The 111,795-nt window shown below is 60.7% G+C and carries 112 protein-coding genes and 4 pseudogenes (1 of these 116 cut by a window edge); 35 read left to right on the plus strand and 81 right to left on the minus strand.

Annotated elements, in window-relative coordinates; genetic code table 11:
• Positions 1-83 precede the first annotated feature (83 nt).
• Together RLCC275e_RS14750 and RLCC275e_RS14755 are read right to left on the minus strand one after the other, a co-directional pair.
• Complete coding sequence (locus RLCC275e_RS14750; RefSeq protein WP_130741714.1) at positions 84-413, minus strand: HNH endonuclease; 330 nt, start codon at positions 411-413, stop codon at positions 84-86.
• 243 nt (positions 414-656) lie between these two features.
• Positions 657-1,076 carry a hypothetical protein gene (locus RLCC275e_RS14755; RefSeq protein ID WP_033182971.1) on the minus strand — a complete coding sequence of 140 codons (420 nt, stop codon included), beginning with the start codon at positions 1,074-1,076 and terminating at the stop codon, positions 657-659.
• 332 nt (positions 1,077-1,408) lie between these two features.
• Between RLCC275e_RS14755 and RLCC275e_RS14765 the strand changes: the two genes are divergently transcribed.
• Together RLCC275e_RS14765 and RLCC275e_RS14770 are read left to right on the plus strand one after the other, a co-directional pair.
• The gene (locus RLCC275e_RS14765; RefSeq protein WP_033182973.1) at positions 1,409-1,879 is read left to right on the plus strand and encodes a hypothetical protein; all 471 of its coding nucleotides are present in this window, start codon (positions 1,409-1,411) and stop codon (positions 1,877-1,879) included.
• Between the two features lie 65 nt (positions 1,880-1,944).
• Entirely contained in the window at positions 1,945-2,424 is a 480-nt protein-coding gene (locus RLCC275e_RS14770; protein ID WP_033182974.1) for a hypothetical protein, read from the plus strand.
• Positions 2,425-2,819: 395 nt separating this feature from the next.
• Here RLCC275e_RS14770 and RLCC275e_RS14775 read toward each other — a convergent pair whose 3' ends face one another.
• From RLCC275e_RS14775 to RLCC275e_RS14790, 4 genes are all read right to left on the minus strand, one after another.
• The gene (locus RLCC275e_RS14775; protein ID WP_033180295.1) at positions 2,820-3,677 is read right to left on the minus strand and encodes a sialate O-acetylesterase; all 858 of its coding nucleotides are present in this window, start codon (positions 3,675-3,677) and stop codon (positions 2,820-2,822) included.
• A complete protein-coding gene (locus RLCC275e_RS14780; RefSeq protein ID WP_033180294.1) occupies positions 3,678-4,505 on the minus strand; it encodes a hypothetical protein in 828 nt (275 codons plus the stop codon).
• A gap of 2 nt (positions 4,506-4,507) precedes the next feature.
• On the minus strand, positions 4,508-6,268 hold the full coding sequence (locus tag RLCC275e_RS14785; RefSeq protein WP_033180293.1) for a hypothetical protein: 1,761 nt from the start codon (positions 6,266-6,268) through the stop codon (positions 4,508-4,510).
• Between the two features lie 70 nt (positions 6,269-6,338).
• Entirely contained in the window at positions 6,339-6,491 is a 153-nt protein-coding gene (locus RLCC275e_RS14790) for a hypothetical protein (protein WP_165419565.1), read from the minus strand.
• 239 nt (positions 6,492-6,730) lie between these two features.
• Here RLCC275e_RS14790 and RLCC275e_RS14795 point away from each other — a divergent pair, with 239 nt between their 5' ends.
• A complete protein-coding gene (locus RLCC275e_RS14795) occupies positions 6,731-7,030 on the plus strand; it encodes a hypothetical protein (RefSeq protein WP_033180292.1) in 300 nt (99 codons plus the stop codon).
• Positions 7,031-7,249: 219 nt separating this feature from the next.
• On the opposite strand, the gene RLCC275e_RS14800 is transcribed toward RLCC275e_RS14795, so the two are convergent.
• From RLCC275e_RS14800 to RLCC275e_RS14835, 8 genes are all read right to left on the minus strand, one after another.
• The gene (locus tag RLCC275e_RS14800; protein WP_082229723.1) at positions 7,250-7,528 is read right to left on the minus strand and encodes a hypothetical protein; all 279 of its coding nucleotides are present in this window, start codon (positions 7,526-7,528) and stop codon (positions 7,250-7,252) included.
• Positions 7,528-7,869, minus strand: coding sequence for a P27 family phage terminase small subunit (locus RLCC275e_RS14805; protein ID WP_033180290.1), 342 nt, complete (start codon positions 7,867-7,869; stop codon positions 7,528-7,530). The genes RLCC275e_RS14800 and RLCC275e_RS14805 overlap by 1 nt, the downstream gene beginning before the upstream one ends.
• Positions 7,870-8,159: 290 nt before the next feature.
• Positions 8,160-8,651 carry an HK97 family phage prohead protease gene (locus RLCC275e_RS34670; protein WP_033180289.1) on the minus strand — a complete coding sequence of 164 codons (492 nt, stop codon included), beginning with the start codon at positions 8,649-8,651 and terminating at the stop codon, positions 8,160-8,162.
• A complete protein-coding gene (locus tag RLCC275e_RS14815) occupies positions 8,651-8,854 on the minus strand; it encodes a hypothetical protein (protein WP_130741717.1) in 204 nt (67 codons plus the stop codon). Before RLCC275e_RS14815 ends, RLCC275e_RS34670 begins: the two co-directional genes overlap by 1 nt.
• Positions 8,851-9,468: a hypothetical protein gene (locus tag RLCC275e_RS14820; RefSeq protein ID WP_033180287.1), complete on the minus strand. Its 618-nt coding sequence runs from the start codon at positions 9,466-9,468 to the stop codon at positions 8,851-8,853. The genes RLCC275e_RS14815 and RLCC275e_RS14820 overlap by 4 nt, the downstream gene beginning before the upstream one ends.
• Before the next feature lie 2 nt (positions 9,469-9,470).
• A complete protein-coding gene (locus RLCC275e_RS14825; protein ID WP_130741718.1) occupies positions 9,471-9,983 on the minus strand; it encodes a hypothetical protein in 513 nt (170 codons plus the stop codon).
• 1 nt (position 9,984) lies between these two features.
• Positions 9,985-10,299: a hypothetical protein gene (locus tag RLCC275e_RS14830; RefSeq protein ID WP_033180286.1), complete on the minus strand. Its 315-nt coding sequence runs from the start codon at positions 10,297-10,299 to the stop codon at positions 9,985-9,987.
• A gap of 221 nt (positions 10,300-10,520) precedes the next feature.
• Positions 10,521-11,366 (minus strand): hypothetical protein, encoded by an 846-nt coding sequence (locus RLCC275e_RS14835; RefSeq protein WP_033180285.1) that lies wholly within the window; start codon positions 11,364-11,366, stop codon positions 10,521-10,523.
• A 462-nt stretch (positions 11,367-11,828) separates the two neighbouring features.
• Between RLCC275e_RS14835 and RLCC275e_RS14840 the strand changes: the two genes are divergently transcribed.
• On the plus strand, positions 11,829-12,533 hold the full coding sequence (locus RLCC275e_RS14840) for a DUF4145 domain-containing protein (protein WP_033180284.1): 705 nt from the start codon (positions 11,829-11,831) through the stop codon (positions 12,531-12,533).
• 631 nt (positions 12,534-13,164) lie between these two features.
• Complete coding sequence (locus RLCC275e_RS14845; protein WP_033180283.1) at positions 13,165-13,743, plus strand: hypothetical protein; 579 nt, start codon at positions 13,165-13,167, stop codon at positions 13,741-13,743.
• 239 nt (positions 13,744-13,982) lie between these two features.
• On the opposite strand, the gene RLCC275e_RS14850 is transcribed toward RLCC275e_RS14845, so the two are convergent.
• The 5 genes from RLCC275e_RS14850 to RLCC275e_RS14870 all read right to left on the minus strand — a co-directional run bounded on the left by RLCC275e_RS14850 (position 13,983) and on the right by RLCC275e_RS14870 (position 19,087).
• Positions 13,983-15,899: an AAA family ATPase gene (locus RLCC275e_RS14850; protein WP_050516796.1), complete on the minus strand. Its 1,917-nt coding sequence runs from the start codon at positions 15,897-15,899 to the stop codon at positions 13,983-13,985.
• Positions 15,880-16,143 carry a hypothetical protein gene (locus RLCC275e_RS14855; protein ID WP_033180282.1) on the minus strand — a complete coding sequence of 88 codons (264 nt, stop codon included), beginning with the start codon at positions 16,141-16,143 and terminating at the stop codon, positions 15,880-15,882. Before RLCC275e_RS14855 ends, RLCC275e_RS14850 begins: the two co-directional genes overlap by 20 nt.
• A 555-nt stretch (positions 16,144-16,698) precedes the next feature.
• Positions 16,699-18,075: a sensor histidine kinase gene (locus RLCC275e_RS14860; RefSeq protein WP_033180281.1), complete on the minus strand. Its 1,377-nt coding sequence runs from the start codon at positions 18,073-18,075 to the stop codon at positions 16,699-16,701.
• On the minus strand, positions 18,072-18,743 hold the full coding sequence (locus tag RLCC275e_RS14865) for a response regulator transcription factor (RefSeq protein ID WP_033180280.1): 672 nt from the start codon (positions 18,741-18,743) through the stop codon (positions 18,072-18,074). The genes RLCC275e_RS14860 and RLCC275e_RS14865 overlap by 4 nt, the downstream gene beginning before the upstream one ends.
• Positions 18,740-19,087, minus strand: coding sequence for a PepSY domain-containing protein (locus RLCC275e_RS14870; RefSeq protein WP_033180279.1), 348 nt, complete (start codon positions 19,085-19,087; stop codon positions 18,740-18,742). Before RLCC275e_RS14870 ends, RLCC275e_RS14865 begins: the two co-directional genes overlap by 4 nt.
• A gap of 129 nt (positions 19,088-19,216) precedes the next feature.
• Between RLCC275e_RS14870 and RLCC275e_RS14875 the strand changes: the two genes are divergently transcribed.
• Positions 19,217-19,492: a PepSY domain-containing protein gene (locus RLCC275e_RS14875; RefSeq protein ID WP_033180278.1), complete on the plus strand. Its 276-nt coding sequence runs from the start codon at positions 19,217-19,219 to the stop codon at positions 19,490-19,492.
• Positions 19,489-20,052 (plus strand): cytochrome b/b6 domain-containing protein, encoded by a 564-nt coding sequence (locus tag RLCC275e_RS14880; RefSeq protein WP_033180277.1) that lies wholly within the window; start codon positions 19,489-19,491, stop codon positions 20,050-20,052. Before RLCC275e_RS14875 ends, RLCC275e_RS14880 begins: the two co-directional genes overlap by 4 nt.
• A gap of 99 nt (positions 20,053-20,151) precedes the next feature.
• On the opposite strand, the gene RLCC275e_RS14885 is transcribed toward RLCC275e_RS14880, so the two are convergent.
• Positions 20,152-20,466: a DUF982 domain-containing protein gene (locus tag RLCC275e_RS14885; RefSeq protein WP_348633657.1), complete on the minus strand. Its 315-nt coding sequence runs from the start codon at positions 20,464-20,466 to the stop codon at positions 20,152-20,154.
• 271 nt (positions 20,467-20,737) lie between these two features.
• Between RLCC275e_RS14885 and RLCC275e_RS14890 the strand changes: the two genes are divergently transcribed.
• Both RLCC275e_RS14890 and RLCC275e_RS14895 read left to right on the plus strand, forming a co-directional pair.
• On the plus strand, positions 20,738-21,196 hold the full coding sequence (locus RLCC275e_RS14890) for an EF-hand domain-containing protein (protein ID WP_033180276.1): 459 nt from the start codon (positions 20,738-20,740) through the stop codon (positions 21,194-21,196).
• 53 nt (positions 21,197-21,249) lie between these two features.
• Complete coding sequence (locus RLCC275e_RS14895) at positions 21,250-21,639, plus strand: DUF302 domain-containing protein (RefSeq protein ID WP_050516795.1); 390 nt, start codon at positions 21,250-21,252, stop codon at positions 21,637-21,639.
• A 140-nt stretch (positions 21,640-21,779) separates the two neighbouring features.
• Here RLCC275e_RS14895 and RLCC275e_RS14900 read toward each other — a convergent pair whose 3' ends face one another.
• The gene (locus RLCC275e_RS14900; RefSeq protein ID WP_033180274.1) at positions 21,780-22,475 is read right to left on the minus strand and encodes a VIT1/CCC1 transporter family protein; all 696 of its coding nucleotides are present in this window, start codon (positions 22,473-22,475) and stop codon (positions 21,780-21,782) included.
• A gap of 45 nt (positions 22,476-22,520) precedes the next feature.
• Positions 22,521-23,768, minus strand: a complete 1,248-nt coding sequence (locus tag RLCC275e_RS14905) for an APC family permease (protein WP_050516800.1) — start codon at positions 23,766-23,768, stop codon at positions 22,521-22,523.
• Positions 23,769-24,004: 236 nt separating this feature from the next.
• On the opposite strand from RLCC275e_RS14905, the gene RLCC275e_RS14910 reads away from it, so the two are divergent.
• Positions 24,005-24,889: a universal stress protein gene (locus RLCC275e_RS14910; protein ID WP_033180273.1), complete on the plus strand. Its 885-nt coding sequence runs from the start codon at positions 24,005-24,007 to the stop codon at positions 24,887-24,889.
• 193 nt (positions 24,890-25,082) lie between these two features.
• Positions 25,083-27,722 (plus strand): magnesium-translocating P-type ATPase, encoded by a 2,640-nt coding sequence (gene mgtA / locus RLCC275e_RS14915; RefSeq protein ID WP_171891362.1) that lies wholly within the window; start codon positions 25,083-25,085, stop codon positions 27,720-27,722.
• A 48-nt stretch (positions 27,723-27,770) separates the two neighbouring features.
• Here mgtA and RLCC275e_RS14920 read toward each other — a convergent pair whose 3' ends face one another.
• The 3 genes from RLCC275e_RS14920 to RLCC275e_RS14930 all read right to left on the minus strand — a co-directional run bounded on the left by RLCC275e_RS14920 (position 27,771) and on the right by RLCC275e_RS14930 (position 29,637).
• Complete coding sequence (locus RLCC275e_RS14920) at positions 27,771-28,700, minus strand: ABC transporter ATP-binding protein (RefSeq protein ID WP_033180672.1); 930 nt, start codon at positions 28,698-28,700, stop codon at positions 27,771-27,773.
• 79 nt (positions 28,701-28,779) lie between these two features.
• Positions 28,780-28,932 (minus strand): hypothetical protein, encoded by a 153-nt coding sequence (locus RLCC275e_RS14925; RefSeq protein ID WP_165419074.1) that lies wholly within the window; start codon positions 28,930-28,932, stop codon positions 28,780-28,782.
• 42 nt (positions 28,933-28,974) lie between these two features.
• Positions 28,975-29,637, minus strand: coding sequence for a CBS domain-containing protein (locus tag RLCC275e_RS14930; protein WP_033180272.1), 663 nt, complete (start codon positions 29,635-29,637; stop codon positions 28,975-28,977).
• A 244-nt stretch (positions 29,638-29,881) separates the two neighbouring features.
• Between RLCC275e_RS14930 and RLCC275e_RS14935 the strand changes: the two genes are divergently transcribed.
• Positions 29,882-30,934, plus strand: coding sequence for a type III polyketide synthase (locus tag RLCC275e_RS14935; protein WP_033180271.1), 1,053 nt, complete (start codon positions 29,882-29,884; stop codon positions 30,932-30,934).
• 46 nt (positions 30,935-30,980) lie between these two features.
• Here RLCC275e_RS14935 and RLCC275e_RS34850 read toward each other — a convergent pair.
• The 4 genes and pseudogenes from RLCC275e_RS34850 to RLCC275e_RS14950 all read right to left on the minus strand — a co-directional run.
• Positions 30,981-31,083: pseudogene (locus RLCC275e_RS34850) on the minus strand (phosphoketolase family protein); the annotation flags it as partial.
• A gap of 69 nt (positions 31,084-31,152) precedes the next feature.
• Positions 31,153-32,326, minus strand: a pseudogene (locus RLCC275e_RS14940) (acetate/propionate family kinase).
• The gene (locus tag RLCC275e_RS14945; protein WP_033180270.1) at positions 32,319-32,672 is read right to left on the minus strand and encodes a hypothetical protein; all 354 of its coding nucleotides are present in this window, start codon (positions 32,670-32,672) and stop codon (positions 32,319-32,321) included. Before RLCC275e_RS14945 ends, RLCC275e_RS14940 begins: the two are co-directional and overlap by 8 nt.
• Positions 32,653-34,287: an MBL fold metallo-hydrolase gene (locus RLCC275e_RS14950; protein WP_033180269.1), complete on the minus strand. Its 1,635-nt coding sequence runs from the start codon at positions 34,285-34,287 to the stop codon at positions 32,653-32,655. The genes RLCC275e_RS14945 and RLCC275e_RS14950 overlap by 20 nt, the downstream gene beginning before the upstream one ends.
• Before the next feature lie 155 nt (positions 34,288-34,442).
• Between RLCC275e_RS14950 and RLCC275e_RS14955 the strand changes: the two are divergent.
• Positions 34,443-34,598, plus strand: a pseudogene (locus RLCC275e_RS14955) (BON domain-containing protein); the annotation flags it as partial.
• A gap of 135 nt (positions 34,599-34,733) precedes the next feature.
• On the opposite strand, the gene RLCC275e_RS14960 reads toward RLCC275e_RS14955, so the two are convergent.
• Positions 34,734-35,243, minus strand: coding sequence for an Hsp20/alpha crystallin family protein (locus tag RLCC275e_RS14960; RefSeq protein WP_033180267.1), 510 nt, complete (start codon positions 35,241-35,243; stop codon positions 34,734-34,736).
• Positions 35,244-35,482: 239 nt separating this feature from the next.
• On the opposite strand from RLCC275e_RS14960, the gene RLCC275e_RS14965 reads away from it, so the two are divergent.
• Positions 35,483-35,893: a hypothetical protein gene (locus RLCC275e_RS14965; protein ID WP_231286916.1), complete on the plus strand. Its 411-nt coding sequence runs from the start codon at positions 35,483-35,485 to the stop codon at positions 35,891-35,893.
• Here the strand turns inward: RLCC275e_RS14965 and RLCC275e_RS14970 are convergent.
• Positions 35,856-36,599: a response regulator gene (locus RLCC275e_RS14970; protein WP_033180266.1), complete on the minus strand. Its 744-nt coding sequence runs from the start codon at positions 36,597-36,599 to the stop codon at positions 35,856-35,858. The two genes, RLCC275e_RS14965 and RLCC275e_RS14970, sit on opposite strands and share 38 nt — an antisense overlap.
• Before the next feature lie 122 nt (positions 36,600-36,721).
• On the opposite strand from RLCC275e_RS14970, the gene RLCC275e_RS14975 reads away from it, so the two are divergent.
• Both RLCC275e_RS14975 and RLCC275e_RS14980 read left to right on the plus strand, forming a co-directional pair.
• Positions 36,722-37,456, plus strand: a complete 735-nt coding sequence (locus tag RLCC275e_RS14975) for a helix-turn-helix domain-containing protein (RefSeq protein ID WP_033180265.1) — start codon at positions 36,722-36,724, stop codon at positions 37,454-37,456.
• Complete coding sequence (locus RLCC275e_RS14980) at positions 37,434-39,353, plus strand: hybrid sensor histidine kinase/response regulator (RefSeq protein ID WP_033180264.1); 1,920 nt, start codon at positions 37,434-37,436, stop codon at positions 39,351-39,353. Before RLCC275e_RS14975 ends, RLCC275e_RS14980 begins: the two co-directional genes overlap by 23 nt.
• 342 nt (positions 39,354-39,695) lie before the next feature.
• On the opposite strand, the gene RLCC275e_RS14985 is transcribed toward RLCC275e_RS14980, so the two are convergent.
• From RLCC275e_RS14985 to RLCC275e_RS14995, 3 genes are all read right to left on the minus strand, one after another.
• A complete protein-coding gene (locus tag RLCC275e_RS14985) occupies positions 39,696-40,343 on the minus strand; it encodes a BON domain-containing protein (protein ID WP_130707810.1) in 648 nt (215 codons plus the stop codon).
• 124 nt (positions 40,344-40,467) lie between these two features.
• Positions 40,468-41,823 (minus strand): trypsin-like peptidase domain-containing protein, encoded by a 1,356-nt coding sequence (locus tag RLCC275e_RS14990; RefSeq protein ID WP_033180263.1) that lies wholly within the window; start codon positions 41,821-41,823, stop codon positions 40,468-40,470.
• A 103-nt stretch (positions 41,824-41,926) separates the two neighbouring features.
• The gene (locus RLCC275e_RS14995) at positions 41,927-42,910 is read right to left on the minus strand and encodes a zinc-dependent alcohol dehydrogenase family protein (RefSeq protein ID WP_033180262.1); all 984 of its coding nucleotides are present in this window, start codon (positions 42,908-42,910) and stop codon (positions 41,927-41,929) included.
• Between the two features lie 164 nt (positions 42,911-43,074).
• On the opposite strand from RLCC275e_RS14995, the gene RLCC275e_RS15000 reads away from it, so the two are divergent.
• Together RLCC275e_RS15000 and RLCC275e_RS15005 are read left to right on the plus strand one after the other, a co-directional pair.
• On the plus strand, positions 43,075-43,374 hold the full coding sequence (locus RLCC275e_RS15000; protein ID WP_033180261.1) for a hypothetical protein: 300 nt from the start codon (positions 43,075-43,077) through the stop codon (positions 43,372-43,374).
• A gap of 1 nt (position 43,375) precedes the next feature.
• Positions 43,376-43,786 carry a universal stress protein gene (locus RLCC275e_RS15005; protein ID WP_033180260.1) on the plus strand — a complete coding sequence of 137 codons (411 nt, stop codon included), beginning with the start codon at positions 43,376-43,378 and terminating at the stop codon, positions 43,784-43,786.
• Positions 43,787-43,796: 10 nt separating this feature from the next.
• On the opposite strand, the gene RLCC275e_RS15010 is transcribed toward RLCC275e_RS15005, so the two are convergent.
• Positions 43,797-44,168: a hypothetical protein gene (locus RLCC275e_RS15010; protein ID WP_033180259.1), complete on the minus strand. Its 372-nt coding sequence runs from the start codon at positions 44,166-44,168 to the stop codon at positions 43,797-43,799.
• A 46-nt stretch (positions 44,169-44,214) separates the two neighbouring features.
• On the minus strand, positions 44,215-44,673 hold the full coding sequence (locus RLCC275e_RS15015; protein ID WP_033180258.1) for a pyridoxamine 5'-phosphate oxidase family protein: 459 nt from the start codon (positions 44,671-44,673) through the stop codon (positions 44,215-44,217).
• A gap of 129 nt (positions 44,674-44,802) precedes the next feature.
• Between RLCC275e_RS15015 and RLCC275e_RS15020 the strand changes: the two genes are divergently transcribed.
• The gene (locus RLCC275e_RS15020) at positions 44,803-45,624 is read left to right on the plus strand and encodes a universal stress protein (RefSeq protein WP_033180257.1); all 822 of its coding nucleotides are present in this window, start codon (positions 44,803-44,805) and stop codon (positions 45,622-45,624) included.
• Here the strand turns inward: RLCC275e_RS15020 and RLCC275e_RS34675 are convergent.
• Positions 45,621-47,484 (minus strand): annotated as a pseudogene (locus tag RLCC275e_RS34675) (heavy metal translocating P-type ATPase). The gene RLCC275e_RS15020 and the pseudogene RLCC275e_RS34675 sit on opposite strands and share 4 nt — an antisense overlap.
• Positions 47,485-47,512: 28 nt before the next feature.
• Positions 47,513-47,836 (minus strand): TraR/DksA family transcriptional regulator, encoded by a 324-nt coding sequence (locus RLCC275e_RS15030; protein WP_033180256.1) that lies wholly within the window; start codon positions 47,834-47,836, stop codon positions 47,513-47,515.
• Between the two features lie 225 nt (positions 47,837-48,061).
• On the opposite strand from RLCC275e_RS15030, the gene RLCC275e_RS15035 reads away from it, so the two are divergent.
• A complete protein-coding gene (locus RLCC275e_RS15035) occupies positions 48,062-50,737 on the plus strand; it encodes a cation-translocating P-type ATPase (protein WP_033180255.1) in 2,676 nt (891 codons plus the stop codon).
• A 67-nt stretch (positions 50,738-50,804) separates the two neighbouring features.
• Positions 50,805-51,638 (plus strand): universal stress protein, encoded by an 834-nt coding sequence (locus RLCC275e_RS15040; RefSeq protein ID WP_033180670.1) that lies wholly within the window; start codon positions 50,805-50,807, stop codon positions 51,636-51,638.
• Positions 51,639-51,859: 221 nt separating this feature from the next.
• Here the strand turns inward: RLCC275e_RS15040 and RLCC275e_RS15045 are convergent, their stop codons facing one another.
• The 8 genes from RLCC275e_RS15045 to RLCC275e_RS15080 form a co-directional block, all read right to left on the minus strand.
• Positions 51,860-52,657: a sulfite exporter TauE/SafE family protein gene (locus RLCC275e_RS15045; RefSeq protein ID WP_033180254.1), complete on the minus strand. Its 798-nt coding sequence runs from the start codon at positions 52,655-52,657 to the stop codon at positions 51,860-51,862.
• A complete protein-coding gene (locus RLCC275e_RS15050; protein WP_033180253.1) occupies positions 52,639-53,070 on the minus strand; it encodes a YeeE/YedE family protein in 432 nt (143 codons plus the stop codon). Before RLCC275e_RS15050 ends, RLCC275e_RS15045 begins: the two co-directional genes overlap by 19 nt.
• Positions 53,067-53,477, minus strand: coding sequence for a YeeE/YedE family protein (locus tag RLCC275e_RS15055; protein ID WP_033180252.1), 411 nt, complete (start codon positions 53,475-53,477; stop codon positions 53,067-53,069). Before RLCC275e_RS15055 ends, RLCC275e_RS15050 begins: the two co-directional genes overlap by 4 nt.
• Positions 53,474-53,821 carry a sulfite-sensing transcriptional repressor BigR gene (gene bigR / locus RLCC275e_RS15060; protein WP_130672390.1) on the minus strand — a complete coding sequence of 116 codons (348 nt, stop codon included), beginning with the start codon at positions 53,819-53,821 and terminating at the stop codon, positions 53,474-53,476. Before bigR ends, RLCC275e_RS15055 begins: the two co-directional genes overlap by 4 nt.
• Positions 53,812-55,110 (minus strand): bifunctional sulfur transferase/dioxygenase Blh, encoded by a 1,299-nt coding sequence (blh, locus tag RLCC275e_RS15065; RefSeq protein ID WP_033180250.1) that lies wholly within the window; start codon positions 55,108-55,110, stop codon positions 53,812-53,814. Before blh ends, bigR begins: the two co-directional genes overlap by 10 nt.
• Before the next feature lie 720 nt (positions 55,111-55,830).
• On the minus strand, positions 55,831-59,727 hold the full coding sequence (locus RLCC275e_RS15070) for a CHAT domain-containing protein (RefSeq protein ID WP_033180249.1): 3,897 nt from the start codon (positions 59,725-59,727) through the stop codon (positions 55,831-55,833).
• Complete coding sequence (locus tag RLCC275e_RS15075) at positions 59,724-60,458, minus strand: hypothetical protein (protein WP_033180248.1); 735 nt, start codon at positions 60,456-60,458, stop codon at positions 59,724-59,726. The genes RLCC275e_RS15070 and RLCC275e_RS15075 overlap by 4 nt, the downstream gene beginning before the upstream one ends.
• Before the next feature lie 159 nt (positions 60,459-60,617).
• Positions 60,618-61,919, minus strand: a complete 1,302-nt coding sequence (locus RLCC275e_RS15080) for a CHASE2 domain-containing protein (RefSeq protein ID WP_082229718.1) — start codon at positions 61,917-61,919, stop codon at positions 60,618-60,620.
• 649 nt (positions 61,920-62,568) lie between these two features.
• On the opposite strand from RLCC275e_RS15080, the gene RLCC275e_RS34290 reads away from it, so the two are divergent.
• Positions 62,569-62,763, plus strand: coding sequence for a hypothetical protein (locus RLCC275e_RS34290; protein WP_033180246.1), 195 nt, complete (start codon positions 62,569-62,571; stop codon positions 62,761-62,763).
• 102 nt (positions 62,764-62,865) lie between these two features.
• On the opposite strand, the gene RLCC275e_RS15085 is transcribed toward RLCC275e_RS34290, so the two are convergent.
• A complete protein-coding gene (locus tag RLCC275e_RS15085) occupies positions 62,866-63,057 on the minus strand; it encodes a hypothetical protein (protein WP_033180245.1) in 192 nt (63 codons plus the stop codon).
• Positions 63,058-63,311: 254 nt separating this feature from the next.
• Between RLCC275e_RS15085 and RLCC275e_RS15090 the strand changes: the two genes are divergently transcribed.
• Positions 63,312-63,458: a hypothetical protein gene (locus RLCC275e_RS15090; RefSeq protein ID WP_003561157.1), complete on the plus strand. Its 147-nt coding sequence runs from the start codon at positions 63,312-63,314 to the stop codon at positions 63,456-63,458.
• Positions 63,459-63,557: 99 nt separating this feature from the next.
• On the opposite strand, the gene RLCC275e_RS15095 is transcribed toward RLCC275e_RS15090, so the two are convergent.
• Positions 63,558-64,004: a GNAT family N-acetyltransferase gene (locus RLCC275e_RS15095; RefSeq protein WP_033180244.1), complete on the minus strand. Its 447-nt coding sequence runs from the start codon at positions 64,002-64,004 to the stop codon at positions 63,558-63,560.
• Between the two features lie 197 nt (positions 64,005-64,201).
• On the opposite strand from RLCC275e_RS15095, the gene RLCC275e_RS15100 reads away from it, so the two are divergent.
• Positions 64,202-64,942: an SIMPL domain-containing protein gene (locus RLCC275e_RS15100; RefSeq protein WP_018242956.1), complete on the plus strand. Its 741-nt coding sequence runs from the start codon at positions 64,202-64,204 to the stop codon at positions 64,940-64,942.
• A gap of 503 nt (positions 64,943-65,445) precedes the next feature.
• Here RLCC275e_RS15100 and RLCC275e_RS15105 read toward each other — a convergent pair.
• The 4 genes from RLCC275e_RS15105 to RLCC275e_RS15120 form a co-directional block, all read right to left on the minus strand.
• Positions 65,446-65,790, minus strand: a complete 345-nt coding sequence (locus RLCC275e_RS15105) for a hypothetical protein (RefSeq protein ID WP_033180669.1) — start codon at positions 65,788-65,790, stop codon at positions 65,446-65,448.
• Positions 65,791-65,966: 176 nt separating this feature from the next.
• Positions 65,967-66,272, minus strand: a complete 306-nt coding sequence (locus tag RLCC275e_RS15110) for a hypothetical protein (RefSeq protein ID WP_012758363.1) — start codon at positions 66,270-66,272, stop codon at positions 65,967-65,969.
• Between the two features lie 123 nt (positions 66,273-66,395).
• A complete protein-coding gene (locus tag RLCC275e_RS15115; RefSeq protein ID WP_033180243.1) occupies positions 66,396-66,818 on the minus strand; it encodes a secondary thiamine-phosphate synthase enzyme YjbQ in 423 nt (140 codons plus the stop codon).
• Positions 66,819-66,935: 117 nt separating this feature from the next.
• Positions 66,936-67,289, minus strand: coding sequence for a DUF1428 domain-containing protein (locus tag RLCC275e_RS15120; RefSeq protein WP_033180242.1), 354 nt, complete (start codon positions 67,287-67,289; stop codon positions 66,936-66,938).
• Positions 67,290-67,478: 189 nt separating this feature from the next.
• On the opposite strand from RLCC275e_RS15120, the gene RLCC275e_RS15125 reads away from it, so the two are divergent.
• Positions 67,479-68,135 carry a hypothetical protein gene (locus RLCC275e_RS15125; RefSeq protein WP_033180241.1) on the plus strand — a complete coding sequence of 219 codons (657 nt, stop codon included), beginning with the start codon at positions 67,479-67,481 and terminating at the stop codon, positions 68,133-68,135.
• On the opposite strand, the gene RLCC275e_RS15130 is transcribed toward RLCC275e_RS15125, so the two are convergent.
• The 3 genes from RLCC275e_RS15130 to RLCC275e_RS15140 form a co-directional block, all read right to left on the minus strand.
• Complete coding sequence (locus RLCC275e_RS15130) at positions 68,122-68,718, minus strand: DUF922 domain-containing Zn-dependent protease (RefSeq protein WP_033180240.1); 597 nt, start codon at positions 68,716-68,718, stop codon at positions 68,122-68,124. The two genes, RLCC275e_RS15125 and RLCC275e_RS15130, sit on opposite strands and share 14 nt — an antisense overlap.
• Positions 68,719-68,792: 74 nt before the next feature.
• Complete coding sequence (locus RLCC275e_RS15135; protein WP_033180239.1) at positions 68,793-70,013, minus strand: MFS transporter; 1,221 nt, start codon at positions 70,011-70,013, stop codon at positions 68,793-68,795.
• Between the two features lie 137 nt (positions 70,014-70,150).
• Complete coding sequence (locus tag RLCC275e_RS15140; protein WP_033180238.1) at positions 70,151-70,870, minus strand: Crp/Fnr family transcriptional regulator; 720 nt, start codon at positions 70,868-70,870, stop codon at positions 70,151-70,153.
• Positions 70,871-71,003: 133 nt separating this feature from the next.
• Here RLCC275e_RS15140 and RLCC275e_RS15145 point away from each other — a divergent pair, with 133 nt between their 5' ends.
• Positions 71,004-71,249, plus strand: a complete 246-nt coding sequence (locus tag RLCC275e_RS15145) for a DUF6894 family protein (RefSeq protein WP_012758369.1) — start codon at positions 71,004-71,006, stop codon at positions 71,247-71,249.
• Positions 71,250-71,417: 168 nt separating this feature from the next.
• Here RLCC275e_RS15145 and RLCC275e_RS15150 read toward each other — a convergent pair whose 3' ends face one another.
• The 17 genes from RLCC275e_RS15150 to dnaG form a co-directional block, all read right to left on the minus strand.
• Complete coding sequence (locus RLCC275e_RS15150; protein ID WP_012758370.1) at positions 71,418-71,651, minus strand: DUF6894 family protein; 234 nt, start codon at positions 71,649-71,651, stop codon at positions 71,418-71,420.
• 81 nt (positions 71,652-71,732) lie between these two features.
• A complete protein-coding gene (locus RLCC275e_RS15155) occupies positions 71,733-72,131 on the minus strand; it encodes a DUF427 domain-containing protein (protein ID WP_033180237.1) in 399 nt (132 codons plus the stop codon).
• Positions 72,132-72,228: 97 nt separating this feature from the next.
• A complete protein-coding gene (locus tag RLCC275e_RS15160) occupies positions 72,229-72,921 on the minus strand; it encodes a B3/B4 domain-containing protein (RefSeq protein WP_033180236.1) in 693 nt (230 codons plus the stop codon).
• A 3-nt stretch (positions 72,922-72,924) separates the two neighbouring features.
• Entirely contained in the window at positions 72,925-73,821 is an 897-nt protein-coding gene (locus RLCC275e_RS15165) for a DMT family transporter (protein ID WP_033180235.1), read from the minus strand.
• Between the two features lie 83 nt (positions 73,822-73,904).
• Positions 73,905-74,711, minus strand: coding sequence for a helix-turn-helix transcriptional regulator (locus RLCC275e_RS15170; protein WP_033180234.1), 807 nt, complete (start codon positions 74,709-74,711; stop codon positions 73,905-73,907).
• A 79-nt stretch (positions 74,712-74,790) separates the two neighbouring features.
• The gene (locus RLCC275e_RS15175) at positions 74,791-75,588 is read right to left on the minus strand and encodes an APH(3') family aminoglycoside O-phosphotransferase (RefSeq protein WP_033180233.1); all 798 of its coding nucleotides are present in this window, start codon (positions 75,586-75,588) and stop codon (positions 74,791-74,793) included.
• Between the two features lie 105 nt (positions 75,589-75,693).
• Positions 75,694-75,855: a hypothetical protein gene (locus tag RLCC275e_RS15180; protein WP_165402051.1), complete on the minus strand. Its 162-nt coding sequence runs from the start codon at positions 75,853-75,855 to the stop codon at positions 75,694-75,696.
• A 106-nt stretch (positions 75,856-75,961) separates the two neighbouring features.
• Positions 75,962-77,059: a DUF930 domain-containing protein gene (locus RLCC275e_RS15185; protein ID WP_033180232.1), complete on the minus strand. Its 1,098-nt coding sequence runs from the start codon at positions 77,057-77,059 to the stop codon at positions 75,962-75,964.
• Between the two features lie 35 nt (positions 77,060-77,094).
• Positions 77,095-77,832, minus strand: a complete 738-nt coding sequence (locus tag RLCC275e_RS15190; RefSeq protein WP_033180231.1) for a DUF930 domain-containing protein — start codon at positions 77,830-77,832, stop codon at positions 77,095-77,097.
• A gap of 175 nt (positions 77,833-78,007) precedes the next feature.
• Positions 78,008-78,301 (minus strand): GYD domain-containing protein, encoded by a 294-nt coding sequence (locus RLCC275e_RS15195; RefSeq protein ID WP_003561198.1) that lies wholly within the window; start codon positions 78,299-78,301, stop codon positions 78,008-78,010.
• Positions 78,302-78,623: 322 nt separating this feature from the next.
• A complete protein-coding gene (gene rpoD, locus RLCC275e_RS15200; protein WP_033180230.1) occupies positions 78,624-80,681 on the minus strand; it encodes an RNA polymerase sigma factor RpoD in 2,058 nt (685 codons plus the stop codon).
• Positions 80,682-81,148: 467 nt separating this feature from the next.
• Complete coding sequence (locus RLCC275e_RS15205) at positions 81,149-81,496, minus strand: GFA family protein (RefSeq protein WP_003561203.1); 348 nt, start codon at positions 81,494-81,496, stop codon at positions 81,149-81,151.
• Between the two features lie 9 nt (positions 81,497-81,505).
• Positions 81,506-82,543 carry an L-threonine 3-dehydrogenase gene (tdh, locus tag RLCC275e_RS15210; protein WP_011652887.1) on the minus strand — a complete coding sequence of 346 codons (1,038 nt, stop codon included), beginning with the start codon at positions 82,541-82,543 and terminating at the stop codon, positions 81,506-81,508.
• 110 nt (positions 82,544-82,653) lie between these two features.
• Positions 82,654-83,841 (minus strand): glycine C-acetyltransferase, encoded by a 1,188-nt coding sequence (locus RLCC275e_RS15215; RefSeq protein ID WP_033180229.1) that lies wholly within the window; start codon positions 83,839-83,841, stop codon positions 82,654-82,656.
• Between the two features lie 64 nt (positions 83,842-83,905).
• On the minus strand, positions 83,906-84,634 hold the full coding sequence (locus RLCC275e_RS15220) for a class I SAM-dependent methyltransferase (RefSeq protein WP_033180228.1): 729 nt from the start codon (positions 84,632-84,634) through the stop codon (positions 83,906-83,908).
• Between the two features lie 68 nt (positions 84,635-84,702).
• Entirely contained in the window at positions 84,703-86,571 is a 1,869-nt protein-coding gene (gene recQ / locus RLCC275e_RS15225; protein ID WP_033180227.1) for a DNA helicase RecQ, read from the minus strand.
• Complete coding sequence (gene dnaG / locus RLCC275e_RS15230) at positions 86,571-88,580, minus strand: DNA primase (RefSeq protein ID WP_033180226.1); 2,010 nt, start codon at positions 88,578-88,580, stop codon at positions 86,571-86,573. Before dnaG ends, recQ begins: the two co-directional genes overlap by 1 nt.
• A gap of 670 nt (positions 88,581-89,250) precedes the next feature.
• Between dnaG and RLCC275e_RS15235 the strand changes: the two genes are divergently transcribed.
• Positions 89,251-90,141 (plus strand): hypothetical protein, encoded by an 891-nt coding sequence (locus RLCC275e_RS15235; RefSeq protein ID WP_033180224.1) that lies wholly within the window; start codon positions 89,251-89,253, stop codon positions 90,139-90,141.
• Between the two features lie 3 nt (positions 90,142-90,144).
• Here RLCC275e_RS15235 and RLCC275e_RS15240 read toward each other — a convergent pair whose 3' ends face one another.
• Entirely contained in the window at positions 90,145-90,600 is a 456-nt protein-coding gene (locus RLCC275e_RS15240; RefSeq protein ID WP_018074031.1) for a GatB/YqeY domain-containing protein, read from the minus strand.
• A 269-nt stretch (positions 90,601-90,869) separates the two neighbouring features.
• Here RLCC275e_RS15240 and carA point away from each other — a divergent pair, with 269 nt between their 5' ends.
• Positions 90,870-92,075 carry a glutamine-hydrolyzing carbamoyl-phosphate synthase small subunit gene (gene carA / locus RLCC275e_RS15245; RefSeq protein WP_033180668.1) on the plus strand — a complete coding sequence of 402 codons (1,206 nt, stop codon included), beginning with the start codon at positions 90,870-90,872 and terminating at the stop codon, positions 92,073-92,075.
• A 280-nt stretch (positions 92,076-92,355) separates the two neighbouring features.
• Complete coding sequence (locus RLCC275e_RS15250) at positions 92,356-92,676, plus strand: antibiotic biosynthesis monooxygenase family protein (RefSeq protein ID WP_033180223.1); 321 nt, start codon at positions 92,356-92,358, stop codon at positions 92,674-92,676.
• A gap of 126 nt (positions 92,677-92,802) precedes the next feature.
• Here RLCC275e_RS15250 and RLCC275e_RS15255 read toward each other — a convergent pair whose 3' ends face one another.
• The 3 genes from RLCC275e_RS15255 to RLCC275e_RS15265 form a co-directional block, all read right to left on the minus strand.
• Positions 92,803-94,206 carry an MATE family efflux transporter gene (locus RLCC275e_RS15255; RefSeq protein ID WP_033180222.1) on the minus strand — a complete coding sequence of 468 codons (1,404 nt, stop codon included), beginning with the start codon at positions 94,204-94,206 and terminating at the stop codon, positions 92,803-92,805.
• Positions 94,207-94,348: 142 nt separating this feature from the next.
• Entirely contained in the window at positions 94,349-95,593 is a 1,245-nt protein-coding gene (locus RLCC275e_RS15260; protein ID WP_033180221.1) for a TCR/Tet family MFS transporter, read from the minus strand.
• Between the two features lie 138 nt (positions 95,594-95,731).
• Entirely contained in the window at positions 95,732-96,643 is a 912-nt protein-coding gene (locus RLCC275e_RS15265; protein WP_033180220.1) for a LysR family transcriptional regulator, read from the minus strand.
• A gap of 110 nt (positions 96,644-96,753) precedes the next feature.
• Between RLCC275e_RS15265 and RLCC275e_RS15270 the strand changes: the two genes are divergently transcribed.
• Entirely contained in the window at positions 96,754-97,749 is a 996-nt protein-coding gene (locus RLCC275e_RS15270) for an aldo/keto reductase (RefSeq protein WP_033180219.1), read from the plus strand.
• A gap of 56 nt (positions 97,750-97,805) precedes the next feature.
• On the opposite strand, the gene ypfJ is transcribed toward RLCC275e_RS15270, so the two are convergent.
• Positions 97,806-98,726, minus strand: a complete 921-nt coding sequence (gene ypfJ / locus RLCC275e_RS15275) for a KPN_02809 family neutral zinc metallopeptidase (RefSeq protein WP_033180218.1) — start codon at positions 98,724-98,726, stop codon at positions 97,806-97,808.
• A 79-nt stretch (positions 98,727-98,805) separates the two neighbouring features.
• Positions 98,806-99,333 (minus strand): DUF2306 domain-containing protein, encoded by a 528-nt coding sequence (locus RLCC275e_RS15280; RefSeq protein ID WP_033180217.1) that lies wholly within the window; start codon positions 99,331-99,333, stop codon positions 98,806-98,808.
• Between the two features lie 47 nt (positions 99,334-99,380).
• Here RLCC275e_RS15280 and RLCC275e_RS15285 point away from each other — a divergent pair, with 47 nt between their 5' ends.
• Positions 99,381-100,157, plus strand: coding sequence for a LytTR family DNA-binding domain-containing protein (locus RLCC275e_RS15285; protein WP_033180216.1), 777 nt, complete (start codon positions 99,381-99,383; stop codon positions 100,155-100,157).
• A 269-nt stretch (positions 100,158-100,426) separates the two neighbouring features.
• On the plus strand, positions 100,427-103,915 hold the full coding sequence (gene carB, locus RLCC275e_RS15290; protein ID WP_033180215.1) for a carbamoyl-phosphate synthase large subunit: 3,489 nt from the start codon (positions 100,427-100,429) through the stop codon (positions 103,913-103,915).
• A gap of 56 nt (positions 103,916-103,971) precedes the next feature.
• Here carB and RLCC275e_RS15295 read toward each other — a convergent pair whose 3' ends face one another.
• Both RLCC275e_RS15295 and RLCC275e_RS15300 read right to left on the minus strand, forming a co-directional pair.
• Positions 103,972-105,426, minus strand: coding sequence for a UdgX family uracil-DNA binding protein (locus RLCC275e_RS15295; RefSeq protein ID WP_033180214.1), 1,455 nt, complete (start codon positions 105,424-105,426; stop codon positions 103,972-103,974).
• On the minus strand, positions 105,426-106,658 hold the full coding sequence (locus RLCC275e_RS15300; RefSeq protein WP_033180213.1) for a putative DNA modification/repair radical SAM protein: 1,233 nt from the start codon (positions 106,656-106,658) through the stop codon (positions 105,426-105,428). The genes RLCC275e_RS15295 and RLCC275e_RS15300 overlap by 1 nt, the downstream gene beginning before the upstream one ends.
• A 253-nt stretch (positions 106,659-106,911) precedes the next feature.
• Here RLCC275e_RS15300 and greA point away from each other — a divergent pair, with 253 nt between their 5' ends.
• Entirely contained in the window at positions 106,912-107,388 is a 477-nt protein-coding gene (gene greA / locus RLCC275e_RS15305; RefSeq protein WP_003561240.1) for a transcription elongation factor GreA, read from the plus strand.
• 27 nt (positions 107,389-107,415) lie between these two features.
• Positions 107,416-108,474 (plus strand): glycosyltransferase family 4 protein, encoded by a 1,059-nt coding sequence (locus RLCC275e_RS15310; protein ID WP_033180212.1) that lies wholly within the window; start codon positions 107,416-107,418, stop codon positions 108,472-108,474.
• A gap of 73 nt (positions 108,475-108,547) precedes the next feature.
• Here RLCC275e_RS15310 and RLCC275e_RS15315 read toward each other — a convergent pair whose 3' ends face one another.
• A complete protein-coding gene (locus RLCC275e_RS15315; RefSeq protein ID WP_033180211.1) occupies positions 108,548-109,882 on the minus strand; it encodes a dicarboxylate/amino acid:cation symporter in 1,335 nt (444 codons plus the stop codon).
• Positions 109,883-110,108: 226 nt separating this feature from the next.
• Between RLCC275e_RS15315 and RLCC275e_RS15320 the strand changes: the two genes are divergently transcribed.
• On the plus strand, positions 110,109-111,795 hold the 5' portion of the coding sequence (locus RLCC275e_RS15320; protein ID WP_033180210.1) for a sensor histidine kinase. The gene runs 182 nt beyond the window's last position; 1,687 of the gene's 1,869 nt are visible here — the first part of the coding sequence; its start codon is at positions 110,109-110,111; the stop codon falls past the right edge of the window.

The following is a 111,795-nucleotide window of genomic DNA, read 5'->3' on the forward strand; positions in this document are numbered from 1 at the left end:
GCGCCGGCCATAGGTATTCCTGAGCGCTCGACCGCATCATGCGGCGACTGCGGTCGAGCGCGTATCGGCCAGGGCGGGCCGAATTAGAAATCTTTGCCGCCGCCTATGAGCTCCCAGAACTCGCCGCGGCGGTAGGTTTTGAACGTCAACCAATCCATGCCGGATCCGCGCATTCCATTGCACTCACTGCAGGCTACGGCGATGTTGTCCCACTTAGTCCAGCCATGAACTCGGCCGGTCAAAAGATGCTCAATCGTCGCGGCGTCCGGTCGGTTTTGACGACAGCCACGTGGCATGATGACCATAGGCCGATCACAATAGCAGCACTTCCCGTCCTGCTTCTGGAAGATCTTAAGCAGCAGTTCGCGTTTGACACCGGTCTTCATCACGTTCCAGCCATGGTGCAGCGACAAGGCGAAATGGCCTGCCGTACGATTCCCCGGTAATATGGATGCGGTATAGCTGGCGGCCACACCACGAAGCGTCGCGGCCGACTACGGTCGCGTGCATGCCGCCAAACACGACGCGAGCGCCGAGCCGAAACTTAAACCTCTTCACCCTCACGCGGGGCGGCAAGACTGCCGGCGGCTGCCAAGCGCCGCTTGCGATATTAGCTGGCGTCGCGAGGACGGAGACGTTCATCATCTCGACCTCCCTCAGTTTTCTACGCGGAAGCCGGCGAAGTACTCGGCGCCGATATCTTCTCTCATCACGCCAGTCTCGCGCTCAACGAATCCGAGCACCGATGTCGCAAGCTTTTGGATCTCGCGCAGGGCATCCTTCCCCTGCTCGTCAGCAATCCAGCCTGCATCAAAGCGATCGAGCTCGCCGACGGCCATGGCCAATTGGAGGATCGCGAGCTCTGCAGTCGACGGCATCATATTCGCGATGCGGCCTCTGAGCACATCAACTTCGCCGGCGAGTTCAATGCCCGTTGCATCGTCATGCGCTTCGTTCGATGCCTCAACCAATCTGCGGCAGGCGTCGACGATGCGGAGTTCGGCCGCGGAGCGTGGTCTCTTTATGAGGCCGCGTGGCAATAAGGTTCTGTCGGCGGTGGCGACGTGAAGGTTCATTTGGATGCTCCTCGTTGATTAATTTCGCTCATAGTGATAACTAATACCACCAATAGAGGGCGCGTCAAGCGATATTTATCATTATGAGCGAATTTACTCACGTCACCGGTCGGCAAATCGCTGCGGCCCGCGCGCTCCTGGCCATCGGCCAAGTCGAGTTAGCAAAGGCGGCGAACATATCGGCTCCCACGTTACGAAGGATCGAAGCCGATGAAGGTGGGATGAAGAATAATATCGCCGCGGTCTGTGCTGCCCTCATCGAGGCCGGCATCATCTTTATCGATCAGAACGGACATGGACCTGGCGTCCGTCTACGCGATCGGCAGTAGGCAATGGGCAATCGCGGTTTTGGCGTCCGCCTTTTCGAGATGCAGCCAGACGGCAACTTGGAGCCCATTCTTGGCGTCGACGAAGACTATTTCGCCGGAACGGTTCCGAACGTCGGCGATACCTTAGCCAGGTGGGGATTAAATGACATCTACACGTTTTATAGCGTCCAGCGGCGCTATTTCATCGACAGTCCGGACGCGGATAATGGCTGGTGTGTCATCGTCCGTAATATCGAATCTGCCCCACAACTCGAGGGCGTTGTAAAAGCTTGGGCCGAGGACACGCAATTCTGGGCCGATATCGATGATCAGGAGCGGGCTGAGAAAGACGAGCGCTTGGCGGAAACATTGCGAAAATTGACTGCCAAAAAGAAGCCTGCGCCAAAACCACCGGCAACGCCCAAAGCTAAAAAGCCGCAGAAGAAGGTGTTGAAGCCTCGTCCGGCCAAGAAGCCTGGTGACAACCAAACCTGACCGGCAACGCCACTCTTGACCACAACCACAAATCGATGAAACATGAATGGGTTGAGGGGGCTCTCATGCAATTTACGAAATTTCTTGCGGTAGTCATTGCCGCGATTTTAGCTGGCTGCGTCCAGAGCGTTACCGTGAAAACTCAATTCAACCCAGCCGAACATGAGTTCGCCTCCAAGCCCGGGAAGGCGGTTGTTTCAGGCCAAGCTTTTATGCGGCGCAACGATGGCATCGTTGTCTACGCTGCCGGAAGCCCGGTCTATTTACTTCCAAATACCAGCTACGTCCGTGAAATCGCCTCATATGGCGGGCTCACCTCTGGAAACGCGCAACTGACGAACGGCGATAGGCGCCTTGTTCAGTATTCCAAGGTCTCTCAGGCCAACGGCGAAGGAAGGTTCTCATTTTCAGGCATTTCCGACGGATCATACTTGGTCGTTACGGGTGTCACTTGGATGGCTGGAGATTATAGGCAAGGCGGAGATTTAATGCAGGCCATCGCCGTGTCGAACGGTCAAAACGTTGACGTAATCATGGCCCGGTAAGCAGGTAGCCGGACGACCCATACGAAAAATGGATGCGAGAGCACCTGGACCGGTAAATTACGGCAGTGGTTCGGTTTTCTGTGAGCATTTGGGGGAAAACCGGGATTTAGCTTGGACGGACCATCGCTGCCGCTTGATTTTGGGCTGTGATGCTGTCTCACTCAAGATCCTGGCAACGGGGAATACGGCATCAGCTTGCAGGCAAACCGTATTCTCCCGCGCTAGGTGGCTCCTCGGGGCGAGATCAGCGCGAATGCTGGTCTCGCCGACAGCCAAGACAACAGTGCTACAAGCAAACCTTCCAATCAACGACAAATATCGGTCTAGACCGAATTCGATGTGGACGAACGTCCGCGCGATCAAAACCGTGAAGCGAGCGGGCCGAAGCCCACCCTTTAACTCGCCAGTGCAGCCATAAGCGCCGCAACTGCCAGCGTAGCGCGCGTGTCGGCGCCGGTCTCGTTCAGGTGGGTATTATCGTATCGGCCGCCGGATCCGATCGAGTCGACATTCTCGCCAGCAAAAACCGTCGTGTTGTTCACGACACTCGCCTGCGCAGCCAGGACGGCCGCACTTGTCGCGCCGTAATAGTACGTTTCCTGCGCGACCAAGATCGGACAATTCGGGATCGCGTGATTGAACTCGGCGATGATCTTGTTGAGCGAAGCGGTATACGACGCTTGCGAGGTGCCCGCTGACGTATCCGACTCTCCTTGCCCCCACATGATTGCCGTGCACGGCAGGCCAGCGTCGCGCAGCCGCAAGCCAACAACATTGATTTTGTTGAAGAGAAACGGCGCCGTCGCCTCACTCGCCCATTGATCGGCTCGCGTGTTGCCGACAGCCATTGGCACTAGGATCACGCGATCGAAGTGCCCCGCGTCGACGAGCTTGTCGGCCATGCGCAACATCCACGTTCCCCGCAAGTCCGTAACCAGACCCCCGCTGACATTGATGCCCAGCAACGGATCCTTGGCCCGGTAGAGCTTTCCGTCATAGATATTGAGCTGATCGATGTTCGTATTGACTGGAACGTAAGGCGTGGGCACCTCGTTGACGCTCAAGGATTGGCCAATAACGACGATGACCGCGGTTCGCGGGCCGATGTCTCCTCGGGCAACCTCAATGCGTCCAGTCAGATCCAGAACCGGATCTGCTCCAGTGATCACATCGCCGGCCGGATATATATAATAAGCGCTCGGGCTCAGGAAGTTGTTGAGCGCCAGGCCGGCGCCGCCAAAAATCATAGCCATTCAGATCACCACCGAGCCGAGAATGCCGGTCTGATATCCGTTTGCCTGCCCCCCGTCACCATACCATGTCTGACTGCCGCCAGTGCCGCGCTCGAGCCACCGAAGCTCATGATATCCGAGACCGAGATAGCCGCTGTAACTGGCCGCCGAGGGCAGGATCGGGAACACATTGCTTGCCGCGCCTGGCCGCTTTACCTGAGAGCTGTCGGCTGACGAGCTGTCGATGCCGATACCCGTAAAACCGGCAACCACTGTACCGGTCCCGTTGATCATGTAGCCGCTCGCTTCGACGCGAACCATTCTTCCGGAAACGCCGTTGAAGACCTCAATTTGGTTGAGCGCGCTGCCATTCGCCTGCCGCCATGCAGCAGCGGAGTATGACCAACTATCCGTAGGATCCGTACGGGAGACCGGCATGATCACCGCACCGCCCAAGCTCCATACCAACCGCGATTGAAGCGTGCTTCTCGTCTGGCCGGCTGCATGGCATCGGAAGCCGCCGACCAATTCGCCAGCTTCCGCGGCGAGCGAGCCGATCGCATCGGCATTGACGAACCGGCCGTCTACCTCGACGATTGCCATGGCGCGAGTCACGGAGTTCGTCCACGCTGGCCCAATTACGAGCACGCCGCCAGGCGAAACAAAAACGTCGTAGTTCTTGCCGGCCTCTGCCGCCGAGATGTCAACCGTTGCTTCGCCATAGTATAGCGTCGACGTGGCAATGTCGGTCTCGGGGAAGGCGTCGACGGACACGGAAAGCCGTGTGCCGCCACCGCCAGAGCCAACGTTGCCATCGATCATGACTGCGGGAATTTTTGTAAGTGCCATATTCAAATCCTTCCGCGTCGATCGATATATCCGCGCGTAGCGAGATAGAGGCTGCCTGCCGCGCCGGCCTTATGGCGAACCTGGCCTGATGCGTTGGTTCGCACCTCAAGGCCGGCCGACGCGTTTTCGCTGGCGTTCTGCATGTTGGTGACGTTGAACAGGGAATTGCCGACGCCTAAAGCCTGGTCACCCTCGTCTGGCGAGCTAATGAAGGCACCGACAGTGTCCGTGCCGGATGTGAACGCGGCATTGAGGATGGCGCGAACCTTGAATGCGGAAGGCACGCCGGCCAGCGTCACCAAGGCAGCGGTTGTTCCGGTGCTGTAAGCGGCTCCGCCGTTCTCTTTTACGGCCGTCTGCCACAGCACCTCGTCACCGTCCTGCGAGTCCGCAAGGATGTTTCCGCTGCCATCGGTCTTGGTGCTCCGGATTCGCCGGTATTTCGTGTACGCGGCCGGGATGTTTCCACCGATCGTCGGAGCCGATGCACTGGCGGAGCAACATACGTCCACAACGCCTGTGTCGGGCCGCTTAATGAGATACCAATAAAGCCAAGCACTTGTCGGCTTGGTTCCTGTATCCATGCCGCCATTGCCACTACCAACGGCCCAGGCGGCGTCCGATCGCTTTGTGATGGCGGATGCGAGGACCATGATGACAGGCGACGCGCCTGCGCTTGCCGCTTCGCCAGGCTGGAAAGTCATGTCGTTGTTGAGATCGCCAGCGTCTTGCGCGCCCCCTAAGCCATAGAGTCGGCCGGCGACGCCAGACGACACCGCGACCGCGGAATCCACTTCCGCCTTGGAGTAAACGCTCAGCTTTGTGCGGATTGCAACAATGTCAGTCGCTTTGATTTTGTCGGCGTCAACGGTTTCGCTTCCAGGCGTGCCAATATCGATCTTCCCGCCGAAGCTGACTTCGATATTGTTCTCGATGCCATCGCCGGGAGGCGCTTCGCTGAAAGTCAAAGTCGTGCCCGAGATCGAGTAGGACGATTTAAGCTGCACGACACCGTCGATGACGACCAGCGTGTTGTTCTTGGAACCGGGATCCACGGAGAGTGCAAAAACGGTTTGCGATCCATTGCCGGCGAATTGGTTCAACACCTGATTGTTGAGCGCCAAGGCCGCATAGTCGGCGGCAAGGTCTGCGGCCGCCTCGGCCGCCGCAACGATCGCAGACGACGCCTGGTCGCTGATCAACCGGAACTCGCTGCCCTGCTGGCGGCCGAGCACGATCATTCCGGCAGGAAGTCCGCCGACGACAACGTCGTTGCCCGGATTCGTTTTGACGGTGAGTGGCGAGCTGCCATTGAATGCGACCGTGACCGGGGACGCCGTGTTCGTTGCAAAGATCGGCAGCCAGACAAGCGCCGTTTCCGAGATTGGAATGTCAGTCGTGGCTTGGAGAGCGTTAGGCGTGCCGGCGCCGACGTTCGATGCGGGAATGAACGGGTATGGCAGATCGGCGACGCGTGCCCACGTGCCTAGGCCAGAGGCGCCAGATTTCTGGTAAATGCCATTATTGTCGGCAACCAGATCGCTAACCACCCACGCCATGGTGTTGTCATCGTGCGCTACGTCGGCAAGCAGAAGCGCCTTCGTCGAGAAAATCAGGCTATTGACGACACCAATTGAGCCGATGAAGTTGTCGATATTGGTGCCCCAAGCTCGAACATCTGGCTTTGATGGCTTGTGGTTTCCCGACGCCGGAATGCCGTCCGAAACGAAGTCGCGCCAGACCTGCCTAGCAGTTAGCGGCATTGAATTCTCCAATAAAAAAGCCGCTCGAAGGCGGCTGTGAAACTGTGATTGAGGTGATGAGGTGCGGGCGCTATGCCCAGCCCGTGCCGTCGCTGAACGTAGTCCCGTCGTCGAACGGGATGCCGCCGGCGTCTTCTGACGCATCGGCGGGCGGCGGGTTTGTTTCGTCTTCAGCTTCGGGCGCGGGTTTTGGGTCGCCTGCGTTGGCGTTGGTCTTGGTCATTGTTGATTTTCCTTTGGTTAAACGGCGAACAGCGACAGGTCGCTCAGATCTGCGTCGTCATAAGAGCTGCGGCCAGTCGCACCTTGGCGGTGGCAAGGTCGATGTTTGGCATAGGATGAAATTTCCAATTCGAGGTTATTCCGAAGAAGCGACCCACGCTGGTCCCATCGGGTTTGGTGGAAATTGACGACCGCCCCCCGTCATGCCACTCTGGCGCGAATTGATGAGGAGCGATTCACTTGCCACCGAAAAAAGGGACCAAGGCATACAAGGAAGAGTACGTCCGCATCCACTATGGCATCCATATGGAGTCGCTGGAGGTGGTTAGCGTCTGGGAGAGACGCGACGGCAGGCTCTCATTCGGCGACTTTTCCCACTACACGATGCCAGGGCGAAACCAGATCGCCGAGCTATTGATTGTGTTCAGTATTGGAGACGTGGTCACATTGCCTGTTGGCTACGACTCAACCAAAACTGAGGAGAGCCTCGAAGAGTTAGCTGCGCAAAAGCGCGCTGAGCGGTCTGCCAAACAGATGTGAGATCACATGGAACCGAAAACAGCCGCTAACGAGATTAGGTACGTCATCGAAGGTGAGTTGGCCGATGCCCGATCTTCAGCCCGAAATGGCGATAGCGATCGGGCGCGACGCCGGGTCGACGACGCGTGTGATCGTCTCGAATATATCGCCAGAATGCTTGACGCAGCAGCTAACGCCCAAAGCCACCCTCGCTCTTGATAGCCTTCCGCCTGGAGTTGACTAACGACGCCGCTTGCCGCGCCGTTTTGTTGGCGGTCCAAACTCTTTCAACGCCCACGGCTCGCCTTGCTCGGGGTGGCGCGGTATTTCCAGAAAGGCGTCACCAAGTCGCCGCCAGGCTGGTTCAGCGTCCTCCAGCGATGGGCAATGGTAGGCATCTGTCTCGATTCCGAGCTCGGCCAGTTCGTCGAAGAAATCGTGGCCGCTGGAGAAAACGAAAAACCACTGTTCGAGCCCTTCCGTCGAACGACGTTTATTTGCTTTGCGTCGAACTGGCATCAGCGCCTCGATCCGTAATCGGCCGTCCGCGGCGAACGTGGCGCGTCTGGACCATCCACGCCGTCTAGGGCGAGCTCGCGCAGCAGGCGAGCAAAGGCGATGCGCGCGTTCTGCATGATGCCGACTTCAGGTCTCTCTTTCGGTTGGCCGAAACGGTCTGTGAACGTCTGGCCGTTATGTTCCAGCACCTCTCGTGCGCCTTGAGCCTGGTCCCAAGCTTCGGCGGCTAGCTGCAGGAGCCTCAAGTGATGCTCCTCGAGATCGAAGTTAGCGAGAATGGAGCGCCACCATTTCTGCGTTGTGGGACGCAAATGCGCAGGCGCTTTCGCCGATTTTGCCATCGAATTTCACCTGTTTTTGGAGGGGCGGAAGCGCCTGGAACCATTGAGCGGTAGGGCATTCAGTCCTGCCGAAATATTTTTTGAACCGGGGCATGCTCGCTGTGCACGAATGGGGACGGGCGGTACGGGAGATGGGGCAGACCCGGAGACCCGACCCGCCCCTCCCTTGGTGTTGCCGATATGTCACACCTCGATGATGCATCGATATGCAGGGTATAAATCCTGATTTTTCGGGGCTGGACACGAGGTTAGCCCTCATAACTTTTCTATATTTCTGTGCAATATCAATGCTATAGTGGCCACCCATCGGCAGCCACCGGTTTCATCCTCGAGAGCACGCCGAGACTCGTTACATGCGCGCCGCGGTCCGCGATCGACACCTCGATTAGGTTGGCCCGCGCCACGATCCGCAACGGCCGCGCTCCTGATCGATCCCACGTTTCTTCAGTGGCTCGGAACGAGATCGACCAGCCGGTAAACTCGCCAAAGCGAGACCCATGGAGCAACCGATCGCCCACATCTGTGTGCGGGCAGTCGAGCTCCACCCATAGTCCGGTGTCGTCGCACCGGATGCGGAATGTCCCGTCTTCGGTAGTAGCGACCTGCTGTAAGGCGTCGTGGTTTACCCATGCCGGCGTTACATGCGGGATGATAAGAGAGTGCGGTCGGAAGACCTCGTCGAAGCCAGGGCGAACAGCAGATGGAACGTCCCACCGCAACGCATAGCCCGAGACGGTGCGACTGCCCGGCACTGGAGGGCGACCCGATTCGGTAAACCACATTACAGGCCGCGCTTCTTCGCCTCGGCCGCCATACGAGCCTTTGCCTTGGCGGCCGGTGTTTTTGACCGACGCTCGGCGAGGATCTTGGCTATCTCGAAGGGATCGCCCGGCAGGATCTCAGTCTTGCCGTTGACAACGACCGCGCGCTTTTCCTTGCCGACGAATTCGCGCCGATCGTTTGCCTCAACCAATCCCTTCCTCATCGATGCAGCTCCTTTGGAATTTTAGCTTTGGCGATGAAACCAGCAAGCGCCGCTTCATGAAGCCAGATCGAGAGCTTGCCGCCCTCGTGGCCAAAAATGCCGTGTGCTTGCATCGGCAGCAGGTGTCCGGTCCAGGCCACATCCTGGGCCGACAGCTCGTTCGTCAGCGACAGGAGAGCCTCGTGCTCCTCATGGGCGGCCAGTAAGGCGGCAGCAAGCGCCTTTACCCGCGCCGTGTATTCGCCACGAACTTCATCACAAATGGCCTTTGAGGCACCGAAGCGGGCCTTTGCTAGCCGATCGTGTGCGATATTGACGGCCGCACGCAAGTCAACCCGCTCGCCGGCGATGGCCTTCAAACGCGCGCTGACACCGTCGGGCGCTTCATCATCATCGGGTTGCGCATCGCCGAGGAGCTTGGCGACTCTACCTGTTTTTTCGGCAACGGCTGGCCTATGCCCGAGCCGATGCAGTAGTTCCGATTCTTCAGCATCCAATTTCCCGGCGGAGGCCTTGAGGCGGGTGACAAGCTCTTTCGCGGCCGCATAGGTCGGATCTGCCTCCGCCAGGCTGCGTACGCGGGTTGCCGGTTTTGCCGGCGCTGATTTTTGCATGCTTATGTCCTTGTGTATCGATCGCGCAGCCGGGGGCGGCCGGCGCGGACTTCTGGTGCTGCTGCGATGGCGGCATGAAGGCGAATGAATATATCCGGCCCAAGCCTGACATCTCGATCGAATGCCGGCCTCGGCTTGGGCAATGGCGAGTAGAAGGTGAGAGCAGCCACGCCGTGATCTGGGCCACGAAAGGTTGCGGAAGCACCGGGCGCCAGTGTGTCTATCGTGATCTCGAGCAAATCATTAGGCTTGTCGACGAAGCCGGCAAGCATCTTTCCGAAGGTCGGCCCGCCGGTGCCTGGCCGAAGGTTGAAGTAATCCTCGATGAGGGGCGAGCCGACGGCAATTGCAATCAGGATGGCGGCGATGTGTTCGCCGCTGATTTGGGTGGGCAGTCCCTGTACTGCAGGCAGGTATCCTGCCTGCCGTAGCCGCTGTGCGTGCCCCCGTGCTGCGGATGGCGGTAGACGAAGGATTTCGTCCAGCGCCTCACACGTTTGCCGGAGCGTCGCCATGTTACGCGGCCTGCCACATGAACTTGTCGCCGGGCTCCGGATAGACGTCCACGTCGGTGTTGGCCGGGATAGGCACACGGATAGAGCCAGCGGAGTTGGCGGACTTCCCATACGACAGCCAGGAGTCGGCCGATGCGCGGGCGCGGAAGATGGCGGCGCCAGAGGCGTCATTAATGTCAGGCGCAGAGTTGGTGGAGGCAACGCCAGTCGATGGCGCTTCCTGCCAGACGAGCTTGCCGAGGAGGGAGTGAGACGCATATCGCGCGGCGCTAGATCCTGCGTAGCCGCAGGTCACAGTGAATGAAGGCAAAGCCATCTTTGATTCCTTATTGTGTGAGGTTTTATGAAAGCGGAAGCGCCCGCAGAGCGGGTGGCTCTGCGGGCGCTCGATCAACCGCGCCGATACCGGGGCAGCCGGCAGCGCAGGATTTTCGAAAGAAAAGGCCGGTCACGCGAACTGCAAAGTGATCGGCAAAATTAAAGGCGCCGAAGCAAACCTCTCATAAGTTAGATTCGGTATGGCCACTTTGGGTGCACCTAGTCTGCGGTGTCCCAGTCGATGAGCAAGCGAGCCGCTTGCCGAAGGCCACACAACAAGCGGTCTTTGCCCACGGCCTCGGCCTGCTTTCCCGAAAAGCCGCCTGATGTGCCTATATGTAGGAAGCCCATGCCGGCCGTGGCGTCATAGACGGCTTCGTAGTGCTCTGGCGCCATCCGCGCTTTGATCCATGCTAAGCAACTACGAGCGTCGAAATTGTCGTTCGCTGGCGTGACGATATCTGTTGCCGCCGTCTTTCCGGGCTTCTGGCCTCTGGGGTCTCGCGCCTTGCGATCGCGCGGCGTGGAAACATTATCGGGGTGCTTCGGATGGGACGGCTTGACCCACGTATCCTGGTCACTCCCGTGGTACTCGCGGTTCAGCCGATAGCCGCAAATGACACCAACATCGTTGAAGCGGAAACGACCGTGTTCACGCAACTCCGCGACTTCTCGCTCCGGAGCGCACGGCAAACTCAAGGGATGCGGATCGAAACACCGGACCGTGCCGTTGGTGAAGTCTTCTAGGATTTTACCGGCTGATCGGCCTGAAACCTCAACAATGGCCGGGCCGCCGATGTAGTCCCCTTCATCAGCGGCAGACGGACGGGAGTATTGGCCTTCTTCTGCCCTAGCATAGCCGACGTCGGATTCCGCCGAGGCAAGAATTGCATCGATCCGGTTGAGTGTTTGGACGGCTAGAAGATTTTCTTCTGGCGATGGAAACAATCTGCCGGATTTTGCTCGAGCCATCACGGGCGCGCGCTGGGTGTGCTGAAAGTTGTCGTTTGCCGCGATATAGGCGAACGACTGCGCCGGCTCGATGAGCCGCGTTGAAGATTTCATCGATACAGTTCCTATGAAGTTTGCGTTGCCGTCCGCTTTGCGCGGATCTCGTCATTGGGGCGGCTGGCCGTTATGGGCCGATGAATGTGATGGTGCTGTAAATATACAAATTTGTCAATCACGCCATTGACATAATGACTGACTTGTGCATCGGCGACGATTGCGAATTTTGGGGATACGAAAAATTTGCTGCCAGACCGGTCCTTGGCGGAACCGATATAGATCGCCGACGTACCCCCTCCGGCACGCCAAAAAGCTTAATGTTTTCTCGCGCGCGCGTTACGCGTGATCGCGCGCGTGTAAATTCCTGTATTTGCACTAACGATGAGGGAGGGCTCCGGTCCGGCTGGAGCCGTCGGAGAGCGATCTGAGGCACCCCTCAGGGTGTTAGTAACTCACGGCGGCAGTTTTCGCTGCGACAGTCTTCTGTCAAGCTTCTCAAACAGATTCGAGGAAACAGATTTGTCCCTACTCAATTCAGATTGCCCGCGCTGCCGGGCGAAGCACGTAACGTTCGATGTTGAGGCCCAAAAGTCGCGTGGCATTGTCGAATCTGTTTGGGAAGAGAGATTCGAAATCTTCGCAGTTTGTCGCCATTGCCATAGGCCAACTATATTCGTGGTAGACAATAAAACCGCCGGGTCAGAGGCGGCATGGCGTGACGTTATGTCAGGCGTTGTCAAGTACACCGGCTATATCAATGATCACTTCAAGGTAAGGGGACACGTCAGCCTGAAAGACGAGGATACCGATCCCCCTCCAGAGCACGTTCCGGAGGAGCTAGAGGCTGTCTATAGGGAGGGGGCGACTTGCGTCTCCGTGCAGTGCTGGAATGCAGCTGGCGCCATGTTTAGACTCGTCATCGATATGGCGACAAAGTCCCTCTTGCCTCCTGAGGGCGAGCCGCCGGTAGCAAAAATAAGACGATCTCTTGGCTTCCGGCTCGAGTGGCTCTTCCAGAACGGAAAGCTGCCGACCGACCTGCAAGAACTCGCAGAATGCATCAAGGAGGATGGCAACGATGGGGCTCACGACGGGACCCTTACGCAGAACGAAGCGCTTGACTTGAGAGATTTCACATACACCCTGCTGGAACGGCTCTATACCGCCCCGAAGAGACTGGAGCTCGCCGCTACGCGTCGTAGAGAGCGTCGCGGAGATGCCTAAAGGGGGTGTCGTGACGGGAACGCGCCGATTCGCTAGCGAAATATTATTCCAATACAAGACCCAATTTCTAAGGGGTTCTAGCGATGTCGGTCTCGTCCGGCTCAGAAAAAAATTCCAATTTGACGTCGTGGTCATGTTGACATCGTGAATCACTTGGGTATAAATGCGATCATAGAGAGTTTCCCCCAAAAGTAACTATTGCGTTAACCGCGCGACTCGTGCGACAGAAAAGGCGTGGCCGAAATGATTCGGCCACGCCTTTGTGTGTTTGCCGCGGACGCCCAGCTTGCCGTGAAGCAAACCGTGCGCCCGAAGCGGTAGTCTTAGCAACTCCGTATCTAGCGCCCTTGGGTCTTTCTTTCAAGCTGGGAGAAAAGGCCATTGAAAAATGAGCAAGCAACCTCCTCTTCGTCCAGGCGTAGAAGCACCTCGCTCTGGACAGTATCAGATCATCGGACCGCGTGGCGGTGCCGGACCGGAAAGGACAGTCGTTCGCGGCGAGCCTCTCCCGCCCACACCAAAGCCTGGCTCTGGCTATCGCTTGGTGGATCCTACTAAGCACGGCAAGTGATCGAGAGAGGCGACGGCGGGATCGCTCCCGCCGTTTTTCGTATCAGCGGCGGAGTGTCTGATGGAAGCCTATCTTGGCAAGGCGTTAGAGTTCTTAAAAACAAGCGGATGGCAAACCGGGTCAATAGCCGCGGCCGATGCGCTGTTCATATACCTGAGTTCCACAGGCGTGCTACCAGAGCTAGGGTCATCGCTTCTGCTCGCCGCCTGGATTATCTTGTTTCTTTCAATTGCGCTGACGGTCGCAGCTATCGGTCAGAGCGTCCAAGTGAAAGGAAAGGCGTATTTCGCATCTCTGGCAGTGCGCCAGAACATCAGGAAGCTGGAGAAGGAGTTTCGTGATCAGGTGCCGTATCTCTCTGGTAAAGAACGGCAGATCTTCGGATATCTCCGGCACCATCGTATAAAGACTTTCACAGCGGATCATGACGGCGGCTATGCGGCGACACTACTCGCACGCGGATATATCAGATACGCGGGTGTCAGAGGACAGAGCTTCGACATCGACAAGTGTCCGATGCTGGTGCCGGACTATGTCTGGAAGGTTTTGGAGGAGGAACCATCGAATTTCCCCTATGCCCCGGACATGTCCCATGGCCACGAAGCGGATCCTTGGCGGATACATTGGATGGCACGCTAACTGCAGCCTTCGCGGCCCCTCTGTAGATTATGGCGTTCTCGCTACCCCCCATGCCGGCCTTCGTCGCAATTTCTATCTGCGATGTCGTTTAGTTGCATTTTAATCTGGTACATCAAAAAGTTTCCACACCACCACTTTGCTAAATTTCTTCCACACCACCACCCCACCCCACCATAAAGGCGGGGGTGTGGGTGGTGTGGAATGGGGAATCTCCACACCTTCTACACCTCTTCCACACCTCACAAATCTGAGGTGTGGAAGACTGGAACGAGGCATGGCCGCTCAATCCCTTTGTAATCTGGACGCTGTTCGATGGTGAAATGCCCCTGCTGTTTCCACGCGTCGAGCATTCGCCGGACTTCCTTCTTCTCGGCGGGAATGGCCATGTTCATCCGCAGAGCTTCAGCAACCTTGAAGCCGGCCCACTGCGACGACTGGATATTGTCTCGGCAATCACCGCCGTCTATTTTGCGCTTGATGGCTTCCAGTTCTTCAGCGGACACAAACGCGGTTGCTTCCGACTTGGCCGGCCAGCGCCAAGGCTCAACCACGCCGATCTCATCGCCCGTCTTCACCAGGCCTTTGCCGTTCCCAAGCGGCACGGATACGAACCTGCGCCACTGACTGCTCGATGATGCCGCGGTCATGTTGGTCTTGCCGAAGTCTACGCGGAAGAACCCGTGGTGATCGTCGAGGCCGGCTTTCTCGCCCTCCTCCTTCGTCATCCCATTGATGGTTCGCACCGACCGCGCAGCGTCTTTCAGGGCGCCACCGCCACGAGCAGAGTCGGCCGTCACTTCGAAGTTGCCCTTGGTGACATGGTGGATGAGCTCGACGCTGCAGTTGCCCTCATCGGCTACTTGACGCCACGCCTTAGCAACACGCTGCATGAGGTTGTTGTCATTCTCAGGAACCTCATGGGTCGAGACGAATGGGTCGACGAGAACAATGTCGATCGCGTTTTCACGGATGGTGGCAAGCATATCATTTACCATCGGCTCGCAGACTTTGAAGTCGCGCCCTACCTGTCGCATGATTACAAACTCCTGATCACGTCCGGAGTCGGTGAAAAGGCGATCGGCGATGCTTTCTTCGGTGACGTTGAAGTGCTTTGCAGCAGCGACAAAACGGCGGTCGATTTCATCCTGTGGATCCTCAGCATTCACGTACCAAACACGGAGAGGAGCGCCTAGGCCCGCCTGTCCATCAAGCAGCGGGCGGCCCGTTACCATCGATAGAGCTTCCGATATGGCATGCGCCGACTTACCACCGCCGCCGGCGCCGACGGTGATCGAGAGATAACGACGGATGTAGTGTCTGGCATGAAGCCATTCGCGTTCCGGAATCGAGGCAGGGTCTTTCAGTCGAAACGGACTGGCGACGAGCCGCTTTGGTTTTACTGGCAGTTCAACGAACTTGCTGCCCAACCGACTCGTGAACAAGGCCCGACCATCTGCGAGAATCTGGATTTTGCCAGTGAGACCACCGACGACGACGCCGAACAATGTGCTGCCGCTTATGAAGGCATCCTTGGCGGCGAAGGCGGCCAGGTAAGGAACAAGCCGCTCGTCATGCTGCGGCGCGTTGTCGTTTGCCGCCACCGGTTCGCCCTTTGGCTCATCGCTAGCTGCAGGATCAACATCGCGCTCGGCGAGATTGGCGCGCGCCATCCGCTCAAGCCACTTCGGGCGATGGCCGGCCACGAATCCTTTGCGATACGCCAGGATCTCAATCTCGGCTTCAAGCGGCGGCAGGCCGCGCCATTTCTCCTGCAACGGCTTCATAGCGGTAATGGCATCCGTTACCAGATCCACGGCCGCTTCGCACGGCTCGCCGTCGATCTGCTGGACAATGGGAGTTCCGCCGCGCCAGAGCGTAACCACACTGGCATCAATTCCCTCGTCGAAAAATCGAAAAAACCCATCGGTGAGGACCGCAAGCCGATCGATATTGTCAGGCGTAAGCAGATGTTCGCCTTCGTCATCCTTGCTTGCCCAGTGCGAGAGCTTGATCAGGTCTTCGCGCGTTATTCCGGTTAGGTCGCTGGCGTCGGGAACAAGAACAACGTCGCCGCTCAACTTATGGGCCAGTTCGTTGACCTGATAAAACGCGGCGCGATGCGGTCGCGGGTCTGGCTTAGGCTGCGGTGCGGTCATCGGCGGTCATTGCCTCGTATTGGTCAGTTGCAAGTCGGGTGATTTTGGCGGCGAGGCTGCTGGCAAATGTCGCCACCCGCCGAGGCCCGGATTGCGGTGCAAAAGTCAGCAAGCGACCATCGCGCATTCGAAGCAGCCGCAAGCCGTACAAGCGGCATTCATCGGTGAGCGCGAGATCGAAAACGGCGATGGCTCTATGACCACCACTCGGCTCATCGATCGGTCTGAATTCAAGGATTTCCATGTCTCTCCTTCACGCGCACAACGGCGCGCCCGCCAGCGTGCCCGGCAGGTGGTTAAGTCTGTGATTGGATGTTCTGCCCTGCCCTTTCGGTGGGACCATGGCGCAGAAAAACATAAGAAGCGGGCGGAGAAATTTCTGGTCCTACTTTCCGCTAACTCATTGATCTTCTGGATTAGTGGTTAGCCCTCCGGGCCCACCATTTTTGCCTCCGCACGGCCGACATCGCACCCCCTTCTTGGGTAAATCCGCCCGGACTCGACGAAAGCATTTAGTTATCAATCCCTTCGCTCGACGAGCGAAGGACGCCGGGCGGTGATTTTGCAGCGGTCGCATCGAACGGCACATCAAAATCGAGCTAAACTGAAGCTGGTAGTCTCTGCGCTCTGTCCGACGAAGGAGACGATCGTCGCCTCTTCAGGATGTCGCCTTGGTAGATGAAACCAGGACCTGGTCGCTGGGAATCCTTGTATATCCCCTAGCTGCTGATCTGCCCTTCCCCTTCAACGCCTTCGCTCCGGGGGTGCCGCTGCGACCTGAAACGCATCGATCTTCTCTTCAATTATCCGGAATTCGGGAGGCGATGACGTCAGGGAAGACGACTTCCGCACGGAAGCCACCTTCGACGCGGTTCTCCAACGTGAGCGTCAAATCGTACACTGCTGCAATCTCCGACACGATGGCAAGACCCAGACCAAAGCCTGGTTTCAGACGGTCGAGACGGACACCCCGGCGCGGAAGATCGGGCAATCTCTCTGGCGACACGCCTGGGCCGTCGTCCTCGATCATGAGACGGGAATGCCCACTATGTCGAACCGCGCTGACATGGATCCTGTTCTTGGCCCACTTGCAGGCGTTCTCGAGCAGGTTTCCCGCAAGCTCGCGGAAGTCGTGCGGATCGACGGGAACGCTCAAGTCCTCGGCCACGTCTATTTCCCATGCGAGGCGTTCGCCTGCCTCAGTGTGTCGGAGCATTCGAACGGTCTCGCTGATGATCTTCTCGACGTCGGCATCACCACTTCGCTGATCGGGGCTCGGGGTGATACGGGCTCGGGCGAGCTCGTGCTCGACGTGCGAAAGCATGGTCTCGGCAAGATGGTCGAGTTCATCGGCGATCTCGACCTCGCCCTTCTCCCGGAGTGAGTACGCGTTGTTTGTGAGAACGGTCAAAGGCGTCTTCAGCCCGTGGGCGAGATCACTGGCCCTACTCCTGGCCTTCTCCATCGCCGCGGCCTGGCTTTGCAGCAGCTTGTTCAGTTGGTTGACGATGGGTTGGACCTCGCGCGGGTAGGCCCCCGCCAGCCGGCTGGCCCTCCGGTCGCGGACAGCTTCAAGATCACGACCGATGCGGTCGAGAGGTCTCAATCCGATCCAAAGCTGCCCGATCGACATCAACACGAGGAGCGCCGCAAGAACGGCGACATAGGGCAGAATGTCGAGAGCAAATCCAAGGCGAGCACTGTCGACCTCGTCGGCATTCACCGCCACTGCGATGCGTATGGGCCTCCTGCCCTCAGGTGCGGCCAACGACAGCACGCGTTCCTGAACAAGGACATCTTTCCCCTCCGGCCCGGAGAGACGATATTGGTGCATGATACCGACAGGATGTGACTCCTCCGGCAGAGGCAGGACATAGTCGAAGAGCGAGGAAGATCGGACCTCCGCCTTCCCCACAGGATCGTCGATCTGCCAGTAGAGCCCCCCATAGGGTATCAGGAAACGATTGTCCGGAGGGTTCTCGGGCACCTGCAGCCTGCCTCCGGGCAAGAAGCGGATCACAGCCGCCAGACGGTTTATGTGTCCGGTCAGCTCGCTCTGCACGCGCTTGCTGTAGCTGTCCGCAAAGATCTGGACGAGAGCGACGGATGCTGCGGCAAGGCAGATCGACACTGCTATCAACGACGTGATGATGAAGCGGCTGTGAAGCGACCTCATGTCTCCTCGCCCGAGGCTATCTGGTATCCGAAGCCTCGGCGCGTGATGATCGCGTCCCTTCCAAGCTTCTTTCTCAGCCGTCCGATCAGGACTTCCACCGAATTGCTCTCCCGCTCAAAGTCCTGGGTGTAAAGCTGCTCGGTAAGCTCGAGCTGAGAGATCGCGCGACCGCGGTTCTGCATCAGCACCGACAGGCATTTGTACTCCATAGGCGTGACATCGACAGGCATCCCGTCCACCATGACCGCGCGTCGACGGGGGTCGATAGAAACGGGACCTGACGATAGGACCGCACTGGCGTGCCCGGAATACCTGCGCAGGACTGCGTGCAGCCTGGCGAGAAGCTCGGCCATGCGGAATGGCTTGCCAAGGTAGTCGTCGGCGCCAGCATTGATGCCCTCGACGCGCTCCTCCCAGTTGCCGCGCGCCGTCAAGATGATGACCGGCATGTCACGACCGTTCGACCGCCACTTCTTGAGGATCGTGAGGCCGTCGATCTTCGGCAGACCCAGATCAAGGACGACGGCGGCGAAGTCGTCATGCTCGCCGGCGAACAGGGTGGCTTCCCCATCGGATTCGTGGACGACGTTGAAACCGGCCTTGGTGAGCTGGGCGGTCACGTCACGGGCTATGAGCGGGTCGTCTTCGGCGAGCAACAGGCGCATCATTCGTTCTCGATTTCGACGATCCTGCCTGACGCGGCGTCCACTTCCACCTCGGTGACCTGACCGCTGCCCCTCAGAATCCGGAACTCATAGATTATGCGATCGTCATGCCGATCGACACTGACATCGATCAATTCGCCGGGCAGCTTGGCGAGGACTTTCGCCTTCAGTACGGCCAGAGGCAGAATCTTCCCTTCGTGGACCCGCTTAGGCAGGTCGTCGTGCGACGGCAGGTCATCCGCTTCGCGGGAACGAGCAGGCAAATCGTCGGCATGTGCGCTCCATACCGGAAGCGACGGCCACAGAAGGACAAAGCAGACGAAAGCGAGCGTGCGGGGCGGGTACATCGTCGGAGAATATCCTATCGAAGGTGACAATAACCTGACAATCGCGATCAGGTCGCCGTCAGGTCGCGCCCCATAGGTTCGAAGCCGACCAGATGAGCAAAACCGCTCCTGGGATGATGGAGAAAACCAATGAAGAAGATCATGTTCGCAACCCTCCTGCTCGCCACCGCGTCGATCGGCGTTGCCCGCGCCGAAGAAGGTCAGAATTGCACGCAGGCTCCCAAGGACAGGTGGCTGAGCGAGGACGGCATCAAGGAAAAGGCCAAAGCCGAGGGCCTCGACGTGCGCCGGGTCAAAATGGAGGGCAGTTGCTACGAGGTCTACGCCGTCGATGCGAAGGGCAAAAAGGTCGAAACCCTGTTCAACCCGGAGACCGGCGCAGTGGTCGGCAACGAAAGCGAATGACCATGGGCAGGATGGACATGGATGCGGCGGGCGCTTGCTCGCCGCCAAAGATCAGGGTCTGGGACCCGGTGGTGCGGATGTTCCACTGGGGTCTGGTGGGTCTGTTCGCCTTTTCCTATCTGACCGGTGACGAGTGGAAGCAGGCGCATATTCTGTCGGGCTACGCCATCGTCGGCCTCCTGCTCGTGCGAATCATCTGGGGCTTCGTCGGCAGTCACCACGCGCGCTTTTCCAATTTCATGTACGATCCGGTCACGACCCTCGGCTTCGTGCGTGACAGCCTGGCCATGCGCGCCAAGCGCTACATCGGCCACAATCCGGCCGGAGGCGTGATGGTGTTCGCGCTGCTCGTCGCGATCTCGGGCATTGCCGCTACCGGGTACATGATGACGACGGACACCTACTGGGGAGTGGAATGGGTGGAAAGGGCGCATGAACTGCTGGTCGATGTGACGCTTGGCCTCGTCGGTCTTCACATCGCAGGCGTCCTCCTGGCAAGCATCGAGCACAAGGAAAACCTTGTCCGAGCGATGATAACCGGCAGGAAGCGAGCCGATTGACCTGGATCGGCGTCGCGGCCGAGTAGGACCTGAAACCATGGAAGGCACCTGGGTTAAGGACTTGTTGCTCGCTTGACCGAGCTGATCTCGTCCTGGCGTCTACGAACGACCACGGGGCGCGCAGGTGGACATCCTGGCTTCGTCAGCGGCCTGAATGAAAGCTTGGCGCGCGGTCTCCTGCGAGACATGCCCACTTACGGCCGCGGCGCAGATCTCTCTCGCGAGTGCGTGTTTTCTTCGCGAGCCTTTCCATCGGTTGGCGAGAAAATCGAGCGCCTCGCTCGCTCCGCCGACAGCCTGAGGGACGCTCATGACCACCTGGACGAAAACGGGTTCCGACCAGGTTCGTTCTATCTGTTTCTGGGGAGTTATCCTCGATCTCCTGAAGGTTTCGGACTGCGAGCGGGGCATCATCAAGAGGGCCGGACCACGATCAGGCGCTGGCTGATGGCTTCAGGATACCGGGTTCGAACGGCGTGGACGTTGATATCGATCAAGCCAGGCACGATCGCACTTTGAAATCACCTTGTTCTTGCCTTAGCCGGCTCGATCCTCCGTGTCGCTTCAGCCGCGATCGTTCCTCGGTGACACAGGTGGCTGGCGTAGCAGTCATGGCGCGGCGCGAAGGCGATCGGTCCGTCCTCGACGACTCGAACCATACAAGTGGTTTGATCCAGCGCAATGTTTGAAACCGGTGTGCATCGTAGCCTCAAAGGGCGCTCCAACTCGTGGAGGACAATACTCAAAGAGGAGAGTCGGGATGTCCATGTTTAGACTGCCAACGATCACTATGCTGGCCTTGCTCGGTGCCGTCGGTGCCATGGGCATCGCCTCCGCCCAGACGAAAAGTCCAGACCCGGCCCAGTCGGAGGAGAAGCCCGCGGCCGAAGGATCGGAAATGATGCCCGGCATGATGGGCCGCAACATGATGTCATCGGACATGAATGAAGGAATGCGCATGATGGGGCCAATGCGCGGTCATATGATGAAGATCATGTTCGTCATCGCCGATACTGATGGGGACGGCGCAATTTCTTTCGAAGAGTTGACCGCAATCCACAAACGCGTCTTCGACGCGATCGACGCGAACAATGACGGCAAGGTCACACCTGAAGAAATGCAGGCGTTCATGCAAGACATGTGATTGGACACCGAGCATTTGCCGGCCGTTGCATGGGAGCCCAAAGGAGACTTCTCATGACCTACACGCTCGATAGAACCCTCTGGGCGACCGGTTTCGACGATGCGGTCGGCAGGACCAAATCCGCTCTCATCAAGCACGGTTTCGGTGTTCTGACGGAGATCGATGTCAAGGCAACCATGAAAAAGAAAATCGACGCCGACATCGAGGACTACCTCATCCTCGGAGCCTGCAATCCGCGCATGGCGTTCGAGGCGATGAAACTGGAACCGAAGGTGGGGGCCATGCTGCCGTGCAATGTCATCCTGCGCGGGGTCGATGGCGGCAATGTCATGGTGAGCGCCATCGATCCGGTCGCATCCATGCAGGCGATCGACAACGAAATGCTGACCAATCTGGCAGGCAGGGTCCGCTCGATGCTCACCCAGGCGGTGGCCGAGATCTGACGATTACGAGTTCCGGCCCCGAGCCCTGAGGGGTCGAACTTGCGTCGGCTCCTCTTTCGTTGCGACCAGAACCGCAACATCCTAAAAAAACTCACGCCGTCCTCAAGCTGGGCGTGCAGGAAGGGGCGGAAAGTTACTCGTCAGACTGCGGTGCCAACCAGCGCACCGATCCCCGCCGTCAATGCCATAGCGAAAGCGCCCCAGAAAGTGACGCGCGTGGTGGCCCTCCAGACGTTGGCGCCGCCCGCTTTCGCACCGATAGCGCCCAGCAGCGCGAGGAAGGCCAAAGACGCGGTTGCAACGGTATAGATCAGCACCGAGGCGGGCGAAAGTACCACCATGAGCAGGGGTAATGCGGCCCCCACCCCAAACGTGACGGCCGACGTCAAGGCCGCCTCAACCGGCCGGGCCGCCATGTGTTCGACGATACCGAGTTCGTCGCGCGAATGCGCGTCGAGAGCATCATTAGCGGTCAGTTGGATCGCGACTTGCCTGGCCAGCTCGTCGGTAAGACCGCGTTTGACGTAGATCTGCTTTAGCTCCTCGTACTCAGCTTCGGGTTGCGTCTCCAACTCGATCCGTTCTCGCGCGAGATCGGCTTCCTCGGTGTCCGCTTGGGAGCTCACCGACACGTATTCGCCGGCCGCCATGGACATTGCGCCCGCGACCAGACCAGCGACGCCTGCTACCAGGATCTGCGAGGGTCCGGCGGACGCGGTAGCGACGCCCATGATCAAGCTCGCCGTCGAGACGATTCCATCGTTTGCGCCGAGGACGGCAGCCCGTAGCCAGCCGATGCGGGAGACCAAGTGATGTTCCGAATGCAGTCTGCTCATGCGCGTCTCCAGGACAAAGTCGATTTTGACGTAGTGAGTGCGAGATCAACCGATGAGCGCAACGTCGATCACGAGCAACGCGGCACTCGCGATCACACCTGCGACGGGCACCCAGAACGGGCAAATGAATACACCCGGAGGCAGCGCTATGGTCTCGGTCATCTTTATGCGGATCAGCGCCAGGTTTACCAAAGTGAACAGCCCCAAAGTGCACTGCGATGTCAGCTTGGCGAGACCTTCGAGCGGTACGAAGATAGCAAACACAAGGATCGCCGTAGCCCCGATCAAAGTGGCGACGATCGGCGTTCCCGTGTGAGGGTTCAGGCGTCCGAGCACCTGGGGGAGGTTTCCCTGTTGGACCAGGCCGTAGATCACCCGAGAGATCATAATCATGTGCACGATGATCCCGTTTAACGTCGCGATGATCGCGATCGCACTCATGGTCACGAGCGGCATGCCCGTCAGGCGTTCAAAGACGAGTGCGAGCGGCGCGGGCGACCTTGCCAGTTCGTCCGGAGGAACAGTGACCACAGCGACCCATGTGACGCCGGCATAGATGACGGCAGTCAGCCCTAACGTCACGAAGAGCGCGCGAGGCAGAGTCTTCGACGGCGTCTTCATCTCTTCGGCAATGTTGACCAGGTGTTCGAAGCCGATGAAGGAGAACACCGCAATCATGGCGGTACCGAACACGCCGACCCAGGCCGTGGGATTGCCGCCGGGCCATGCCTCCGGCAGGCGTTCGATCAGGCCAACACCTTCGGAGAACCCCGCTCCGACGATGAGGAGCAGACCACCGACCTCGATGAGCGTCATAACACCTGCGAAAGTGATCGAGCTGGCTGTCGCCAGGCATGAAATAGCAGCCATTGTCAGCACGACGCCGGCGATGATCGAGGATCCAGGAAGCGGAAGGAGGACGCCTACATATCCAGCACTACCAGCGCTGATCGTCGCTGCCGAGATGATCGCCGTCACGATGACCAGCAACCCGGTCAAGATCGTGAACCATCGCAGTCTAAATGCCCTGTCGACATAGGCGGCTTCACTTGCGCTGACGGGCATTCGCGTGCCGAGTTCCGCAAACGAGGCCGCGCTCAAGCCCATGACTGCGGCGGCACCCAGGAACGCAAGCGGTGCATGCATGCCCGCCCGCCCGGCGGCGACGCCGACGAGCACGTAAATACCCGCGCCTATGGTGACGCCGAGACCGTACAGGACGGCGTGCGACAGGGTTAGCGTGCGTGCTAGTCTCGGCCGTATCCCGGCGGCTTCGGCGGTCGTTGAATTCACTTCGCGCTCCCATTGTCGCAAGCACGTCCTCCTGAATTCAATACCGGATCTCGGCCATCAAGGATTTGACCACGATCAACTTCCGCAGACTTCCAGTTGGAAAGGCACCGGTGTGAACGTCCGGTTATCCTGGCGCTCTTCGAAGGAGAGGCGGAATTCTGGCACGCGGCGCCGTGCCGAGGCCAGAGAAGCCGGAGCGCCGGCAATTGCGTTACATCAATGCCGAGTTGAGACGAATGGAGATAGATGATTGCAATCGTGGCGGTCCGCGAGAGATGGAGCAGGACATGACGGCACAATATTTTCTCCCGCTGGCAACATATCCCGATTCAAGTTCCGGATTGATCATTTCGAACGCCGTAACGTTTGCTGGGTATTACAGCGCGCATCTTCACGCGTGCGCGCTAACAGTCGCGATTCCGCACATCCCCAACGCATGGTCGTCTTTGCTGCTCGATACTCCGAAGATGATCGAGCATGCCGAGATTTTGAGCCGCGATCGTGCCGCAACGCTGGTTTCAGCGGCAACGAACCTCGCAGCGAGCGCCGAGGTTGAATTATCTTGTCGAACGGTGAAAACCGCCTTGCCCTTATTGCACGACACGGCAGCCACGGAAGCACGTTTTTTCGATCTGGCTATTCTCGAATGTATCGCAGACGTTCCCGATACCCGTATTGTCGCCGAAGCGGTCATATTCGGATCCGGCCGGCCGGCCATCATCTTTCCCAAAAAGACCCTTGCGGGCCCAATCGACCATCTGGTCATCGCCTGGGACGGAAGCCGAGCCGCCGCTCGGGCCGTCAACGATGCAAACCCTTTCATTCACAAGGCCAAGCGGGTCTCGGTCCTATCTGTGACGGGCGAAAAGCCGCTGCCGGAGCCAAGCGGAGCGCACCTTGCTGAGATCCTGGTTTCGAGCGGCGTCAATGCAAGCTCAACGGCCGCTCGGTTTACTTCGTCATCCATCGGTTTGAGCATTCAGCAAACAGCACTGGAACTGGGCGCCGATATTCTGGTCATGGGAGGATTTGGACACTCGAGGTTACGCGATTTTGTCCTTGGCGGAGCAACCGATGGCGTGTTGCACGAGCCTCTTTTGCCCGTCCTCATGTCACATTGACGAACTGCCCCCGTCGTAGCTTATGACTGGCTTCGGCTGCTATCGAGCGGCGGGACCTTACCGGGTTCGAACGGCGTGGACGTTGATATCGATCAAGCCAGGCACCTTCGACGCGAAATACGAAGCTTGACAACCATCAATGACGTCCTCCTGGCGAAGACGATAATCGGCGAAATCACATACGGAGTTCGCCATGAATATCCCCGTTCCTCCTTCTCCTCTCCCTTCGTCCGCTTTAGAGGTCGCGATCCCTGCCTACTGGACGAGGTCGCCCTCGGAGCTCGGCGCTGCATTCGCCACGTCCCTGCAGGACGGGCTGACGACCGCCGAAGCCGAAGAACGCATGCGACGGTTCGGACCGAACTCTCTTTCCGACGAAAGCCGTGGAGGCATGCTGGCAGACTTGGCGCGCCAGTTCAAAAGTCCGCTCGTGCTCGTGCTGGTGTTCGCAGCGCTCGTCGCGGGTGGCGTCGGCGAAGTCCACGACGCCACCATCATCGGCATCATCATTCTCGCTAGCTGCTTTCTGGGCTTTCTGCAGGAACATGGCGCGCAACGAGCGGTCGAGGCGCTGCGACAGCGAATTTCTCTCACTTCAAAGGTCCGCCGCGACGGCGCCGACAAGGTCGTGGCCGCAATCGGCATCGTACCGGGTGACCTGATCCTGCTCTCGGCCGGGAGCCTCGTGCCCGTCGACGCAGTCGTCATCGTCGCGCAGGATCTCAACGTCAGCGAAGCGACGCTCACCGGAGAGACTTTTCCTGTAGCGAAGGCGCCCGGCGTTTCAACAAAAGACGCCGGTCTTGCAGATCGTTCCAACTGCGTGTTCACGGGAACCTCGGTTCGGAGCGGCACAGCGACTGCCCTTGCGATCGCGACCGGCCCCCGCACGGAATTCGCACGGATCGCCAGCGCCGTCGCGCGTCAGATTCCGGAAACGGAATTCGCGCGAGGTGTTCGGCATTTCGGATTTCTGATGACGCGGATCATGCTGTGCATCGTCGTCGTCGTATTGGTGGCGAATCTTCTGCTTCACAGACCTATCGTGGACTCTCTGCTTTTCTCGCTCGCGCTCGCCGTCGGCCTGACGCCGGAACTGCTGCCTGCGATCATCAGCGTGACGCTCGCGCGCGGCGCGCGGACGATGTCGAAGTCTGGCGTGATCGTCCGCCGCCTTGATGCAATGGAGAACCTTGGCAGCATGGACGTGCTTTGCACGGACAAGACGGGCACGCTCACCGAGGGCGTCATCCGCCTCGACAGTTGCGTCGACCCGCAGGGCGTCGTCTCGCCTGAAGTGAGGCGGCTGGCACTTCTGAATTCAGCGTTTCAATCGGGAATGAAGAACCCTCTCGACGACGCCGTGACGGCCACGATCGCGGCCGGGGAGATTTCGTCCGACGCCCGCAAGCTTGCCGAGATCCCCTACGATTTCTCGCGCAAGCGTCTATCCGTAATCGTCGGCGGAAAGGACGGGCCACCGCTGTTGATCTGCAAAGGAGCGGCCACCAACGTGATCGACGTCTGCGCCACCGTCATGACCGAGGGTCGCGAGCTGCCATTGGACAACTATGTCCGCAATCAGTTGGACGACGTCTGCCGGCAATGGGGAGAAGCAGGCATGCGCGCGCTCGCAGTCGCCACCCGGCGCATATCCGAAGCAACTCCCGAAATCTCGCGGGAAGACGAATCCGGACTTTGCCTGCAAGGTTTCCTGCTCTTCTCAGATCCGCCGAAGGCCGACATTTCAGCCGTAGTAGCAAGCCTCGTCGAACGAGGGGTGCGGATCAAGGTGATATCGGGAGACAACCGATATGTCGTCCAGCATCTCGCGTCGTCGATCGGAATCGACGGTTCCCGCATGCTCACGGGGAAAGAGGTCGGCCGCATGAGCAACGAGGCACTGTTCAGCCGTGCGGGGAAAACCGACCTGTTCGTCGAAATCGACCCAAATCAGAAGGAACGGATCGTGGCGGCCCTCCGCAAGGCCGGACACGTGGTCGGATATCTTGGAGACGGGATAAACGATGCGCCCGCCCTTCACGAGGCGGACGTCGGGATTTCGGTGGACGGCGCGGCCGACGTCGCCCGCGAGGCTGCCGACGTCGTCTTGATACGGCAGGATCTCGCGGTCCTTTCGAAAGGCGTGGACGACGGACGCAGGACCTTCACCAACACGATGAAGTACATATCGATCGCGACCAGCGCCAACTTCGGCAACATGATCAGTATGGCAGCGGCGTCGCTCGTGCTGCCATTCCTGCCGCTCCTTGCCAAGCAGATACTGTTAAACAATCTGCTGTCGGATCTGCCGGCGATGGCAATCGCCACGGACAAGGTCGATCAGGCAGACCTTCGACGTCCGCAGCGTTGGGACATCTCCCGCATCAAGAGGTTCATGCTCTGGTTCGGCCCGCTAAGTTCTCTCTTCGATCTGGCGACGTTCGTCGTCCTCCTGGCAGTGTTTTCCGCCGGACAGGACGAGTTCCGCTCCGCATGGTTCGTTGAATCGCTAATGACGCAGTTGGCGACCATGCTCGTCATCAGGACGCCCGGTCCGATCTGGAGAAGCCGACCCAGTCCGCTGCTATTCGGCACGGCGATCGCCGTCGGTGCGGCGGGAGTGACCATCCCCTACACCCCGGTCGGCGGGCTTTTTGGGTTCGTTCCGATCCCCCTCGAAATTCTCGCAGTGCTTTTGGGTATCACCTCGATCTACGTGACAGCTCTCGAGATCGTGAAGATCTTCTACTTTACGACGCTGTCAAGGGAGGACCATTCACGGCCCCAAGCGTCGCGCCGTCGGCCCCGCACTCGAACAAGGCGCCGTTGAAAATAGGCGCGATCGCTCGGCGCGGGAGCGCGGAGTCTCAAAATGCACTCATATTTCGTGGTTGCCAGCGCCATCGAACTTCGCGGCGTCCCTGATTAGCCGGAACTTCACCTGGGTCACCCTGAGGTCACGATACCAGTCCACGATCGCCCCCCAAGGGTCGACGATCTTCGCCAGTCCCGAGACGAAGGCGACCACGGTGCCTATCTCGGTCTTGCCGGTGACAACATAATATCCCCCCAGGACGAAAATGCCGACATAGCCCAGTTGCGCCATGAGATTCATGAGAAAGTTCATGGCGTACTTGTAGCGGTAGATCTCCATGTTGGCGGCGAAGATCGCTCCGATGCGCGAAGTCTGAGGATCCTCATCCTGGCCACCTTCGATCGCATGCACCATGCCTTCGCTGACGTCGCGCATGATGGCGACCTTCGCCTCGACCCGGCGGTTGATCGCGGCCTGCAACATTGGGACGAACGCAATCTGCGGGGCGAAGGTCGCTGCGACGGCCAGCATCATCAGCGGCTGGAGATAGATCAGATAACTGCCGACGGTGACAAGGATGCCGATCTGCAGCAGCGGCTCGGAGATGCTGGTCCCAACGAAACCGCCCACCGGTTCTGCTTCCGCAAGGACGATCGACAGCTCGACGCCTTCGAGCATGGATTCTGATGGCGGCGTCTCGGCCCGATGCAGAACACGCGCCCGCAGCCAGAGCGTGCCCTTCTCGCCCACCCAGCTTCTGTAGAGATTGAGGGCGAATTTTATCGCGCCCTCCAACACTGCCACCGCGAGATAGAGGGATACGAGGAAAAGAAGCGACCCGTATGACGCTTGCTGGGTCGCCTCATTGACGATCCGGCGCTGGAGTTCGAGAGGCGCCGCGCCTATGATAAACAGAACCAGGGACAGCCCGGCGATCAACGCCTGATGACGCCTTCCCATCAGCCAGATGAAACCGAACAGTTGGGAGGGCATCGAATCCGCCGCGCTTCCGGTCTTTTGCGAGACGCGGCCGGGCAATTCAATCCTGGAGGGCCAAATGTTCATCGCGCACTCACGGGTCAGAGAGAGAACGCTCGACGCGCCCGCTTCGAGAGTCGTCGGATGGTTTCACCAGCAGGACGTCCACGACCGTCCCGACCATGAGGATCAGGATGACGAGGAGAAGCCTCGACATGACGGCGTCTGCGATGACCCTGACAAACATGACGGAAACTCCAGGGACGATTTCATCGTTTGAGGGGGCTCATCATGCGGAAGCCAGGGTGATCTTGTTCACCACGCCGCCGACGCCGCGGACGCTTTCCGCCGCCACCCTGGCCGCTGAGCGCTCCAGCTCCGTCTCGACCTCTCCCCTCAGGGTGACCACCCCGTTGGAGACGGTCGCATTGACCATGGGGGGCGTTATTTCGAGCTCGGCTTCCAGGCGGCTACGAACGGCGGTCCATAGGGCCTCGTCGCCGGAAGCGGTGCACTGTCGTGGAACATCGAGAAGCGCTCGCATCAAGTCGCGACGGCTGATCATTCCGGCGAGCCTGCCGTTCTCGACGACAGGCAGGTGTTTGATGTCGTGGGCCTGCAGGAGTTCCGCGAGCTGGCTCGCGGTGGCGGTCGGGGCGGCGCTGATGACAGGCGTCGACATCACGTCCTTGACGCGCCAGCTTCGCGCCTTCACATAGTCCGCCAGTGCATCTTCGCGGTCGCGCGTATGCGGTACCGCCCGTCTCGCCCAAGACGACGCCACCCGGCGCAGCAGGTCTCCCTCGGTGACGATGCCCGTGAGCCGCCTTTCGCCATCGACGACGGGCACCGCGCCGATCTTGCTGGCGTTGACGATCTCGACGGCTTCCCTGACGTTGTGTCCCTCGTCGAGCGTCGTCACGGGGGTCGTCATGATGTCTCTAGCAAGCATCGCGCTGTCTCCTTGTTGGTCGGACAATTACGGAGCCAACACACGTTGAGCGCATTGACGTGGATCAAGCCCGACACGAAGCCGCGGGAGGCCGTCTTCGCGCGTCGTCGTCTCCGGAGCCTTCCGACGAAGTGCGGCATCAGGCTCGCCGGCATTGCAACCTTTTGCAGGATCAACACGTTATGGTTCGGTTTCGTCCTCGCGCTGCACACCAAAGTCTTTCCGCGCCGTCGCAAGGAGTCTTATGCAGCATTCCGTCAAGCTGGTATCCGTCGGTACAGCAGTTCCGCCACATGTCATCGATCAGGGTGACGCGGCGCGAGCGTCGCACACCGCGTTCTCATCGCGATTTGGCGATTTCGAAAAGCTGGCAAGGGTGTTTGAAACCTCGGGGATTCGACGCCGCTATGGCGTCCGGCCGATCGAGTGGTATCTCGAGACGTCGGGATGGCCCGAACGAAACCTCGCTCATATCGAGGGAGCGGGTGCGATGTTCATGTCCGCCGCCTGCAAGGCTCTGGCGTCGGCGGGCCTTACAGCAGTCGACGTCGACACGATCGTAACGGTCTCCTCGACTGGTATTGCGACACCTAGTCTGGAAGCGAGAGTAAGCAGAGATCTGGGTTTCCGGGACGACGTCGAACGGGTGCCCGTCTTCGGCCTCGGCTGTGCCGGCGGAGTCTCCGGGCTTTCAATCGCGTCACGGCTGGCGGCATCCCGGCCAGGCTCCGTCGTGCTGGTAGTCGCGGTCGAGACCTGCACATTGGCATTTCGCATGGACAAGCTTACGAAGGCGAACATCGTGGCGACCGCCCTCTTCGGCGACGGGGCCGCCGCCTGCGTAGTCCGAGCCAGCGAGGCCGGTCTGGCCGAGATCGAATTTGCAGGCCAGCATACGTGGCCCGAAACGCTGGACATCATGGGGTGGAGCGTCGATCCGGAAGGTCTAGGCGTAATCTTCGACCGTGCAATACCACCGTTCGCCGAAACTCACGTGCTGAAGGGCGTAACATCGATACTCGCCCGATCAGATCTCACTCCTGCCGACGTTGACCGGTTTGCGTGCCACCCCGGTGGATCCAAGGTCATCACCGCCTTGGAATCGGCACTTAAGCTGAGCCAGGGAACCCTCGACAAGGAACGTGAGGTTCTCTCGGATTATGGGAACATGTCGTCGCCAACCGCGCTGTTCGTACTCGAGAAGCTTCTTGCGCACGGACTACCCAGGAGAACTGTCCTGACGGCGATGGGACCGGGCTTCACGCTTAGCTGCCTCTCGTTGAGGGCTGCAGCATGATCCCCTCGATCATTGTTCTCGCCGCGGTCCCGCTGGTGCGGGTGGTGACACGGTTGAGATGGGCGTAGATGAAGTTGAGGTCCGGCGTCGTTCCCAAAGGTCCGAGAAGGGGGCTTGATTTGTTCCGGCCGAAGCGGCTCGCGCAGAAGTTAGCGGTCGATGAGTTCGTGCTCGCGAGCGGTGAGCTGAAGGCTGCTATGTTCAGACCTGTTCGATCCTTAAAGCCTGTGCCGGCTGATGACTTCGATCGCTTCTTCGGCGATGACCTGTTCCTCGTCGGTCGGAATGACAAGGGCGACGATTTCGCTTTCCCTCGTGCTGATCACGGTCGCATTCATCTTGTTCGCGGGCTCGCTCAACGAGAGACCCAGCCAGCCCAGATGGTGGGCGACGCCACTGCGTATTTCCGGTTGATGCTCGCCGACGCCGGCGGTGAAGACGACGGCGTCCACCCCGCCTAGAGAGACGGCAAGCCTTCCTATCTCGCCGGCGATCCTGAAGCAGAAGAGGTCGAGGGCTTCCCTGGACGCCGGATGAAAGTCCTCCAGCAGGACCCGGACGTCGCCGCTTTTCCCGGAGACGCCGAGCAGCCCGCAACGGTGGTAGAGGAAATCCTCGAGACGATCTGCGTCGTGACAATTGTTGCGCAAAAGGTGGACGACAGCGCCGGGATCGAGCGACCCCGGCCGGGTCGACATCGGAATCCCGTCCAGCGGGGAGAAGCCCATGCTTGTGTCTATGCTCACGCCGTCGACCATTCCGCAAAGGCTCGCGCCGCTTCCAAGGTGGGCGCAGACGACACGGCCGGCGGCCAGGTCGGGATCGTGTTTCCTGAGTTCGCCGGAGACGTACTTATAGGAAAGACCGTGGAAGCCGTATCTGCGAATCCCGGCGTCGTGCAGCTCTCTTGGAATGGCGAGCCGTGCGGCAAGACTGCTCTGCGACGAATGGAATGCGGTATCGAAGGACGCTGTCTGCGGTATGTCCGGATATGCGCTCCGGACTTCGCGGATGATGGCAAGCGCAGGAGGGAGGTGCACCGGCGCAAGATGCGTCAGGTCTTCCATTCTGAGCACGACCTTGGGTTCCAGCAGAACGGGGCCATCGAAGACCTGTCCCCCCATGGACGATGCGATGGCCGGCCACCACGGGGTCGAATCCTCTGCGGACGATGCAATCAACGACCTGCGAAACCAGCCGCGCGTCGATCGCTGTCCCGGACGGAAGATCGACAGTCTCGTCCCCGTCAGAAAATCGGAAGGCGAATCTTGACTGGTCTCCGAGCGTGGCAATACCGCCTCCCAGCCGGAGTGCCCGACCGTCCTTCAGCCTGAAGACGCCGACCTTGAGGCTGGAGGAACCGGCGTTGAAAGTGACGGCAACCCTATCCATGGCCCGAAGTCCTGGAGCGTGCAGTCCCAGCCGACTTCGCAGCCACCTTCGTTGCAGCCTGCCCGGCTGCCTCCTTGCTTGCCTCTTCGAAGAACTCGCATGCGTACTCCAGGGCGGCCGTCTCGTCTTCCGGCGAAAGACCGAACGGCGCGCACTGCTCCTTCATGGCCCGCAAGACCTTCTTCTTCAACGCGGCGACCGCAAAGGCATTCTTCGAAGCGAGAACCTCCCGCAGGCAGGTTATAGCGACGACCTCGAGGACGATAAGCTTGCCTTGCACCTCCCCCTGGGTCGGTATCGCGAAGCGTTCTCCGCCGCGCTTGCAGTCACGATCCATGATTAGCATCGAAATCTCTCCTCCCTTCGACCGCCGAAACATCTTCCGGGTCCAGTGCGCGTCGAAGCCTGCGCAGCACGACCGCGCGGCCCCTCTCGTCGGCGACGGATTTCAGACGACCGGACAGGTCCAGAACGAACCGCTGATAGTCGTTGTTCCAGTCCGCCTTGCCGGGCACGACCGGCTTGATACGTGCGGGCGTCGTGTCTTCGATGAGGCGTGCACCCGCCGGTGAAAGCTCGTAGGCGTCGTCCAGCGACGGGCAGACGACCTTTGCGGAAACTTGCTTCGAGAGACGCGCGGACATCGCTTCACGAGCGCTCTCCTCTCCATGGACAAGGAAGACTGCGTTCCGGATCGGCTCCCGCTCGGCAACCCACGCATCCAGTTCGCTTGCATCCGCGTGTCCGCTGTAGGCGTCGAGCGTGGCCATCCTGGCGCAGACGTGAATCTCCTCGCCCTGGATGCGGATATCGGTCGCGCCCTCCTGCAAGATACGGCCGAGCGTCCCCGCCGCCTGGAACCCGACGAACAGCACGGTGCACTCCGGCCGCCAGAGCCAGTTCTTCAGGCGGTGGCGGATCCGCCCCGCCTCGCACATTCCACTTGCCGCGATAATGATGTGAAAGCCACGGACGAGATCGAGCGCCTTCGACTGCTCGGCCGTCTCGGTGAAGCGGACGTTCGGCGCGTTGAGCGCGCGAAGGAACGCCTTGCCGTGATCGAGGTCGGCCGCATGCTTCTTGAATGCCTCGGTCGCTCGCGACGCGAGCGGCGAGTCTATCATGATCGGGCACCGCGGCACCTGTCCTTCGTCCATGAGGGCGACGAGATCGGTCAGCACCTCCTGCGATCTCTCGACGGCGAAGGAGGGAATCAGAAGAACCCCGCCGGGGCTGTTCGAGCTCGCCACCACTTCGCGCAGTCGGTCCCGTCGATCCTTCAGAGCGTACTCTTCCCTTTCGCGGTCTCCGTATGTGCTTTCGCAGATGAGGTAATCGACCCCGGAAGGCGCCCGAGGGAGATTTTCGAACAGTTTATTGCTCGCGCCGACGTCCCCCGAGAACAAAATTCTTGTCGCCCCGTCGGCGCCGGGCGTCTCGACTTCGATCGATGCGGAACCCATCAGGTGACCAGCATTCCAGTAACGGAACCTTACGCCGCCAACGGTCTCCCGCCACTCGCCGTACTCGACCGCGATGAACTGCGGCAGCATGCTGCGGGCGTCGTCGGCGGTATAGATGGGCTCAACCGTCTCTCGCGCCCGTCTGCGATTCCTTCGGTTGAGCTGTCGGACCTCCGACTCCTGGATGTGACCCGAATCCTGCAGCATGATCGTGCAAAGGTCGATCGTTGCTGCCGTTGCAAAGATTGGCCCGCCATATCCCGCCTTCGCGAGCTTCGGAAGCAGGCCCGAGTGGTCGATGTGCGCATGTGTGAGCAGCACTGCGTCGACTTTCTCGGGATTGAATGGGAGCGGCTTGTAGTTCAGTTCCTTTTCCGATTTGGACCCTTGAAACATCCCGCAATCAACGAGAATGCGCCCCCCGGCCGTCTCGAGCAGGAAGCACGATCCGGTCACCGAGCCCGCGGCGCCGTGGAAGTGAAGGATCGGATTGGCCATGACAGCTCCTATGTGTTGTCGGGCACTTTAAGGCACCCCGGACGACCGCACGTTGACGAAGGTCAAAGACATGTTCGGTGCTCGCCTGACGTTCGGTCGATTGGGAAGATGCAGGTCGTCGCCGGTTCAATTGACCGAGCGCAACGCCGGAAATTTTGGACGGCACATCATACCCCGCGGGGCCAACGGGCTTCGGAATCCAACAGGACATAATCGACGAGCTGGCGTTCGAACCCAGCATCGACGCCGCCCATATCGGCGTCTCGGTGGAAGATGGCATTGCGACCCTCTCCGGTCATGTGTCGACCTGGACGGCCTGGTCTGTTCCAGGCGTTGCGACCGTCGAGAACCACATCTGCATCAACTGAAAAAGAGGGAGGGGTCGCCCCCTCCCTCTCTCCGCGCCCACCGTACGCCACCCCCTCGGCGCAGCGGAGGGTTGACCGTCAAGCCGCCTTGACCGTGATCTTCTTGTCGTTCTTCTGCCGCTCGGGCGTCTTAGGCAGCGTTACCTTGAGAACGCCGTTGGAGAACTTCGCCTCGATCTTCTCGCTGTCCACGCCGCGCGGCAATTCCAGGCTTCGGTGGAACGATCCGTAGCGCCGTTCGGAAAGGTAATAGTCGTTTTCCTTTTCCTCCTTGGCCTCGTTCTTCTCGCCCTTGATGGTGAGCACACCGTCGGCGAGCGTGACGTCAAGATCCTTGGCGTCGACGCCCGGAAGCTCGGCGGACAGCTCGAAGGCTATGTCGGATTCAACGAGATCGACGGCGAGCATGCCGCGCGAGAACGCGGCCGGCATCCTGCTGAAGGCCCGGTCGAAAATCGACGGACTGCCGAAGTCGTTGAACACGCGGTCGATCTCGGATCGGAGGCTGTCGAGGGTCCACCAGCGGTCGGCAGGCGCCGCCGGCCTTGCTTCGGTCTTAACGGAAAGTTTCGTTGCAGAGTCTGCCATTGTCATTCTCCTTCTCTCAAGAATGCCGTCGTTCACAGGCGGCGACGCGCACATAGAACAGTCCATCGCGTTCTCAGTCTTTGATCACCGTCAAATCACCCTGGCTTTTGTCATTCGAGTTTCCCCGAACTGGCGATTGACCTGGGACAAGGCCCCAACTGCCGGACCATGCGAACATTTCCTCTCTATCGAGGAGGAAAGCAGTCATGACATCGGGATATTGCGTCCGCCTGCTCCACTTGGACGATGCGCTGATCGCCTACAGCCTGATTCAGGTGGCGGCTCCGTGCTTTTCTGCCGACGATTGGGCGCAAGTGGTGGCGAACGCCGATCGGTGGACGCTCGTCTCGTTAAAGGATCCGGCAGGCTATGTGCGGGGGCTGGCCGCCTACCGGATCGGCGCGCATCCGATCGCCGGACGATTGATGGACGTTCCGATCTTCGCGGTGGCGAGCGTCATTGACGACATGACCATCACGGACCTCCTGTTCACCTCGCTTCGAAGGCGATCGGCGGGATGCGACTACATGCGGTTCTGGGCGCAGTTTCCAGGTGATTTCTCAGAGATGGAAAGCGAAGACCGATTTCGTCGGTGGGATCATGGCCTGATGTTCAGGATCGACCGGAAGCCGTCTCCGGCCTTGCTGTGAAGAGATATCCGACGCCACGAACAGACTTGATCAGGCTTGGATTTGCCGCATCCGTCTCTATCTTGCGCCGCAGCCTGACGATCAGTGCGTCGATGGTGCGGTCGAAGCCGTCGCGGCCACGCTTGTGCGTCAAGTCCATCAGCATGTCACGCGTCATGACACGCCCTGCATGGGTGGCGAATACATGCAGCATGTCGAACTCCCCCGTAGACATCGCCACTTCGTCCCCGGCCGGGTTCGTCACCGCTCTCCGTTCCGCGTCAAGCCGCCATCCAGCGAAAAAGAGCACGCCTGCTTCCGGGGGTGCGGCTTCGTTGGAAACTGTGCGTCTGCGCAGGACCGTCCTCACGCGGGCGAGCACCTCCCGGAGATGGAATGGCTTGCCAATGTAGTCGTCCGCGCCGACCTCCAGACCGACGACGCGGTCCATGACATCGTCGCGGCCGGACAGCATGATGATGGGAACGTCCGACCCTGAACGGATTTCCCTTGCGAGCTGGAGCCCGTCGCAGTCTCCCGGCATGACGACGTCAAGCAGAACGGCGTCGAATTTCGCCCCCGCCATTCTGGCGCGCATCTGTGAGCTGCTGCCTGCCACGTCGACGTCGAATCCCTCCTCGCCGAGATATTGCGCGAGCATTCTTTGGATCCGGACATCGTCGTCCACGACAAGTATGCGGGTCCGTCTGACAGTTCCGCTCGTCATTCCAGCATTCTTCGCTTGTTACGGATTGTTACACAATCGCACCAAGTCTTACGCTTCTCGCATTCCGGTGTCATCAGCGTTCGGTCAAATCCAGGCCACGCAACGGCAGATGGAGCCACGACATGCAAGCGGTATCAAACATCCATTCACTCGAACGGCCATTGTCGCATGGAATGATCGACTTCGCCCCGCTGTTCATGCGCCAGACCGTCGAGACTGCCCAGTCGGGAACCACGATCTTCTTTGAGGGCGACGCCGCCCGGCACGTGTTTCGCATCGTCCGCGGGAACGTCCGCATATGCCGGTTCCTTCCCGACGGCCGCCGCCTCATCATCGGTTTTCTTGGTGCAGGCGACCTGGTCGGACTATCATTTCGCAACCGCTACATGTTTGCAGGCGAGGCTATCGACGAGGTTGCCTTCACCCGGATGAACAAGCGGACGCTGGAAGAGGAACTGCAACTCGTGCCTGATTTCCGGCTTCAGCTCCTGTCGCAACTTCGCGACGAAATCTCCGCAGCGCAGGACCACATGCTCCTGCTGTCGCACAAGAACGCCGAGCAACGCGTCTGCACCTTCCTTCTTCATCGGCTGGAACGGAGCGAGGGACGGGACGGCCGAACGATTAGTCTGCCGATGGTCCGTGCCGACATCGCCGACCATCTCGGCCTGACGATAGAGACCGTGTCGAGGACGCTTACCAAGCTGGTCGCCAAGGGCATACTATTGCCTGCGGACAAGCATCAGTTCAAGGTTGCGAGCCGGTTGGCACTGGCCCGCACCGCCGACGAAGACCCGGACGACGTGTTCGAGGACGTAGACGCAGGAGCACGCTGTGGTGGAACACGCTACCAGTGAGACAGACCTGGACCGGATCGTACGCATGTTCGACGGCGCCAACCTGATCGTCCACGGCTTCGACGGCGTCATCCAGCGCTGGACCTCCGGCTGCGAGCAGCTCTACGGATGGTCCGCGGCGGAAGCCGTCGGAAAGGTCGTCCACGATCTCTTGGAAACGCAGTTGCCGGCGGGCATCGACGAGCTTCGCGCGGAAGTTCGTGCCAACGGCTTCTGGACGGGACAGGTGTCGCACCGGCGAAAGGACGGGGGGCGGCTGGCGATCGTGACACGTTGGACGGTTCTGGATCTTGGCAACCCGCACACGCTCATCGTCCAGTCGAACAACGACGTGACCTTCATGCAGCAGGTCGAGGACGAGCTGCGGGAGCGGCAGGCACACCTCCAGTCCATCCTAGCTACGGTCCCCGACGCAATGATCGTGATAGACGACAAGGGTTGCATCGCCTCGTTCAGCACCGCGGCGGAAAAGCTCTTCGGTTACTCCGCGCACGAGGCGATCGGGCAGAACGTCTCGATGCTGATGCCGTCTCCGGACAGGGAGGCGCACGACGGATATCTGGATTCATACATTCAGACCGGACGCCGCCGGATCATCGGGTACGGGCGCGTGGTCGTCGGCCTCAGGAAGAACGGGACCACCTTTCCGATGGAGCTCTCGGTCGGCGAGGCGGTCGCCGGCGGCAAGCGGACGTTCACGGGCTTCGTCAGGGATCTGACGAGCCGCCACCGCATTGAAGCCGAGCTGCGGCAGTCACAGAAAATGGAGGCGGTCGGACAGTTGACCGGAGGGCTCGCGCACGATTTCAACAATCTGCTCGCCGTCGTCAGCGGAAATCTCGAAATGCTGGAGGCCCGTCTTGCCGAGCCGGGGCAGTTGTCCCTGCTGCGAGAGGCGCAGTCCGCGGCCGACGACGGCGCCAGACTGACCTCGCAGCTTCTGGCGTTCGGAAGGCGACAAGCTCTCGCACCGACGGTGCTGGACGTCGGCGCCCTGCTTGGAGAATTTTCAGACCTCGTCCAGCGAACGCTCGGCGACTCCGTCGAGCTCCGGACGATCATTCCTGGACGGCGGCTGAGCGCAATGGCAGACAAGGCGCAGCTCCAGAGCGCGCTTCTCAACCTTTCGATCAACGCCAGGGACGCGATGCCTGCCGGGGGCCGTCTGACGATCGAGATATCCGGCGTCGAGATCGACGCCGACTACGTCGGGATGTACCCGGCGATCCGCCCCGGCAGATACGTCCTCATTTCGGTCACCGATACCGGCACCGGAATGACATCCGAGGTGATGGAGAGGGCTTTCGAACCGTTCTTCACCACGAAACCGACGGGCTCGGGAACGGGGCTTGGACTCAGCATGGTCTACGGTTTCGCAAAGCAATCCGCAGGGCATCTGCAGCTCTACAGCGAACCTGGCGAGGGGACGACGGTGCGCCTCTTTCTTCCACGCGCCGACGCCGGAAAGGACTCCCATCCGGACGAGCAGCAGGCCAAGGACGCCCCGTCTCACGGCACCGAAACCATCTTGGTCGTCGAAGACGACGCGAGAGTTCGCCGAGTGACGGTCAGCCGTCTGCAGACGCTTGGCTACCTCGTGATCGAAGCTACGAACGGGATCGACGCGTTGAAGGAGCTTGAGGCGGGGCATGACGTAGCGCTCCTGTTCAGTGACGTGGCTATGCCGGGAATGAACGGCGACGAACTGGCCCGGAAGGTCCGGGAGCGCTGGCCGAGGGTGAAAATTCTCCTCACATCGGGCTTTTCGGAGCCCCATGCTGCGGAGAAGGAGATCGAAGCAGGCGCCGGCTGGCTAAAGAAGCCATACACGGCGTCGGAGATGTCGACCCGCCTCAGGCTGCTGCTCGACGCGAGGCATGGTGGCGATCCTGCGTGACGGCGGGGTTCCAACTCAGAGAAGTGAGGAGGACTCCCATTCGCGCTGTCGCCATTGATATACGGAACATCGAGCTCGATATATCGGTCTTGGGGACAGATCCAGTCAACCTGGATCGGGTCTCCAGGGACAACATGCTTCTCCTGAAGCTCGCGACGGAGGCAGCGCATCGGCAGGTGCAGATTTCGTTTCGAAGGCGAGATCAACGCGGCAGTCGGACAGCGCCGAAGAGGCGCTCTGATCTTCGACCTCGGGATTGGTGGTGTATGCCAGGACGTTCGCAGCGGCGCTCTTGCTGCTGAGTGGGCGGAGCGGCTAACGTCAGCCGCTCCCAACATTCGATCACTCGACCGTCAGCCGGTCGTCGAGAGTGCTGATCCCCGGAGCGGACCATGCAGCGCGCTCTGCTGCCTGCCGTTCCGACCAGGTCTTCACCTTGCCAGATAGTGTGACGTTTCTGCCTTGGACGTCGATTCTTATGGAATCGGCCTCCAGAGCCGCGTCGCGCTGGAACGCATCCTCTATGCGTTTCTTGACGTCCACGGCCGTGATACGCGGCTTGAGCTCCACGAGGTTGGATACCCCCACAACGCCGGCGAGATCGCGCACGCCGTCGTAGGCTGCCTTCTTCTGATATTGCCACTCGACCTGGCCCCGCAGGGTGATCCATCCCTTGAGGACCCGCACCTGCACCGAATCCTTTGGCACGGAGACATTCCAGTCGAGCATTTTGACAGCCCTACGAGCGATGTCGTCGTCGTCTGTTTCCTTCGGTCCGAAAATCTGGACCTCTATGTCGGCAGCTATTCCGCGTACACCCTTGACGCGACTAGCCACCCGCTCTGCGGCTTCCTTCTCCGCGTAGGTACGCACGTGACCGGTCAGGGTTACAATCCCGCTGTGGACCGCGACGCCGATGCCAGCCGCGTCGATGCTGGGTTCGAATTCCATTTCGTCGAGAATGCTCTGTCTGAGATGAATGTCGTTCATGACAACCTCCGTCAGGTTTGCGGCGTGCCGATGGTGCCAGCGCCGCAGAATTTCGTCGTTGATCTTCATCAAGCACGAGAGCGAACTTGCGATCTCATCGGACCGAACACCGTCTGCGAGGTCGCTACTGGGTCTGGACGTCGGCGGCCACGAAGAGGCGGTGGCCGTTCCTCACGACCGTGACGAGCGCGCGGGCATGCTCCTTCACGAGAATTGCGAGCAGTTGGCCGACGTCCGTTACCGGCTGCCGGTCGACAGCGACGATAACGTCGTCTGGCTGCAGGCCGGCCTGTGCCGCGACCGAACCCTCGGCGACGACGACGACGCGCGCGCCGAGACCGTCGGGGGAGTTCGCCATCTCGACGTCGGCGAGAGGGCCACGGGAGATATGGATGGTACGAGGAGCGGCCGGTTCGGCGACCGGTGCGGCGGATACCTCAGGAAAGGCCTCTATCCTTCGGCTGGCGCGATCGATCTGGAAGGACGGCTTGGACTGCAATGGTAGCGATCCCACAAGCCTACGTACGTCGGACGCGCCACGCACCGTCCTTCCGTCGACCATTCGGACGACGTCGCCCGGCTGAATTCCTGCATTCGCAGCCGGCGAACCAGGCCGGACTTCGCTGACGAGCGCCCCCGGCCCTTCATCGACGCCGAACGCCTTTGCAAGACCGGGCGTCAGGTCCTGAGCGACAATTCCGACCTCGCCGCGTACCAGCTTGCCGGTCAGGATGAGCTGCCGCATCACGATACCGACAGTCTCGGCGGGCACTGCAAAACCAATGCCGATGCTTCCGCCGGCGGGGCCGATGATCGCGCTGTTGATCCCGACGACGACGCCGTCCTCGTTTACAAGTGCGCCGCCCGAGTTGCCGGGATTTGTCGATGCATCCGTCTGAATGAATCCTTCGTACCCCTCCGATTCAACGGCGCGGCGTCCAAGCGCGCTGACGATGCCCATCGTGGCGGTCTGGCCCAGGCCGAAGGGATTCCCGATCGCCACGACGACGTCGCCGACATGGAGCGAGGACGCGCTTCCAAAATCGGCCTGAACAAGATGATCGGGTGGAATTTGAACGACGGCGACATCCGTCTCGGGATCAGCGCCGACGAGTTTCGCTTTGAAGCGTCGGCCATCGGAGAGCGCCACCTCGATTTTCGAGGCGCTTGCTATGACATGTTGGTTGGTGACGATGTAGCCGAGGACCTCGTCGATGACGACACCCGAGCCGGCCGATTGGAAGCCGTGCTCTGCCGGCGCGGCGTCGTCAGGTAGTCCGAAAAACTTTCTGTAGAAGGGATCGGCGAGCGTCGCATCCGCGTCGTCGAGTTCCTTGCCCTGCACCGAGATGCTGACGACGCTCGGCACGACACGCTGGAGCATGGGCGCGAGCGACAGGCTGTTTGCAACGGCCGGAGCCGACAACAGGCTCTCACCTGCGATGAAGAGCGCCCCCAGGGCTAGCAACGAACGCGACATCTCTGTTCTCCTCCTGCGCCGCCGGCTGTCGACGGACGTTTGACGGAGAAGCTTCCGTTTTGACCGAACGATCCGCATTGATCCTCGTCAACGAGGATGGCGGCTATGGCACGATGATGGCTGCGCCGTTGATGCGGCCCGCCCGCAGGTCGTCGAGAGCCTCGTTTGCATGTTCAAGCGCGTAGACGCTGGTGACGCATTTGATCTCGGCCGCCTTCGCGATGGAGAAGAATTCCGCCCCGTCGCTCCGCGTCAGGTTCGCCACCGAGACGACCCCCCGCTCACCCCAGAGCAGACGGTAGGGCATGCTCGGGATGTCTGACATGTGGATGCCGCCGCAGACCACCGTTCCGCCCTTCCGCACTACGTCGAGCGCCATCGGCACGAGCTCGCCAGCCGGCGCGAAGATGATGGCGGCGTCGAGCGGCACCGGCGGCCTCTCACCGGAGAACCCGGCCCAGACGGCGCCAAGATCAAGCGCGAACTTCCGGCCGGCCTCGTCTCCAGGACGCACGAACGCACAGACGCTCTGGCCCCGATGCTTGCACACCTGCACGAGGATGTGGGCGGCCGCGCCGAACCCATAGATGCCGATCGTCCGCCCCTCGCCCGCCATCTTCAAGGATCGCCACCCGATGAGGCCAGCGCAGAGAAGAGGTGCGGTCGCCACCGGGTCCGTATCGTCAGGCAGTTCGAACGCGTAGCCCGCCTCGACAACCGCATGCGTCGCGAAGCCGCCGTCGATGGTGTACCCAGTGAAGCCAGGCTCGTCGCACAGGTTCTCGCGACCCTCGCGGCAATATTCGCAGTGCCCGCAGGTGTGGCCCAGCCAGGGTACTCCGACTTTTCGACCGACAAGACGATCAGGGGCACCCTCGCCGGTTGCGATCACGGTTCCCACAATCTCATGCCCCGGAACGAGAGGAAGCTTTGGCTGGGAGAGGTCTCCGTCGCAGACGTGAAGGTCCGTCCGGCAGACGCCGCAGGCCTCCACCTTGACGACGACGTGGCCGGGCGAAGCTGGCGGGTCCGGCCGCTCCACGAGACGGAGCCGCCGCCCCACCTGTTCGAGTACCATCGCCCTCACGCTTCCCTCCACCGGCATGTGCCACGCTCTAATCGTATCACGACCTTCGCGACCTTGGCTTGATCCCGGTCAAACATCCGGATTGATGCTCGTCAAAGACGGAGCGCCTTGGAGCAGATAGGCTTCTGGACACAGCGCCACGACCTCATCCAAAGGAGACGGACATGCGCGAACAAGAAAAGACCCGCAAGGCAGCAACCGACATAGCCACGACCATTCCTCCAGTCGAGCGAACGTCCGCAGACCTTGTTCTCGAACGTCGGGACGAGGATCGCTGGGAGGTGACGGCGGCCACGCCGCGAGGCCAGGCGTGGGCGAGAGACCATTTCTGCTGCGCGCTCCGGCAATCCTTCACTGGCACCATGTGTCTCGACATCATGAGCGCCGATCGGCTTCTCAAGGAAGCGCATGACGATGGACTGACCACCGAGTTCGTCAGCCTGTCTGGAAAGGACATATACTGACATGTTCGCCACAGTCGTCTGCGCCATCGGCCGAGGATCCCGGCAACGCATGCTCCAGCTCGTCGAAACGGCCCGCGCGCAGCTCGCGCCCAACGGAAGCCTCCACCTCATTCACGCGGTGGAGGGCCTGCCCTCGTCGGCATCGCCGGACGATTGGGCGGTCGAGGTGATGGCCGCTGCCGAGACCAGACTTTCGGAAGCCCTGCGGTCGACCGGCACTCCTGCTTCGATACACGTCCGGGCGGGCAACCCGTCGCAGCTCATCGTCGCCATCGCGAAGGAGATCGCCGCCGATCTCGTCTTGATCGCCTCTCACCGGGACGACGTGCTCGACCGGGTCTTCGGCTCAGTCGTGGACCATGTCGTGCAGCGCGCACCATGCTCCGTACTCGTCTTGCGAACGACCCGGTGAGCCGCGCGCTTCAAACAACCGTCTTCGCTTCAGCCTCCCTGACCTGACCGGCGGCGGCGTCTCGATACAGTTCGGCGGCCTGCGACAACGTTCGTGACCCGGCCTCGCACAGCCGCGCCACCTCCCTGGGATACTCCTCTAGCTCGCTCTCAACGTAGTCCGAAAGGACCTCGACAGCATCACTGTTGTCAATACTACAGACAAGTCGAGCCAGGAAATCGAAGTATCGGAGCCCCCGTCGCGCGGCGGACGCCGTCAAATCCGTGGTGACCCTCACCGACGCGGCGCAGATCTCGTCTTGAAACAGGAACCCCGTGCGAACAATGGGCGCGAGGTTGGCGTTCAGCGTGGCGCTGCGATGCAGGCTGGGGGGATATGGCATGTGGTGCTCCTTTTGTGGGATGTGGTCTCGGCTCGAGCTTCGGCGTTCACTCCGTTCTGACTGCGCTCCGTCCCGACACGGCCGTGACGGCAATGCCGTAGAAGACGTGAGGAGAACCATCGAGCATTGGGACCTCGTGGGGCTTCATGGAGCCGATCTCCCACCAGTCCGAATACTTTTGGAGAAGCGACCACGCATGGAGCCTTTCGCTTCGTCGCGCGTCGCTGTCCGGAAACTCCTCGAACCGACCGTCGACGACGACGCTTTTCCAACCGCCGGCGGCAGGACGCTGCTCGACGTGAAGGCAGACCTTGTCGTTCCCCCGCATCCAGTCGAGCTTCTTGCCAGGCATGGTGAAGCTATAGGCAACGCCGCTGGAGAAGGCGAAGTAGATTGCCGCCACGTAGGGCTGGCCATCCTTGCAGCATGCGAGATGACCGAAGCGCTCGTTCTCAAGGATCCGGTAACACTCACCGGGGTTGATCTCCGTCAGCTTGATCGTCATGACCGTGTTCTCCAGCTTTAGTGAAGGCACGATCATAAGAGCATCGTTGCGCCGCGGCCTTGACAAAGCGCAATGCAAACTCTCTCTGCGGCATGCATCATGACGGCTGTTTAACCTCAGGAGGCCAGCATGAAGCCGCAGTTCCATCTTCCTTTGTCGACCTATCCCGACGCGAGTTCCTTCGCCATAATCGACAATGCTATTGGCCTCGCTAGGCAGAATGACGCCCATCTCGTCGCCAGTATCCCGCAAGTCCGGATCCCCCAGGTCCATCCGCCCTTTCCCACCGTTATCGATGTCGAGACATGGCGAGGACAAGCAGAGCGGTATAGCCGGGACAGCGGGACTTCGCTGCGGGAACACGTCGCCGACGCTATTTCGGAAACTGGCTTCGAGGTGCGAATCCACGGATTCGAGGTCAGGGAACCGTTCGTCTATGAACGCTTTTCTGAAATTGCCAAGTGCTACGACCTTTCCATCGTCGAAGCCTCCGAGCTCTCCCGACAACTCCCCGAAACGCTGCTATTCGGAAGCGGCCGTCCGCTCGTGCTATTTCCAGCCACCAGCGACTACTCTCGTGTGGACACGATCGCCGTCGCCTGGGACGGCAGCGCCACCGCAGCGCGCGCCCTTTCCTGCGCACGGGTCTTCATCGAACGCGCGATCAAGGTGCAGGTCATCTCGATCACCGACGACAAGGACATCGACGAGGCGAACCGCGCCCTCCTGATCTCTTCTTTGAAGCATTCGGGACTCGACGTGGATGACGTATCGATCCAGGCATTCGGCGAGACCGCGACGGCCGCCATTCAATCGGCCGCGCTGGAACGAAAAGCAGACCTATTGGTCGCGGGCGGATTTGGCCATTCGCGGCTTCGTGAATTCATCCTCGGCGGCGTCACTCGGGAACTGCTCGTCAAGGCAGAACTGCCGGTGCTTCTCGCCCATTAGAGGGCGCGAAGGGCGTTGAGAATGACCGCCACGTCGATGGCCTCCTGAAGCAATGCGCCGCCGACTGGCGGAAGGTATCCCGCTCCTGCGAACCCCATCGCGAGGAGCGAGAGACCTATGCCGGCATAGATGCTTTGAAGCGCGATCTTGCGCGAACGACGCGCAATGCCGATCGCCGTCGCTATCTTGGTGAGGTCGTCCCGGACGAGCACGATATCTGCGGCCTCCGCGGCCGCCGCAAGGTTCTCGACGCCTACCGCGATTCCTACATCGGCTGCTGCCAGCGCTGGCGCGTCGTTCACGCCGTCGCCGACCATCAGCACTTTCCCGTGGACGCGTTCCTTTTCGATGACTGCGACTTTGTCCGCGGGAGCGAGCCTCGCCGCGACGTCGTCCAAACCCAGAGAGCGAGCTATGGCTGTCGCTATAGCCAACTCGTCACCAGAAGCCAGGACTACTCGAGAGATTCCTGCCGCCCGGAGCTGGGTGACGAGTTGGACAGCGTCTTCGCGAAGCCGGTCTTCGAGCGTGATCGTGCCAGCCGGCGTGCCGTCAAACAGTACCTTGACACGCATTGCGCTGCCTGACCCGTTAGGCCCGGACGGCGGCGCCTCTCCGAAATAGGCGTCTCCTCCGACGCCGACGCGCACCCCCCCCGACGATTCCGGAGATTCCGGATCCCGCGGTCTCGGTCACCTCCGATGGGCGGCTCAGTACTAACCCACGTCTATGTGCCTCGTCCACCAGCGCGCGTCCGACCACATGGCCCGATGCCTGGTCCAGCGAGGCGGCCAGCCGCAGGATCCTGTCCGGATGCTCCGGGCCCTCTATTACACCGACTTCCGGCTGTCCCGCAGTGAGCGTCCCCGTCTTGTCGAACACCGCTACTGTGACCTGTGCGAGGGCCTCGAGAGGTCCCGCGCCCTTCACCAGAACGCCCTCCTTGGCGGCTTTTGAAGTGCCGGCTGCAAGTGCGACGGGTACCGCCAGGATCAACGGACAGGGCGTGGCGACGACAAGCACGGCCACGATCCGTGACATGTCTCCGGACATGAATGCAGAGACTCCTGCGACCGCGATCGTGGCGACCAGGAACCAGACCGAGAAGCGGTCGGCCAGGCGCATCAGCTTCGCCTTGGAACGTCTCGATGCTTCTACGAGCCTGACTATTCCGGCATAGGTGCTGTCCTCGGCGCGGCTTAGAACGCGGATTTCGATCGCATCGCCCTCGTTCGTGGCGCCGCTCGAAATGTTGCCACCCCTGACGATTCGCACCGGGAAAGGCTCTCCGGTCAGCACCGCCTGGTCGATCGTCGCGACTTCGCCGACGAGCGCCCCGTCGGCCGGTACGACGTCGCCCTTGCGTATCAGGAGCACGTCGTCGACCGCGATCTTCTCGATCGGAATTTCTTGGAAACCGGTTCCGTCAAGCCGCATGGCCGTCCGCGGAACTTGCGCCAGCAAAGCCGACATGCCCTCGTCGGCGCGACGATGTGCGTATGCCTCCAGAAACTGACCGCCGGAATACATGAGACCGACGATCGCTCCGGCGAGATATTCGCCAAACCATAAGGAGAACCCCATGGCCAGGGCCGCGATCAGGTCCAGACCGTATTCCTCTTTCTGCAGCTTCTTGGCGATTTCAACGCAAAGAGACAGCAGACTCAGGCTGGTGCAGCCCGCCAGGATTAACCGATATCCAGGGCCGTGACCCGCGAGATAGAAGGCGAATGCGGCCGCAAGCGCAAGCAGCGACGACAGCACCAGAAGGCCCGACCGGGAGCCTCCTTCCCTCAGTCGCGACAGCCCGCCCTCAGGACACGTCCACCTACCAGCCCACCAAGCCGCCGCTGTAGCCACCTCTCACCCTCCCATCAATCCAGAAGCCTCAGCGGAACGATTTTGCGCAATCGATGCAGAACGGCGTATAGGGAACCGCCGCGAGCCGCTCCTTGCCGATCGGATGGTGGCATTTGACGCATCGCCCGTATGTGCCGTCGTTCAGCCGGTCGATCGCCGCGTCGATGGCCCCGATCTGGTCGCGCCCCTCGGCTTGCATCTCGCGAAGAACCTCATCGTTTTCAACCTGGGTCGCGCGCTCCTCGCTGTCCTTCTCTAGCGCGACGCAGAGATCCGCATCGATCGCTCCGAGACGACGGACAAGGTCATCCTTCATCGTCTGCAGGACGGTCTGTACTGAGCTTTTATTCATTTTAGTGCCTTCCAATCTTGCCTGATCAATGCGGGTCCACACGCGGCACCGTCGGGAACCGATCCAAGCGCAGCGCGTGACCGCATAAAGCCGCGGTCCATAAATCGGCTCCAGCATATCTCAGTTCGATCGAAGCTCCTTGATCCCGGTCAATGCCTCGTGCGCGGGAGCACATAGGTTGTCGGGGGAGCCTTCAATGAAATCGTCGCGACAAGCCCGGAGCCCATGATGAATCTGACGGCGCAGACACCCGCCCCCACGACGCCTGCGGTGATCGGACTGACAAGCATCGAGGCCGAGGAACGCCTCGCCGAGCTTGGACCCAACATGCTGCCCGAGCCTGAGCCCCCATCGCCGCTGCGGGTCTTTCTCATCCAATTTCGCAATCCGATCATCTACATCCTCTTGCTGGCATCGGCGCTCTCGTTTGCGACCGGCAGGATCGAAGACGGCCTGTTCATTCTCGTCGTGCTTCTGATCAATGCCTCCATAGGCACCTACCAGGAGTATTCTGCGGATCGAGCGGCCGCCGCCCTTCGAAGGCTCGAGCAGCCGTCGGCCAGGGTCATACGGGACGGCGTGGCTTGCAGGATCGAGGCCAAGCGGCTGGTCGTGGGCGATCTCGTTCTTCTGGAATCCGGCGACCGAATCCCTGCCGATCTGATGCTTGTCGATGCAAGTGATCTCCGATGCGACGAGTCGCTTCTGACCGGCGAGTCGATGCCGGTCCCCAAAGGGCGAACCGTCGAAGGATCGTCGGATGAAACCGCCAGTTCCATGCTGCGCGCGGGTTCCCTGGTGACGCGCGGGCGAGCCAAGGGCGTCGTGACCGCTACGGGTACCGCGACCATGCTTGGCGGCATCGCAGCCGAGTTGGGAAGAGCCAGTTCGTCGCAGCCCCCGCTTGTTGCCCGTCTGGCGAAGTTCACGAATGCGCTCGCGGTTTTCGTAGGATTGGCAGCTTTGGTGCTGGTCGTCGCGGGCTTCATGCGGGGCCTCCCTCTGCACGATCTTGTCATGATGTCCGTAGGTCTGGCGGTGAGCGCTGTTCCTGAAGGGCTTCCGATCGCGATCTCCGTCGCGCTCGCCGTCAGCATGCGGCGGATGGCCGCCCGCAACGTCATCGTCCGACGCATGCCGGCTGTTGAGGCCCTCGGTTCGACCACGATAATCGCCACGGATAAGACGGGGACCTTGACCAGCAACGTGCAGACGGTGACCGAAATTCGCCTGCCGGACGGCACGGACATCGCCCTTGACGCCCATTCCGATCTCGACAAGTGCGAGATCAGGGCGAGCGGCCTGGACAGCGACCTTGTCCGCGAGAGGGCGCGCAGGCTGCTACGCGCTGCACTGCTCGCAAACGAAGGAACCCTGGCTCGCCGCGACGATCTGTGGGTCGCCGCCGGAGACACGGTCGACGTGGCGCTTCTTGCAGCAGGACGGAAGGCCGGGCTGGGACAGGAAGAGTTGAACGACCGATACCCGCTGGCGGCAAGGATCGCCTACGAGCCCGAGCACAAATACGCTGCATCCTTCCACCACGGCAGTGATCGGATTCATGTCTTCGTCAAGGGGGCGTCGGAGGTGCTCATAGAAATGTCTGATCGCATGGACTCCGCGGGAAGCGTAGTCGAAATCGACCGTGCGTCGCTTTTGGCGCAGAAGGAAGAAATGGCCGCTCGAGGCCTCAGGGTGCTCGCGTTCGCCGAAGGGGAAATCGGCGCGTCCCTCGCCGGAAGCCTCGGACACGGTCACCTTGTCGATCTCGTGTTCTTGGGGCTGGCCGGACTGCAGGACCCGGTCCGGCCTGAAGTGCCGAACGCTATGAAAGACTGCCACGCGGCGGGCGTGGAGGTCGTGATGGTGACCGGGGACGACCCGCGGACCGCTGCCGCGATTGCCCGAGATGCCGGCCTGAGCTTTCACGCGGGCCAGGTGGTCTCGGGCCACAACATCGATGAAGCCGCGCGAGCGGGCGACCAACGGCTGGACGAGATCACAAGAGAGGCCCGCATCTACGCCCGCGTGCAGCCAGCGCAGAAATCGGCGATCGTCGCATCCCTGATCCGCAACGGCCACATCGTCGCCGTCACCGGAGACGGTGTCAACGACGGTCCGGCGCTGAAGAAGGCGCATGTCGGCGTCGCAATGGGCCTCAGGGGAACCGAGGTGGCGAAGGAAAGCGCCGATCTCGTCGTCACGGACGACAACTTTGCATCCATCGTCGCGGGGATCGCAGAAGGCCGGGCCGCCTATCGCAACATCCGCAAGGTAGTACTGATGTCGGTCGCAACAGGCGCCGCCGAGGTCCTGCTCTTCATGCTCGCGCTGCCGTTCGGCCTGCCCATGCCGCTCCTCCCTGTTCAGCTCTTGTGGCTCAATCTCGTGACAAACGGCATCCAGGACGTCGCGCTTGCCGGCGGCAGGCCGGAAGGAGACGAACTGGCGGGGCCGCCGCGTTCTCCGCTCGAACCTGTCCTCGACCGGACGATGATCCGGCGCGTCGTCCAATCGACGGTCGCGATCGGCGGAGCAGCATTCCTGGCGTTCCAGTGGATGATTGCGCATGGATATGGCGTTCCCGAAGCACGCAACATAACGCTTCTGATCTTCGTGATGTTCGAGAACGTCCAGACCCTGGCATGCTCCTCCGAAAGACGATCGATATTCTCCGTCGATATCCTTCGGAACCGATTCCTGCTCCTCAGCGTGCTCGCCGCCCAGACGATCCACATCTCGGCGATGTACGTGCCGTGGCTTAGCGGAACGCTCGGCCTGTCGCCGATCACGCCTCTTGAATGGGGCCTCAGCATGCTGATCGCTAGCTCCCTCGTTCTCGTGACCGAGGTAGACAAGTTCGTCTCCCGGCGACGCCGCGATCGTTCATCCCATGCTTGACGAAGATCAAAGAACGTCGCCGCAAGTGCCGTTATCCTCTCGATATTCAAAAAGAGAGGTGATCGAAATGTCCATTCGCACGGTAATGAGCATCCTGACTTCCAAATATTTCGACGAAGACCTGAAGGCCGCCGTGGAGTTTTGCGGAGCCTCCGGAGCGCATCTCAGCGCGGTCGTGATCTGCATGGGCGCGTCGCCGATGATGGGAGAATACAACTCCCTGTCGACCGTCTGGCTGGAAGAACGCCAGCGCGAAATCGAGGAACTCGTCAAGAAAGCCGAAGAGATCAAGGCGTATCTCTCGCGCACCGAACTCTCCTACGATGTGCAGGACGTCTATACGGAATATGCTTTTGCGCGGGAGGACATTGCAGAACGGGCGCTCTATGCCGACGTCGTTCTCGTCGGCCGCCAAGCGTGCAAGGACGAGGAACTCCAGAAGCGGGTCATGGATGGCGCTCTGTTCCATACGCCGACGCCGGTCATCATCAACCGCGGACGGCGGCCGCTCTCTTCCACTTCCAAATCGATCGTACTGGCATGGGATTCGAGCGACGAGGCGTCGCGTGCCGCAAGGCAGGCCCTCGACCTGTTGAAGACGGCGGACTGCGTCTACGTGACGATGATCGATCCAGTCTCGCGAGAGCGGGTGAATGGAGAAGAACCAGGCGCCGACATCGCGAGCTTTCTGTCCCGTCACGGGGTCAAGGTTCAGGTGGATCGCGTGGCCAGCGGCGGAAACACGGCCGACGAGGTCCTGAGGCAGCATGCGATGGACGTGAACGCCGATCTGATCGTCATGGGAGCATACAACCACCCTCGGTGGCAGCAGACGCTCTTCGGAGGCGTGACGCGCAACATGATCGAGCAAAGCAGCATGCCAATATTCATGGCGCATTGAGGGGGAAGGACACGGCCGCGCTCATGCGCTGCCGTGTCGGAGTGGCGGCATGTCGCTTTCAGACACGATGGGTACGACCATCTCCATCAGCGACGCCGCCGCTGGTCTCTACAAGATGGTCAACGTGTTGGTGTTGCAAGGGTCGCTCGCTCTTCATACGCAAGGGTCACTTCTGGCCGGAAGTCGCGGCTCGCCGGCTGTCGAGCCCTTCGCTTGGCGCCTTAGCCCGGCACCACCGTCCCCCAGTTCCGATACAAAATGTAAGCAGCGACCACGAAGATGAGCGCTGCGAACAGGCGGTTGAGGATGTTCTTGTAGGCGCTGAGCCGGGTGGCGAGCAGCATGCCGAGTACGCCGCCGACAATGCCACCGCCAATAAACTCGGAGGCAAGCCACCAATCCACCAAGCCTGAACTGGCATAGCTCAGGGCCGTCGCCAGTCCGAACGCAGCGACGGAGAGGAGAGATGTCCCGATCGCGTTGATCATCGGCATGCCCGTCGCCAGCATGAGGCCGGGAACGATCAGGAAGCCCCCGCCGATCCCGAAGAAACCCGATGTAGCGCCGGCGGCGAGTGCCACGGCGGCGGTGGCAAGGCACATCTTAAGATCGATGGGCCGACATTCTGCCGATACTGGCTTCCTGGGCTTCAACATCAGGACGCCGACGACGAGCATGAGAATGCCGAACAGGAAAATCAGGCGATCTCCGTCCATCGCCTTGCCGAGACTGGAGCCGCCGAGGGCGCCGACGACGCCGAGCGCGGAGAAGACGGCCGCGCAGCGCCACCAGACGTGCCCCTTGATCGCGTGGCTTGCGAAGTTCGCGAAGGCATTCACCGAGACCGCAAGCGCACCCGTTCCGATGGCGATATGCGGCTGGGTCACGCCAACCACGTAGAGTAGTAGCGGCGTCGCCAGGATGGACCCGCCGCCGCCGAGCAGGCCGAGCATGAAGCCGACGATTCCGCCGGAGCCAACTGCCGCCAAAATGGAGGTATTCACGTCCGTCTGCTCCATACTCTGTCATACAAGGTCATCCCGACCAGCATGGCGATGACGAACAGGAACGTCTGGGGAAGGCCGACCGATAGGGATGCGACTGCCGGACCGGGACAGAAGCCACCGATCCCCCAGCCTAGGCCGAACAAGGCCGAACCAACGACCAGCGGAGCATCGATCCGGCGGCTCGTCGGCACGTGGAAGCTGTCGTCAAAGGCTGGATGCTGCATCCGCTTCATCACCTGCACGCCGATAAAGGCGACGACGACGGCGCCGCCGAGAACGAAGGCAAGGCTCGGATCCCAGTCCCCGAAGACGTCGAGGAAGCCTTGGACGCGGACAGGGTTCAGCATGCCGGACAAGGACAGTCCTAAGCCGAAGACAACGCCCGAAGCGAGCGCCGCCACGAATTGGTTGATGTTCCGGTTCATAACCCCACACCTCGCAGAAATGCGACGGCGACCGCGCCAGCCGTCAGGAACGTGGCGACCGCTACCATCGACCGCGGCGACAGGCGGGCAAGCCCAAGCACGCCGTGGCCGCTGGTGCAGCCCGATCCCATGCGCGAGCCGAAGCCGACAAACAGCCCCGCGACGATGAGCAGCGGCCAACCGGTGGTGATCTGCACGACCGGCCAGCCGCCGAACATGAGCAGATAGGCGAGCGGCCCGAGCAGCAGCCCGAGCGCAAAGGCAAGGTTGGTCGTCAAACCGATCCCTTGAGCAAGACGCCCGACGATCCCGCTGATCCCGGCAATCCGGCCGTTGAGGAGCAGAAGCATGAGGGCCGACACGCCGATCAGCATGCCCCCGACCAATGAGGGGAGGTACGCGTTCACTTGTCATCCTTTACGCAGAAAATGTCATAGAGGGCGGCGACCAGTTGCGCGGCCTTCTCTTCCGTCAGGCGGTAGAAGATCTGTTTCCCCTCCCGCCGGGTTTCAACAATCCCGGAGCCACGCAGCACGGTCAGGTGCTGCGACAGATGCGGCTGGTGGAGGTCGAGCTTCTCTTCAAGCTCGCCGACCGAATACTCGCCTTCCACCAGGGTACAGACGATCATCAGGCGCGCCGGATGGGACAGCGTCTTCAGGAGGTTCGCTACCTCTCCGGCCCGGCTGGCCATCTCGGCGGGGGAAAGCCCCACCCTCCTCATCGCCTTTAGATCGGTGGTCATTCCCATGCTGCTCCCTGTAATGCATCGAGCGGAAATTTGAGGTAGCGCTGGCCGTTGGCTTCCGGCTCCGGCAGGCGCCCGCCGCGGATGTTCACCTGCAGGGCATGCAGGATGAGCTTCGGCATCGGCAGCGTCTTGTCGCGCTTCGTCCTGAGCGCCACGAATTCTTCTTCCGTCACGCCAGCAAGATGGCGGTTGAACTTCTTCTGATCGGCCACCGTGCTTTCCCAGCGAGGTGCCCGACCGTCCGGCTGGTAGTCGTGGCCGGTAAAGATCCGCGTCTCATCCGGGAGCGCGAGGATGTCCTGGATCGACTTCCACAGGACGCGGGCGTCACCGCCGGGGAAGTCGGCACGTGCCGTACCGCTGTCGGGCATGAAGAGCGTGTCGTGCACGAAGGCAGCGTCGCCGATCAAAAAGGTGATGGAGGCGAGCGTATGTCCCGGAGAGAACAGCACCTTGGCATCGATCGAGCCGACCTTGAACGTCTCGCCATGGGCAAACAGCCGGTCCCATTGCGAGCCGTCGGTGGCAAGCTCGGGCCAGTTGTAGATGCCCTTCCACAGCTTCTGGACCTCCACGACGCGCTCGCCAATCGCTGTCTGCGCGCCAGTCTTCTCCTTCAGATACTGGGCCGCCGAGAAGTGGTCGGCGTGCGGGTGGGTGTCGAGGATCCACTCGACCGTCAGCCCGTTGTCGCGGACGTAGTCGAGGATCGCGTCGGCATTGATGGTTGCCGTCGCTCCGGACTTCTCATCGAAGTCGAGTACAGGATCGACGATAGCGCACCTGCGGGTCACCGGATCGGAAACCACATACTGGACGCTCCAGGTCCGCTTGTCGAAGAAGCCCCTTACCTGCGGCCTGCGGGCAGCATGTTGCACGAGCCAGGCTGCGGCGGCGCTGGTGTCGAAGCCGCGGTTGCGTCCGAATTCGACGACCTCGTCGGCAGGCATGCGGCCGTCAAGGACCTCGCCGATCAAGTAGAGGCTTAGCGACCGAGTGCCGGTCTTGCAGTGGGCGAACACGGGTCCGTCGGATTCGTCGACGGCGCGCTGGAACGCACGTATGTCCGCCTCGGTGATCGTGCCGGCCGTGACCGGGACGAACGCATAGGACAGGCCGCAGTGCTTCGCTTCCTGGCTTTCCGCTTGCGTGCCTGGCTGTGCAGGATCCTCGCCGTCCGGTCGGTTATTGATGAGTGTCTTGAATCCTTTGTCGCGGAGCGACTGGATCTCCACAATACTCGGCTGCGACGAGACAGAAAGCTTCTCGGAAATAGCGGTGATGGGCATGATTGGCTCCGTGTTCGAAATCATTATATGTTATAATATAATTTATACCGATATATGATCAAGGTCGGGCTCGAAAGTTTCAGCGCTTGCCCTGTAGTTCCCGCGAAAAGGAGGACCACCATTGCCACGACAGCAAATCCAATCAGCAGCCTTTGGTTGTACGACGACGGAAGCGGAGACAGTACGGCCGCCTTCGTTCCCGGAGCCACTTTACCGCGGGCATAGCGCTTACTCGGCTTGAGGCGGTCAACCGCGCGGGACGACAGCCTTGGGCCCGAGCTCGCGGATAAGCCGGGCGCCCCGGATGGACGGCGAGCGATGCGATGACGCGGGCTGCGGGCCGATGTCCCCCTTGGGCCCCGCATCCAGTCCTTGCTGCGTCCGATAGGTGCTGGCTCACGGCGTCCTTCGCACCATTCGCCTGATCGGTCATTTGGCCCTGCTGCCCGGAAGCCCTAACTAGCCGTTCCCGTGACAACGGAAATGACACCGGAATGGCATCGGATCTGGCAACATCGGGCGCTGCGACTACGGACGCCCCTGGATGCTTGCGATCAGCCCCGCCGCGAGGAATCGCAAAATGATTCATGGCATTGCAGAGTTCCTGGACGCCTGTGAACGCGTTTGAAGCGATCGGGTCCTACGCCTCATAACCGCTTGGTTGGGGGTTCGAGTCCCTCCGGGCCCACCACTATTCCTCTAGTTCGTTTGGTTGTTTACTCACATATCCGACCCCACGACCTCGAACGGACCCCAATATAGCGGGTGGGCGAATCGTCCCGCGTCGACCGCCCTCAGGTCGCGCATCGCATCGCCAAGAGCGGACGCATACGATTTGTCCGCGGCTTTGGCTCTATTTTCGAACATTTGGGTGGTAAGCGCCGCCGTGGCCATGGAGTCGACCGCCCAATGCGAGACGACAAGGTTACGGGCTCCGGCGAAAAAAAACGCCTTCGCAAGTCCCGACAGTCCCTCGGCACCCACCTGCTCCGGCGCGGCGGTGTTGCAGGCGGAAAGAAGAACGACATCAGCGTTCAGGTTCAATGCCGCGATATCGCTGGCCGAAAGATATCCGTCATCGATCGCCGTCGCGGCGGCGGGAGGCGTCATGATGAGGCCTGCCTCCTGAAGGCCGCTAATTTCGCCCGCGAGCAGGCCGTGCGTCGCGAATGCCAATGTCTGGAAACGGGTAAGGTCTTCTGCCTTGAGCACCGTCTCCGTTGCATTCTGCCCGAGCAGCAGTGAATCATCGGATGCGTTGAAGGTCTTCTGGAGCGCACGCAATTCATCGGCCGTCTCCGGAAGACGCGGTAGGGCACGGATGTCGCTGACGTTTGCCCCGCCCCTCAAGGTAGCGATTTTCATCGCATCCACGCTGCCGCGTTCGGTGTCGGGATCGCCGTCAAGCGTCGGGTCGCCGATTCCCAGGAATGGCCGGTCACCTGCCTTCGCGTTCGCGCCCGCCCTGAGCATCGTCAGGGACGCAACAGACGGGACTCGGGTCACGACATATCTGTCCGAAAACCACTTCCCATTGACGAAGTCGTCGCGCTGCATTTCGGCAGTCAGCAACACCGCAAACGGTATGCTTTCGAGCGCGCCGTCGGGGACGAGGATGAGATGCTCGGGCGGCTTCGACCATTGCGCCTCGATCGGCTCGAAGAGCTGTCGATACAGCTGGTAGGCAGCTTCGCTGCGGAAAGCCGGAAGACGTCCACCACGAAGCTCAAGGCCACGCCGAAGGTCGCGGACCAGGCCATCGACGTCCTCGGAAGACATAGCGGTCTTAATCACGGTCGCCTTGGTCGAAGTCACGGCCATAACCAGATAGTTCTCGCCCGTGTTCAGGAACGCGATCAGCGCCTCTTTCTCGGTTAACTCCTGCGCAACCTGCGCGGCGGGCACGGCTACCGTGCCCGCGATTTCGACGTATCGGGGAAACTGCTTCGCGAGTTCGACGTCGAGTTCATCGACTTTGGCGGCCAGAGCCTTTCGGTCGTCTTGCTGTTCCGGAGACATTGTCAGCCATTGCTGGCGCAGTTCCTCGCGTTCTTTGGCAAGGTTCGCGAGGGCCGGCGATACAGCCGAAAGCCTGCCCGCAAGGCGCGCTATCGTCGCGCCCGTTCCGCTCGGCTTCATCATCTGAATGATCTGGAACATGGCTTCCAGATCGTCGGGAGAAAGATCGGTTCCATCGACGAGAACGTCCAGAGCCTCGGTCAGAGCCGGGCGGGCAATGCGGACGATCACTTCCCTGGTTTCGTTGCGCGAAAAGCTCTGAAGGCCAAGGACAAAGCGGATGTAGGAAACCAAGGCCTTTGCGTCCTCGCGAGCAGCCGGGCGGTCGTGAAGTCTTTCGTTTGCGATGATGCGTCCGTGATAAGCACCGATTACCCTTTCCCAATCGAGGCTCGATTGCGCTTCCTGGCCCCCACCTCGTCTGCTGTAAGACAGCTTTTGCGGGATGTGTTTGCTGAAGGCCGTGTTGGCCAAAAGCGGTTTCTCAAGTATCAGCCACCGCCATCCATCCAGGTACGTCTGTTCCTCGTAAGCTTCTGAGAGCCAGGCGCTGAAAATCGTCTGAGGCGCGCTGGCTGACTGATAACGCTCGATCGCAGGCCCAGCCCACGATCTGGCCATATCGATTTTGCCTGCCTCCAAAAGCGCAGTCGAAAGAAATGCTGCGTCGAAATCCTTCGAGAATCGATCATCGCGCCGGGCGTTTACTGGCATCTGCTGAATATAGGTTTCGTAGTCCCGCGGCTTTTCGAGGAATTTCCGTTCTCGGCTCGAGAGCTTTCTGTCTTCGAAAGCGGTGCTTTCTCCGGGTGCGAAGACCATTTTCGCCCATGGGCGGACTTGTTTGTATTCGGGTTCGTCCAGCAGCTTTAGAAGCCTCCAGTCAGGCACCGCGAAAAAAGGTTGGCTCTGAATGGACTGTGCGATATTTGGCGTTGATTTGAGCTCAGCGCGGAGAGTTTCGACGTCAACTGACTTTTCTTCAGTGCAGAATGAAACACGTACAACGGCTGGCAATTCCCTCGGTTGCTGCGCACATATGGCCTGAGCGACCTTCGGACCAATCACGGGCAGTTTTGAAACCGGGCCGGGGCCATCTTCTTCCTCGCCTGGTTTCGGAATTCTTGCGCCCAACGTTTTAAGTGCCGCCTCAAATCCTATTGGGTCGTCGCGAATTATCGAGGCGTAGAAGGCCAGTTCTGCAGGCGGATCGGCATCGATATCCGAGAGCCTCTCGTAGGCGGACAGGAAACTATCGGGCGACCCGTAGTATGATTCGAACGTCGACATTTCGCGCAAGCTCTCGACAAGGAACTTCTTCCCTTCTTGAGACTGTCCGGCAGCCGCTGGAAGAAGCTCGATGCCCATTTCAAGATAGCGAAGACCCTGCCCGATGTCGCCTTGCGACCTCATCCAGGCGGCCCACTGCACCGAATTCGCGCAGAATGGAGGTATCCCGCCATAAACCCTATCGTAACCGTCTGCGCTCTCATATCCGTTGTAGCTCCAGGGAATGAGCCTGCAGAAGTAGGCCGCTTTTGCCTTGTCGCCGGTGTCGTAAATCCCTTCCCATTGCCCCAGGAGGGTCATGAGATTATTACGTCCCTCGGCAATGAACGGCATAAGGTTGCGGTCAACAAAGAACCTTGTTGCCACATGGTCGTAGGGTACCATGTTCGGGGCCTCTTGATATTGATCCCAACCGACGGATTTCCCGGCATCTGGGTCGTCGTATATGAAGAACGGTGAGGGCTTCATTCGACCTATGAAAAGCTTCTGATCGCTCACACTTTTCGCCGCATTAAACGCCGAAGCGAGTTCGGCGTAAGCACCTTTCTCGTCGCCCCCGGACGCAAGTTCAGATGCCCTGGCACGTGCAGCCGCGAACGTTGCTATGAGCGGGTTCCCATCGGTCTCAGCGATCCTCAAGCGCCTGAGCGGACCTTCGAGACTTGCGTGGCCATCCCCTGTCGGCACGTTGTAGACGTTCCTCGCGATCTTGATTTCCGCCTCAGCAACCTTCCGCTTTGCATCGGCTCCATCAACGGCATCGAACAGCGTCGGAAAGAACTGAAGCTGATAGGCGTTGTCGTTGAACCGTTTCCAATGGATGGCCAAACCATTCCGGAGTGAGGCTTCGGCACTCTTCTTGTCACCGAGCGCAAGGTACGCCATGCCCGCGAACCTATATGCGCGGGCCCGCTGGATGATGAAGCCGTCGTGTTCCCCCTGGTAAGGCTTCAGCATATCCGCACCTGCGACAAGGGCCGCGGCAGCCCGCTTGAGCTTGTCGGTCTTCTGCGCTCCGCTCAGATAGTTCGCCTGCTTGAAGGCGGCTTCCCCGATGTCACAGAGCAGCACACCAACCTGAGGGCTCTTCTTGCCAGGCGGGACTTCGTTCATCGAAATCAGTCGACCGAGGACGACTACGGCGTCGTCAAGCTGGGCTGACGTCGCATAGTCGGTTTGGATGATCTCTTTTACAGACGAGTGCTCAGGCCCGATCGTCATGCCTTCCATGGCCGAGGCAGTGATAATGCTCCAGACCAGAGCGGATGCGCCCAGAACCGCGACAAGCAAGATACGGAAAAGGGTCATGGCCAGTCTCCGAATTCGATTGCGTCCGTCAGGGCTTCTTTCACCCGCGGGTCGAGGTTTAGCGTCGAGATTTGCTGGACCCCTTCGAAGGCCCAGTCTCCGCCGCTATCGGAGATCGCGGCAACGATCCTGGAGGCCCGATCATAATCGTCGATTTCGGCGTCGCCGGACGCTGCATCGAACCGGGATACACCGTACAGCGTATAAGAGACGACCTCGTCTCCGGCCGTCAGCTCCAGACGGATGGCCGTTTCATTCTTGACCGCAACAGTGACGGTTCCGCTTCGGCCGCTCTCCGTGACCACGCCTTCGGCCTCTCGTCCATTGGGCGTGATCGCGACCAGACGGAAGGGCGGCTTGCCATCCACCCACCGAAGCTGGAGTACGCGATCGCCGACGACAACAAGCGGCTTTGCAATGTTGTCCAACGCGGGCACGCGCGGTTTATAGGAATCCCGGCTACGCATGGGCTTTCTCTCCCGCTCGGGGTCCCACCAGCCAAGCATTTCCGCGAGCCGCTGGTATCGACCTGCGACCTCTCCCGCCAAGCCGGGGGCCGAAACAGCATAGTCGGACGTTATCTTCGCCGTGCATCCTTCTTCGGCCTTTTCCTGGTAATCAGGCGAAGCCAACCATTCGCACGTGCCTCCGCGGTTGATCTTCACGAATCCACGCTCGGGAACTTTCAACCGGTCTCCTTCTTCGAGGACGGTCCCGAGTTCGAACTTCATCGGAGCCCCGGCACGCGCGCCCCTCAACTCGTTCCCGGGGCCGTAATCCACGATCAGCGCCACACCTTCCGCGGCGTTACCGAATCGTCCCGGCCAGAGAATGCTGACCGTTAGAATTAATAAGCTTCCCCACGGCAATCTCATTTGCGGCGGCCCCCTTCAGCCGTTGAGAAATGATCTCCATCCACGCCCGTCTATGAAAATTCCCCTGCAGATCGACTCCAGCGATTCAAACGCGATCGCCAGTACCCAGATCACGATACCGTTCTGGGTCACCGAGTGAGCCGCCACCGGACCCCAATGAATGTTGCACACGATGTAGATTGCGATGCCAAACCCCAGCGACATGGGTCCCGCAATCAACGGCTTCAGCGCCATTGTCAGGAGTGTCACGACACCTCCCACGAGCATGCTGCAAACAATTACAGCTGTGGTTTTGCATGGGGAGTTGGCTTCGATCACGTTCGGTGAATTGGCAACCGCATTCGCTATAATGCGCATGCCCTCCATTTCTCCGATCGGCGTGTCGTGAAAGTCGCCGTTATCGGCGTAGCTGTTTCCAATTATGACGAAACGGCCTTTCAGCGCGCTTGCTGCTACGGGCCGTTCGGCGAATGGAAAGGCCGATAGCTGCACGAGGGCGGGAGCGCCACTCTCCGGAATCGTCGTCGGTGATATCGCTGTGTTGCTCCGGGGAAAGGAAAACTGGATCGGTGCGCTTTTCTCCAGCGTGAGAAGCCATTCCGGTATCTCGGAGAATTGGCGCTTTGGGCAATCGATGCCTTCGCGAGCGCCGAGGTAGTCCTCCGCCAGTCGCACGGTCTTGGCACCGCCCTTATTGTAGGCAAAGTGAAGAAGCTGAGGCGCAAGCAATGCCCTGCAACTGCCTTCGGGAAGTTCCCACAGATTCCAATTTCTTATTTTGAGATCGTCCTGCTGTTCAAAGAGAACATTGACCCAATAAAGAGGCTTGCCGTCCGTGAAATGTCTGTCGAATGAAATCTGCCCGAGGGGCCGGGTTTTACCGTCCTCGCCTATGGAAAGTTCTTTCGGAAACAACAGCGGAGGATCGTGTTCACTCCATTCGGCTAGCAGATTTTCCAGCGCTTCGGCGTCTGCTTGGGAGGTTGCGGCCGAAATGTCCAAGTCGACCAGTATCGCGGCAGGCTTCTCCTTCCTTGCTGTGTCCACCAACCCCGCGATTAAAGATTTACTGAAGGGAAATGGCCGATGCCATTCGGCAAAGCTAGGGTCGTCGATGCGTACCAGAGTGACAGGAATACGAGGGGATGGCAGGAGGCCGAGACCTTCGGCGATTGCATGAATGGCATCCAGGGAAGGATTTTCTGTTATTCCTTCGACGACGTTCTTCAACCGCACTGGCACCAAAACCGCAAAAACGGCAAACAGCAACAATATCGTAGATAAAAGTTTGTAACGTCTCCGTAATCTCATCGCCATATGTGCGCCAAATATACAATAACCCAGCAGGATAAAAACACGGAAGTAACTTACACACAATCACGTTCAATTACTTAATTTGGGTACTTCATGTTTACTTCGCACACCGATATCGATACGTGCTTTCCCATACCATACCCTCGCCTGATCGTAACGCATTGTTGCCGCTGGCATTCGGATTGGCTCTGAGCCGATCCGAACTGGAGCAATTTCTTCAATCGAGCGCCTGGGCACCGGCAAAAGAGAACTCGGGTCGATTTGGCTGTCACCAGCGCAAATCAGAACCGCAGCGCCGTCCACCCCGATGCGCTCACCATTATATTCGCTGTCTCGGGTAGTTTCCCCCTGCGATCTTCGCTCCGCCGTTAACCCGCTTCGCCGATTTTCCAGCCTCGAAGAATGTAGAAATAGGCTCATGAAGACCCGGCCGACGCGGAAAACCCAATGAGCGGCATCATCCCTATATCGTTGTCCAAACAAACGACATCTGTAGGCGTGTCCAAGGCAACCTTGATCGTCGCAGCGAGTGCCGGCGAAGGGGTTTTCAGCCAATAACAAAATCTTGATCGACAACATCAGTTATCGGGACGCCTCATCGGCCCTACTTGCCAGCATTATACGGACACTTCGGACAGTGAGGGGTGGGGAGATGCTTCAAACTTGCAAACTATCGGCAGCCATGGCAGCCGCCTTCGTCATTGCCATATCGGCATCGTCGTGCACCACGAGCTCAAACGACTCGGTGCAGACGGGTTCGGTCGGCTATACCGCTCAGAGCGCTGACTTTGCCCTTCGGCCTGCCTGCCGCGATGGATTCGGCAACGATCGTCCATGCAGCTATTAGCGCTGGAAAATTAGAGTCTGATTGCGGCGATAGTTCGCTTCCGGCGATGGCCGGGATCACACGACGTCGCCCGGCTGCGTCATGCCCGACCGGTGCACGTTTCTAATAGCTACAAGAACGGCCATCACTCGGTCTGAACCCACCGCCACACGCCGGATTAAGCGGCTGACGCTCATAATAACCGCCGCCGATCGACGACGTCTGGTCGAGATTTCCGGACGACGTGCAGCCCGAAATGATCGTGGCAAGGCTGATCAGCGTTCCGGTCGCGATAGATGCGAAAAATCGGTTCATCTGAGCTTCTCCTTCGGAGGGGCATGGCTTTACCCCAAGCGGGCAATCTAGCACCCACGGCGAATACCGACGAGGATTTATAGCAGCCGACCGCTCTGGAAGGCCGCTTCTAACGTCAATGTGATCACCTTTTAGGCCAGCCACCCTCAAGCCATGCACTGTCACATAACTGTCATGCAAAATTGCCCATTGTTACGGCAGCCTGGGCAAAATATATGCTGCCGGCTAACAAAAAAAAGAATGAGTGAACTGCCATGAGTGCCATACATAAACTTTTCAACCGCAATCTCCTGACCCGCTTCGTGGCTGGTCTCGGTGCGGTTCCCCAGCGTATTCGCGACGCACGCGAAGAGCGCAAGCCCGCCATCCACCCATCCTTCATGGACGATTTCGGCGCTTAATAGGACAATTGGCGAGTCAACAGACTCGTCTGCCCCGCGATTACGTCCTCCAATGTCATCTCAGTTGATATCTGATGGGAAGCCGCCAGCGGCTTCTGATCAACTTGCGGCGTAAAATTCCTTGCGGAACCAGATCCGGTCAACGGGCCGGCCTCCCGCATGCCCGCTGACCCTGCCGAATTCGACATATCCGAGCTTCGGGTAAAAATCCGGGGCCTGGGTCGAGAGCGTGTCGACGCAGGCCGCGACCGCGGCGCGGCGGCGCCCCTCTTCTTCGGCCGCCGCCATCAATTTCGTGCCGATGCCGCCCTGCCGCAGCGATTTTGCGACCCACAGATTACCGATGAAAAGAACCGAGAAGGAAACGGACGCCGTTATTCCGGCGATAAGCCCTCCGTTCTCTCGCCAAACGATGGCAAAAGCCTCGCGTCTGATCCCAGCGCTCTCGTTGAAGGCGTTCAGGCCGTCGGAAATCGCGGTGGCGATCTCGGACGGGACGGGATCGAGCGTTTCGAACATTGCTTCCTCGTTGTCGATGGTCGCCATATGATAGCGAGCCGTCGGTTCCGGTCCAGCCGTTTCGGCTCTTGAGGATCGGCGGACGTCCTGCAGGTTCAGGCTCCGATACAGGCATCCCTGACATTTTTTTCTCGCTACACATGCGCCTGTCTTTTCCGCCGTAATAGCTTCACAATCAACCGACAGAAAGCTCTTCCGGGAAACGACAACCAAGGAATGAAAACATGGCGCCGATCTATACCAGAACAGTCCTGATGACCGCCCTTTTGGCGCTGCCGCTCGCCGCCGCAGCGCCCGCCTTCGCGCAGGAGATGAAGCCGCGCGAGCCGGTGATTTCGGTGACCGGCGATGGCGAATCGTCCGTCGCTCCCGATATGGCCATCGTCAATTTCGCCGTCGTCAAACAGGCGAAAACCGCCCGCGAAGCGCTCGACGAGAACAACAAGGCGATGAACGACGTGCTTGCCGCGCTGAAGAGCGGCGGCATCGCCGAGCGCGACCTCCAGACCTCCGGCTTTTCCATCCAGCCGCAATACAATTATCCGCAGCCGGTCGACGGCCAGCAGCAGCAGCCGCAGCTGATCGGCTACCAGACCATCAATTCGGTCACCGTCCGGCTGCGCGATCTCGCCAAGCTCGGCGCGGTGATCGACCAGTCCGTCAGCCTCGGCATCAACCAGGGCGGCGACATCCAGTTCACCAATGACAAGCCGGATGCCGCCATCGAAGAGGCGCGCAAGGATGCCGTCGCCGAAGCCGTCAAAAAGGCGAAGACGCTGAGCGAAGCCGCCGGCGTTAAGCTCGGCCGCATCATCGAGATCAACGAGAATGTGCCGCGCGCAATGCCGCAGCCGGTCTATCGCGCCACGATGATGAAGGAGGCCTCCGACGCTGCCGTTCCCGTCCAGAGCGGCGAGAACAATTACAATGTCAGCGTCACCGTGACCTTCGCGATCGAGCAATAAGCATTACAGCCCCGCGCGTCATTTCAGACGCGCGGGGCTCGGATTGCTGACAAAGTCGGCCACTGACCTTCGTCATGCTCGGGCTTGTGCCCCAAGCAGTTACCTCGGTTGATCCTCGGCACAAAGGCCGATGCTGTCCGGCTGGCGCCGACGGCTGCCGCTCACAAAACAAGTCCCCTCCCCAACCCCTCCCCACAAGGGGGAGGGGCTAACATGCCGCCCCCACTTCACATGACCTCCATCGTAGCAATCCGTAGAGCGGTAACAGCCAGCGACACGTCTGCTTTTTGGTCCCGCCTGGGCCACAGCTTAGCCCCTCCCCCTTGTGTGGAGGGGTTGGAGAGGGGTCTTGGATTCATACACAAGGCCCGCGATGATGCCGGAGGAAAGAGCGCAGTCAAACTGAGCGCAAAAGAAAACCGCCCTTGCCGATCCGGGGAGACGGGCAAAGGCGGCTCTTGGCCGCCGCATCGGGGAGACGGGGCGGCGTTTTCTTCTAACGATTAGCGGCGCAGGGCGGGGCAGCCGCGCACATTGCCGAAGCTCATTTCATCTTGGCCGCGACGCGTCCAACCCTGGACGATCACACGGCGCGGGGTGATGTCGACGACCCGGGCGCGACGAAAGCCGTAATCCCGAGCAAGGTTTTCGGCGAGCTGCGGATTGCAGCCGCGCGATGGCCGGCCATAGCCCGGCCCAGGAGGCGGACGGCGGTAGTCCTGCGGCGGACCACGGTCCTGATCGCCAATAATGATATTCAACTGGGCGGCGGCCGGGACCACCGTGCCGGCAAGGGTACCGGCTGTCAGCATGACGGCAAGACCCGCCTTTGCCAGAAACTGCATCATCGAAAAACCTTTCGTTTGAAAGTCGGTGCGGTCGAGCCGCCCTCCCCATTGGTCCGCATCACGCCGAAGCGTCATTTGGGAATCACTCATACAGGTCAGAGAAGAGACGGCTGAAAGTGTCACCGTCAAGGCAAAACAGACCGGAAGCGCCGCAGCGGCGCCTCCGGCTGCAGTCCTCAGCGCCGGATCAGCGGGCAGCCGCGGACATTCGCGAAGGTGATCCTGTCCCAGCCGCGGCGTTCGCGTCCGGCGACGACAACCACCCGCGGCGACATGCGGGTGATGCGGGCATCGCGCAGGCCGAAATCACGCGCCTTGCGCACCGCGTGCATCGGCGAGCAGCCGCGGATCGGACGATGGTATTGCGCCTCGACGACGAAGTTCGTCTGCGGTCCGGCGGCGGCCGCCGTGGAAACGGTGGCCGGAATAGTGCAGAGGGCGAGCAGAGCGGCAAGCGAAGCCTTGGTCAGGAAATGCGTCATGTTGTGTCTCCGTCGATTGAATTCCAAGCTCTCCCTTCAGGGATTGCCTCGACAGTAGACCCAGCAAACTGAATGGCGTTCGAACCGGGCATTCAGTTTGCATTCACAAGAGTTAACCCGGTTTCAGGTGCTGAAATGCAGCACGATTTCGCGCCGGTGCGGGCGGTCGCGATGTTCGAAAAGATAGAGCCCCTGCCAGGTGCCAAGCATCAGCCGCCCCCTGGCAACGGGAATGCCGATCGAGACCTGCGTCAGCGCCGCCTTGATATGCGCCGGCATGTCGTCCGGCCCCTCGGCCCTGTGCACGATCCAGCCCATCTCGGGATCGGAGGTCGGCGGCACGAGGCGGTGAAAGAAGGCGAGAAGGTCGGTGCGCACATCGGGATCAGCATTTTCCTGGATCAGCAGCGAACAGGAGGTGTGGCGCACGAAGATAGTGAGAAGCCCCTCCTCCCGCCCCGACGCGCTGACGAAGGCCTCCGCCTGGTCGGTGAATTCGTAAAGGCCCTGTCCGCGTGTGGGCAAGGTGAGGATCGTCTGGGGCAAGGCGCTCTCCTACTTCGAGATGAAATCTCTCGCGAGTTGGCGCGCTGATTGCCGCAAGTCAAGCTCGCGTGGGCAAAGTCAAGCTTGCCCGGGCAAGTCAATGGCTGGCTTGGGCGATCAGAGCTTGAGCATCATCTCGAAGCCGCCATAGATCATCCGCTTGCCGTCGAACGGCATCTGCCATTGGTCACCCTTGAGCCTCGGATCGGCCATCACCTTGGCATTGATATCGTCGCGCTCCTGGCGCGAGCCGTAGACGATCCAGGAAAATACCACCACCTCGTCCTCCTTTGCCTGCACGGCGCGGGGAAACGAGGTCAACTCGCCATAGGGTACATCGTCGCCGACGCATTCGACATAGTCGAGCGCGCCATATTCCTTCCAGATCGAGCCGGCGAAGGTCGAGAATTCCTTGTAGGCCTCGATATTCGCTTTCGGCACCGCGACGATGAAACCATCGACATAAGACATCTCGTTCCTCCTTTGCACTTGTCAGCAGAGAAAGATAGGAGACCGGCCGATCAGGTCCAGGGATGAAGCACTTACAGGTTTTCGCGGTCGATCGAACGAAATCGCGAAGTAAGAAATTGCACCGACATCAATGCGACGTATAAGTAGAAATCTTCAGGTTCTACCCGTCATTTCGTCCGCAGGTTTCCCATGCGTGTTATTGCTGTATCCGTTTTTTGCTTAACTCTGATCCAAATCGCAACCGTTCACGGCGCGGTAGATAGTCGCTCTTCTCATCTGCAGGCGGTCAATGGGGAGGATAAATCCTGCTATGCCGTCAACCGTGCATACGAAAACACGCACAATAGCGGGCGCTACAGCTTTACTGTGTCGGAGTTGAAAGAAGATGGCCATCTCAGACCTTACATGGAGGCGCGAGCGATAGACGGAGTCTTCTATTCCAGAATCGAAAATGGCGTCTGGGATGAAGATAAGCGGCTGCCCATTCGTACCCCCCTCGATGCAAATTCGGGACTGCCAATCTTTACGTCCTGTAAAGAGCTCGGGAACTCGCAAACCGAAGAAGGCCTGGCTTTTCACTATTCCGCATACTGGCACCGTTACAAATGGAGTGCGGCAATCGACATCTGGATATCGAAGACTTCAGGGAAGTTCCTCAAGACAATCAGCCGCTATGATCAGGGCGCGGGAGAGATGCCATTTCCAGTGGCTGTCCAAATAATGGATTATGACAGAGCCCACGCAATGAAACCGGTAGTCCCACCAACCTGTTGGGCCCTTAATCTGGAGGCTTCGCCAGCCATCTGCATCGATCTCACCTCTCCGACTCCAATCACGGCCCATTGACCAGCTTGAGGATGAGCTGCTGGATATTGCCGCCATCACCCATTTCGATCTTGTCGAAGTCACGGCCGCGCTGGCGCTGCCGGGCGGAGATCTCACCGAGGCGGCGGGTCAGCTCGATCCTGATCTTCTTGCAATCGGGATCATCGTCAACGGTGAGGCCGATGCTTGTCGCCTCGATCTCCTTGACCATTTCCTTGATGGTCTCGCCATGCACCCGCTCATGCGCCTGCACAGCTGATATGAAGGCCTGCCAGCTGCTCTTGACGGCGGCTGGCAGCGCAGCAGATGGTTTCGGCAACGTATAGGTGATGATGAGCTTCGGCCGGTTGGTCACGATGACGCAAGCATTGCCCTGCGGTTCGTATTTCCTGGTCCAGGTCAACTTGAACGTCGTATGCGCGATCGCCCTGCCAGCACCGGCTTCAGGCCCTCGCGCGCCGATCGATTCGTAGAGCTCAGCGCCCGTTTTGCCAGATATCGAATAAGGCCGCACCTCTTCGGTCGCCTGCCACTCAGCCAGCGCCATGGCGGGCACCAACGTGAAAACCGCCGCCAGCACACAGGATAGAAAATTTGTCGTCACGCGGGGCTCCGCCGAATGATGTTTGGGGCGAACCTAACGGGAGCGGTCGCCGCTTTCAACGCGTCATGCATGCGCTAGCCCTGCAGCGTCTTGACCTTGGTGAGATCTGGGAAGAGCCGCATCCACAGGAGCACGACGACGATTGTACCGAGCCCACCGACAACGCCGGTGGCGACTGGCCCAAGCGCCGCCGCCATCATGCCGGATTCGAATTCACCGAGCTGATTGGAGGTGCCGATGAACAGCGAGTTGACGGCGCTGACGCGGCCACGCATCTCGTCCGGCGTCAGAAGCTGCACCAGCGAGCTGCGCACGACGACGCTCACCGTATCGGACGCGCCGATGACGAGCAGCGCTACGACGGAAAGTGCGATATTGGTCGACAGCGAGAAGACGATGGTGGCGACGCCGAACACGGCGACGGCGGCAAGCATCTTGCGCCCGACATTGCTCTCGAGCGGCCGGCGGGCAAGCACGATCGACATGGCGAGCGCGCCGACCGCCGGGGCCGCGCGCAGAAAACCGAGACCCCAGGGACCGGCATGCAGGATATCGCTGGCGAACATCGGCAGCAGCGCAGTCGCGCCGCCGAGCAGCACTGCGAAGAGATCGAGCGAGATCGTGCCGAGCATCACCGGCCGGCTGCGGATGAACGAGACGCCGGCAAAGACCGAGGCGAGCGTCACCGGCTCACGCTTGGCAGGGCTCCATTGCATGCGGATCGAGATGACGTTGAAGCTTGCGACGGCAAAGAGCAGCGCCGCCAAGGCAAAAGGCGCGACGGGGTGGAGGCCATAAAGCAGGCCTCCGAGCGAGGGGCCGATGATCAGCGCCGTCTGCATCATCGAGGTCGAGGTTGCGACTGCCTTCTGCAGCATCGAGGCCGGCACGATGTTCGGCAACAGCGCCGCCATGGTCGGCCGTTCGAAGGCGACGACGGCGCCGAGCACCGTGACGGCGACAAGGATGCCGGCCGGTGTCAGCCATTGCTGCCAGGTGGCGACCGCCAGCACCAGCGCCGTCACCGCTTCGATCAACTGGCAGACAAGCCCGATGCGCCGCCGGTCGAACCGGTCGGCGACATGGCCGACGACGAAGGTCAGCACCGCCATCGGCAGGAACTGGCACAAGCCGACGAGGCCGAGCGCAAAGGCGCTGTGTGTCTGATCGTAGATCATCCATCCCATGGCGATGCCAATGGACTGGAAGGAGAGCGAGGAAAAAACGCGGGAGGCAGCGAAGTTCAGATAGCCGGGGTGGCGAAGAACGCTCCCCGGCCCTTGGGATATGTCCATTGCGATGTCACCGGCCGGCAGCGCGGGTCCGCCAGCCTTTATAAGAGTTTTAAGAAGGTCGAGGCGGTGTTCTGCCCGAATGGTCGAATTGTCAATCGCAATGAACTGGTGTCACCGGATTGTGTGATACCTCGGCCTTAACGTGGTTCCCTGAAGATGCTGAGATAGCCGGGATCGAATTCGGCGATTTCCTGCAGGCGTTCCCAGTCGACGATGGTGATCGTCCGGTTCTCCCAGGTGAACACGCCCTCGCGCCTCAGCGCCTGCAGCGTCTTGTTCAGGTGGACGACGGAAACGCCGAGTACGTCGGCCATCTCGATCTGCGTCAACGGAAACTGGAAGCTTGCGCCGCGCGTCCGCTTCACCACCTGCAGCCGCACGAAGAGTTCGCAGACGAGATGGGCGATATGGGCGCGCTTGGAGCGCCGACCCATGGCGACGATCCACTCGCGGTGGATGGCGCCATCGACCAGCGTATCGAGCCAGAGCAGCCGGGTCAGATGCGGCATTCGCTCGGTGATCGCCTTGAGATCGGCGTGATCGGCGAAGGCAACATGACAGGACGACAGCGCGACGATGCCGTGATCCATCTTCTTGATCGGGAAAGCATGCAGATCGACGAAATCGCCGGCGACATGCAGCGCGGTGATCTGGCGGCTGCCATCGGCCATCACCTTGTAGCGCGCCGCAAAACCATCGAGCAGCAGCGTGCTGTAGCCCGGCCTGCTCCCTTCGGAAACGAGATCCTCCCCGGCAGCAAAATACCTGTCTTTGTCGATGATTGCTCTGAGATGGCTTTGCTCTTCGGCCGACAGCACATCTCGGCTTCCAAGGTTCAGCAGCAGGGGTTCAATCACGGGCTTGCCCGCCGATATCGCAAGAGTTCCTGATCATTTCGATGCGACCTATATTTTCTATAAGAATCAATGCCTAGCCCCGGGAACAATTGTCTTCATCTGTGATTTCTCCCTGGGATGCACAGGAAGAAACATGGCTCGCTACTATTTCGATCTACACAATGGGGAAGGTCCGACACGCGACGAGCACGGCACCGAGCTCAAATCTCGCGAAGACATTCCGAAAGAGCTGACCCGCATCCTGCTGGATGTGGCCCGCGACGAACTGCCCGCGGGTGATCGCATGACCATCGCCATTACCGTTCGCGACGAGAGCGGCGATCCGGTCACGGTTGCCAGCCTCGTCTTCAACAATGAATGGCTCGACGTCTTACGATAGCGGCCGCCGTTTGAGGGCTGCCGCGGTCACTCCTACGCATCAATCCGACTCGGTCGATGGGCGCGACGCTAAGACCCGCCTTCATAGCCGGCAATTAAATTTGACATAGTCTTTGATTGCTTTGGCCGCGATCGACGGCCATTCACAGAGCCGGCATCCTTATCGCGGCTATTTCGCGATTTCTTCGAGAATGAGCCGGATTTCAGCAAGCGGCCTACGGCTTTCATCGAAGAGTTCCACCGACATCATATTCAAAGGTGCAGTCGGCAAGCCTTCGGTGGCCATCTCCGCCAACACACGCCGCGCCTCCGCTTTCGCTGCTTCGATGGATTCAAAATCATATGCCGTCTCGGTCGTCCCGGCGCCATCACGATCGAAAAGTTGAAAGTAGAATTTCGGCACGGCATATCCCCCGCTAGATGAACCTAACGGTCCGGCGGACAACATGTTCCGCCGGAAAGGGTTTCAATGTCATGCGCCGCGTCAGAAAGCGCCGGCTTCCGGAGAGGCCATCTCCTCGATGCCGTCGACGCGGTCGGGATAGAAGGCGAGATGGTCCTTGATGCTGCTGACCGCGGCATTCGGCGCCTCGTAGGTCCAGACGGCATTCTTCGAGCGCTCGCCGCCCGGAATGATGCTGTAATAGGAGGCGTCGCCCTTATAGGGGCAATGGCTGCTATGGTCGGTGCGTTGAAGCAGCGACATGTCGACATCCTTGCGCGGAATATACTGCACCGGCGGATAGGAGGCCTCGCACAGCGTCAGTGCATCGCGCGTATCGGCAATCGTCTTGCCGCCAAGCGTGACGACGACGCGGGAGGGATTGTGCTCGACGGTGATCGGATGATCCGGCCCCGGAATCTTGATCGACTTGTCTGACATCGGGTTCGTCTCCAGGAGATATCGATCGCGTAGAGATAGGGCGGGCATGCCGCCAACCCAAGGCCCGGAACACCACCTTTGCTGAAGTCTCGCTCCCTTAGAATTCGAAGCGCGGCGATACCGGAGTTAGCATCGCCGTTTTCGGCGTCGCCGGCCAGTGACGTGCAAGCGCATCCGCAACTGCTTCGACCAGCCTGGCGATGTCGTCGCCGGCGGAAGCGTGCAGGGCCTCGGCAACGATCAGCACCGAGCGCGTCGTCTCCCGCACCGCCGAAAGCCCGCTCTGCCTATTCGTCCAGCGCCGCGCATGTGCCCTGTGCTCATCGTCTGCGAAGATCACTTCGTTCGCCTCCGGATGCTCGATTTCGCCAGCGAAAGTCAGATAGGTCTCGTCACCCTTGGCTCGCCGGACTTCGAGATCGCCAGCGATCTTTTCAATGTCGAAGACGGCGATCGGAATGGCGAAGGCGAGCGAAATCGCGTTGCAGAGATCGATGAGCGGATGCAGGCGCGGCAGCGCATGTTCCTGGCGGAAGCGGCGCAGCAGCGCCTCGGAAGCGCAGCGATATTGCGTCGGCTTCAGCCCCATGCGGGAAAAGCCGCGCCGCCAGGCCTGGATTTCGGGGAATTCGCCTTCCTGCGCTTTGGCCAGCCGGGCCTCGGCAATCGCGTTGAAGCTTGCGATTGCCGCCTCGACATCGGCATCCGCATCGATCCCTCCCGCGTGGAGCGCGCCGGCGCGAAGCTCCGGAAAGGCCTGCCACATGGCATCGGAATGGCTGAACTGCATGGTCTATCTCCCTCCGGCAAGTTTCACGCTACGGCTCCCGGCAAAGGCAAGCCCGAGTACGGCCGCAAGCACGCAGGCGATACCGGCGATCTGGCTGAGCCCGACCGGCTCGCCAAGGATGATGAAGGCAAGCATGACGGCGGAAACTGGCGCAACCGCGGTGAAGAGCGCGGCTTCGGTGCCGCTCACCCTTTCTGCTCCCGCATACCAGAGCAGAAATCCCCCGACGGTCGGCACTAGCGCATAATAGACGACGGCACCTACAGCGCTTGCGGAAATACCCTGTGCGAAAGGCGCTTCGAAAATGGCCGGTATGGCGGCAACGATGAAGCCAATGCCGGCCATCAGCGTCGACAGGGCAAGCGGCGCAATCTCCGTCTTCAGCTTTTTATTCAGCAGGATGAACAGCCCTTCGCAGACGACGGCGCAGAAGATCAGCGCATTGCCGGCCAATGATCCGCCGGCCGCATCCGGCGTGAAGGCGATCGACAGCACGCCTGATGTCGCAAGCGCCACCGCGAGAAGCAGCGCAGGCTGCGGCCGTTCGCGTAGCAGCAGGATGGAGATTGCGGCCGACACCACCGGCAGCGTGCCGATAATGACGCCAGCATCGGCCGCCGAGGTCAGGCTGAGGCCGGAGATCAGCAGCGTCGTGTAACCAACACTGCCGGCCCCGGCCTGAATGATGAGGATGAGGCGGTCATGCCGGGAAAACCTCGGCAGCCGCGTGCCGGTCGCCCGCATCAGCACGAGAAGGATAGGAAAGGCGATGGCGAAGCGCAATGCGGTGGCGCTGAACGGCGGCAGACCCGAAGCGATCAGCTTGCTTGCGATCACAGTGCTTCCGACCGTCAGCATCGCCAGCGCCAGATAGAGATAACCTTGAACCTGCATCGACATTCAGCGTCTCCTGTTGAATGCGCCGAGAAAACAGCAGGGATGGATCAGGGTCTTGAACGAAATTGCAGGTGCAAAGCAGCTGCTCAGAGAAAGGCGCCGGCATAGCGGCGCGGCGAAAGACCGTATTTGCGCACGAAGACCCGCGTCATGTGGCTCTGGTCGGCAAAGCCGCTGGCAAAAGCCGCTTCCGCAAGCGGCATGCCCTGAGCGATCAGCCGGCGGGCGATATGGATGCGGGCCTGGACGAGATAGGCATGCGGCGTCAATCCGGTCGCCTTGGCAAAACCGCGCAACACCTGGAAGCGGCTGAGCCCACTTTCCCTGGAGAGATCGGCAAGCGAGACGGCGGCGAGCGGATCGTCATCGATCAGATCTCGGGCCGCGCGGATCGACGCCGGCACCAGTGGCCGCTCTTCGATACCATAGCGCTCCCGCATAACATCGGCGACGATTTGCAGAAGCAGTTCGTCGTGAAGCAGCTCCTCCGCCGCCCTGCCGCCGGTCACCGCGCCAAACAGCGTTTCGAAGCGGGCGGCGATCGCCGCATTGCGGATGACGGGATGCGGAATTTCCGATCGCCCTACCCCGCTTTCGCTGATCTCTCGTGACAGACCGGTGACGATGGCGGGATCGAAATAGAGGATGCGCCACGACCGGCCCTCGCCTATCGGCGCGCCGTCATGCACTTCGTTCGGATTGACCGTGATGATGTCGCCGGCCTCAGCCTCCACCATGCCACGGCCGCTCAGCGACGCCTGCGCGCCGGCGGACATCAAGCCGATGCCGAACTGCTCGTGCGTATGACGGGCGAAGCAGTGATGCGTTTCCGCTTCCACCGCTTCGACGCCTGCCAGCGCCGAGCGCAACATCCTGAACTGGTTTTTCGCCATACTCTGTCCGCAGGTCCGATCGCCGGACACTCTGCCAGCCACAGTGAGATGACGCAATCATTGCGGCTAGGATGCCTGTCTAGAAGAATTCGTCGAGCAGCTGATAATAATCGAGCCTTGCCGGATCCGCGGCCGGCATGCCGTAACGTTCGAGGAAGGGCTGCACCAGCGCCTCGCCGAAATTGTGGGCGATGCTGCGGCAGGCGAGCGCGATATCCTGATAGCGGTCGGCGACGCCGAGACGGCTGCAGTCGATATAACCCGAAAATCCCTCTTCCGACGCGATGAAATTCGGCAGGCAGGCATCACCATGGGTGATGACGAGATCCTCGCGGCCCAGGCTCCCGCTTTGGAGTTCGGCAAACAGTGCCTCAGCACTCTTTCCAACCCGCGTCTCATCGAAATCGGTCTCGTCGACGATGCTGGCCTGCATCCGCGCTTTTGCCGCCGCGACACGCCTCTCCAGCCGATGATCGAACGGGCAGGATGCGATCGGCAGGCGATGCAGGTCAAGAAGGGCTGCAGCCAGCAGCTCGACCCGCGCAAGCGGCGTTAGAACCAGTGCACTGGCGAGATCACTCCCGGGTAGCGCGCTGATCAGCAACCGGTTGTGCACACCGTCGCTATCCTCTGCAATGATATCGGGACAAGGCAGACCGGAAGTCTGGAGCCAGCGAAGCCTGCCTGCTTCGTCGGCGAGTTCGCCAAAAGGACCGGCTCGTTCGACCTTCAGATAAAGCGTTGGCAATCCAAGCGCTTCCAGCCGGAAGACGCTCGCGGCGGAGCGGCCGAGCGCATCGCGTTCGAACCGGTAGCCGGCCAGACGGGCATTAAGCGCCTCCGCCGACGGCGGTTGATCCTCTTGGAAAATCGACATGATATCTAGGCCATTGATGCTGGCGCATTATCCCGACATAAGGGGACAGCGCAAGCCGCGCGACCGGTCAGGACACACTGGCAGACCGAACGGGCCTCCGCGACCCTAATGAACGGTTTCGGCGGGCGCGGCTTCGAGAAGGATTTCAAAAGCCTCTTCCAGGGCAGCCACGAGAATATCGGTCAGCTCGTCGCCCTTGTTTTCCAGGAACAGCGCGCTCACGGCTTCGTCCTGACGCTCAAAAAAATGCTCGATCTCATTCGACATATCATTGTCCTCTTCTTCACCGGATCATCACGGCCATGGGAAGAAGCTAGGTAGGGTTGCTTGCGCGTGGCTGTTGCCGGTGAGACGCAATCCAGGATCACGAGGACTAGTCACGAATTTCATATTTCGCATACTGACTGCGGGGGATCAATCCACCAACTTCGTGGGCAAATGACACGACTTTCGTCGCTTCCTCATCCACCTCGCAACGGAAACGAACCTGGTACCAGCCCTTGGCTGTGCCAAAGGCGGCATCTCTTACATCAAGGATGGTACCGGTTCGCAATCCAAAACTAGGCAATGCGGAAGGGAAATAACGCGGCGAACCGTGAACGAGTTGGCCCTGAAGTTCGGTGGTGCAAAGAGTGGCCACTCGCTCTTTGCGCGAAAGACCACTGACCGCAGTTTGCGCAAACAAATTGCCATCTTCCGTCCGTGAAAACAGAGTTTTTGCCTTGGGCAGATCGTCTTTAGCTATCACTTTCGGTTTCTCAGCCGCCAGTTGCTCCGGCGGCTTAGTCTGCTCGATGCTAGTATTGGCTTCGCCAGAGACGTCTGTCGGCGGCCCATTTCGCTCTGGGGAAACGTCAGTCGTCGCGACCTCAGGAAGCTTCACGTCGTCCGGCACCGGTTTTGACGGAGGCTCCTCGGTTTTTGGTTTTTCTGCAGCAGTCTTTGTCGGCATCTGCGCCGGTTCGGCATCGTGCTGCGGCGGAGTTGTTGCGGGTTTGGTTTCGCCCTGAGGAGAACTTCCCGCCAAAGACTTTTCGGGGCCGCTATTCCTATCGCCAAACTCGATGACAGGGTTCAGAGTCGGCATAGGCCTCGGCTTAGCTTGCTCGGGATTCTTGCTGGCCGGCGGCGGCGGAGGTGGCGGAGGCGGCGGAGGCGGTTCCTTCTTGGCCTCTTCCGGCGGCTTCGGCTCCGGTGGCTTTTCCTCGGGCTTGGGCTCCGGCTTTTTCTCCTCCGGCGGCGGGACGAGTTCCACCTTCACGCTCTCGTCTTCGGGAGGCTTCGGCTCGATCTTCGGCAGCCCGAAAATCAGAAGAGCAACGATAGGAATATGCGCAGCAACGGACGCGACGACGCCCCAGCGGATTTCAGGCCGCTGCTTTCCCGTTTCGTGCTGCGTTTCCGCCGGTTCTACGTCTTCTTCTGTCACAGCAGCGATGTGGCCTCTAAAACCGGCAGCATCAAGCCACAAAAGAAAAAAACCGCGTGATCGAGCAGCGATGAGGGTTATTGGTCGGCGACGCCATCGTCGGCCACCAGATTGTGCTCCTGCCATTCATCTTGCGGAATGGCATCGCCGACGAGGAAGGCAAAGGACACGACCTTGCCGGAGCCGGCATCCAACTCACATTTGAATTGGATGTTGTACCATTTCCGTTTGCTTCGGAAGGCGCCGCCCTTCACTTCGACGCTGTTGCCGCTGACCTTCTCCGCCGCCATCGCATAGGGCGCAAGCGCATCCGGCGCCATGGCCGGCTGCGCCCGGCGCACCTGCTCCAACGCCTCCAGGTCACAGAGCTGCAGATTGCGCTCGCTGCCGGCAAGGCCACGCAGTGCCTCGCGGGCGCGGCGGCTGCGCGGATCGGCAAGGACCTTGTCGGAAAACAGCTGTCTTGCCTCGACGAATTCCATCGGCTTTGGCACCGGCAAAGTGATCGGTGCCACTGAAGGCATTGCCGCGGCAGGCGGATTATTTGTAACCGGCGCCGCCGGCTCGGCTACGGGTTTTGCCGCCTCAGGCTTTGCCTGTTCCGGCAAAGGCGTCTTGGCGGGCTCGGGCATTTTCAGCGATTCCACGGCCTGAGGAACGATCTCCACCGAGAGACCGTCATCCGGCAATGGCAACGGCGGCTCGGCCTTCGGCAACAGCAGCAGAAGGAGCAGGATCGCGATGGCATGCAGCGCGAACGACGCCGCAGCGCCCCGCCGGATCCCGTCATCCCACTTGCCCGCCGCCAGTTCCATCGGTCAGCAAGCGGCTGTCGGACGATCGATGACGATCATGAAACTGAGGAGCGTTTTCATCGTAAGCTTGCCGAAAAGTCGGGCCGCAGCCTGCCGCGGAAATTGAAGCACGCCGCGACACTGCCAGCGCAGCCAATGCTCCGCAACCTTCAAGATCGACAATCGCCGTTTCCGGCTACCCGAGCGAGCCGATGAGATCCCGGTAGGCGGCTTCCGGGAATGCCTTCAGCGTCTCCGTGCGGACATTGCCGCCCATCGCCAGCGAGAGGGTAAAATGCGCCATGACGGCGTCATCGGGCGCCTCGCAGACGGCGACCATGTCGTGCCCGCCCATCGTCAGAAAGAACTGGTTGAAGGAACCGCCAACGCTGGCGAGCAATTTCTTCGCCGCATCGAGCCGTTTTGCCGAGTCGCGAATATTGCGGATGCCCTGATCCGTCCAATTGATCAAAAGAATGTAAGTGGTCATGTCGCACCTCCCAGAGCATGATGCCGAAAAGTTTCAGCGGTTTTCGGACGACGTCATGCTCTATTTCTTTGATGTGGATCTGGATTCAGATTTTAGGCCCGTCAGGCCTGAAATCACCCGGATCTAGCGGAGGATTAGTTCACGCAGTCACACGGCGACCCTCGGTCGCGCGTTGCGATCGATGCCTTCCCCCGTGGCCGGATTATAGGCTTGTCACCATGGAGGGACAAGAAAGACACCGGGGATCATTGGTATTAATCACGAAAAGCAAAAGCCGGGCATAACGCCCGGCTTTTCCAATCAGAACGACGTGGCCGAAGCCTTAGCTGTCGAGGAAGCTTCTCAGCTTTCTGGAGCGGCTCGGATGCTTCAGCTTGCGCAGCGCCTTCGCCTCGATCTGGCGGATACGTTCGCGGGTGACCGAGAACTGCTGGCCGACTTCTTCGAGCGTGTGGTCGGTGTTCATGCCGATGCCGAAGCGCATGCGCAGCACACGTTCCTCGCGTGGTGTCAGCGAGGCGAGAACGCGGGTCGTCGTCTCGCGCAGGTTTGCCTGGATGGCGGCGTCGATCGGCAGCAGCGCATTCTTGTCCTCGATGAAATCGCCGAGATGCGAATCCTCTTCGTCACCCACCGGGGTTTCGAGCGAGATCGGCTCCTTGGCGATCTTCAGGACCTTGCGGACCTTTTCGAGCGGCATGGCGAGCTTTTCGGCCAGCTCTTCCGGCGTCGGCTCGCGGCCGATCTCGTGCAGCATCTGGCGCGATGTGCGGACGATCTTGTTGATCGTCTCGATCATGTGCACCGGAATGCGGATCGTGCGGGCCTGGTCGGCGATCGAACGGGTGATCGCCTGACGGATCCACCATGTCGCATAAGTCGAGAACTTGTAGCCGCGGCGGTATTCGAACTTGTCGACCGCTTTCATCAGGCCGATATTGCCTTCCTGAATGAGATCGAGGAACTGCAGGCCGCGGTTCGTGTACTTCTTGGCGATCGAGATGACCAGGCGAAGGTTCGCTTCGACCATTTCCTTCTTGGCGATACGCGCTTCGCGCTCGCCCTTCTGCACCATGTGGACGATGCGGCGGAATTCCGAGATCGAGATACCAGTCTCGGTCGCCAGATTCTGGATTTCCTGGCGAATGTCGCGGATCGTCGTGTTTTCGCCCCTGGCGAATTCCTTCCAGCCGCGGGCGGCCAGATTGCCGATCGACTTCATCCAGTTCGGGTCGAGCTCGGCGCCCTGATACTGCTCCAGGAAGGAGTCGCGCTTGACGCCGTAGGATTCGGCCAGACGCAGCAGGCGGCCCTCGTTGGAAACGAGGCGCTTGTTGATGTCGTAGAGCTGCTCGACCAGGGCGTCGATGCGGTTCTGGTTCAAGGACAGAGACTTGACGGCCTTGATGAGCTCATCCTTGAGTTCCTTATAGCGGCGCTCCTGGGCGGTGGACAGCGTGCCGGAAGCCGACAGGCGCTGCTCGACCTGCTGGTCCTGCAGCTTGCGCAGCTTCTTGTAGGTCTCGGCGATCGTATCCAGCGTCTCCATCACCTGCGGGCGAAGCTCGGCTTCCATTGCCGCCAGCGAAAGGTTGGATTCGTCCTCGTCCTCTTCCTCCTCCTCGCCAGGCAGGCCTTCGCCGCCGACATCGGTGATGTCGTCGTCGCCGGAGCGGGCGCGGCGGGTCTTTTCCTTCTCTTCTGCGAGCTTACGATCGGCTTCGATCTTCTCCGGGCTCTGGAACTGCGGCGCAGCCTTGGCTTCAGGGCCGGAATAGGTCGTTTCGAGATCGATGATCTCGCGCAGCAGCGTCGTGCCTTCGTTGAGTTCGTCGCGCCAGATGATCAGCGCCTGGAAGGTCAGCGGGCTCTCACAGAGACCCGCGATCATCGTCTCGCGGCCGGCCTCGATGCGCTTGGCAATCGCGATTTCGCCCTCGCGGGACAGAAGCTCGACCGAGCCCATCTCGCGCAGGTACATGCGAACCGGATCGTCGGTACGGTCGGTCGGTTCTTTCTTCTTTGCGGCCGCCAGCGCCGTGCCGCTCGAAGGCGCGAGTTCGCCGCCTTCGCTCTCCTCGTCGCTGCCGGCGTCATCGTCATCGCTGCTGCCGGAAGCACCGGCTTCCTCGGCTTCCTCGTCCTCGATGACGTTGATGCCCATGTCGGACAGCATCGACATCGTGTCTTCGATCTGCTCGGACGTCACTTCTTCGGACGGCAGGACTGCGTTGAGCTCGTCCATGGTCACATAGCCGCGCTTCTTGGCGGCTTTGATCATCTTCTTGACCGCGTCGTCGGAAAGATCGAGAAGAGGGCCGTCGCTTGCGCCGTCGCGTTCGACTTCCGCGTCTTCGTTCTCTTTGACCTTGGTTGCCATTTATATCGTCGCCTTCCTGACGCTATCCAATCTCGCTACGGTGAACGGGCTGTCTCAGGGCCTGACGCGCCGCACGCGCCGCCCTCGAATCACCTTTGCCCACCTAACGGGATGACATTTAAAGCCTGATTAACCACGATTACCGGCACCGGACAGCAAAGCTTTCTTGCTCTTGGATTTCCGGCCATGGTTGCGCGATCCGCCTTGACCCAGTTCACCATTCAACAAGTCGAACGGTGATTCCCACATTTTTTGTTCTCGTCAAGCTTTTCCGGAAAAAAAGCCCACAAAAATACGGAAAAAGCCTTATCCACAGGCTTTGAACCGCGGCAGCGATTGCGAACCCTTATTTAAGATGCGGCGAACAAAAGACAAGGGCAGCAAATATTTTGCCCGCCGCACCAGTCGTTTCCACCATTTTCGCAGTTGCGCCCAGGATCTGTTCGCCATCGCCTGACGGATATCAGCTAACGCGCCGCGCCGTCATACGCCTTCACCGTCAGCGCGCCGATATCGACCGCGGGAATGCAGCGCAGATTGATCGAAGCCATGGCCGCGCCGTTCGGACCCACAGCCTCGCCGAACGGTGCGATGCCGCAATTGGCGCAGAAGTGATGCCGAATGACATGCCGGTTGAAAGTATAGGTCGAGACATTGTCCTCCGGCGTTTTCAGCACCAGCTTCTCGCGCGGCACGAAGGCCAGAAGTCCGCCCCGCCTGCGGCAAAGCGAACAATTGCAGTCGAGCGCCTCGGTGAATTCGCCTTCGACTTCGAAAGCCACGTTGCCGCAATGGCAGCTTCCTTCATAGAGCATGTCGTCTCCTCACATCCAGTCCATCACGACCTTGCCGGAATTGCCCGACCGCATCGCCTCGAAGCCGTCGCGGAAATCGTCGATGCCGATCCGGTGGGTGATGATGGGCGCGAGATCGAGGCCGCCCTGGACGAAGGCGATCATCTTGTACCAGGTCTCGAACATCTCGCGGCCGTAGATGCCCTTGAGATTGAGCATCTTGAAGATCACCTTGTTCCAGTCGATTTCGAAGCCCGCCGGCGCGATGCCGAGAATGGCGATCTTGCCGCCATTGTTCATCTTGTCGATCATGTCGCGGAAGGCTGGTGCTGCCCCCGACATTTCCAGCCCGACGTCGAAACCCTCCGTCATGCCGATCGCCTTCATCACGTCGGCGAGGTTTTCTTTCGATGCGTCGACGACATGGTCGATGCCGAGCTTGCGCGCCAGCTCCAGCCGGTGCGGATTGATATCGGTGATGACGACCTTGCGGGCGCCGGATCGCTTGGCGACGAGCGCGCCCATGATGCCGATCGGCCCGGCGCCGGTGACGAGCACGTCTTCGCCGACGAGATCAAAGGAAAGCGCAGTGTGCACCGCATTGCCGAATGGATCGAAGATTGCGGCGATCTCGTCGGAAATATCATCCGGGATCGGCACGACATTGCTTTCGGGAATGCAGACGAACTCACCGAACGAACCCGGGCGATTGACACCGACACCGAGCGTATTGCGGCAGAGATGCCCCCTGCCCGCCCGGCAGTTGCGGCACTTGCCGCAGACGATATGCCCCTCGCCGGAGACCCGCTCGCCGACATGATAGCGGGTGACCGCCGAGCCGATCTCGGCGATCTCGCCGGAGAATTCATGGCCGACCACCATCGGCACCGGAATGGTCTTCTGCGCCCACTGATCCCAGTTCCAGATATGGACATCGGTGCCGCAGATCGCCGATTTCTTCACCCGGATCAGCACATCGTTCGGCCCGACCTCGGGCACCGGCACATTCTCCATCCAGAGCCCGACTTCCGGTTTCGCTTTGACCAGCGCCTTCATCATGTTCGACATCGACAATATCCACCCTTACTTGGCGCCCGACTTTGCTATCCCCTCTTCTCCCCAGCGGGGAGAAGGTGCCCGTAGGGCGGATGAGGGGGTGACACGGCACGCCGTCAAACTCAAATCACACCCAGTTCCCGCCCTGTCTCGGCAAAGGCCGCAATCGCCCGCTCGACATCCGCCCGCGAATGCGCCGCCGACATCTGTGTGCGGATGCGGGCCTGGCCTTTCGGCACGACGGGGAAGGAGAAGCCGATCACATAGATCCCCTTCTTCAGCATCAGGCCGGCCATATCCTGGGCAAGCTTAGCCTCCCCCAGCATCACGGGGATGATCGGATGGCCTTCGCCGGCAAGCGTGAAGCCGAGCTTGGTCATTTCGGTGCGGAAGAGATCCGCATTGTCGGAAAGGCGCTTGCGCAAGGCATCACCGTTTTCGATGAGATCGAACACCTTGAGCGAGGCGGCGGCGATAACGGGCGCCAGCGTGTTCGAAAACAGATAGGGGCGCGAGCGCTGCCGCAGCCATTCCACGACTTCCGCCTTGGCGCAGGTATAGCCGCCCGAGGCGCCGCCGAGCGCCTTGCCGAGCGTCCCGGTGATGATGTCGATCCGGCCCTCGACGCCGCAATGTTCGGCAGAGCCGCGACCGTTCTTGCCGACGAAACCGACAGCATGGCTGTCATCGACCATGACCATTGCGCCGTATTTCTCGGCGAGATCGCAGACCCCGCCCAAATTGGCGATGATGCCGTCCATCGAGAAGACGCCGTCGGTGGCGACCAGCTTGAAGCGGCTGCCCTCGGCCTTTTTCAGCTCCTCTTCGAGCGCTGCCATATCGTTGTTGGCGTAGCGGAAACGCTTGGCTTTCGAAAGCCTGACGCCATCGATGATCGAGGCATGGTTCAGCGCGTCGGAGATGATCGCGTCCTCCTCCGACAGCAGCGTTTCGAACAGGCCGCCATTGGCGTCGAAGCAGGAGGAATAGAGGATCGTGTCTTCCATGCCGAGGAAAGAGGAGATGCGCGCTTCGAGCTGCTTATGCTCTTCCTGCGTGCCGCAGATGAAGCGCACCGAAGCCATGCCGTAACCATAGCGGTCGAGCGCCTGCTTGCCGGCCTCGGCCAGTTCCTCGTTGTCGGCAAGGCCGAGATAGTTGTTGGCGCAGAAATTCAGCACCCGCTCGCCGGTGGAAATCACGATCTCGCCCGCCTGCTTGGAGCTGATGACCCGCTCGGATTTGTAGAGACCGGCATCCTTCAGCGCCGAAATCTCGTTGCTGAGATGGGAGAGAAATTGCGAGGTCATGGACGGCCTTTCATGAAGATTTCCGTGGCAGTGGGGTTAGCATATCGCCATCCGCTTGTCTTCTTCAGCGCTGGACCGCAATCAGCAGGAACATAGGCCGGTCCATCTCCTCAGCCCAATCTGGATTGTCGTGGAGCTCATCTTCGTTCGGGCTCCACTCCTCGACATGGCGGAGGGTAAAGCCGGCCGCGATCAAGGTGTTGAGCGTCGTGCCGAGCTTGCGGTGCTGCTTGACCACGCCCTTGGCGAGCCAGTTGGTGGTGCGCGGACCTTCGACGGAATAGTGGTCGAGCGGCCAGATGCGCCGTCCTTCGGCATCGGTTGTCCAGGCCGGATTGGTCGGCGCCATGAAGATCGGATGCTCGATGGTGAAGACGAAATGCGATCCCGATAAAAGCGCGCGATAGACCGTCGCGGCGAGACCGGCGAAATCCTCGATATAATGCAGCGCCAGCGAGCTGTAGGCGAAATCGAAAGAAGCTTGAGCAAGCGTGAGATGCTCGAGATCGGCGACCTCGTAGGTGATCGCTGCTTCAGTCGTATCGGCCCTCGCTCTGGCGATCATCTTTTCCGAAATGTCGAGCGCAAGCACGCTTGCAGCACCCTGACTCACGGCAAAACGCGAAAACCAGCCGAAGCCGCAGCCGAGATCGACAACACGCTTGCCGGCAAGATCGGGCAGGAGCGCACGCACGGCCGGCCACTCCGATGCTCCGTCGAGCCCGTGAACGGATCGTCTCATGCCGCTATATCCGGCGAAGAATTCCGGTCGGTCGTAAATATTCTGGGCCATCGGCGCTCCTCCTTTAGAGGAGCACTACCATGCCCCCTCGCCCGATCTCAAGGATCAGGCGGGCTCGCTTAACCCTTGTCCTGCGCCAAGATGATCTCCAGGAAGGCATCGCCGTAGCGTTCGAGCTTCGCCTGCCCGACGCCTGATATGGCAAGCAATTCCTTGCGGCTTCGTGGCTTCTCGGTGGCAAAGGCGATCAGAGTCGTATCGGGGAAGACGACATAGGGCGGCACGCTGAGTGATTTGGCGATCGCCATGCGCTCGGCCCTGAGCGCCTCGAAGAGACTGCCGTCGGCGCCTGATAGTCCCGATTTGCGCTCGCTGCGATCCGCCTTCTTCGTACGCCGTTCCGAGGCCGGCCGGTCCTTGCGGAAGAACACCTGCCGCTCGTGCTTGAAGACGGAGCGCGCCTCCGGCTCCAGCTTCAGCGCCCCGAAGGCCTCATGATCGACGCGGATCAACCCCATGGCGAGCAACTGGCGGAAGACCGACTGCCAGACGCGCGCTGGAATATCCTTGCCGGCGCCAAAGACCGGCATTTCGGCATGGCCGAAACGTTCGGTCTTTTCGTTGACGTTGCCGAGGAGCACGTCGACGACATGGCCAGCGCCGAAACGCTCGCCGGTGCGGTAGACAGCGGCCAGCGCCTTGATCGCCGCCTCGGTGCCCTCCCAGGTCTCGACCGGTTTCAGACAAGTGTCGCAATTGCCGCATTGGCCGGCATGCGCTTCGCCGAAATGGGCAAGGATCGCCTGGCGGCGGCAGGAGGCGGTCTCGCAGATCGCCAGCAATGCGTTGAGCTTGGCGCGTTCGACCCGTTTGATCTCCGCGGCGGCGCTGCCTTCATCGATCATCCGGCCGCGCTGGATGACGTCGGCCATGCCATAGGCCATCCAGACCTCGGACGGCAGGCCGTCGCGTCCGGCGCGCCCTGTCTCCTGATAATAGGCCTCGACGGAGCCCGGCAGATCGAGATGGGCGACATAACGCACATTCGGCTTGTCGATGCCCATGCCGAAGGCGACGGTGGCAACCAGGCAAAGATTCTCTTCTTTCAGGAAGGCATCCTGATTGGCGTCACGAACCGCCCTGTCCATGCCGGCATGATAGGCACGCGAGCGAATGCCCTGCCCGTTCAGCCACTCGGCCGTATCCTCGACCTTGGCGCGCGACAGGCAATAGACGATGCCACTGTCGCCCTTGTGGCCGGACAGGAACCGCAACAGCTGCTGGCGCGGCTGGTCGCGCTCGACGATTTCATAGGCGATGTTCGGGCGGTCGAAGCTGGTGGTGAAGATTTCGGCAGAATCCAAACCCAGCCGCTCGATCATGTCATCGCGCGTATGCGGATCGGCCGTCGCCGTCAGCGCCACCCTGGGCACACCGGGATATTGCTCGCCGAGCCGGCCGAGTTCGCGATATTCCGGCCGGAAATCATGGCCCCATTGCGAGACGCAATGGGCCTCGTCGATGGCAAACAGCGCGATCTTCTCGTTGGCGATCAGCTCGCGGAAACCATCGGTCAGAATACGCTCGGGCGTCACGTAGAGAAGGTCGAGCTGGCCCGCCGAAAGCGCGCGGCGAACCTCGACGAACTCCTCGCGCGACAGCGACGAGTTGAGTGCTGCGGCGCGGATGCCGAGCTGCTTCATCGCCTCCACCTGATCCCGCATCAGCGCAATCAGCGGCGAAACGACGATGCCGACGCCGTCGCGGCAGAGCGCCGGGATCTGGAAGCACAGCGACTTGCCGGCGCCCGTGGGAAAGAGCACGACAGCATCGCCGCCGGAGACCAAATGCTCGACCACCTGCTGCTGCTTGCCGCGGAAGGAGGAATAGCCGTAGACCTGCTTGAGGATATCGAGCGGCGAACGGCCGGAAGAAAACAGCGCGCCGGAAGCGGAAAAGCCCGGTTCATTCCGTTCAGTCAACGACATCAGTGGTTCGCCGCCCCTTTGACGCGGCCGGAAAGCACACCGAAGCCATCGATGATCGCCTCCTGGTTCTCAAGGCGCACCCCTTCGAAATGCACTTCCTGCTGCGCTCGCATCAGTTGAACGATCGCCTCGCCGTCGCCGGCTTCTGTTGCCAGCGCGATCTCGCGCTCAAGCTCGATCTTCTGCCGGCGCAGCGCCTTCGCCCGCTTGTGGGAGGCCAGCGCCTGGCGGTATCCCTCACGCGCATCCTCCATCGCCGCCTCCTCGGTCGCGATCCACAGCCGGGCATTGCGCACCTGCTGGTCGAGGCTCTTGATGAGCGGGCCGAAGCCTTGGAATTCCAGCCTTTCGGTCAGGTATTCGCGCGTCAGATGCGGGCCGGCTACGGCCGCGGCCGCCCCCAGCATCGCCGACCAGAGCCGCTGCAGCTCGCGGCTGTCATATTCAATCGCGGCTATTTCGTCATAATCGTCGATCATCAGCGAGGGGTGATTGACGACGGTCAGCGCCAGCACGCATTCGCGCAGCGCCGTATTGTTCTGGTGGCCGCGCACGGGGCCTGAGCGGGCGAGCCTTTCTGAAATGACGCTGGGGCTTTTCGGCCCGGCCTTGCCCGCATTGTCGCGGCTCGTCCGGTAATTGCCATTGCCGTTGAAGCCGCCGCGGCGATCGCCATTGTTGCGGTTCTGGAACTGCGGCTGGAAGAAGACGTTCAGCCGGTCGCGAATATCCTGCTGGTAGTGACGGCGCACGTTCTCGTCGGCGATGACAGCGACCAGTTGCTTCAGCCGCGCCTCGAGTTCGGCGCGCGCCTCCGGCGTGTCGAACTTGCCGGAGTTAACCTCCCGGCTCCACAGCATCTCGGAGAGCGGCTTTGCCTGGCTCATCACCTTGTCGAATGGCGCGCGCCCGTCATCACGCACGAGATCGTCGGGATCCTTGCCGTCGGGCAGAAGCGCGAAGCGAACGGAGCGGCCGGGCTTCAGATGCGGCAGCGCCAGTTCAGCGGCGCGATTGGCGGCGCGGATACCGGCGCCGTCGCCGTCGAAGCAGAGCACCGGCTGCGGCACCATCTTCCACAGCAGCTCGAGCTGGTTTTCGGTGAGCGCCGTGCCGAGCGGCGCGACGGCATTCTCGATGCCCGCCTGATGCAGTGCGATCACGTCCATATAGCCTTCGACGGCAATAATGGTGCCGGTCGCATTGTCGTCCTGAGAATCACCGCGGCCAGGTCCCTGGATCGCCCGCCGCGCACGGGCGAAATTGTAAAGAACATTGCCCTTGTGGAAGAGTTCAGTCTCGTTGGAGTTCAGATATTTCGCCGGCGCATCGGCCGACATGGCGCGGCCGCCGAAGGCGATCACCTTTTCCCGCGATGAAAGGATCGGGAACATGATGCGGTCGCGGAAACGATCGTAGGAAACCGGCACGTTTTCATGGACAACCAGGCCGCAGGCCTCCATCTGATCCTTGGAGACACCCTTGCCGGCGAGGAATTCCTTGAGCGCATTGCGGCTGTCGGGCGCAAAGCCGAGACGGAAGGTCTCGATGGTGCGCCCCGTCAATCCGCGGTCGCGCAGATAGGCGCGCGCCCTTGCCCCATTCGCGGTCTGCAACTGATCCTGGAAAAATTGCGTCGCCATTTCCATGACGTCGATCAGCGAGCCGCGCTCCTTTTCGCGCTTCTCCATCACAGGATCGGCAAGCGGCATCGGCACGCCGGCCATATCGGCGATCTGCTGCACCGCCTCGGGAAAACTCAAGCCCTCCAGCTCGGTGAGAAAGCGGAAATGGTCGCCGGTGACGCCGCAGCCGAAGCAGTGATAGCGGCCCTTGCGGTCCTCGCAATGGAAGCTCGGTGATTTTTCGCCGTGGAACGGGCAGCAGGCCCAGTAATCGCCGCGCGAAACGTTGGTCTTGCGCTTGTCCCAGCTGACGCGACGCGCAATCACGTTCGAAATCGGAACGCGGTCGCGAATATCATCGAGAAAGGTGTTGGAAAAGCGCATTTATACCTCTTGATCAGCCTCCATATAAGCTGCTTTGCAGTTCCATGCCACGAAACTTGTCATGAAAGCCCGCTATTCACAGGCTATGTAGCCGTCATCGACGCCTCCGGTTATCCAATCAACAACGCGTTATCGCTCCCTGCGACAGGGTGCGACATTATTGTCCCTTCGGAGCCGGAATTCTGCCGTCAGAAAAGCTTGAGCAGGAGCGGCGCCCCCCAACAAAGTTGAGAGAAAATCTTTTTGAAACAAAAGATTATCCCCTCAGATGATTGCGCCTCATCATCCCTAGCGCCACCTCCCGAGGGTCCGCTTCGACGCCTCCCAAACCGCCGATTCCGGCAATTATTATTTTTTTGTAATTTGAATAAGCCTCCGCGCCGCAATAGGTTCGATCTCAACAAAGCGATCCCCGAGCGAAGCACCATCCCTACCCCCGGCGCCGCTTCGCAAGGGTGCCTTTGCAAATACCCTCCGGCTTGGGCTTCGGCCCTGCGTGCCGGTGGAAGCAAAGAGCAAGAAGGCAGGAGCGCCCCCAGCTCCTGCCTTCTTAAATTTTTGGCTCTCCTGCGACAACTCTCCCTTTGAAATTAACCGCTTATCGATAAAATCGTTGACAGGCGGCGCTCGCATGAAAGATGTATGCGCCGAACTCCCTGGACCTCTCCAAATGGCTTTTACCGCGGACAACCTTGCAGCAGACGACCGCTTTCTTGCCGCGATCCTGCATTGCGCCGATCAGATGCTCGCCATCTATCGCGAGAGCCCGCGCATCGCTTCGATCTTCGCCGCGCAGCAGCGCTGGCTGATGGCCCATGCCGGCTTCGCGCTTCACTACGGTTATTCCGACGACGGCAAGAGCGGCGGCCTCTATTCCGGCCGCTTCATCGATTTTGCGGTCAGGAACAACATCGCCAGCCGCAACACGGCCGCGGCCTTCATGCAGGAAATGCTGGCCTATCGCTTCCTGCGACCGGTTCCCGGCCCCGATAAGCGCACACGTTACCTCGAGCCCACCGAAATCGCCGAGCAGCATTTCACCCGATGGCTCGTCGCCCATATGATGATCCTCGACAGCCTCGACGGCGGTGAGCGCGCCGATAAGATCACCGCCAACCCCTCGGCGATGATGGCAGCAATCCAGCCACTGATCGCAAGGGCGATCATAGGAAGTGAAGCGGTGCGCAATCCGGGCGCCACCTTCAACCTCTTCAACTGGGCAAATTCCGGCGGGCTGGTGATGGACTATATGATCTCGCGCCTTCCCGAATTTCCAAGGACGGCCGATCGCGTCGTGCTCGGCCCTCTGTCGCTCAGGGAAATCCGCGAACAGTTCATGATCTCCAACACCCATCTGAAGCGGCTTCTGATGCAGGCAGCGACCATGGAGAGCATCGGCTGGACGGAACCCTCTCGCAAGGGCGACTTCTGGCTATCGGCCCATTTCATCCGCGAATATTGGAATTATCAGGCGGCGAAATTCGCCATCATCGATGCCGCCGCCGAAGCGGTGCTCGGGCCCGCGGTCCGTGACGAACCGCAGGCAAGACGGGTTCTCTGAGGCTTATCCGTTCAACAGTTCCTTGACGGTCGCCGATGCCTTGGCGAAATCCATCTGGCCGGCATAACGCTCCTTCAGCGCCGCCATCACCTTGCCCATGTCCTTGGCGCCTGCGGCACCCGTTTCAGTGATGATCGCCGAGACGTTGGCGCGCACTTCGCTGTCCGAAAGCTGCTTCGGCATGAAATCCTGAATGACAATGATTTCGGCGCGCTCCTTGGCGGCAAGCTCCGGCCGGGAATTCTCCTCGTAGATCTTGGCCGATTCGTCGCGCTGCTTCACCATCTTGGCGAGAATCTGCAGGATCTCGTCGTCGCTCGCCTGCTCCTTGCCAATGCCGCGATTGGCGATATCGCGGTCCTTGACCGCGGCCTGAATCAGCCGGACGGTGGACAGCCGCTCCGCATTCTTGGCCTTCATCGCCTCTTTCAGCTGGGTGGCGAGTTGATCGCGCAGCATAGTCTTCACTCCTGTTTTGATGCCGCTTCATAAACCACGCTGATGCGGCGGATCAAATAAATTGCGCGGTCAGTGCGATAAAGCGCAGGAAAACAGCCGCGATCTCGGCTACAAAGATTGACGCTAAGCGATTGCGTGGCTATTTACCGCCACCTGCACCAAAATTCGTGATCAGGCCTGAAGCGCGCGGCATTGCCGTGTCCACACGCCTGCGAAATCAAATGGCGACGAGCGCGGCAACGCGCCCACCTGCCGGAAACGGGATGAAGATGACCGCGACAGCACCCTGGACAATCGAAAAGCCGACCGCCCTCCTCGTTCTTGCCGACGGCACGGTCATCGAAGGCAAGGGCATCGGCGCCACCGGCAAGGTGCCGGCCGAAGTGGTCTTCAACACAGCGTTAACAGGCTATGAGGAGATCCTGACGGACCCCTCTTATCTCGGCCAGATCGTCACCTTCACCTTCCCGCATATCGGCAATATCGGCACCAATGATGAAGACATCGAAGATCTGACGCCCGCCGCCCGCCACGGCGCCGTCGGCGTCATCTTCAAGGCCGACATCACTGAGCCCTCGAACTACCGCGCCGCCAAGCACCTCGACCAATGGCTGAAGGCGCGCGGCGTCATCGGTCTCTGCGGCATCGACACGCGCGCACTGACCGCCTGGATCCGTGAGAACGGCGCTCCGAACGCTGTGATCGCCCACGATCCGAACGGTGTCTTCGACATCGAGACGCTGAAGGCTGAGGCCAAAGCCTGGAGCGGCCTCGAAGGTCTCGACCTCGCCAAGATCGCCTCCTCGGGCCAGTCCTCGCAATGGGCCGAAACGCCGTGGGTGTGGAATGAAGGCTACGGTGAACTCAAGGCGGCCGACGCGAAATACCACGTCGTCTGCCTCGATTACGGCGTCAAGCGCAACATCCTGCGCCTGTTTGCCGGCCTCGACTGCAAGGTGACTGTCGTGCCGGCCGCAACGAGCGCCGAAGACGTACTCGCCATGCAGCCGGACGGCATCTTCCTGTCGAACGGCCCGGGCGATCCGGCGGCAACCGGCGAATATGCCGTGCCTGTGATCAAGACGCTGATCAAGACCGATATCCCGGTCTTCGGCATCTGCCTCGGCCACCAGATGCTGGGTCTCGCACTCGGCGCGAAGACCGAGAAGATGCATCAGGGCCATCACGGCGCCAACCACCCCGTCAAGGACCATACCACCGGCAAGGTCGAGATCGTCTCGATGAACCACGGCTTCGCGGTCGACTCGAAGTCGCTGCCGGATGGCGTTGAAGAGACTCATATTTCACTTTTCGACGGCACCAATTGCGGCCTGCGCGTCCTCGGCAAGCAGGTTTTCTCGGTCCAGCACCATCCGGAAGCCTCTCCAGGCCCTCAGGACAGCCACTATCTCTTCCGTCGCTTCATCAACATGGTGCGCGAGAAGAAGGGCGAACCGGCGCTCGCCGAACGCTGATTTCAAGCCTTAGCGATTTCCGGCCGCCTAGGTCGGCCTTGAACTTGTTGACAAACCTCACTCTTCGTCATCCTCGGCCCTGTGCCGAGGATCTGCTACCTATCGACCGAAGGCAGATGCTCGGGACAAGCCCGAGCATGACGAAAGAGGAGTTGGTCCGCTTTGTCAGTAGCCCAAAGGTTCGCCCAGGCGGGCCTTTTTCTTTATCCGCCTATTGACCTCAGCTTAACTTGAGGAATTACAGATCTGCCTGCAGACATCTGATGCAGGAGAAAACTGGATGAGCGGAGCTTTCTTTCGAGTCGACAAGTTCATCGTGCCGGCGGCGGCACGCGAGGAATTTCTCGTCAAAGTGATGATGACCCACAAGGTGTTGGAGGCGCAGGACGGTTTCATCGATCACAGGGTGCTGGAGCAGGTCGCCGGTCCGGGCGAATTCAACTTCGTCACGATTGCCGAATGGGAAAATACCGAAGTCGTCGAGCGCGCGCGGGCAGCCGTGGCGGCCGCTCATAAGGCCGCGAATTTCGATCCGCAGGAAATGTTTTCGCGTCTCGGCATTCGTGCCGATATCGCCAGCTACAAACCTGTCGGGGCTTGAGGGTAAAGACGGCCCGCTAGAGCATGATGCCGAAAAGTGTCAGCGGTTTTTGGAGGACATCATGCTCTGACTATTTGGTTTAGAACGGGAGGATGTTAAGCCGACGCGGCCTAAAATCCTCCCGTTCTAGGCGTCGGCCGTCACTCCTTCGCGGCGAAGGAGAAGGTAGAAGCGCGCGCAGAGCATGACGGCGGCGGCTGCCAGCCCGACGAGGAAGCCGAACCAGATGCCGATACCGCCGAAACCCAACGGGAAAGCAAAGACCCAGGCGAGGAAGAAGCCGATCGGCCAGTAGGCAATCAACGCCATGATCATCGGCACGCGGGCGTCCTTGAGGCCGCGCAGCAATCCATTGGCGATCACCTGCAGCCCGTCGACGAGCTGGAATAGCCCGGCAACGATGATCAGCGGCCCGGCATAGGCAAGCACCTCGGGCGCCTCGGGCGAGGTGACGTCGAGGAACCAGCTGCCGAGGAATTGCGGCATGGTGGCGAAAAGCACGCTGCCCACTGCCGAAATGGCGCAGGCGAGGACGAGCACGGTGATCGAAGCGCGCACCAGCCCTTGATAGTCGCCCTGCCCGTGGGCGACGCCGACGCGCACCGTTGCCGCCTGGCTGAGGCCGAGCGGAATCATGAAGGCAATCGAGGCCCATTGCAGGGCAATGCCATGGGCGGCGAGCTCGATGGTGCCGATATAGCCCATCAGCAGCGAGGCCACCGTGAACAGGCTGACTTCGGCGAGGATGGTGACGCTGATCGGGAAACCGAGCCGGATGACCTCCAGCAGCGCGTGCCAGTCGGGTTTCCAGAACCGCACGAAGATCTCGTAGCGCCGCGTCTCTTCCCGCCGCTGCACGAAAGCCAGGATGAAGAGGAAGCCGGCTGTCTGCACGACGACCGAAACGATCGCCGCACCTTCGAGCCCCATCGCCGGAAAGCCGAAATGGCCGAGCACGAGGATATAAGCGAAGATCGCGTTCATCACCAGCGTGGCGATGGTCACGTTGAGGATGATGCCCGCCTTGCCGATGGCGCTGACCAGCGCGCGCATGACGTTGAAGAGCAGTGCCGGCAGTACGCCGAACTGACCGATCATGATGTAGCCGTGGGCGAGCTTGGCCACCTCGGGCTTCTGCTGTGCGAAGAGGAGGACCTGCTCCGAATTGAAGAAGGCCGGCTGCATGATGACCCAGTATGCGATCACCACCCACAGACCCATGCGCAGCGACCGGCGCACCGAGATGAGATCGCCACGGCCATAGGCCTGCGCCACCATCGGAATGACGGCGATGGCAAAGCCCGAGCCGAAGATCAGGATCGTGAACAGGAACTGTGCCGCAAGCACCATAGCCGCCAGATGCTCGGCACCGAGACGGCCGACGATCATCACATCGGTGGTGTTGATGCCGAGCTGGGCAAGCTGCGCGCCGATCAGCGGAATGCCGAGCGCCAGCGTGGCACGGAAATGTGCGCCCCAACGATTGTCGGTTGTCGGCGCAAGCCTGCGCGCGTCGATCGGCGTGTCCATGACACCAGTCCTGTGATTGAAATATGCGTCGCCGCAGCTTGCGGCGAAATATCATCCGGGCTTAGATCAAAGCCCCGCAAAGAACTACCCCAAATGAGGCAGATGATGAAAAATTCATCATCACATCAGCATTTCTGATCGATCAACCTGCCGCTTCCAGCGCCTCGGCCGGCTCACGGACCCGGACCCGAACGAGGAACACGCCGGCGGCCACCAGGATGAACAGCGCGGCGGCAAGATAGGGCGCGCCGGCAAAGTTGACCGGCGCCTCGGGCCGCGTGAAATAACCGAACATCTGCGTGAAGATCAGCGGCCCGGCGATGGTGGTGATGCTGCTGAGGCTGGTGAGCGCGCCCTGCAGCTCTCCTTGCGCCGAGGGCGGCACCATGCCGGCGGCGATGCTGCGCAGCGGCGGATCGGCGACGTTTTCCATGACCGTCGCAACGATGATGACATAGACGACCCAGCCCTCCCAGGCGAAGGCATAGCCGGTAAGCCCGACGGCCGAGAAGCAGAGGCCGAGAAGAGCGGTCTTCCACTCGCCGAGCACCGGCACGATCCGCGGCAGAACCAGCCCCATGACGATCGCGGCGCCGATGCCGTAAATGCCGAGCGACAGACCGATCTGTCCCTCGCTCCAGCCGTAGCGATAGGTCGAGACGAACGACCAGACCGAGGGATAGACGGCATGCGCCAGGAAGAACAGAAACATGACGAGGCTGACCCAGCCGATGCCGGGATAATGGCGCATCTGGCGCAACGCGCCGAGCGGATTGGCACGCTTCCACTCGAACCGGCGGCGGTTCTTCGCCTCCAGCGTTTCCGGCAGCAGGAAGCAGGCGGCGATGAAATTGATAAGCGATAGCGCGGCCGCGCCGAGGAATGGCACACGCGGGCCGAATTCGCCGAGGACACCGCCGACGACGGGGCCGATGGTGAAGCCAACACCGAAGGCGATGCCGATCAGCCCGAAATTCTTCGCCCGGTTCTCCTCCGTGCTGATATCGGCGATATAGGCCGAGCAGGTGGCGAAACTGCCGCCGCTGATGCCGGCAAGCACGCGGCCGACGAACAGCATCCAGAAGCTGGTGGCAATGCCGCAGATGAAATTGTCGATCGCAAAAGTCAGCACCGAAAGCAAAAGGATCGGCCGGCGGCCGAAACGGTCAGACAGGTTTCCGAGCAGCGGCGCGAACAGGAATTGCATGCCGGCATAGACCAGCATCAGCCAGCCGCCGTCGATCGCCGCATCGCTGACGCTGCCGCCAGTCAGTTGCTCCAGATAGGCAGGCAGCACCGGCATGATGATGGCGATACCGATAATGTCGAGGAAGAGGATGATGAAGACCAGGAAAAGGCCGCGGCGAACGAATTTCGGGTCAAGCATGAGGCATCTCTACAGCGGTTGGTTCTGAAAAGACGATCTCATCGCCGAGAAAATGACATAGCTCAGAAAGGAAACCGAAACAATCCGTGAACATTTCAAAGTTTTTGATAATGCCCAACGGGAACTTTATGAGAGGCATCAACCGGAGGGCGCGCGCTGCCGTTCCAGCTTCAGAAAATCGACGAAGGCGCGCAACGGTGCCGGCATATGCCGTCGGCTGGCGTAGTAGAGATACGGGCCGGAAAATTCGCTGACCCAATCGTCGAGGATAGCAACCAGTTGACCGGAGGCGAGGCTCGGTTGCAGGAGCTCCTGGAATGAGCCGATGACGCCCAGTCCCGCGATCGCCGCGGAAAGCTCCACCTCGATTGAGTTGGAAGTCAGCGCACCGCTCGGCGAGATGACCAGAGTCTCGCCGCTGCGCTCAAATTCCCAGGTGAGCGCGGCCCCGCTGAGGAAACGGTGCCGGATGCAGCTGTGCTCCAGCAGATCACGCGGATGCTGCGGTACGCCCCTTTCCTGGAGATAGGCCGGCGAAGCGGCGGTGACGTAGCGCTGCCGGCGCGGGCCGATTGGTACGGCGATCATATCGCGCTCGATGCGCTCGTCATAGCGGATGCCGGCATCGAAACCGGCGGCGAGCACGTCGATGAAACTATCCTCGGCGACGATCTCCAGGTCGATCTCGGGATAGAGCTTCAGGAACCGGCAGGCAATGTCGGGCAGGAACAGCCGCGCCGCGATCGTCGGCACATTGAGCCGCAGCGTACCGGCCGGCCTGTCGCGGAAACTGTCGAGCGCGCCGAGTGCGGCCGCGACCTCACTGAGCGCCGGCGCCAGTTGCGCCAACAATCGTTCGCCGGCGGCCGTCGGCGTGACGCTGCGCGTCGTCCGGTTGAGCAGGCGCACACCGAGCCGTTCCTCCAGCCGCCTGAGCGACTCGCTCAGCGAAGACGCTGAAACCCCGCGCTTGCGGGCGGCGGCGCGGAAGCTTCGCTCCCTTGCAATTGCCGTGAAAGCATCCAGATCACTCAGGGGAAGATCGTTCATTGTGCATTTTTCCGTACGACCTGTTCGACACTATCCGGATTATCGCACAAATACGAAAGCGGTAAAACGGCGTCCGGCAGCGCCGCCCCGGCGCCGAAAAGGAGAAGACAATGCAGACCTATCGTTTGGGAAAGACCGGACCCGAAGTCTCGGCCATCGGCCTCGGCTGCATGGGCATGTCGGGCATGTACGGCCCCTCCGATCGCGCAGAAAGCATAGCGACGATCCATGCCGCGCTCGATGCCGGCATCAACCTGCTCGACACCGGCGATTTCTACGGCATGGGCCATAACGAAATGCTGATCGGCGAGGCATTGAAGGGCCGCAGGCGCGAGGACGCCGTCATCAGTGTCAAGTTCGGCGGCCTGCGCGATCCCGTCGGCAACTGGAGCGGCATCGACGCCCGGCCGGTCGCGGTCAAGAACTTCCTCAGCTATACGCTGCAGCGCCTCGGCGTCGACTATATCGACATCTACCGTCCTGCCCGCCTCGATCCGAGCGTGCCGATCGAGGACACGGTCGGCGCCATCGCCGACATGGTCAAGGCAGGTTATGTCAGGCATATCGGCCTGTCGGAAGTCGGCGCCGACACCATCCGCCGCGCCGCCGCTGTCACCCCGATCGTCGACCTGCAGATCGAATATTCGCTGATCTCGCGCGGCATCGAGGAAAAGATCCTGCCGACGACACGCGAACTCGGCATTTCGATCACCGCCTACGGCGTGCTCTCGCGCGGCCTGATCAGCGGCCACTGGCAGAAGGGCCAGGGTGGGACGGCCGGCGATTTCCGCGCCTACAGCCCGCGCTTCCAGGAAGGCAACATCGAGCAGAACCTCGCTCTGGTGGAGAAGCTGCGCGAGATCGCCCAGGCAAAGAGCGTCTCGGTCGCCCAGATCGCCATCGCCTGGGTCGCCGCCAAGGGCAAGGATATCGTCCCGATCATTGGCGCTCGCCGCCGCGACCGACTGACCGAGGCGCTCGGCTCACGCGCCGTCGACCTGTCACCAGAAGATTTCGCCATCATCGAACGCGCCGTGCCGAAAGATGCGGCCGCGGGTGGACGTTATCCCGAGCATATGCTGCAGCATATGGACAGCGAGAAGTAAGCAAGGGATGGAAGGGGCTGCGATGCGCTTTGTGCCGTGCGCCCCTTCCTCTCTCCTCAAACCGGCCCCGAAAACGTATCGCAGGCTGACAGCTGGCCGCTGTCGAAGCCGCGCTTGAACCATCTGACCCTCTGCTCCGAGGTACCGTGGTTGAAACTCTCCGGCACGACATAACCCTGTGACCGCTTCTGCAGCGAATCGTCGCCGATCTGCTGGGCGGCGTTCAGCGCTTCCTCCAGATCGCCTGACTCGAGCAGGCCCTTCTGCTGGGTATATTTACCCCAGATGCCCGCAAAGCAATCGGCCTGCAGTTCAACGCGCACCGACATCTTGTTGGCGTCGGCCTCGCTCATGCGCTGGCGGGCCTGGTTGAACTTCGGCAGGATGCCGAGCAGATTCTGCACGTGATGGCCGACCTCATGAGCAACGACATAGGCCTCGGCGAAATCACCCGACGCGCCGAAGCGGTCGGAAAGCTCCTGAAAGAATTCGGTATCGAGATAGACCTTGTGATCGCTCGGGCAGTAGAACGGGCCTGTTGCAGATGATGCGGAGCCGCAGGCCGAGGCCGTCGAGCCCGAGAACAGCACGAGACGCGGCTCTTCGTAATTTTGGCCCTGCGCCTGGAAGATGCCCTTCCAGGTATCCTCGGTCTCGGCAAGGACAGTGCGCATGAATGCGGTCATCTCGTCGTTGGCGGGCGTGCGTGTTCCACCGGACTGGCTCTGCTCGTAGCCAGGACCGCTTGTCGTGCCGCCGGTATCGAGCATCTGCAGCAGATCAATGCCCATCATCTTGAAGATGAAATAGATGACGACGAGGAAGATGATCGTGCCGATGCTGAGGCCGCCGCCGGCGCGGCGAACACCGCCGCCGGAAGGAAAGTTGAAGCCGCCGCCGCGGCCGAAACCGCCGCCGGTCGGATCGCTGCGGCGATCCTCGATATTGTCGGACTGACGCCGGCCTTTCCATTCCATCTTCGCTCTCCCCGGCAATGCCTGTGCTTGCGCTCAAGGAGTTATATATCCGTCGGCCGCCGGAATTCCAGCGACTTCATCAGGCAATCAGGCGCCCGCGTCGGCGACGTAGCACGACTGCGATCAGGATCGAGCCGATCACCGCCCCAGCAAGGACAGCCGGCCATTTCGCGCCGGTGAAGATGACCGCATGCATGATCCGGCCAGGCACGAAAGTGAACAGGCCTGCAAGGACGATGCCGCCGAAATAAAGGCCGGCGACGATGCGCTTATGCAGACGGATATCGCCGCGGCGGGCCGCCGCTATCGCATTCCAGCTGCCGCCCAGCGTTGCGATCGACAGAAGATGGATCGGGCTGAACCCGTAGAAGAGATCGAGCTCATGAATGAAGAAGCTCGATATCGCCGTCACGACGATCAGCGCCATCCAGATCCTGCCGAGCAGCCGGTGCAGCGGCGTGCCCTTGGGGCGCAGCAGGATATAGGCGCCGAGAATTGCCGCCGGTGTAACAGCGGCGACATGGATCTGAACGGCGAACGGGGCATCGAGGAGCGGTTCGAGGGTCATCAGCGGCATCCGGTTGAATTCGATCGCTCTTTCCGCCAAGACTGCATCTGCCTCAATCCGAACCGCGCGAACGGCAGGAAAACTTCGTGATTCACCTCTTCTTGCAATCCACGCTTCGCGAATTGCAGGTCTTTCTCCACTCCCGGCGCTTCTGGGGAACCTTTGCCGCTATCGTCCTGCTCTTTGCCGTCACCGGCCCCTACGGCACCATGGAAAGCATGGCCTTCGGCGAACGCCTCGCCTACTGGCTGAGCCTGCATACCCTTGCCTGGGTGATCGCCATCCTCTGCGCGGTTGCGGCCGAAAGACTGCTGCGGGGATTGATCGTTTCCATGTTCGCCCGGATGATGGCGGGTTCGCTCATAGCCGCCCTGCCGATCGGTTTTGCCATCGGCCTCGTCGACTATGCCTTCACCGGCGAAGCGACTACGCTCGAAAGCGGCCTGCAGCGCGCGCTTTTTGCCGTGCCCCTCTGCGCCCTCTTCTGCCTTTTGACCTACATGGCGATGAGCCAGAAAATCGCCGAAGCCGCAGCGCCTGAGGAAACCAGCCCCGGCACCTCGATCCTCGACCGGCTGAAGCCTGAGAATCGTGGTCCGCTGCTGCGCCTCTCCGTCCAGGATCACTATACCGAGGTGGTGACCGGCCGCGGGCGCGAACTGGTGCTCTTGCGTTTTGCCGACGCACTGAAGGAAGCCGCCGCGACGCCGGGCCTTCGCGTTCATCGCTCGCACTGGGTGGCCGACGCCCATGTCGAAAGCCTGAAACGCGACGATGGCAGGCTGCTGATCCTCACGCGCGACGGCACGAAAATCCCGGTTAGCCGCAGCTATGCCGAGGAAGTGCGCCGCCGCTTCACGTAAAGAAGGCGCGCCAAGCGCTTGACGGGACTCCCGTTTGCGCTCTTCCGGAAGCAGGGCGGCGGCGAAATCCGGGTGGCGGTCGTGTCTGACGGGAAATAGCCCTTCGCGCCGTGTTGGATTCCTGTCGATTCCGCGATTTATGGGGTTCCGTTTGCAAATACATTTGCCTATAAGCCGCTTCTAGCCTGAAAAGACCCAGCATGCGCGACCCGACCCGGTGATCTCCCACCCTGGCCGGCTTTCTGCGCAGCCAGAAAACGGAAGCACCCATGCCGAAGCGCCAAGACATAAAATCGATCCTTATCATCGGCGCGGGACCGATCGTCATCGGCCAGGCTTGCGAGTTCGACTATTCCGGCACCCAGGCCTGCAAGGCGCTGAAGGAGGAAGGCTACCGCGTCATCCTCGTCAACTCCAACCCGGCGACGATCATGACCGATCCGGGCCTTGCCGACGCCACCTATGTCGAGCCGATCACCCCCGAAGTCGTCGCCAAGATCATCGCCAAGGAGCGCCCGGATGCGCTGCTGCCGACCATGGGCGGCCAGACGGCGCTGAACACCGCGCTTTCGCTGAAGCGCATGGGCGTGCTCGACCGCTACAATGTCGAGATGATCGGCGCCAAGCCCGCCGCCATCGACATGGCCGAGGACCGCGCGCTGTTTCGCGAGGCGATGGCCCGTATCGGGCTGGAAACCCCGCGCTCGATGCTGGCGAATGCCACCGACATCAAGGACCTCGACCGCAAGACGCACGAAGCCGAGCGCGTCAAGCTGCGTGAAAGCCTCTCGGGATCCGACCTCGACAAGGCGCTGGACGAGCTGGAAAATCAATGGAACCTCGGTGAGAGCGACCGCAAGCAGCGCTACATGAGCCATGCCATGGCGATTGCCGCCCAGGCGATCGACCATGTCGGCCTGCCCGCCATCATCCGTCCCTCCTTCACGCTCGGCGGCACCGGCGGCGGCATCGCCTACAATCGCTCGGAATTCTTCGAGATCGTCGGCGGCGGCCTCGACGCCTCGCCGACCACCGAAGTGCTGGTCGAGGAATCGGTGCTCGGCTGGAAGGAATATGAAATGGAGGTCGTCCGCGACAAGGCGGACAACTGCATCATCATCTGCTCGATCGAGAACATCGACCCGATGGGCGTCCATACCGGCGATTCGATCACCGTCGCGCCGGCGCTGACGCTGACGGACAAGGAATACCAGATCATGCGCAACGCCTCGATCGCGGTGCTGCGCGAGATCGGGGTCGAAACCGGCGGCTCGAACGTCCAGTTCGCCGTCAATCCCAAGGACGGCCGTCTCGTCGTCATCGAAATGAACCCGCGCGTCTCGCGCTCGTCGGCGCTAGCCTCCAAGGCCACCGGTTTCCCGATCGCCAAGATCGCCGCCAAGCTGGCGATCGGCTATACGCTCGACGAACTGGATAACGACATCACCGGCGGCGCAACGCCTGCCTCCTTCGAACCGTCGATCGACTACGTCGTCACCAAGATTCCGCGTTTCGCCTTCGAGAAATTCCCCGGCGCCTCGCCGGTGCTGACGACCGCGATGAAATCGGTCGGTGAAGTCATGGCGATCGGCCGCACCTTCGCCGAATCGCTGCAGAAGGCGCTACGTGGCTTGGAAACCGGCCTGACCGGCCTCGACGAGATCGAAATCCCCGGCTTTGAAGAGGGCGAATCCAGCCAGAACGCTATCCGCGCCGCAATCGGCACACCGACGCCCGATCGCCTGCGCATGGTCGCCCAGGCGCTGCGCCAGGGCATGAGCGAGGCCGAAGTCCACGAAGGCTGCAAGATCGATCCCTGGTTCATCGCCGAGCTCAAGAATATCGTCGAGATGGAAGCCCGGATCCGCGAGCACGGCCTGCCTGATGATGCCGCCAACCTGCGCATGTTGAAGGCCATGGGCTTTTCCGACGCGCGTCTGGCGACGCTGACCGGCAAGCGCCCGAAGGAAGTTGCCGAATTCCGTAACAAGCTGAACGTCCGCCCCGTCTTCAAGCGCATCGATACCTGTGCCGCCGAATTCGCCTCGCCGACCGCCTACATGTATTCGACCTATGAGACGCCTTTCGTCGGCGCCGCCCGCTCCGAGGCTGAAGTCTCTGACCGTAAGAAGGTCGTCATCCTCGGCGGCGGTCCGAACCGCATCGGCCAGGGCATCGAGTTCGACTATTGCTGCTGCCACGCCGCCTTCGCGCTGAAGGATGCGGGTTATGAAGCGATCATGATCAACTGCAACCCGGAAACCGTCTCGACCGATTACGATACCTCGGACCGCCTCTATTTCGAGCCGCTGACGGCCGAGGACGTGATCGAGATCCTGCGGGCGGAGCAGGAAAAGGGCGAAGTCGTCGGCGTCATCGTCCAGTTCGGCGGCCAGACGCCGCTGAAGCTTGCCGAGGCGCTGGAAAAGAACGGCATCCCGATCCTCGGCACCGCGCCTGACATGATCGACCTTGCCGAGGACCGCGACCGCTTCCAGAAGCTGTTGATGAAGCTCGACCTCAACCAGCCGAACAACGGCATCGCCTATTCGGTTGAGCAGGCCCGCATGGTCGCCACCGAAATCGGCTTCCCACTGGTCGTGCGTCCCTCTTACGTGCTTGGCGGCCGCGCCATGCAGATCCTGCATTCGGAAGGCCAGTTGCAGAGCTACCTGCTTGATACCGTGCCTGAACTGGTGCCTGAGGATATCAAGCAGCGCTACCCGAACGACAAGACCGGCCAGATCAACACTCTGCTCGGCAAGAACCCGCTGCTCTTCGACAGCTATCTCAGCCACGCCATCGAAGTCGACGTCGACTGCCTCTCCGACGGCACAGACGTCTATGTCGCCGGCATCATGGAGCATATCGAGGAAGCCGGCATCCATTCCGGTGACAGCGCCTGCTCGCTGCCGCCGCGCACGCTCTCCAGCGAGATGCTCGACGAGCTGGAGCGCCAGGCCAAGGCGATGGCCAAGGCGCTCAACGTCGGCGGCCTGATGAACGTCCAGTTCGCCATCAAGGACGGCACCGTCTACGTTCTCGAAGTCAATCCGCGCGCCTCTCGCACCGTGCCCTTCGTCGCCAAGACCATCGGCGCGCCGATCGCCAAGATCGCCGCCCGCGTCATGGCCGGCGAAAAACTCGATGCGACCTTCGCCGCCTACGGCGAAAAGCCCGATCCGCGCAAGCTGAAGCACATCGCTGTCAAGGAAGCCGTCTTCCCCTTCGCCCGTTTCCCCGGCGTCGACACGCTGCTCGGCCCGGAAATGCGCTCGACCGGTGAAGTCATCGGCCTCGATACTGATTTTGCACTGGCCTTCGCCAAGTCGCAGCTCGGCGCCGGCGTCGAGCTGCCGCGTGACGGCACGGTGTTCGTCTCCGTGCGCGACGCCGACAAGCCGCGCGTGCTGCCGGCGATCAGCATCCTCGTCGAACAGGGCTTCAAAGTGCTGGCGACCGGCGGTACCGCCCGCTTCCTCGCCGAAAACGGTATCACCGCCACCAAGATCAACAAGGTGCTCGAAGGCCGTCCGCACATCGAGGACGCGATCCGCAACCGCCAGGTCCAGCTCGTCATCAACACCACCGATGGCAACAAGGCGATCTCGGATTCCAAGTCGCTGCGCCGTGCGACGCTGATGCAGAAGGTGCCCTACTACACGACGATGGCAGGCGCCGAGGCCGCCGCCCAGGCAATCAAGGCGCTGAAAGCCGGCAATCTGGAAGTGCGCCCGCTGCAGAGCTATTTCGCCTGAGATGCGGAACGCCATCGCTCGATGAGCGATGGCGCCAGCCTTGCCATTGAATCAGTTTATGCAGCCTTCAGAATAAGGCGGTGAATTGTCAGCATATCTTCGCGAAATCGTGCCAGTTCCTCCGCTTTCAGCCGCTCGTCGGGAATACGCAGCAGATAGGATGGATGCACCGTCACGAAGAGCGTTCGCTGCTCGTCGATCGCGATCGCTTTCCCCCTGACATCCTGCAGCCGCTGTTTCGCATCGGTCAGCGCCGCAAGCGCCGTCGCCCCCATAGCAACCACCAGCTTCGGTTTGATCAGCGCCATCTCCAGATTGAGCCACCAGCGGCAATGCTTCACCTCGCCCATATTGGGCTTCTGATGGATGCGACGCTTGCCACGCGGCTCATATTTGAAATGCTTGACGGCATTGGTGACGTAAAGCGTTGAGCGGTCGATGCCCGCTTCAGTGATCACTTGATCGAGAAGCCTGCCGGCGGGACCGACGAAGGGCCGCCCTGATATATCCTCCTGGTCGCCCGGTTGTTCACCGACGAACATCACCTCGGCATCGCGCGGCCCCTCCCCGAATACGGTTTGCGTCGCCTTCGCATGAAGCGGACAGCGGGTGCAGGCGGCAGCTTCCGAGCCCAGCGCTTCCAGCGTGCCCGCCGGCGCTTCGGGTTCAGCTGGAATGCTGCGCGCGGCTTCCTGCAGGCGATCGTGAAAGGGCAACGATTGGGTCGCCTCCCGGGCGGCCATGGCCCGCACCTTGCTCTCCGCCGATGCAATTAGCCCAGGGATGAGATCGGCTTCCGGCAGGTTCTTCCAGTATTTTTTCGGCATCTCCGCTTGCATCGCCTTCAACTTCAACCGCGCCGGATTGAAAATGCTGGCGTAGTAAGTGCGCCAGAGGTCATCGGTAGCATCTGTGAGATTGGGTTTTTCACACGGTTCGTCGCTCATCGTCAGCCGCTCGCCGTCCCACGCGGCCGATCCCTTGGGCGTCGCGATCAGCCAGTCCATGTCGGTGAAGCGCCGTTGGAAGAAGGGCGCTGTGCGCCTGACGATATGGTGATCTGGCTCGAACCAGGCGAGGAATTTTCGACGGCCCGCCGATACCGCATCGATCTCTTTGAAGCGGACGAAGGCCGTCATCTTATGCGCGTCGCGTCGAACGTTTTTCGCCATCAGCCTGGCACGGGCGACGTCCTCGTCGGAAGCCACTTCAAGTAATTGCCGGTCCAGTTGTAGCCGCCAGAGCAGGCGGTAAAGCAGGGAAAAACGCGCCGGGTCAAAATGGCAGAGAACTGTCTCCGCGAGTTCGATGAAGGCGGGCGGCACCGTCATCGGCTTGCGTGCCATGACAGGCGCCGGCGGCATGGCGTCGCGTTGAAACGCAAGGTCCGCCTCCTCGCCCTTTTCGCGCCAATCGATCTCTTCCGGCAGGATGCCAGCGACTGCGAAAGCGCGCGCGGCGTCACGCCATTCGGCAAGCTCCCCGCGTCCTGCAAGCACGACCCGGCGCATCACAGCAACGACAATTGTTCAGGTTGCGGTTCGAACATGGCGCGAAGGTCGGGGCGCTCGATCAATCGGCGCGGCGACCAGCCTTCCGCCGAGATAAAGGACTGAACCTTCTTCATCGAAATGCCGAGCCGCGAAAGATCGTCCAACCGCAACCGGCGAAAACGTCGGGCCGAAACGATCGCTCTGACTGTCTTGGTGCCGAGACCGGGCACGCGCAACAACCGTTCACGCTCGGCCCTGTTGATATCGACGGGGAATTCCGCCCGGTTGGCGAGCGCCCAGGCAAGTTTGGGGTCGAGGCTGAGATCGAGCATGCCGCCCGCCTGGTTCGCGGTGATCTCGTCGATGCCGAAACCGTAGAATCGATAGAGCCAATCGGCCTGATAAAGCCGGTGCTCGCGCATCAGCGGCGGCTTGATCAGCGGCAGGTTTTTCGATGAATCCGGGATTGGGCTGAAAGCGGAATAATAGACGCGCTTCAGCCCGTAGCTGCTGTAGAGCCGGCCGCTGGTCGCAAGGATCGTCGCATCGTTCGCCCCATCGGCGCCGACGATCATCTGCGTGCTTTGGCCGGCCGGCACGAAACGCTGACGCTTCTTCGTCCGCAACGTCGGTTCGCCGGCGGCCTCGATCTTCAGCCTCAGATCTCCCATCGATCGCCGGATATTGGCAGGCTTCTTTTCCGGCGCGAAGCGCGTTATGCCGTGATCCGTCGGCAACTCGATATTCAGCGACAGCCTGTCGGCATGAAGCCCCGCCTCCTCGATCAGACGCGGCGACGCCTCAGGGATCGATTTCAGATGGATATAGCCCCGGAAATTATGGGTCACACGCAGTTCGCGGACGATGCGGACCATCTCTTCCATCGTGTAATCAGACGATCGAATAATACCCGAGGAAAGAAACAGGCCTTCGATATAGTTGCGGCGGTAAAATTCCAGCGTCAGCCAGATGACCTCCTCGGGCGTAAAGCGCGCCCGTTCGACATTGCTCGACGAGCGATTGACGCAATAGGCGCAGTCGTAGATGCAGAAATTGGTCAGCAGTATTTTCAAAAGCGAAATGCACCGTCCGTCCGGGGCATAGGCATGACAGATGCCGGATCCTTCGGTCGAACCGAGCCCGCCACTTGCCTGGGAATCACGTTTCACCGTGCCGCTGGAAGCGCAGGAAGCGTCATATTTCGCAGCATCGGAAAGGATGGCCAAGCGTTCTGTGAGCGATTTCTTCATTAGTATGTTCACTATATGTTCTTATATGCAAAGTCAATCACGACGGTCCGATTTCTGCCCATTTTTAAGTCGCACCACCTGATATCGGGGCGAGCCGCATTTCTTTCATGCGAATTTTCTGGAAATCGGCCTTGGCGATCTGCTATAAGCGTCCGACTAAGATTGTGGCACGGTTCCGAAGTTCCCCTTCGGGACCTGTTTTCTTTTGTGTCAGCGCTCAACTCTGCGGACACGAAGAGAGAAGGACAGAAAAATGGTTGAAAAGGTACCGATGACACAGGGTGGTTTCGTCAAGCTGCAGGAAGAGCTGCGCTGGCGTCAACAGACGGAGCGTCCCCGAATCATCGAGGCGATTGCCGAAGCCCGTGCTCATGGCGACCTTTCGGAAAATGCCGAATATCACGCCGCCAAGGAAGCCCAGAGCCACAATGAAGGCCGCATCAGCGAGCTGGAAGACCTGACGGCGCGCGCCGAGGTCATCGACCTCACCAAGATGTCGGGCGACAAGATCAAGTTCGGCGCCAAGGTGAAGCTCATGGATGAGGACACCGACGAAGAAAAAACCTATCAAATCGTCGGCGACCAGGAAGCCGACGTCAAGGCTGGCCGCATCTCCATCTCCTCGCCGATCGCCCGCGCGCTGATCGGCAAGGAGGTCGGCGATTCCATCGAGGTCAACGCACCGGGCGGGTCCAAGGCCTACGAGATCCTCCAGGTTTCCTGGGGCTGATCGCCCGCCAGCCGCGAGACCCCTCCATTGCTGGATATTCGTGACGTCGAGATCATCGCGCCCAATTTCAAGCGCCGGCTCTCCGGCGTCACGTCGACGATCGTCCAGCTCATCCCGTGCCAGATCCGGCTCGGCATCAAGATCGCGACACTCGGCCCCGGCCTGCCCGAGGACCTGCCGAAACTGAAGTGGCGGCAGCTCCTCGGCCTCTGCCGCCCGCCAGCGCATCGCCGCCAGCGGGTCTGGCACGCGCGCCGCAACAACGAGATGGCCGTCGGCATCCTGCTTCGCCATCTCACGCGCATGCCGCTGAAGCTTCTCTTCACCTCGGCCGCGCAACGCCGGCACACCGCCTATACGAAATGGCTGATCCGTCGCATGGACGCTGTCATCGCGACCAGCGATCGATCCGGCTCGTTCCTGGAGGTGCCGCACACGGTCATCCAGCACGGCGTCGACCTCGCCTTGTTCCATCCGCCGGAGACCGCCGAGGACGGCATCGCCGCCACCGGCCTGCCCGGCCGCTATCTCGTCGGCTGTTTCGGCCGCGTGCGCCATCAGAAGGGCACCGACCTTTTCGTCAAGTCGATGATCGAACTGCTGCCGCGGCATCCCGAATGGACGGCGGTCGTCGCCGGCCGCGTGACGGCGGAGCACGTGGCATTCGCAGACAAACTCAAGGCGGATGTCGCCGCCGCCGGGCTGAACGACCGTATCCTCTTCCTCGGCGAAGTGCCTGACATCAAGGTCTGGTATCGCCGCCTGACGCTTTACGTCGCCCCCTCTCGCAACGAAGGCTTCGGCCTGACGCCGCTCGAAGCCATGGCCTCGCGGACCGCGGTGGTGGCATCGGACGCCGGCGCCTATGCCGAACTCATCGTCACGGGCGAGACGGGCTCGGTCGTCGCCGCCGGCGATGGCGAGGCGCTGACGCGGGCAATCGCGCCCTATATCGCCGATCCCGCTCTGGCAGTCGCCCATGGCGAGAATGCGCTGCGGCATGTCAGGGCGAATTTCGCGCTGGAGAAGGAAGCAAGTGCGATCGGCGCCGTTTACAACAGCCTTCTCGGCGACAATCGCAGCTGAGGCAGAAAAGAGAAACGGCCCGTTGGATGACGGGCCGCTGCAGGGATTCTAAGGATAAGGGAATAGCGGCTGACTATTCGGCCGGCTGCAGCCCCGCAGCCGAAGTATCCTCTCCGGTCTGGCCGCCCAGTGCCGCAGCAAGCTGTGCCGTATCCAGCTCATTTTCCCAACGTGCCACGACGATCGTCGCAACCGCATTGCCGACGAGGTTGGTCAGCGCCCGGCATTCCGACATGAAGCGGTCGATGCCGAGGATGAGCGCCATGCCGGCGACCGGCACGGAGGGAACGACGGAGAGCGTTGCGGCAAGCGTGATGAAGCCCGCGCCGGTGATGCCTGCGGCACCCTTGGAGCTCAGCATCGCCACCAAGAGCAGCAGGATCTGGTCACCCCAGGAGAGATGGATGCCGGTTGCCTGGGCAATGAACAGGGCCGCCAGCGTCATGTAGATGTTGGTGCCGTCGAGATTGAAGGAATAGCCTGTCGGAATGACGAGGCCGACGACCGAGCGCTTGCAGCCGGCCTTTTCCATCTTGTTCATCAGCCCCGGAAGTGCGGCCTCCGAAGACGAGGTGCCGAGGACCAACAGCAGTTCTTCCTTGATGTAGCGCAGCAGCGCCACGATCGAGAAGCCGTTGTAACGGGCGACGGCGCCGAGAACGACGAGGACGAAGAGCAGAGAGGTGAGGTAGAAGGTGCCGATCAGCATGGCGAGATTGGCAATCGATCCGACGCCGTACTTGCCGATGGTGAATGCCATGGCGCCGAAGGCACCGATGGGGGCAGCCTTCATCAGGATGGCGACGAGCTTGAACACGGGCGCCGTCAGGGCATTGAGGAAATTGACGACCGGTTCGCTCTTTTCGCCGACCATGGCGAGCGCGATGCCGAAGAGCACCGAGAAGAACAGCACCTGCAGAATATCGCCATCGGCAAAGGCACCGACGATCGTGGTCGGGATGATGTTGGTCAGGAAACCGACGATGCTCTGCTCATGCGCCTTTGCAGCGTAGCCGGCGACGGCGGCCGGATCCAGCGAGGCAGGATCGATGTTCATGCCGGCGCCGGGCTGGACGACATTGGCGACGATCAGGCCAATGATGAGCGCCAATGTCGAGAATGTCAGGAAGTAAAGCATCGCCTTACCGGCGACGCGGCCGACCTTCTGCAGGTCGCTCATGCCGGCAATGCCGGTCGCAACCGTCAGGAAGATGACCGGTGCGATGATCATCTTGACGAGCTTGATGAAGGCATCGCCGAGCGGCTTCAGCTGGGTGCCGAATTCGGGATAGAAATGGCCGAGAAGGATACCCGCAGCGATGGCCACGAGAACCTGAACGTAAAGATGGCTATAAAAGGGCTTCTTGCCCTTGCTGCCTGCGACTGCATCGAGTGGTGCTGCGATCATGATGTCCTCCTAATGGCTCGTCCGGAACGAACTCCGGCCTCCCGAGCCGTTCGCTTCAAGTCCAACAGCTCAGCCGTTGTTGCCACCTCCTTCGCAATCGGCGTGCCAGTTTTAAGCCGCCTCTTCAACGGATTGAATTTATTAAGGAAAAATTTACGGGACTGCTGATGGGTTAATTAAGCAATGCGGAAATCCGCACAAATCCATTTGCGTTTCGTGCAGAAAAATGCACAAATCCGCCATGTCCGTGTCGCAGAAATTGTGGCCTTCCCTACCCGTGCAACACCGCATCCGCCGGATGTCGTGGGCCTATGCCGTGCTCGCCCTCGTCGCTGTCGTCGCAAGCCTGTGGGCCAGCGGCGAGATCGGCCGGCACCGGGCGGAGGCTGCCCTCGAGGAACAGGCCCGCATGGATGCGAGGCTGAATGCGGCTTTGCTGCGCACGGTTCTCGAAAAATACCGGGCGCTTCCCTTCGTGCTGTCACAGGATACCGCACTCGCCGCGGCACTGGCAGGCAGCGATGTCGGCACGTTCGACCGGCTCAGTCAGAAGCTGGAAATGCTGGCAGCGGGCACGAGGGCCGCCGTCATCTATGTCATCGACAAGGACGGCATGGCGGTTTCGGCCAGCAACTGGCGCGAGCCGACGAGCTTCGTCGGCAACGACTACCGATTCCGGGAGTACTTTCAGGGGGCGGTCGAACGAGGATGGGCCGAGCACTTCGCGCTCGGCACGGTCAGCAAGAAACCGGGTCTCTATATCTCCCAGCGGATTTCGGGCAGCAATGGCCTGCTGGGTGTCGTCGTGGTCAAGGTCGAATTCGACGACGTCGAGGCGGATTGGAACGCCTCGGGGACCCCATCCTACGTCGTTGACGAGCGCGGCATTGTCCTCATCACCAGTCTTCCGTCATGGCGGTTCATGACGATCGGCCGGATCGCCGAAGACCGGCTGACGGCGATCCGCGAAAGCCTTCAATTCGGCGCTGCGCCACTTCAACCCCTGCCTCTCGACATGGTTCGAAACCTCGGCGAAGGGCTCGATGTCGTCGAGATCGTCATGCCCGGCGATGCCGGGAAAACCAGGTTTCTCGATGTCGCAACGTCGGTGCCGGCGACCGGATGGCATTTGCAGCATCTCGTGGCGCTAGGGCCGTCCGTCGATGCGGGGATTCGCGAAGCCCGCATGCTGGCCTTGCTCATGCTCTTGCCACTGCTGGCCGGAGCAGCCTTCCTGTTGCGCCGTCGCCATGTGATCACCCAGCGCATCTCCCGCGAACAGCAAGCTCGAGAGGAACTGGAACGGCGTGTGAGCGAGCGCACACTGGATCTCAGCCAGGCGCGGGATCGGCTGCAGGCTGAAATCATCGGCCACAAGAGCACGGAGCAGAAGCTGCAGGCCGTACAACAGGATCTGGTGCAGGCCAACCGGCTGGCCATTCTGGGTCAGGTGGCCGCCGGCGTCGCTCATGAGATTAACCAGCCAGTGGCGACCATCCGTGCCTATGCGGATAACGCCCGCACCTTCCTCGATCGCGGCCAGACGGCGCCTGCCGGCGAAAATCTCGAAAGCATCGCGGCTCTGACGGAGCGCATCGGTTCGATCACCGAGGAGCTGAAGACCTTTGCTCGCAAAGGCCGTGGCAGCGCTGAACCAACCGGACTGAAAGACGTCATCGAGGGGGCGGTGATGCTGTTGCGCAGCCGGTTTGCCGGCCGCATGGATACGCTCGACATCGACCTGCCGCCCGACGAACTGCAGGTGATGGGAAACCGGATTCGTCTCGAGCAGGTGCTCATCAACCTGCTTCAGAACGCCCTGGAGGCGGTGGCGCCGAAGGCCGGAGAGGGGCGCGTCGAGATCAGAACATCAACCGATGCAGGGATGGTAACGGTAACGGTCGCCGACAACG

Origin of the sequence: Rhizobium brockwellii (assembly GCF_000769405.2) — a bacterium.
GTDB lineage: Bacteria > Pseudomonadota > Alphaproteobacteria > Rhizobiales > Rhizobiaceae > Rhizobium > Rhizobium brockwellii.

Bases quoted from the DNA above. Each gene is read 5' to 3' on its own strand.
- RLCC275e_RS14755 (WP_033182971.1), bottom strand. From the start codon at position 1,076: ATGAACCTTCACGTCGCCACCGCCGACAGAACCTTATTGCCACGCGGC.
- RLCC275e_RS14765 (WP_033182973.1), top strand. From the start codon at position 1,409: ATGGGCAATCGCGGTTTTGGCGTCCGCCTTTTCGAGATGCAGCCAGAC.
- RLCC275e_RS14770 (WP_033182974.1), top strand. From the start codon at position 1,945: ATGCAATTTACGAAATTTCTTGCGGTAGTCATTGCCGCGATTTTAGCT.
- RLCC275e_RS14775 (WP_033180295.1), bottom strand. From the start codon at position 3,677: ATGGCTATGATTTTTGGCGGCGCCGGCCTGGCGCTCAACAACTTCCTG.
- RLCC275e_RS14780 (WP_033180294.1), bottom strand. From the start codon at position 4,505: ATGGCACTTACAAAAATTCCCGCAGTCATGATCGATGGCAACGTTGGC.
- RLCC275e_RS14785 (WP_033180293.1), bottom strand. From the start codon at position 6,268: ATGCCGCTAACTGCTAGGCAGGTCTGGCGCGACTTCGTTTCGGACGGC.
- RLCC275e_RS14790 (WP_165419565.1), bottom strand. From the start codon at position 6,491: ATGACCAAGACCAACGCCAACGCAGGCGACCCAAAACCCGCGCCCGAA.
- RLCC275e_RS14800 (WP_082229723.1), bottom strand. From the start codon at position 7,528: ATGCCAGTTCGACGCAAAGCAAATAAACGTCGTTCGACGGAAGGGCTC.
- RLCC275e_RS14805 (WP_033180290.1), bottom strand. From the start codon at position 7,869: ATGGCAAAATCGGCGAAAGCGCCTGCGCATTTGCGTCCCACAACGCAG.
- RLCC275e_RS34670 (WP_033180289.1), bottom strand. From the start codon at position 8,651: ATGTGGTTTACCGAATCGGGTCGCCCTCCAGTGCCGGGCAGTCGCACC.
- RLCC275e_RS14815 (WP_130741717.1), bottom strand. From the start codon at position 8,854: ATGAGGAAGGGATTGGTTGAGGCAAACGATCGGCGCGAATTCGTCGGC.
- RLCC275e_RS14820 (WP_033180287.1), bottom strand. From the start codon at position 9,468: ATGCAAAAATCAGCGCCGGCAAAACCGGCAACCCGCGTACGCAGCCTG.
- RLCC275e_RS14825 (WP_130741718.1), bottom strand. From the start codon at position 9,983: ATGGCGACGCTCCGGCAAACGTGTGAGGCGCTGGACGAAATCCTTCGT.
- RLCC275e_RS14830 (WP_033180286.1), bottom strand. From the start codon at position 10,299: ATGGCTTTGCCTTCATTCACTGTGACCTGCGGCTACGCAGGATCTAGC.
- RLCC275e_RS14835 (WP_033180285.1), bottom strand. From the start codon at position 11,366: ATGAAATCTTCAACGCGGCTCATCGAGCCGGCGCAGTCGTTCGCCTAT.
- RLCC275e_RS14845 (WP_033180283.1), top strand. From the start codon at position 13,165: ATGGAAGCCTATCTTGGCAAGGCGTTAGAGTTCTTAAAAACAAGCGGA.
- RLCC275e_RS14850 (WP_050516796.1), bottom strand. From the start codon at position 15,899: ATGACCGCACCGCAGCCTAAGCCAGACCCGCGACCGCATCGCGCCGCG.
- RLCC275e_RS14855 (WP_033180282.1), bottom strand. From the start codon at position 16,143: ATGGAAATCCTTGAATTCAGACCGATCGATGAGCCGAGTGGTGGTCAT.
- RLCC275e_RS14860 (WP_033180281.1), bottom strand. From the start codon at position 18,075: ATGAGGTCGCTTCACAGCCGCTTCATCATCACGTCGTTGATAGCAGTG.
- RLCC275e_RS14865 (WP_033180280.1), bottom strand. From the start codon at position 18,743: ATGATGCGCCTGTTGCTCGCCGAAGACGACCCGCTCATAGCCCGTGAC.
- RLCC275e_RS14870 (WP_033180279.1), bottom strand. From the start codon at position 19,087: ATGTACCCGCCCCGCACGCTCGCTTTCGTCTGCTTTGTCCTTCTGTGG.
- RLCC275e_RS14875 (WP_033180278.1), top strand. From the start codon at position 19,217: ATGAAGAAGATCATGTTCGCAACCCTCCTGCTCGCCACCGCGTCGATC.
- RLCC275e_RS14880 (WP_033180277.1), top strand. From the start codon at position 19,489: ATGACCATGGGCAGGATGGACATGGATGCGGCGGGCGCTTGCTCGCCG.
- RLCC275e_RS14885 (WP_348633657.1), bottom strand. From the start codon at position 20,466: ATGATGCCCCGCTCGCAGTCCGAAACCTTCAGGAGATCGAGGATAACT.
- RLCC275e_RS14895 (WP_050516795.1), top strand. From the start codon at position 21,250: ATGACCTACACGCTCGATAGAACCCTCTGGGCGACCGGTTTCGACGAT.
- RLCC275e_RS14900 (WP_033180274.1), bottom strand. From the start codon at position 22,475: ATGAGCAGACTGCATTCGGAACATCACTTGGTCTCCCGCATCGGCTGG.
- RLCC275e_RS14910 (WP_033180273.1), top strand. From the start codon at position 24,005: ATGGAGATAGATGATTGCAATCGTGGCGGTCCGCGAGAGATGGAGCAG.
- mgtA (WP_171891362.1), top strand. From the start codon at position 25,083: ATGAATATCCCCGTTCCTCCTTCTCCTCTCCCTTCGTCCGCTTTAGAG.
- RLCC275e_RS14920 (WP_033180672.1), bottom strand. From the start codon at position 28,700: ATGCCCTCCCAACTGTTCGGTTTCATCTGGCTGATGGGAAGGCGTCAT.
- RLCC275e_RS14925 (WP_165419074.1), bottom strand. From the start codon at position 28,932: ATGTTTGTCAGGGTCATCGCAGACGCCGTCATGTCGAGGCTTCTCCTC.
- RLCC275e_RS14930 (WP_033180272.1), bottom strand. From the start codon at position 29,637: ATGCTTGCTAGAGACATCATGACGACCCCCGTGACGACGCTCGACGAG.
- RLCC275e_RS14935 (WP_033180271.1), top strand. From the start codon at position 29,882: ATGCAGCATTCCGTCAAGCTGGTATCCGTCGGTACAGCAGTTCCGCCA.
- RLCC275e_RS14945 (WP_033180270.1), bottom strand. From the start codon at position 32,672: ATGCTAATCATGGATCGTGACTGCAAGCGCGGCGGAGAACGCTTCGCG.
- RLCC275e_RS14950 (WP_033180269.1), bottom strand. From the start codon at position 34,287: ATGGCCAATCCGATCCTTCACTTCCACGGCGCCGCGGGCTCGGTGACC.
- RLCC275e_RS14960 (WP_033180267.1), bottom strand. From the start codon at position 35,243: ATGGCAGACTCTGCAACGAAACTTTCCGTTAAGACCGAAGCAAGGCCG.
- RLCC275e_RS14970 (WP_033180266.1), bottom strand. From the start codon at position 36,599: ATGACGAGCGGAACTGTCAGACGGACCCGCATACTTGTCGTGGACGAC.
- RLCC275e_RS14975 (WP_033180265.1), top strand. From the start codon at position 36,722: ATGCAAGCGGTATCAAACATCCATTCACTCGAACGGCCATTGTCGCAT.
- RLCC275e_RS14985 (WP_130707810.1), bottom strand. From the start codon at position 40,343: ATGAACGACATTCATCTCAGACAGAGCATTCTCGACGAAATGGAATTC.
- RLCC275e_RS14990 (WP_033180263.1), bottom strand. From the start codon at position 41,823: ATGTCGCGTTCGTTGCTAGCCCTGGGGGCGCTCTTCATCGCAGGTGAG.
- RLCC275e_RS15000 (WP_033180261.1), top strand. From the start codon at position 43,075: ATGCGCGAACAAGAAAAGACCCGCAAGGCAGCAACCGACATAGCCACG.
- RLCC275e_RS15005 (WP_033180260.1), top strand. From the start codon at position 43,376: ATGTTCGCCACAGTCGTCTGCGCCATCGGCCGAGGATCCCGGCAACGC.
- RLCC275e_RS15010 (WP_033180259.1), bottom strand. From the start codon at position 44,168: ATGCCATATCCCCCCAGCCTGCATCGCAGCGCCACGCTGAACGCCAAC.
- RLCC275e_RS15015 (WP_033180258.1), bottom strand. From the start codon at position 44,673: ATGACGATCAAGCTGACGGAGATCAACCCCGGTGAGTGTTACCGGATC.
- RLCC275e_RS15020 (WP_033180257.1), top strand. From the start codon at position 44,803: ATGAAGCCGCAGTTCCATCTTCCTTTGTCGACCTATCCCGACGCGAGT.
- RLCC275e_RS15030 (WP_033180256.1), bottom strand. From the start codon at position 47,836: ATGAATAAAAGCTCAGTACAGACCGTCCTGCAGACGATGAAGGATGAC.
- RLCC275e_RS15035 (WP_033180255.1), top strand. From the start codon at position 48,062: ATGATGAATCTGACGGCGCAGACACCCGCCCCCACGACGCCTGCGGTG.
- RLCC275e_RS15040 (WP_033180670.1), top strand. From the start codon at position 50,805: ATGTCCATTCGCACGGTAATGAGCATCCTGACTTCCAAATATTTCGAC.
- RLCC275e_RS15045 (WP_033180254.1), bottom strand. From the start codon at position 52,657: ATGGAGCAGACGGACGTGAATACCTCCATTTTGGCGGCAGTTGGCTCC.
- RLCC275e_RS15050 (WP_033180253.1), bottom strand. From the start codon at position 53,070: ATGAACCGGAACATCAACCAATTCGTGGCGGCGCTCGCTTCGGGCGTT.
- bigR (WP_130672390.1), bottom strand. From the start codon at position 53,821: ATGGGAATGACCACCGATCTAAAGGCGATGAGGAGGGTGGGGCTTTCC.
- blh (WP_033180250.1), bottom strand. From the start codon at position 55,110: ATGCCCATCACCGCTATTTCCGAGAAGCTTTCTGTCTCGTCGCAGCCG.
- RLCC275e_RS15070 (WP_033180249.1), bottom strand. From the start codon at position 59,727: ATGACCCTTTTCCGTATCTTGCTTGTCGCGGTTCTGGGCGCATCCGCT.
- RLCC275e_RS15075 (WP_033180248.1), bottom strand. From the start codon at position 60,458: ATGAAGTTCGAACTCGGGACCGTCCTCGAAGAAGGAGACCGGTTGAAA.
- RLCC275e_RS15080 (WP_082229718.1), bottom strand. From the start codon at position 61,919: ATGGCGATGAGATTACGGAGACGTTACAAACTTTTATCTACGATATTG.
- RLCC275e_RS34290 (WP_033180246.1), top strand. From the start codon at position 62,569: ATGCTTCAAACTTGCAAACTATCGGCAGCCATGGCAGCCGCCTTCGTC.
- RLCC275e_RS15085 (WP_033180245.1), bottom strand. From the start codon at position 63,057: ATGAACCGATTTTTCGCATCTATCGCGACCGGAACGCTGATCAGCCTT.
- RLCC275e_RS15090 (WP_003561157.1), top strand. From the start codon at position 63,312: ATGAGTGCCATACATAAACTTTTCAACCGCAATCTCCTGACCCGCTTC.
- RLCC275e_RS15095 (WP_033180244.1), bottom strand. From the start codon at position 64,004: ATGGCGACCATCGACAACGAGGAAGCAATGTTCGAAACGCTCGATCCC.
- RLCC275e_RS15100 (WP_018242956.1), top strand. From the start codon at position 64,202: ATGGCGCCGATCTATACCAGAACAGTCCTGATGACCGCCCTTTTGGCG.
- RLCC275e_RS15105 (WP_033180669.1), bottom strand. From the start codon at position 65,790: ATGATGCAGTTTCTGGCAAAGGCGGGTCTTGCCGTCATGCTGACAGCC.
- RLCC275e_RS15110 (WP_012758363.1), bottom strand. From the start codon at position 66,272: ATGACGCATTTCCTGACCAAGGCTTCGCTTGCCGCTCTGCTCGCCCTC.
- RLCC275e_RS15120 (WP_033180242.1), bottom strand. From the start codon at position 67,289: ATGTCTTATGTCGATGGTTTCATCGTCGCGGTGCCGAAAGCGAATATC.
- RLCC275e_RS15125 (WP_033180241.1), top strand. From the start codon at position 67,479: ATGCGTGTTATTGCTGTATCCGTTTTTTGCTTAACTCTGATCCAAATC.
- RLCC275e_RS15135 (WP_033180239.1), bottom strand. From the start codon at position 70,013: ATGGACATATCCCAAGGGCCGGGGAGCGTTCTTCGCCACCCCGGCTAT.
- RLCC275e_RS15145 (WP_012758369.1), top strand. From the start codon at position 71,004: ATGGCTCGCTACTATTTCGATCTACACAATGGGGAAGGTCCGACACGC.
- RLCC275e_RS15155 (WP_033180237.1), bottom strand. From the start codon at position 72,131: ATGTCAGACAAGTCGATCAAGATTCCGGGGCCGGATCATCCGATCACC.
- RLCC275e_RS15160 (WP_033180236.1), bottom strand. From the start codon at position 72,921: ATGCAGTTCAGCCATTCCGATGCCATGTGGCAGGCCTTTCCGGAGCTT.
- RLCC275e_RS15165 (WP_033180235.1), bottom strand. From the start codon at position 73,821: ATGTCGATGCAGGTTCAAGGTTATCTCTATCTGGCGCTGGCGATGCTG.
- RLCC275e_RS15170 (WP_033180234.1), bottom strand. From the start codon at position 74,711: ATGGCGAAAAACCAGTTCAGGATGTTGCGCTCGGCGCTGGCAGGCGTC.
- RLCC275e_RS15175 (WP_033180233.1), bottom strand. From the start codon at position 75,588: ATGTCGATTTTCCAAGAGGATCAACCGCCGTCGGCGGAGGCGCTTAAT.
- RLCC275e_RS15180 (WP_165402051.1), bottom strand. From the start codon at position 75,855: ATGTCGAATGAGATCGAGCATTTTTTTGAGCGTCAGGACGAAGCCGTG.
- RLCC275e_RS15190 (WP_033180231.1), bottom strand. From the start codon at position 77,832: ATGGAACTGGCGGCGGGCAAGTGGGATGACGGGATCCGGCGGGGCGCT.
- RLCC275e_RS15195 (WP_003561198.1), bottom strand. From the start codon at position 78,301: ATGACCACTTACATTCTTTTGATCAATTGGACGGATCAGGGCATCCGC.
- rpoD (WP_033180230.1), bottom strand. From the start codon at position 80,681: ATGGCAACCAAGGTCAAAGAGAACGAAGACGCGGAAGTCGAACGCGAC.
- RLCC275e_RS15205 (WP_003561203.1), bottom strand. From the start codon at position 81,496: ATGCTCTATGAAGGAAGCTGCCATTGCGGCAACGTGGCTTTCGAAGTC.
- tdh (WP_011652887.1), bottom strand. From the start codon at position 82,543: ATGTCGAACATGATGAAGGCGCTGGTCAAAGCGAAACCGGAAGTCGGG.
- RLCC275e_RS15215 (WP_033180229.1), bottom strand. From the start codon at position 83,841: ATGACCTCGCAATTTCTCTCCCATCTCAGCAACGAGATTTCGGCGCTG.
- RLCC275e_RS15220 (WP_033180228.1), bottom strand. From the start codon at position 84,634: ATGGCCCAGAATATTTACGACCGACCGGAATTCTTCGCCGGATATAGC.
- recQ (WP_033180227.1), bottom strand. From the start codon at position 86,571: ATGTCGTTGACTGAACGGAATGAACCGGGCTTTTCCGCTTCCGGCGCG.
- dnaG (WP_033180226.1), bottom strand. From the start codon at position 88,580: ATGCGCTTTTCCAACACCTTTCTCGATGATATTCGCGACCGCGTTCCG.
- RLCC275e_RS15235 (WP_033180224.1), top strand. From the start codon at position 89,251: ATGGCTTTTACCGCGGACAACCTTGCAGCAGACGACCGCTTTCTTGCC.
- RLCC275e_RS15240 (WP_018074031.1), bottom strand. From the start codon at position 90,600: ATGCTGCGCGATCAACTCGCCACCCAGCTGAAAGAGGCGATGAAGGCC.
- carA (WP_033180668.1), top strand. From the start codon at position 90,870: ATGACCGCGACAGCACCCTGGACAATCGAAAAGCCGACCGCCCTCCTC.
- RLCC275e_RS15250 (WP_033180223.1), top strand. From the start codon at position 92,356: ATGAGCGGAGCTTTCTTTCGAGTCGACAAGTTCATCGTGCCGGCGGCG.
- RLCC275e_RS15255 (WP_033180222.1), bottom strand. From the start codon at position 94,206: ATGGACACGCCGATCGACGCGCGCAGGCTTGCGCCGACAACCGACAAT.
- RLCC275e_RS15260 (WP_033180221.1), bottom strand. From the start codon at position 95,593: ATGCTTGACCCGAAATTCGTTCGCCGCGGCCTTTTCCTGGTCTTCATC.
- RLCC275e_RS15265 (WP_033180220.1), bottom strand. From the start codon at position 96,643: ATGAACGATCTTCCCCTGAGTGATCTGGATGCTTTCACGGCAATTGCA.
- RLCC275e_RS15270 (WP_033180219.1), top strand. From the start codon at position 96,754: ATGCAGACCTATCGTTTGGGAAAGACCGGACCCGAAGTCTCGGCCATC.
- ypfJ (WP_033180218.1), bottom strand. From the start codon at position 98,726: ATGGAATGGAAAGGCCGGCGTCAGTCCGACAATATCGAGGATCGCCGC.
- carB (WP_033180215.1), top strand. From the start codon at position 100,427: ATGCCGAAGCGCCAAGACATAAAATCGATCCTTATCATCGGCGCGGGA.
- RLCC275e_RS15295 (WP_033180214.1), bottom strand. From the start codon at position 105,426: ATGCGCCGGGTCGTGCTTGCAGGACGCGGGGAGCTTGCCGAATGGCGT.
- RLCC275e_RS15300 (WP_033180213.1), bottom strand. From the start codon at position 106,658: ATGAAGAAATCGCTCACAGAACGCTTGGCCATCCTTTCCGATGCTGCG.
- greA (WP_003561240.1), top strand. From the start codon at position 106,912: ATGGTTGAAAAGGTACCGATGACACAGGGTGGTTTCGTCAAGCTGCAG.
- RLCC275e_RS15315 (WP_033180211.1), bottom strand. From the start codon at position 109,882: ATGATCGCAGCACCACTCGATGCAGTCGCAGGCAGCAAGGGCAAGAAG.